This is a genomic window from Shewanella sp. SM23 (genome assembly GCF_025654295.1).
GTDB classification, from domain to species: Bacteria; Pseudomonadota; Gammaproteobacteria; order Enterobacterales; family Shewanellaceae; genus Shewanella; species Shewanella oncorhynchi.
This window is the reverse complement of the sequence record NZ_JAKKRM010000001.1, coordinates 576,715-692,057: the sequence shown is the minus strand read 5'-3', so window position 1 is coordinate 692,057 and position 115,343 is coordinate 576,715. Positions and strand designations below refer to the sequence as shown.

The following is a 115,343-nucleotide window of genomic DNA, read 5'->3' as shown; positions in this document are numbered from 1 at the left end:
TTAGAAGAAGTGGCGCCGATTTTAGCGCTACTGGCATGCAGACTTGAAAAGCACCAATCAAATTATGCCAACTTACTCCATGCACTATTGAGCTTAAGCAAGGTTGATGTCGATCTTAAGGATTTACGTGAACAAATCGTTGACGAACAACCCGACAACACCCCCAAAGAGCTCGATAAAGTGTGGGAAGAAGAAATGGTGAGCTTTATGGACAACGCGCAAACGGGCTGTAATAGCAGCAATAAACCCAGTGAAACGCAGCGTCGGGACCAACACATTCCACTCAATACCGAACTATTGCAGCCTAAAAGCAATAGCCAACGGTTGTAAGGAGAGCATTGATGAGCCATTTCTCAATATTTGCCTTTGGCATCTACCCCTATATCGCTATGGCGGTGATGTTTATCGGCAGCTGGATCCGCTATGACCGTGAACAATACACGTGGAAAGCGAGCTCCAGCCAAATGCTGGAAAAACGCCAACTGCATATTGGTAGCGTATTGTTTCACGTTGGGGTGATCGGGATTTTCTTCGGTCATTTTGTGGGATTACTCACACCATTAGCCGTTTGGCACGCGCTGGGCGTGACTGCCGAGTTTAAACAGTTACTTGCTATGGGTGCGGGTGGATTATTTGGGGTAATTTGCTTTGCGGGATTAACCATTTTGATCCGTCGTCGCCTAACAAACCCTCGCGTTCGTGCCACTAGCAAAAAGATGGATATCATCATCCTCTTAATGCTCTATGGACAACTGATCCTCGGACTTATTTCTATTCCGGTATCAGGTGGACACTTAGATGGCGCTGAAATGCTTAAGTTAATGGCTTGGGCACAAAACATTATGACCTTTAATAGTGTTGCCGCCGTTGAAGCCATTAGCGATGTAAATATCGTCTTCAAATTGCACGTCATTCTAGGTATGACGCTGTTTGTAGTATTCCCATTCAGCCGCTTGGTTCACATGCTCAGTGCACCACTGCAGTATCTGACACGCGCACCACAAATAGTACGTCGTAAAGTCAGCCGTTAGTGCTAAATCCCCTTGATATTGGCCTATCAGGGGATCTTTGCTCGCCCGCATTTATTTTATAGAGAGCCATATTATGATCACAGTCAACCAAGCCAGCATTACCGAAGAGCAAGTTCTCAGTGAAATGCAGTATTTCCCGGCCCCAACCCAACGTAAAGCGATGTTAGAAGCCGCCCAGAGTTTAATCATTGGCGAATTGCTACTTCAACGTGCAAAAGCATTATCGCTATCTCGCCCTAATGATGAGATCTGTAATAAAGAGGATTATTTAGAGCAACTCATTGAATCTGAAGTACCTATTCCTCAAGCGACTCCCGAAGAGTGTTTACAGTATTTTGAACAAAACCCACATCGATTTACAACCTCGCCATTGGTTGAGGCTAACCATATCCTGATTGCCGCTGCGCCCGATGATTTAAAAGCCAGAGCAGAGGGTAAAATCATCGCCGAGCAACTGATTGAACAATTGCATCAAAAAGCCAATTTTGCCGCTTTAGCACAGGAGTTTTCTGCCTGCCCTTCAAAATCCGTAGGGGGAAATTTAGGTCAGCTCAGCCGTGGGCAAACCGTGCCGGAATTTGAACGACAGCTATTAACCGCCGAAATAGGCTTGCAACCCTACCCGATAGAAAGTCGTTATGGATTTCATATTGTCGATATCAAACACAAAATTGCCGGTAACCCTCTCCCATTTGAAGCGGTTAGCGACAGGATTAGCTTATACCTTAATGAAAAAGTGCGTCAAAAATCCATTGCTCAATATATCCAAGTGTTAATAGACGAAGCCCATATAGAAGGTTTTGATTTTGACACCAATAATGAGCCATTACTGCAGTAACCCATTAAAAAGCTAATGTTTTTTAACGTTACATTTTGCTAATTTGTCGGAGTTTTCAAATGAGTAGTCTACCGCTACACATTAAGAGTGGACAATACCGCGCATTGTGGCTTACCACCGCTGCTTTTACGCTCTGTTTCGCCGTTTGGACGATATTTTCAATTTTAGGGATAAAAATAAAAGCGGATTTAGCCTTAACCGATACGCAAATGGCGTTATTAATGGCGCTGCCCATTTTAAGCGGCTCGTTGAGCCGCATTGCCCTAGGTATGTTTACGGAGCGCTGGGGTGGGCGCCTTGTATTTAGTACGTTAATGTACATTGCTGCCATTGCGACCTATCTGCTCAGTCTTGCTGATAGTTACGATATGCTATTAGTTGCAGGTATTGGGCTGGGTTTAGCTGGCGGTGGCTTTATTGTCGGTGCGACCTATGTCGCATCTTGGTTTGAAACACAAAAACAAGGTACTGCACTCGGTATTTTTGGTGCGGGCAACGTGGGTGCTGCGCTAACAACCTTTGGCGCACCCTTTTTATTAAAGTACTTCAGTTGGCAAGAAACCGCTCAAATTTATGCTTTAATCATTGCGATTTCGGCAACCACATATTTGGTCTTTGCCAAAACAGAACCCCGCCGATTAACTAATTTCAAACCGCCCAAATTCAGTGAACAACTAAGCTTACTCAGCGACATTCGTATTTGGCGCTTCGCATTATATTATTTTTTCGTGTTTGGCGCCTTTGTGGCACTCGCCCTATGGCTACCCCACTACCTTATTGATGTTTATGGTGTGTCATTAGTCACCGCCGGTATTCTTACCTCGTTTTATATTATCCCAGGTTCTTTATTTCGTATTTTAGGCGGCTTTTGGTCCGACAAATACGGCGCCCGTCGCATCATGTATTGGACGTTAGGCATCAGTACCATTTGTACCTTTTTACTCAGTTATCCCCCAACCCACTACAGTGTAAAAGGGGTTGAACACGTTTTTGAATTTAACTTCCACCTATCCTTGCCCGTTTTTGTGCTGCTTATTTTTACCTTAGGTTTTTTCATGTCTTTAGGTAAAGCGGCGGTATTTAAGCATATACCGACTTATTTCCCGAATAATGTCGGCGTAGTGGGCGGCCTTGTGAGTATGGTCGGCGGTATTGGCGGCTTCTTATTACCCGTCACATTTGGGATGCTCAATGACGTTATTGGCATCTGGCAAAGCTGTTTTATGCTGTTGTTTGTTATTAGTTCTATCTCATTAATGTGGATGCATTATTCAATTCGCCGAGCCGAGAGAATGGAATGGGCCAGTGGTCAAACGGTAAAAAACTTACCCGAAATGACCACACCCGACGCCTTTGTACTTAACGATTGGCAACCTGAAAATAAACAGTTCTGGGACACTAAAGGTAAAAAAATTGCCACACGCAATTTATGGATCTCTATACCAAACCTCTTCCTTGCGTTTGCTGTATGGTCTATTTGGAGCATTATGGTGGTTAAAATGCCGACATTAGGCTTTAACTACAGCCCAAATGAACTGTTTTGGTTGGCTGCGCTACCCGCATTATCGGGTGCTACACTGCGAATTTTCTATGGTTTTATGATCCCCATATTCGGTGGCCGCCGTTGGACAGCCTTGTCAACCGCATCACTTTTAATCCCTTGTTTATGGATGGGTTTTGCGCTGCAAAATATCGAAACCCCCTACCTCATCATGCTGATTTTAGCCTTACTCTGTGGTTTAGGTGGCGCTAACTTCTCATCGAGTATGGCAAACATCAGCTTTTTCTATCCTAGAGCGGAAAAAGGTACTGCACTAGGGCTTAATGCCGGACTGGGTAACTTAGGCGTATCGGGCATGCAATTGATTGCCCCTTTAGTGATATCTGCCAGTGTGTTTGGCGGTTTAGAAGGAGACCCCCTCACCCTCGTACTGCAAAACAGTGAAACACATTCGGTGTGGTTGCAAAACGCGGCGTTTATCTGGGTGCCATTTATCATTATTGGCGCCATTGCGGCGTGGTTTGGCATGAATGATATTACTGATGCTAAATCTTCCTTTAAGGAACAAGCCGTTGTCTTTAAACGTCATCATACTTGGCTGATGTGCTGGCTTTATTTAGGTACTTTCGGCAGCTTTATTGGTTTTGCCGCAGGTTTCCCATTGTTATCGGGTATGTTATTCCCATATGTCGACCCCGTTAAGTTTGCTTTTATCGGCCCGCTTGCAGGTGCATTAGCCAGACCCATCGGTGGTAAATTAGCCGATAGATTTGGCGGCGCCCAAGTCACGCTATGGAATTTTTTCTTCATGGCGATAGGCGTTGTCGGCGTACTGTATTTCTTACCGCATAACGGTGTTGCGGGTAATTTTGGCGGCTTCTTTGGTATGTTTGTTTTGCTCTTTATCACCACAGGTATTGGCAATGGCTCAACCTTCCGCATGGTACCTGTGATGTTTTTAACCCTGAGGCAAAAAGCATTAGGTAAAGGCATGGAAAAACAAGCAGAAATTGAAGGAAACCGAGAGTCCGCGGCGGTATTAGGCTTTATTTCTGCCATTGCTGCATATGGGGGATTTTTCATCCCTAAATCCTATGGCACCGCAATGAACTTAACTGGAGCAGTAGATTCCGCGCTCTATGGATTTATCCTGTTTTACGCCAGTTGTGTGGTTATCACTTGGTGGTTTTACGCTAGGCGTAACGCCGAGATCCCTTGCTAACCGTTAGCTAAACAGTTGTAGGTACGCCGATTTGGGGTGCCTACAATCTACATTAACTTTTTATAAAAGGCGCTGATATGACAAAGTTATCGACTGGTAAACCCTTGGTTTATGCCTGTTCTGGCTGTTCAAATGTCGCACAATTAGCTAATGATGCCGCACTGACCCTTGATCGCTCCGGCGTGATGCAAATGTCGTGCATCGCAGGCATTGGTGGAAATATCAAATCCATTGTCAGACTGGCCAAATCTGGCCGCCCCATATTGGCACTTGATGGTTGTAAGCTCAATTGCGTTAAAAATAGTTTAGCGCTACAGCAAATTGTACCCACCTGGCACATAGAGCTCACCCAATTGGGCTATAAAAAACAACAGCAAATTGATTGCGATCTGGCTGATAGTTACCGTTTGTTACAACATATCCATCAAAAAATTATTCATATTCCTCAATGTAAACTTAATTAGTCTAACCATTATTTACACTACCGCTGTTCTATTTAAGTTCTGGAACCTATTGTAAATAAGCCAAGTTTAATACAGCTTAAACACATACTTATTTATAGCCATCCACCTGTGTTACCTGCTTCACTTCCCCAAGATTAACCCTCAATAGTTTGATCTTGAACAAACTATTATTTGTCCATCTCGACATCATAAAACACAGCATATAGTGCGCCATGGTAAAACAAACACAAAATATGGTAACCGTGACATTTAATAGCTTTGTGCCACAGATCTGTTTTCAAGAGTTTCCTGATGAAGTGTCGTTAGCATTTATCATCACCGGTTGCCACTGTGTTGCCAAGGGTGCCAAGGGTGCCAAGGGTGCCATAACCAAGATACTTGGGAGCCAGAAACAGGTATTCAGTTAAATAATGATAATTTTCAGCATTATCTAATACGCTATCAGGGACTGGTGAGTTGTGTTTTATTTTGGGTGGTGAATGGAACCGCCATGGACCGATATAAATAGTTGAATAGTCAATGCTAAGTTTACGTGATTACAATGGGCAAGTTGCAGAGGCATTGGCTGGTGTGAAGGCGATGAACGAAGTCATTAGACTGGGTATGCCCGTTCGCCAGCAAGTTGCTTAATCGGCCAGAAGCCTTGGAAAGATTACGTTCTATTAAATGATTTAATCAACGGCCTGTAATGTAGTAGATGTCACCTGCCATACTGACCTAATTTTTGTAATGAGAGAAAGCTGCGGCTAGGGCTGAGCTATCTCCATTACCATGCCGTTTAAAGAGTAGCATTTTTCAGTGTAGATCGTTGATCTGTTTTTTGTTAAAAATTAAAACTTCGCCTCCATAATACCGATGATCCCCTTAACGAAACACTCAAATGAATTAGACTGGATTCTATATGGCAATTCGCACAGAAGAATCAGACCTGAGCAGACTGTCAGCAAGTGCCAAAGCCGACCAATCCTGCCTTACATCCCCAGCGTTAAAGCTAACAAGCAACACATTGCCGCTATTTTCTATTTGACCTTCGCAGAAATTGGCTTTATATTCGTATATCGTCGATTAACGATAATGGTATTTATGAACGCTATCAACTCACCCTCCAATGAACAACTGGCCGCGATCGCCAAAGCGATTGCGCATCCTGCCCGTATTCAAATTATCCGCCTGCTACTGACCAAGCCTTCCTGTATTGGTGGTGAGATCACCAACGAGGTTGGCCTTGCTCAATCAACCGTGTCGGAACACTTACGAATATTAAAAGCTGCGGAAATTGTCACCGGTGAGATTGAGCACCCGCGAGTGTGTTACAGCCTTAATCGTCAACAATTATTACCGCTGCTGGACTTGTTACAGCAAATTGCCAGTAGCCAGGTTAGTAATGATGATGCGTGCTGCTAATGCGGCGAATGACACGATGATGTGTAAATAACGGTGAGACAATGAAGAACATACTCTTTTTATGTGTAGCTAATTCGGCTCGTAGCCAGATGGCTGAGGGATTAGCAAAACAATATTTGCCTGCGGATATTGTAGTGCAAAGTGCTGGATCTCAACCTTCAACACTTAACCCTTATGCGGTTAAGGCGATGGCAGAGCTGGGTATCGATATCAACGAGCATTACTCAAAAGCAGTTGAGGATATCAACAGCAGTGAGGTGGATACTGTTATTACATTGTGCGCAGAGGAAGTGTGTCCGGTATTTCTGGGCAAAGTGCAACGCTTACACTGGCCGATTAATGAGCCTTCTGCTGGTCGTGAAACACCAGAGCAACTATTACAAGGTTTTCGTATCGCCAGAGATGAGATTAAGCAGCATGTTCTAACGTTAGCTGCATCATTGTAGATTTTTGTCTTTGAATAAAGTTCTGCACTAAAGGTAGTGGATTATATATGGGTATATTTGAGCGTTATTTATCTGTTTGGGTTGCATTATGTATAGTTGCCGGTGTTGTACTCGGCAACCTGATGCCTAGTGTATTTCAAGCGATAGCGGCTATTGAGTACGGCCAGATTAACTTAGTGGTGGCGCTGCTGATTTGGTTAATGATTTATCCAATGATGGTGCAGATAGACTTTGGCGCGATTAAAGATGTAGGTAAAAAGCCCAAAGGCATCGTGCTTACGCTTGTCATGAACTGGTTAGTTAAGCCTTTTACGATGGCTGCACTGGGGTGGTTATTTTTTAAAGTGTTCTTTGCTGGTTTGGTTGACCCACAAAGTGCGAATGAATATATCGCCGGTATGATATTGCTCGGCGTTGCGCCGTGTACAGCAATGGTGTTTGTCTGGAGTCAACTGATAAAAGGCGATGCCAATTACACGCTGGTTCAGGTGTCGGTGAATGACATCATTATGATTTTCGCCTTTGCACCCATCGCAGCTTTGTTGTTGGGCGTCAGCGATATTGTTATTCCGTGGCAGACGCTTTTATTGTCAGTGCTGCTGTATGTGCTGTTGCCTTTAATAGCCGGTGTGCTTACGCGTAAACAGCTTAACAAAGGCGGAACAGAGCAGCGTGTCACGGCGTTTTTGGCCAAGGCTAAACCGTGGTCGATGATTGGTTTATTAGCAACAGTTGTGCTGCTGTTTGGTTTTCAGGCGCAAACTATAGTTGCCAAGCCACTGATTATTTTACTGATTGCGATTCCCTTGCTTATTCAAACCTACGGTATTTTTGCTATTACCTATGCTGTGGCGAAAAAAATGCGCTTGCCGCACAACATTGCCGCTCCGGCCTGCATGATCAGCACGTCAAATTTCTTTGAACTGGCCGTAGCCGTAGCCATCGCTTTATTTGGCTTAAATAGTGGCGCAGCCTTAGCAACCGTTGTTGGCGTACTGGTAGAAGTGCCGGTAATGCTGTCCTTGGTGTGGTTTGCTAATCGCACTCGGCACTGGTTTAACTAACACAGGAAATCTTATGAAGCACCCGTTTGATTATTTGGAACTAAGTACTGGTACATTGATATTTACGCCTTGTCCTGGCACCAAAGGTGTAAGTTTGTCTGAGAGCATCAGTCAGCTTAAAACTGCCAGTGCAGCAGCTATCATCACGTTGATGCCAACACATGAGCTACAGCAGAACGACGCAGAGGGCATCGGCGATATCTGTAAAGAATTAGGCTTAGAGTGGTATCAGTTGCCCGTTGAAGATGACTGTGCGCCAGAGCATGAATTTGAGACGGCATTTGCCGAATATAAAGCGGCCATAATGGCTCTGCTGCAAGATGGCAAGAAAGTGGCTATTCACTGTAAAGGTGGCTCTGGCCGCACGGGATTAATGGCGGCGATATTAATGACTCAGCTTGGTTACAGTAAAAGCGAAGCGCAAACCTTAGTGCAGCAGCTTAGGCCCAAAGCGTTGTGCCATACGGTTCATCAAGGTTATTTTGCAACGTTTAACGGCTGATTTTGCAGCTATCAGGCAGGACTGAATTGCACCAATAATGTTCTTGGTGCTTAACTAAAACGGAGTATCGTGATGAATAAGCCAAACTTAGTTTTTGTATGTACCGAGAATTCAGCCCGTTCATTGATGGCTGAAGCTATTGCCCGCCAAAAGTACAGCGACAGATTTAACGTTTTCAGCGTAGGCACGGCACCAACTGTGCCTGATGAGCGTGCGATAAAGGCGCTGCAACAGCATGGTTTTATAACAGAAGGTCTCTGTTCTAAGTCATTTGCCGCGTTAGAGAATATTGATATCGATTACACCATCATTTTGTGCGACAAAGCGAAGCAAGAATGTGCTCAGGGCTTAATCGCTAAGCATATATTAAGTTGGGATTTCCCTGATCCGAAAACCGGCAAGACAATCAAAGCTTTTGATACCACTATTCATGAATTGGCAGACAGATTGAAGATGTTTGTTCTGCTCTACGACAAACAATTTAATTGAATTGCCCAAAATTAGTCAGTTTCCATGAGTGTTTAGTTGCTGTTTTCGTTGTTTATCGGCAAGTCAGCAACTTACGCTTTCGCTCATAGTTGCCTGTCAGATTAAGCCTAAAAATCTCCGTGAAAAAGTTTAAGATCAGATATGTACTGGTCAACCCAAATTGGACACTTTTAGTTGAGAATTCTCAAACTCTACAGGTGACTGATCGTTATTAGCAGAATGAAGTCGCTCCAAGTTGTAATATTTCATTTAAGCCGTCACATCTTGCTTCATAAACTCCCTTGTTGGTTGATTAACGTTAAAAATCCAATCGTGTTTCAAGCTACCAAAGAAACGCTCAACAACGGCATTATCCCAACACGCACCCACATCACCCATGCTGGCTCGGATACCATAGCTCAATAGCAACCAACCGAATTGCTTACTGGTATATTGCGAGCCTCGGTCACTGTGAAATACCAACCCTCGCGCAGGTTGTCGCAGGTTGTAGGCTTTCATTAATGCCTTGAATATCAAATCCGTGGTCATGCGTTTGTCTATGTACCACCCAATCCTGCGTGAATATAAATCCATCACCACAGCCAAATACATCCAGCCTTCACCTTATGCCGTTCACTTAAGAGTGAACGGCATTTTTCTTTGGTCTAACCGGAAACTTGTTTTTGCTCATTTTAAGGACTCTTGGATATGCCCTTTCCCGTTTACCATCCAATTTAAATTGCCGTGCATTTCGTTCTATATCCAATACGTCTCTCGGGACATTCCCCGGCGTTTGTGATGGCAGTTGCGTCAACTTAAAGATGATATAACTCGCCGCATCCCTAAAACTCAGTTGATTAGGATGGACCGATGGCAAGCTTTTAGCCATCAGCAACATCTTATATCTAATGAGATTGTAGGCCAGTAGCACGCCCCACAGCTCTTGAGTCACCAGCTCCGGTAGTTGACTGCGTAGCGTAAAACGACTCTCCAACAGATGTTGTTTCATCTCTCTGTAGCCCAGTTCGATTTCCCATCGATGGGCATATAAGTCGACGATGTCTTCGCTGGGGTAACGCATCGGGTCAGTCAACGAGGTCAAAATGGTAACTGACTTACCTTTCACTGTCTTAGTGAGTAAACGCGCTTCAAGGGTATCTGGGATCTGCGGCCATTTCTTTCTGGCTTGAGGCGTGGTGGTGAGTTTCACCCACTGGTCATGTTTTCCCAGCGTTCGCACCACCTCATATTGAGTGCCTTTCTTCAATGGTAACAACCAGTGGCTGTCAGGTTGCGCTTGCTGCCAAGCATGTAACAGGCCTAGCGAGTAAAATCCTCGGTCAAATAGGGTTAGGCTGTGATTGGGAATGCTAGGAATGAGTTGAGATGCTAAGTTCATTTCATTTTCGGCAACCGAATCAAAGGCGCTGTTGACCAACAAATGGCTGCTTAACTCCATCAAGCAAACCATGCGAATTTGCGGATAAGCCGCTTCGCCTGAAGCGTTTGCGGTACGCGCAAAGGCGGCTTGATTTTGGACACTATCGGGTGTCCGCCACACTACACCGTCAACACCATACAAGTTAAGACCGCACCAATGAGGGTGTTCAGCTCTCGCGTGCCAGGTATTGGCGCTGCGACTAAACACTTCTCGAATAACCTCACTGCCCAATCGTTTACGCGCCTGAGTCACGGCGCTGCGTGCAACATAATCAATCTCTTGCGGCAAAACAATGTCGAGTTTGTTGATGAGTGACCGCACAGACTCCCCTCGGAACAAAGCCATTCCGATAACGGCCCAAATCATCGCGTCCATCGGCAATTTACGCCGTCTTAATGTCTCAAAATGAAGTGTCCGATGGGAGATGTGCAGATGAATTCTTCAGCCTTATTTAGGAAAGTCTGCATCTTTTTTTTAAAATGCAAACTTTCGTTACGAATTTATAAGAAGGAGTATCTTATTCCTTTGTAGTGCCACAGGGCTAAAAGTCTTCGGTAAAGGGGAATAGAAAACGCGCAAGCATGGCAGCGAAAAACGCCGCACGTGGCGCAAGTTGCACTCAGCCATAGATGCAAGCACTCACAAAGTTGTTACAGCTAAAGTCAGTCTTGTGTCAGTTGGCGATAATGAAGTACTGCCGACTTTGCTCAATCCTTTACGGCGAAAGATAATGCAGGTATCGGCAGATGGGGCTTATGATACAAAAGGTTGTTATCAATTACTGCGACGTAAAGGCTGCAAAACTACCATCCTACCTCGCTCGAATGCGGGGTTATGGGGAAAAAGAGCATACACGCAATGAAGCTGTTGATGCACTGAAAGCGGATCAGCTTAAACAATGGAAAATCGATAACGGCTATCACCAACACTCTCTAGCAGAGGCCACCATGGGCCGATATAAACAGTTGAATAGTCCAATGCTAAGTTTAAGTGATTACAATGGGCAAGTTGTAGAGGCATTGGCTGGTGTGAAGGCAATGAACAACGTCATTAGACTGGGTATGCCCGTTCGCCAGCAAGTTACTTAATCGGCCAGAAGCCTTGAAATGATTTAATCAACAACGCCGTTCAATACTGACTTGTAGCATTAAGCCTGATCATTGCTTCGGACATGTTAAAGAGTTGAGCAACATTTTGGCAGTTTATGCTATGGTGTAAAAATGGGCATATGAATGGTAACTGAGGTACTTTTATATTCAAAGCTAATTAACAGTCAGGCTTTGTGTGACCGACGTCAATCATTCACATACCAATGATATTGAAAATGGGCTAGCAGGATGAATATGGAATGTATGGAGTGAAAGTCACCGCCGTACTCGTTTAAAAAACGCAATTTAGGCTTCTGTACGGCTTTGTTTCCTAATAGTGAAATCCAATGTTTGTCGGGTTTAAATCAAAATAATATTCTGATTACAGATAAACGACTGACGATGAAACAAGGGTTTTATGCGCCATACTGGCGATCAGGAAGCACTCTGTAGTTATTTCTGCTTTTAGGAAACAAAGCCCTTCTGTACCCATAAGTAATGCTGAGTGGATAGACATGAATAAACCTTCTATCCGCTGTCTTTTTGTTAAAGTAATTTCCACATTAATTTCAAATAAAATTAACTCGAAAGTTTAAATGCATAAATCACTGCAACATCTATAGTTAACTTAAAGACGTGAGTACTGATACTTATACTTATACTTATGTAGAGTGCAATATTATTTTAAACAATACATGCGTATTCGCAGGAGAAATATTATGGGTGAGTATAGAAAGTTGTGGTGGACCTTATTAAGTGTCTTCGCCGTGACATTTTCGATATTAGGTTATTTTGGCACTGAAATATACCGAAGTGCCCCGCCAATTCCCGCATCATTTGTCTCGGCAAATGGAAATGTTTTAACAACCGAAGAACAAATATTGGATGGACAAACGGCTTGGCAATCTGTTGGGGGCATGCAATTGGGCTCAGTATGGGGGCATGGGGCGTACCAAGCACCGGATTGGACAGCTGATTGGCTACATCGAGAACTTCTTGTTTGGTTGGATTTAGCTGCCAATGATGAATTTCATCGTCCATATGCTGAACTCACTGGTCAGCAGCAAAATATGTTGCGTTACGAGCTCAAGCATGAATACAGAACGAATACATATGACGTTGAAATGAACACAGTAACGTTATCGCCAAGGCGTATTAAAGCAATTGAACAAACCGGCGCTTACTATAGTGCACTTTTTGGTGGGGCACCTGAACTGCAAAAAACACGCGAAAGCTATGCGATGAAAGAAGTTACGCTGCCCAATCCTGAGCGACGAGCACGCTTATCGGAGTTCTTTTTTTGGACCGCTTGGGCGGCTGCCACTGAGCGTACCGACGGAAAGGCAACGTACACGAATAACTGGCCTCATGAGCCATTAATCGACAATGAACCTACCACTGAGAATATCGTTTGGTCCATCATCAGTGTGGTTATTTTAGTCGCTGGCATCGGTGCACTTGTTTGGGCATGGGCTTTTTTACGTAAAGAAGATGGCGAGCCTGTCGCTCCAGAGCATGATCCTATCTTGTCGTTTAGCTTAACGGCATCACAAAAAGCCTTAGCTAAGTATCTATTACTCATTGTGTCTTTATTTACATTTCAAGTGTTTATTGGTGGATTTACCGCACATTACACGATCGAAGGGCAAAGTTTCTACGGTATCAAAACCTCAGAGTGGTTTCCTTATAGTTTAGTCCGTACTTGGCATATTCAATCTGCACTGTTCTGGATTGCATCTGGGTTTCTTGCTGCTGGGCTGTTTCTTGCACCTGTGATTAATGGCGGCAAAGACCCTAAATTCCAGAAAATGGGTGTTGATATATTATTCTGGGCATTAGTTATTGTTGTTGTTGGTTCGTTCATCGGTAATTATTTAGCAATTGCACAAATCATGCCTGCGAACTTGAGTTTCTGGCTAGGACACCAAGGTTATGAATACGTTGATTTAGGTCGTATTTGGCAAATTGGTAAATTTACTGGGATCGTTTTATGGTTAGTGTTAATGATGCGATGTATTACCCCAGCATTACAGCAAAAAGGCGATAAAAACCTTTTAGTATTATTTATGCTGTCGGTGATTGCGATAGGTTTATTTTACGGTGCTGGATTCTTCTATGGTGAACGTACTCACATTTCTGTTATGGAATACTGGCGATGGTGGATTGTTCATTTATGGGTAGAGGGCTTCTTTGAAGTATTTGCAACAACTGCATTGGCATTTATCTTCTTTAACATGGGATTAGTTACCAAACGCATGGCAACAGTTGCTTCGTTAGCATCAGCCTCATTATTTCTGTTAGGAGGCATCCCTGGAACGTTTCATCACTTATATTTTTCGGGTACAACAACCCCAGTAATGGCTGTAGGTGCAACGTTTAGTGCACTTGAAGTTGTACCTCTAATCGTGCTCGGTTACGAAGCGTGGGAACACTATAAATTAAAGAATAGAGCTCCTTGGATGGCAAATGTTAAATGGCCGATCATGTATTTTGTTGCTGTTGCTTTTTGGAACATGTTGGGTGCCGGTGTATTAGGTTTTATGATCAACCCACCTATTTCTCTATATTACATTCAAGGTCTTAACACGACGGCAACGCATGCACATGCTGCACTGTTTGGTGTGTATGGTTTCTTAGCACTTGGCTTTACATTACTGATATTGAGGTATATTCGACCACACTTGATACTTAATGAACGTTTAATGAAAACATCATTTTGGTGGATGAATATCGGCTTAGCCTTAATGTTATTTACCAGCCTTTTACCTGTTGGCATTATCCAATTTATTGCCAGCGCATCTGAAGGTCTTTGGTATGCGCGTAGCGAAGCACTACTACAGAGCGATACACTGGTAACATTACGCTGGATACGTACAATCGGTGATGTCGTATTCATTGTTGGGGCACTAGCAGTCACTTTGCAGGTCTTTAAAGGCGTATTTAGCGCTTCTGGTAAAGAGGTACATTTGAAATAAAGTGAGATATGAACGATCATCTCTCGGTCAAAATACAGGCCTATTAACTATTAAGGCCTGTATTTTTATGAGATAAACTTAGAGGGAGCAAGATGGTCAAAGTGCACCTAATTTTCATTCAGATTTGGAAGCCCATAGAGTATAAATACAGTGCTATTGCTTCATGATAAACCCCTGTGGATTCCATCGTAATGACAATGTCATTACGCTGACATTTAGATAGCTTCGAGTTCCAATCATTGATGGCTAAATAGTCAATCTTTCTGTTTTTGAAACATTTAAATTTGCTGCCGCTCTTGGCTTGATTTAGCAATAAACAGAGATCGAGCGTTTCTTTGCTTACATCAATTCCAACATTTAATCTCATATCAATGACTCCACTTGCACATACAGCATCATTAGTAAATCACTAAGTGCTCGGATACCATCCAGTATTAGAGAAAGTAAAATCAGGGGATAATCTACAGCTCAATGTTAAACATTACGTGGCGCAACATCCTCACTGATTTTATAGTTTGGAGATAGCTAATCATCCAAAACCTCACCTACAGCGTTTGAACATTCTCAACAAATAGTTGTCCAATTTGGGTTGACCAGAAAAAATGACGGGTTTCAACTTGTCAGCCAAGACAAACTGAGCCGGAGAATGCTCTGTAGAATATTGCAAAACGGGTTTTCATTATAACTAATATTTCATTCCTGAGCACGGTCCTATGTCGACCTTTGGTGAAGAGCGCGAGCATAATCCCTTTGTCGCGGACCAACTTTTACTCTAAGTGTCACGTCATTAAGAACTGTTTGATTTGTGAGCGATAATCACTCGCAAATCAAACGATTATTTCCGTTGATTGTTCCACTTTTACCCATGTTTTCTGGTTTTCCTTCTAGACTTAAAGCAGTTCTTCTGTCTATTGGGGTAAGTATGAAAACAAAAACCATGATGAGTGTGGTATTTTCGACCATAGTCGCGAGTGCCGTGATTTCTGCGGCACTGAGCTTCAATGTTAAGTCTAAAATCGATCTCTTTAATGATGCTGCCAGCATCCGATATCAGTCCTATCAAGTCGCCGATGAGTTAAGGCAAAGTTCCGATGACTTAACGCGTCTCGCTCGCACCTACGCTGTCACAGGCGATGAAAAATACGAAAAAATGTATATGGATATTTTAGCTATCCGTAATGGTGAGAAATCCAGACCCGAAAAATATCATCAGATTTATTGGGATTTAGTGCTGAATTATGGCGATAAACCTAAGCCAGACGGTGCGAGAATTGCAATTAAAGCACAAATGCAGTCCCTCGGTTTTTCCGATGAAGAATTTCATTATCTCGAACAAGCCCAACAAAACTCAGATGCGTTAGTTGCCCTCGAAGTGAAAGCCATGAATGCCGTCAAAGGTATCTTTATGGACCCCAACACCCAAACTTACACGATCAAAGGCGAGCCTAACTTAGCCATGGCGCGGGAGTTATTGCATAGCGACCAATACCATAGAGAAAAAGCCAAGATCATGCAGCCGATTGATGAGTTCTTTACGGCGTTGGATAAACGTACCGATGGTGAAGTTAATGGTCGTCTCGACTCCTTACATGCGGCATTAAACTGGTCTCAGTTCGTGTTATTTATCGTGATTTTAGCGGCCGTTGGTGGTTTCATTATCGTTAAGAGCCGGATTGTGACTCCCTTAGTGCAGACCTGTAGTGAGTTGCTCGACATTCAGCGCTCTAAAAATCTTGCGCGGCGGATTTCTGTTACCACCGAGGGAGAGATTGGCGAAATCGTTAATCAAATCAACTTGTTTATCTCTTCCCTTGCCAGTTCCTTATCGACAACGGATGGCATTGCTAAAGAGGTGGCTGATTTAGCGAAGCAAACTAAAGCATCCATTCAAGTTTCGCGTGAAAGTTCCAATCGAGTGGCCAGAGAACTGGATGCCAGTGCCAGTGCGATGGAAGAAATGACCACGACGTTGGTGCATGTAAGTGAGAGTACGTCAAACGCTGAAAGCCGCGCCGCTGAAAATGAAGCGCATGTCACTGTGGGTAAACAGACGGTATCGGAAGCGTTGAAAGCCATGTCGGTATTAGAAACTGAGTTTACCAACACTCAAGATTCTATGTCGCATCTAGTGAACGAAAGCACCCAAGTCAGTAATGTGTTGAGTGTGATTAAGGCGATTGCAGAGCAGACGAATTTGCTGGCACTGAATGCCGCGATTGAAGCCGCAAGGGCCGGTGAGCAAGGGCGAGGCTTCGCTGTGGTGGCCGATGAGGTTCGATCATTAGCCCAGCGCACCCAAGATTCCACTAAGGAAATCGATGATATTGTCGCAAGCCTTCAAAATCGTACGAATCAAGTGGGTACATCTGTGACTCAAGCGGCGACGCTTATGCAAAAGGCGGGGGTAGAGTTGCAACGTATCGTAGCTGTATTTGAGGATATTCGCCACAGTACGGAAGCGATTCATGGGATCAATACTCAGGTTGCCGCTTCGACTGAGGAACAGTCCTTGGTTTCTAAAGAAATCGCTTCGAGTATGATGGTGATCCGCGATAATTCCCGTGAAGTATCACAGATTATCGAACAGATAGAATCGACCTCTATTAGCCTAGATAATCAATCCCAGATACTGCGCACTAAGGCGGGGGAATATCAGTTTTAGATGACCGCTACAAGAATACTCCATTCAAGACTTGGATAATGACATGGAATCATCCACTTTTAATCGGCCTTGCAATGGACAAAGATATAATAGGTAGTAATTAAAATTCATCAGAAAGATAACGGGTCCAACTATGAAAATAAATGAAATATTTAGCTAACTTCATAGCGCTATGTGGATAACATTGCCAACATCACTGATTCGAAAAAATGTGCACTGTTCTGGTCTAATCCCATCGTACATTTAATTTTGAGACAGTATAGTCAATAAATTATGAGGTTAATATGAGTCTGAAAAAATAACATAAGAGTTATCCGCAGGCATTTAAAGATGAAGCCGTCTTGATGATGCGAGAACAAAGTTATAGCGTTGCCGATGCGGCAAAGTCTCTTGGAGTTAGCACTACTCCGCTTTACAATAGGAAGGAAAACACCAAGCCCTGCAACAAAGCATCACCTTAGAAGAGTCTGAGCGTGATGAGTTGAAGCGATTGCGTAGAGAAAACAAAGAATAACGTATGGAGAAAGAAATTCTAAAAATACCCAAGGGGCACGCCGAGGCCAGCGCCTTCTTTACGAGAGAAATGAAGTAAAATTTCGTTTCATCAAACTGCAATCCAACCTGTTTCCCTTAGCACTGTTATGTCGAGTAATGAGTGTCAGTCAATCAGGATATTACGATTGGCATAAGCGGCCTGCAAACCAGGGAAAGAGCGTGAATGTTTTTTAAGCATTTATTATTTTATCCAAATACGCTGAATTCATTGCAGCTAGGCGTCTCATGCGGCGAAGACTTAATTTACTCGGTTCTTTTTTGAGAATGTTGACGGTAACCTGCTGCAGCCTTGCGAGATTTTCTGCACCATCGCCTCGGGATATCTGACATGCATCCTCATTCATGATCACATCCAGTCCCCAATGAAGCTGATTTTCAACAGCCCAATGACCGCGTGCGGCGGAGGCTAATTCTTCAGCCGATAATTGGCGGAACTGATGTAGTAACGTGTCTGCAGCGTTCCTTTGCCTTTGTTTACCCGACAACTAATAACTTTGCCAAAGCTGCGTATGGTCGGCAACTTGGCATCAATTAGCTCCGTGGGTGCATCTATAATTTGGTGTTCCCGATATTCTTTTCGGCCATGCTGCGCCTCGATTTCAGTGGTGTTTTCGACATCCTCTGACTGAACGGCAAAGGCCTCTTTTACGCGCTGATGTAAAGCACTTTGATTACCTTTTACGGCTAACAGGAAGTCGGCACCTTATGGTATGCGCAATATCTGCTTGAGTACCCATAGCATCAATGGTGACCTGTGTGCCTTTAATATTCAATAAAGCTAATAATTCAGGGATCTCATTGGACTTCGCATCAGTTTTAAGTTGTCCCATCACCACACCATTGGTGACAGAGAAAGCATTCACCATATGAATAGCGGATTGACGCTCTTCTCAGTTATAAGAACCGCGTAAGGTTTTGCCATCAATGGCAATGACTTGCCTTGGATCAATTGTTGGGTTGCCTGCATCCATGAAATAAAAGCTTGTCGCAACACTTCTGGATCAACTTTGCTGATAATTCGTGCGATAGTGTCATGAACAGGAATACTTTTGCTGAAATAACCATACCTCTTCAGTATTTCCAAGTGGCAATGGCCAAAGTCTTCAATATCTTCCCAGCCCTCAGAGCCACCGATGACCGCCACCACGGTTAGGAACAACACATCGAACAAGGGATAAGTCACTTTGGCGGCCTGTCGGTGGTCTTCAATAAGTTCAAAGTGTTTGGTAAGAGAAAGAAGGCTCATGATCGTGTCTCGGCAAAAGAGAATATAAGATCACAAAGCCGTCAAATTGAGAAGTATTGCCCGTTTGAATGGCTGAAAATTGTTCGCGACCTCACCCTGCCACCCAGTTCAGATAGGCTTTGGTGCTGTACGAACGCTTTGAGCTTGGCTTGCTGTGCAATGGACAATGTCGCAGGACGGCCTGGATTAGGCGTATCGTCTAGACCACTCAAACCTTGAGCTAAATAGGTGGATATCCATCGATTGACACTGGTTCTACTGACCTTGAGCATGCTTGCGATAGCGGTACGAGAATGACCTTCGCTGAAATAGAGCAAGGCAAGATACCGCATACGTTTACGTGCGCTCTTCTCCGATTTCACTAAATAAATATAAATAGTATTTCGTGGCAAAATGCTAAAAATTGACCCTCGGTTAAAATTGAGTTGAGGTCACAAAATGGTCACGTTTTGGTCACAGTCACGAAGAGAGAAATAGGAATATTGGATGAATTAAAATCAAAAAGCCCAAGCTATTTAATAGCTTGGGCTTCATGAATGTTGGCGGAGCGGACGGGACTCGAACCCGCGACCCCCGGCGTGACAGGCCGGTATTCTAACCAACTGAACTACCGCTCCAAATTCTTCCATATCCAAATATTTGACGGGTATCTGACCCACTAACCCCAGCGTGACAGGCCGCTGATGTTAAAACGATAGTCTAACCAACTGAACTACCGCTCCAAATTTTTCCATATCCAAGTATTTCACAGGTATCTAACCCGCTAACCCCAGCGTGACAGGCCGCTGATGTTAAAACAGAACGATAATTCAACACACTTATCAAGGCTCTGCTTAAGATGCGAAGAATAATACGGTTGAGCCCTGCAGGCGTCAACCGTTTTTTTACTTCGATTTATCATTTGACTAAAAAAAAGCCAAGTCAATTGCAGACCTTGATTTATATCCCAAATATCGCTGCAACGTTCCAGTTCAAAGTCATAAATCAAACACATTAAGCAACGCTTGGCTAACGGTCTTTATCTGCCTCATCTGGCATAGTGAGATCGATTTCATCTAATGAAGGCGCTGCGGGTGGATTTGCAGATGCTTCATTCAATAAACGTAACTCCGCGGCAGCTAAGGCCTGCGCCAAACTTTGGCGCTTACGCCACACAATTAATCCCACCACGCCTAAGACTAATAAGATAGCGTTGACTGTAATGATCCAGAACATCGCATCTTTCTTCGCAAGCTCTTCTTCCTCTGCCGCTTTTTGTGCAGCAACAGCAGCCAACTCTTCGGCACTTGGTGGTGGTTCTGGTGGTTCAATTAAGTTAAAGAAAAGCTCAGGTAAATCCAGCACGATTTCACGACCAGTGACAGTCGTCGTAGCCACAAAACCTTTAATTCGATAACTACCAAACTCTGTCACTGTAGGTAAATCTAATTCAGAGTCAGGCTCAGTGAGACCATTAACAACCAAAGGCAGTTGCAAGCCAGCAGGACCGACTAACTCAAAGGAAAAATGCGTCTCAGCCAGCTGCAACACTGTCTTATCCACGTGTAACATGACTTTCCATTGCCCTGTTAGCGGATCGTCAGGGGTAATAACTTCTAGATTAATTGGCCGAGGTGACAATTTAAACGGGAATGAAACCTGCCGTTCAAACACATTATTACGTGCCTGCACGACAAACTCATAATCACCCCAAGGCTGCTTTATATTGATATTGCTGGTAAATACACCATCGTCGGGTTTTTCATCGTAATCTTCACCATTGTCTTTATAGGAACCAACAATAATGTCACCCGCGGCAAAGTTTTCATCGCCCGCCTTATGTTTACTCACAAAATGTGCCGTCCATTCGACTAAATAATCTAACCCAGGCATACGCACACGCTGCTCGTCACCCATTAACTGCGCGACAATTTTAACTTGCTCACCTTGGAAGATTGGCTGTGGTAAAGGCTGGACTTCGATTTCGAGTTTTGAGAGCTTTTTAAGGGTTGAACCTGAGACAACCTTGCCCACCAACTGCCAAGGTCCGGGCTGTGGTGACTCAATGTAAATAATATCGCCCGTTATACCATCAACCCACTTAACGGTTGCAGGATGACGATTGGCATACCATTTACTGCCATCGGGTAACACTATGACCACGGGCGCAGAGCCATATTCACGCTCCACTAATAAGGTCATATTATCGACCATATGATCAATACGAAAACGGTTTTTAAGCTCGGAAGCCGTCTCCAATCCTACAATCGGCGTAGCCTTGGGCGGCTTGACGACTTTTTGTGCTGGATCTAGGTCAGCGGCCAATACACACGCCACACTTAATAACAGCGTAGTGACAAGCAGGCAAAAAGCTAAAATGGGTTTATGGCGCGACATAGGCATAGTAATTCTTCTATCCTCTCCAGAGGCATTTACCTGATTTTGCGACTAAATCAAGGCGTTGTTCATGCATTGTCAGTTCATCGGCCGATGCGCCAATCACTTTAAGATTAAGTGATTGTGGATCAAAACGTTGAATCCCCCCCGCTTCCTGCCCCGCTTCTTCGTTAGACAAATTAAACTTTGTCTGCCCGCCAGTCATGATCAGATAAACATCAGCGAGGATCTCGGCATCGAGTAATGCGCCGTGGTACTCGCGGCGAGACGTATCGACGCCGTAACGCTTACAGAGCGCGTCGAGATTGTTTTTCTGGCCGGGATGTAAAAACTTAGCAATCTCTAAGGTATCGAGGATCTGACAAATATCAGCAGTTTTCGGACCACGCGGCTGCAGCAGTGAAAACTCATGATCCATGAAGTTCACGTCGAAGCTCGCGTTATGTGCGACGATTTCAGCACCGTCGATAAAGTTGATAAACTCTTGAGCAATTTGATGGAAACGCGGCTCTTTGGAAACGCGCTCATCGGTAATACCGTGAACGGCGATTGCTTCGGGATCAATTGCTTGACCAGGATTGATATATTGATGGTAATAACGCCCCGTCAAACGACGGTTCACCACTTCCACACAACCAATCTCGATGATCCTATGGCCTAAATAGATGGCGCCGCTGCCCTGGTTCATACCTGTGGTTTCGGTATCTAAAATAACCTGACGGCTAGCATTAGAGATAATATTCATGTTTTTATGCGCTTCTTATGACAATTTTTAGTTATACTCGGCCGAAATTCCCGGCTATGGTAACAATTTGATGACTGAACTAAAACTGATCCACATCTTCACCGACGGCTCTTGCTTAGGCAATCCCGGTCCTGGCGGCTATGGCATTGTAATGAATTATAAAGGCCATACAAAGGAGATGTCCGACGGTTTTGCGCTCACGACCAATAATCGCATGGAATTGTTAGCCCCAATCATAGCGTTAGAAAGCTTGAAAGAGCCTTGCCAAGTCGTGCTCACCAGCGACAGCCAATATATGCGCCAAGGCATAATGACATGGATCCATGGCTGGAAGAAAAAAGGTTGGATGACATCAAACCGTACCCCAGTCAAAAACGTTGACCTGTGGAAACGTTTAGATAAAGCCTCACAGATGCACACTATCGACTGGCAATGGGTTAAAGGTCACGCAGGACACGCCGAAAACGAACGTTGCGATGTATTAGCTCGCACTGCGGCTGAATCAAAACCGACCCAACCCGACTTAGGCTACCAGCCTTAACCCTGTGGCCCTTACTTAAACGAGCTAAGTTTGAACAGCAAAAGTTCATACAAGCTAAATTCAAAAAACTAAGTTCATACAAGCTAAATTCGAACAAGTAAGTTCGCTCCCATCACGCCTAAGCTAAACACTTAGGCTTGATGATTTATTTCACTATTCATCTCACCGTAAACCCACAGTTCAAATTAACCACTTAAGCTCACTGCATATGGCCATTGCTATCAAACGGCTTATTTGGTTCCACGCCTGCGATATTGAAAAAATTCTCACAGAACTGCACAAAAGCTTGACCTAGGGATGTCGCCTGACGGCTCTTATGGGTGATGCGATAAAACTGCCGCTCGAGTACGAGTCCCTCAATCGTGACTAACGCCAACTCTTTACGACTGATTTCTTTCTCCAGCGCCAACTCAGATAACACACCAAGCCCAGCACCTTGTTTTACGGCCAATTTAATCGCATCCGGCGTAGTAAAGCAGAATTTAGCCTCTGGCTGCATATCCAACTCATTGGCGGCATTTACAAAATATTCGCGAGTGCCCGATCCTTCCTCACGTAGCACCCAAGACAGGCCTTTAACCGCCGCAGGTTTAACCACTTTCCCCGCCAGAGGATGCGCCGGATGACAAAACACCAGCAGCCTATCCTTATGCCATGCCTCGACACTCAAACGATTGTCAGTGCAATGGCCTTCAATAAAACCCATTTCAGAGCGGAACTGAGCAACCGCTTGGATCACATCTTGAGTATTAGTAATCGCCACATCCACATGGGTTTGAGTATGTTGCTGACAAAATGCCACTGCGGCTTTCGCCATCAGATAATTGCCAATTGTCGAACTGGCACTGATGCTTAAACGCCCAACCAGATCACCACCATGATAAGTAAATGCCTGCTCAATTTGTTCAACACGGTGTAATAGATCCGTTGCCAATGGCAGCAGTAAATTACCCTGCGAGTTAAGCTGTAATCGATTGCCAATACGTTCAAATAGGCGGGCATTGAGCTGCTTTTCTAATTCAGCCAAGGCCATAGATGTCGCCGGTGGTGATAAATTCACTTGTTCAGCCGCCTTCGCGACTTGGCCGCTACGTGCCACGGCCTCAAATACTGCCAGTTGTCTTAAGGTGATCCGCATATAAAAACCTGTACTAAAAATGGAAATGGCTTATCAGTTTTCCGAATGCTCTGATAAATGCCCCGAACGACCCGCAGTCGGTGCCGTGGTCCAATTTGTCTGCCGCACCTTACGTTTATCGCGAATAGGTGTGAGTGGCGACTCGAGTTTACGTGCCACAATCAAATACAAACTGCCCGCGCTAGGAAGCCATGACGCTAAACTCTGTTGAAAAAATCTACCTTGGGTAAACTCGCCCATTAATGGGTGGTAGACCAAACGCTCATCCCCCACCACTTGATAACCTAATAAACCTAACCAATCTCGCACCCTCGAAGGCATAAAAAAACGGCCATTCCAAGGAAGACAATCCTGATATTTAGGCCATAACTTACCCAAAAATACCGGACTCAAGGGATTAAAACCGACGATAAAAAGATAGCCTCCAGCGATGAGTACCCTATCGGTTTCGCGAAGAATACGGTAAGGATCGGGTTCAAATTCGAGCAATAAACTCATCACCACCGCATCTATCGCCGCATTCTGCAGGGGTAGATGGCAAAAATCGCCTTCAATAGAGGTGCCTTTAGATGGCGAGAGTGAAAAATGATGGGCGACTGGCGATTCCATGCTCGACAATTCGGCACTCAAAGGCCCTAACTTTAATAAATGATAACCAAAGACTCTTGGCCACCAATCTTCAAGCTGTTTAGCGACGGCTTGCTGTAGTGCCTCACCATTGGGTAGGTCACTCCATTGTTCGGGCTTGAGCTCAGTACTAAAATGCGACACAGAGTTCCTCCGTTAGCTGGGTAGACAAGTATCCAATGGGGTCAAAGATGACCAACATTCTGCCACAGGGCAAAAGCGGCAAAGGTCGCCAAGGGCCGTTCACTCATGGATAATACCTTTATCTTCAAATTGAAATACAGACATAGGCAGTTCTATGCTCACTATAACAGCGATCAAAGCCTTTAATGACAATTATATCTGGGTGTTACAACAACAGCCCCATACTCAGGTTTATGTTGTCGATCCCGGCGATGCAAGTGTAGTCATTGACTACCTGCAAGCCAATCAACTCACGCTAGCGGGTATTTTACTGACCCACCACCACAATGACCATACGGGTGGCGTAGCTGAACTTCAAGCCTACAGTCAAGACCGACTCACAGTGTATGGCCCAGATAATGAGAAGATTGAAGGCATCACACATCCACTGCACGCAAAAGCCAAGCCCAAATTCACACTGGAGTATCTCAGCGCTGAGCTGCAAGTCTTAGATGTACCGGGGCACACTGCAGGACATATCGCCTACGTTATTGCAGATGCCTTATTTTGCGGTGATACCTTATTTAGCGGTGGCTGCGGACGCTTATTTGAAGGTACGCCAGCGCAAATGCTCAACTCACTACAGCAACTTGCCCAGCTTCCCGCCGACACTCGGGTGTATTGTGCCCATGAGTACACACTTTCAAACCTCAAATTTGCCCTCGCGGTCAATCCCAACAATCGCGCGCTGCAAGACTATAACGAACGCGCCATAGCATTGCGTCGCCAAGACAAAGCGACTATCCCCTCCACCATCGCTTTAGAGCGCGCCATCAATCCCTTTTTACGCCCTAGCGACACTGAGATTGTTGACAGCATAAAACAGCATTTTAGCGATCTAAATCATGCCAATTTAGACGAACTTGGCGGTTTTACCCTGCTCAGACAGTGGAAAGATAATTTTTGATCACAAAAGCAATATTATAGATTGAAATTTAAACAGTTTTTTCCATTTTTGATGATGTAAATCAAAAATGGCCTTACATTATGTACGATAATTAAGGGACAAGATCGAAAAGATCCCATAGAATGGCTCGTTTTGCGTGAAAACTTTGCGCGCTGCGTCGTCTTTATCTTCATATAAAACATATTGTTACTATAAAGAAAAGCTATGCACTAACAGAGGACTACCGTTTTCAATGAGAGTATCACTTTATGTTGTTGTAGGGGGATTTGCCCTACTCACAGGTTGTCAGACATTAGACAACCATGGCGTTAATCAGACAGAAGTTGAAGCCGTCACAACCGAAAATACAGTCCCAGAATATTACCTCGCAACTGAGGCTCCGTCGGCGCAAATTACCGATGTGTGGGAGCGAATTCGTCAAGGCATGCAGTTACCGGTTCCAGATCAAAAATTGGTGAATCAATACCGTGATTGGTACATCAAAAATCCACAGCATCTGGCGATCATCTCGGAACGTGCTGCACCTTATATGTACATGATTGTAGAAGAACTTGAAAAGCGTCATCTTCCTATTGAGATAGCTTTGTTACCCATAATTGAAAGCGCCTTTGATCCTTCCGCATCATCGACTGGCGCGGCATCGGGTCTGTGGCAATTTACCACACCTATGGCCAGTCATTTCGGTTTAGAAATGAACTGGTGGTATGACGGTCGTCGTGATGTCCCCGCATCAACGACTGCGGCGCTCGATATGCTGGAATACCTCTACGATAAAACCAATAACAATTGGCTTTATGCTATTGCTGCCTATAACTCGGGTGAATCACGGGTGCTCAATGCAATCAAACGTAACGAGAAAAAAGGCTTAAAAACGGATTTTTGGTCATTGGATTTGCCCAGAGAGACAGAACGCTATGTGCCGCAACTGCTCGCACTGGCAGAAGTCATTAAACACGCTGATGAATATGGTATTTCTTTAGCGCCAATTGACAACAATCCGACAATTGAAGTGGTTGATATTGATAGCCAAATTGATTTAGCCATGGCGGCAGGTTTTGCCAATATGACCACGCTTGAGTTACAAAAACTCAACCCAGGTTATAACCGCTGGGCTACATCGCCACTTGGTCCGCACACCTTAGTGCTACCAATTGATAAATCGGAAGAATTTAAAAAAGCGCTCGCTGAAACAGAAACCGAAGATAGGATCAGCTGGTTACGTTACACGATCAAATCTGGCGATAGCATTGGCAAGATTGCTACGCAGCACCATACGACCGTTGCCGCTATTCGCGCCGCCAACGGCATGAAAAGCAACACGATCGTCGCAGGCAAGCATTTGATTATTCCTGTCGATGCGCAAGACAAGCAGCTTTATGCCCTGTCAACTAAGCAGCAATTGCCGAAAAAATCACATGCTGCAGTTGAATCAACAAAAATTGCTTATCAGGTTAAGTCAGGAGACACACTCTCAGAAATAGCCCAAGCCCATAAAGTGACGGTGAAACAACTCAGCACTTGGAACAAATTGGCTAAGAATAGCAAGCTACAAAACGGTCAGCAGTTAGTGATCTTAGCACCAAAGGAGCTTGAGCAAACCGCACAAATTCGTACTGTTAGTTACAAGGTAAAATCCGGTGATTCACTTGCCCGTATCGCCAATAAATTTAACGTAACTGTTGCCGAGCTACTCGAGTGGAATAGCCTAGCGCAATCACAGTATTTACAACCAGGCCAAGTGATCAAATTAGTGGTTGATGAAACTAAGTTGAGTGCGTAAGGACTAAACTAGCACATAGTTCGAACGGATTAGTACTATAAATCCTAAGCAAAATTGAGCCATAGATAAGAAAAAGGCAGCAACCCTATCGGATTGCTGCCTTTTTCTATTACGGGCTTTCTCTATTATGAGAGGCGACGTTATTCCATCGTCAGTAATAAGACAACGGGCGCCATAACAACGGCATCATACTCTAACGCTTTAGCAGCAAAATGCGCTTCTAAGCGAGCACCATTTGCAGGTATTCCTGCAAATGCTTTGGGCGGAATACTAAATGAAGTCGTGATCACTTTCCCTGCCGCCAATTGGCTATCACGTAATGCTTGGGTAAACATCATATCATCCGACCAAGCCCACAGACGTTTGCCCTCTTGCGTTACCAACCACAAATCCGCCGTCATCCCAGAGTTATAACGTAGGCCGACAGCATAGGTTTGTGGATTTGTCACAGTCAATGTCGCCTTAACCGACTGCTTAAAATCGATAAAAGGTTCTAGAGTTAATTCGCCGCGAAGCAGGCCTTGTGTCTTTTCTGCTATCACAGGTTCAGCCTTTAATGTCGGAGTGCTTTTAAGCCCAGAAACATCGAGCGCCAGATCGGCAGCGCGAATAATCTCAGGCTGAACGGCCGCAGCTGTTGTAGTCTCCCCCTTGGTTGACTGACTCGTGTCAGCGGCTTCGGGCGCCGAGCACCCAACAAGTTGCCCGCCGACAAAAGCACTCGCACAAACAAGTAATGCGTAACGCGTTGAAGCAACCATTAAAAACCGCCTAGTTTTTTCAATAAGGAGTCTTTTAATTTTTCCTTAGCTTTGTCGGTTTCTTCCTTTAGCTGATTATTCAGTAAGGCTTTAGTATCCAAAGCATATTCAGGTTTTTGGAAAGTGCCTGTAATCGCCAACGGAATGTCAACTCCAGCCAGCGCATCCTTGTCGCTACCACCCTGACCCTTCAATGAATTCACTAGGCTAGCGGTTAGTCTGTAGTCCAAGGCTTCAGTCAATAAATTCGCAGTGCCTTTACCATCCAAACGCAGTAAAGGCGAAGACAAGGCAAGATCTGGATTCGTGGCAACGCCATTATCCAACGAGAAACTGCCCGTCAGACTCGAGAAGTCAGTTTTGCGCTCCGCCTTCGTTTCTGGCGATAAGTCGCCCTTTAACTTAGCTTGTGCGCTGCGGATCATCTGTGGAATATTTACCCCGTACAGAGCACCGTCATTAATATCAAAATGACCATTCGCTAACAGGTTTTTCTTTAACTGCTCAGGGATCAAACTCTGACCTTTCCCCTTCACATCAAAGTTGGCTGTACCGGCCAATAAATCCACATCCGCCGCATCTTTCAGCAAAGGACGAATTTGTACGCCCGTCACTTTTTTATCAAATTGATAACTCGCCACAGCTTGACGAGCATCAACCTGAGCGCTCACCAGCAACTGACCTTGATATAAATCCGCATTCAGTTTCGTCAAATCTAACACGCCATTTTTAATGCCCACATCCATTAACCAATTTTGAGTCGACAGATTCGCGACCTTAATAGACTTAACAGTCAACTTGAGTTTTACATCAAGCTGCTTAAGGGCTGAGAGATCAGGCTCAACTGCCTGAGGGTTTGCTGCTGGCGCTTGTTCAGCGGTGGCGGTGGCCTCTGTTTTAGGTAACAGTGTATCTAAATCAATATCGCCAACTTGAAAATCAGCATTAATTTGTGGAATTTTCGTACCATAATTAACACCCACTTTACCCGCAGCGGTAATGCTCGCCGCGGTAAGCTGCGCAATATCGACGGACAATTGCTGTTTATCAAGGGCGATTTGAGTTGCTAAGCTGACAGATGTTTCGAGTTTCTTGTTCGGAATACTCTCACCTTCCACCACAGTATCAATTTTCAGCCCATTGATAACGAGTTGTTTAAAGTCTCGACTGAGTTTTAGTTCACCTTTAGCTTCGCTACTTATCGTCATATCCGGCATAGTTGCACTGAATTCAAAGGCGATAGGCGCAAATTTATCTAAGGAGAACTCACCTAGGGTGAAGCTACTTAAGGTAAAGACTTGAGTCTGCTTATTAGCTTCGTCAATCATATTAATTTGGGTATTGGTGATAGAAATGCCACCAATATTAATGTCGTTAAGTTTGGCATTCGATGAGGATTCGGCGGCAGCTGGAGACGCAGTTTTTGGGCTATTATCGCCACTCAACCCATCGAAACTGCTAGTGCCATTTTTACGGGTGACTAAATTGATCGTTGCGCCATCGAGACTCAATTCTGCAATTTCAATTTTCTGACTAAACAACGGCATTAGCGCCACTTCAGCAACGGCTTTTTTGACTTCTAACATAGCCTTAGGCGTAAAACCTTCAGGGTTAGATAAAGACACTCCCCCTAAATTAATACCTATAACAGGGAAAAATGTCCAAGATAAATCGTCAGTAATGACTAATTCACGACCCGTTTGTTTTTTTACGGCATCGACTATTTCAGGTTTAAAATCATTAGGGTCGAAAAAGACGGTGAGATAAACGGTGACTAAAAGAATGAGCGTCACCATTAAGGCTAAGAGCCACTTAATGAATTTCATATAAATATCCTTATCAAAAACAACTTGAATTTATAGCAACTAATGCATTTAGAAATGTTAATTTAAAAATGCAAAGTTCAACATTTCATCACTTACTGCAATACCATTTTCATCGGCATAGAGCATCATACCGGGCTTAACCGTCACGCCCCCCATATCGACAGCCACATTAATTTGGCCTTGACCTAACTTTTCGGTTTTTATCGGCATAGCCCCTAAGGCAAAGACACCTAAGCTGAAAGTATTTAATCTCGCCACATCGCGAACACAACCATTAATCACTATCCCTTGCCAACCATTATCTAAGGCGCTCTGCGCTATGAGGTCACCTAACAATGCGCGGCGCAGAGAACCGCCGCCATCGACAACGAGCACTTTTCCATGCCCATCCTGTGCAAGTATCTCTTTTACCTTTGAATTATCCTCGAAGCACTTTACTGTGACTATCTCGCCCCAGAAGAGCCGTTTACCACCAAAGGGTTTAAATGCAAGGGGAAGTAACTGTAATTTAGACGGATAGTGGTCGAATAAATCTGGTAGTAGATCAAGCATTTGAATCTCCATGATAGTCTATAACTTTAGACTACTCATTATTGTAGACCCCGACAAGGTCAAAGCAAAAATCAGCGGAATTTTTTATTTCATTTTAACGTGCAAAGGCTTGGTGTATATTGGCATAAGCATTATAATCTGCGATAGTTAACGTCCTATGACACTCTTTAAAGTTTCATACATTTGTTCCCACACCTCTTTGTTATAAAGCGAAAACCAAATGACAACTGATCTTGATTTACAGAGCGCAATCGCAGCTCTTGATGAGTATGGATATGATAAGAAAGTCTCAACGGATCTTGAGCAAGCACGTAACAAGCAACAAATGGGTAAATATATTAAATCTCTCGACTATAGTTTACGTCGATTATTGATATTACAAGAAACCGTTAATGAGTTAGTTGAAGAAAAGAAACATCAATTAGCTCAGCAAGAGAATATTCAAACCTACAAAACAAAAATCATTAACTTGTCTAGAGAATTTAACATTTCTTACGATGAAGTATTAGCGCTGATGGCATCATCTAAATCTAAGAAGTAAGTTTATCGCCATTGTGCTCTATCACCACGCAGTGAAATTGTTTGATTAACATCTGCATATGCCATATAACGAAATATATACTTTTTCGGTTATATGGCAGAATTTTTGGCTTTTCATTATTCGCACAGTGTTAACGATTTCATTTCATAAGTAACAATGCCAACTTATGTTAAGCTCACACTATACCTGTCTAGCTATTTGGCATAAAAAAGCAGAGCCTAAGCTCTGCTGATTTATATCAATATGCGAACTTATTTGCTCTGCATTAATTGGCGAATATATTTCACTGGTGCACTACCATAACTCAAGAATGTTTCGTGGAAAGTTTTAAGGTCAAAATCTTTACCTTGCGATTTTTTGTATTCTTCACGGAAATCATAGATTTCTCGATAACCTGAATAGTAACTCGTCAGTTGCACTTGACTAAGTGTCGCACGGCGCCACTTGCCTTCAGCTTCAGCTTGCTGTTGGAAGGCTTCATTCATCATCAGGGCAATAGCTTGGTCTTCGGTCATGCCTTTCACATGAATACTGTAATCTAAAATAGTGTTAGAGATAACACGTAAATTCCACTTGTAGTACATCAACCACATTTCAGGCTCAAAATTGCCATAGCCTTCTTCTAACATCATACGCTCTGCATAAACCGCCCAACCTTCGACCATAGCACCATTACCAAATAAACTTTTCACTAAACTCGGAGATTGATTAGAGTAAACGAGTTGAGTGTAGTGCCCTGGGATGGCTTCATGAATATTGAGGATTTGCAGGATCCAGTGATTATATTCACGCAAGTAACTCTCGGCGGACTCATCACTCATGCCATCGAGCGGCGTCACGTTATAATAAGTATTGCCTGACTTCTCATAGGGTCCAGGTGCACTAATTGATGCACCGGCATAACCACGCATATATTCGGGCGTTTCACGGACAACGAGTGGTTTTTTAGGATCTAATGTGACTAGTTTTTTCTTATTTACAAATTCAATCAGCTCTGGAATTTGCTTACGCACTTCATTCACGAATTCATCGCGCTGAACATGCTGAGTCGATAATTTATCGATTAATTGGCGAATGGCGAGCTTACTGTCAGCAGGCTTTGGCGTAGTAAAATATTTAGGCCATAACTTATCGGTAATTTTAGCCATTTCTCCTTGAACACGCTCTTTATCGGCTACGGCTTTTTGATATAGCTGTTTCGCCGTCATCCCCGCTTGGATATCAAAGGCAAATTTTTGCTCATATAACGCCTCGCCAATTCTAAAACTACGTGCTCCATCTTTTTTAAGTTGAACCACTAATTTGTCTAACCAAGCGATATGGCCGTTAATCGCCGCAGTGGCCGCATCGAAACGCGTTTTAAATAACGCTTTTTCCACATCAGTCAAACCAGAGTCGGCGACCTGTTTTAATAAGTCATCGGAAAAAACCGAAAATGCACCTTGATTCTGCAGCACTGCTAACTCAGAGTGCTCCAATGTTGGTTTGCTAATGTTCGCCTGCGCAGCAGCATAATAAGCTGGCACATTTTCTAAACGCGCTAATACCGAACGTAATCTGTCATCTAATGGAGCGAAATTTTCATTGATGATTTGGGCAAAACCGCCCGATACGTTGTAACTTGAAGGATCCCACTGCCAAGATTTAAAACTGTCAATTTCCCATGCCATACTACCGAGTAAATTGTCGATCAGATGGTAATCAATCAGTTCATTCGGCGTTAGCGACTTTTGCTCGAACTGAGTCAATTGCGCTTGCTGAGCTTTCACAAACGCTAAGGTCTTTGCTCGACCTGCTGCATCGGGGATTTCAAGGTAACCATCGTTAACATGCTTGCCACTGTATAAGGCCCAAGTCGGTGACAATTCCCACAATGAATCAATAAAGGATGCTGAAAATTGCTCAAATGAGTGGGCTTTAATTTCAGGTGCGACCACGGGCGCGATTTGACTCGTATGGGACTGACAACCAGCAAGGCTGGCCAGCGATAGCACTATCGCAAGGGAAATAGCGTTTTTTTTCATTATTATGGGTCCTTTGTTAAGATTTATCAGGCATATAAAAATTACCTCAGTTAATCATATTGCCCCAATAATTGCAGCTATGTTAGCCATGAATACATGCGCGGTTACAAAATTGTAAGTTCTCAATATTTTACCGCCTATCATTCGCCTATTCGACGTATAAGCCCCTCTTTACCAAACACACACACAAATAATGATAATCGCCTATTCTGTTTCACCTCCTGCTATAATATCGCCCTGCTCCACTGTTCATGCTTTAGCGTAACAGTTTGCTTATACATTATTGACCTGACCCTTTACCTGAGACATTCAATGCCATTTTCCAAACTTGGATTAAGCGATCCGATTTTAAGAGCCATCACTGAGCTCGGCTATTCACAACCTACTCCGATCCAAGAAAAAGCCATTCCGGTGATCTTGAAAGGCAAAAACCTGCTTGCTGGCGCGCAAACAGGTACAGGTAAAACCGCCAGTTTTGTGTTGCCAATACTGCAAATGTTCGCCGACATGCCGAAAATCCGTGCTAAACGCGTTCGTGCATTAATCTTAACGCCAACCCGTGAATTGGCCGTTCAGGTAGAAGATAATATTGCCAAGTACGCAAAATACCTGCCGCTGACGTCTATGGCCATGTATGGTGGCATGGATGCCGCACCGCAGAAACAACGTCTTATTGAAGGCGTCGATATTCTGGTGGCAACACCCGGTAGATTGCTCGATATGTACACCCAAAGAGCGATTCATTTCGATGAAATCTCGATATTAGTCCTAGATGAAGCCGATAGAATGCTCGATATGGGATTTATCGAAGACATCAATAAGATTATTGAACGTCTGCCAACAGAACGCCAAAATCTGTTGTTTTCGGCAACCTTATCTAAGCAAGTGCGCTTTTTAGCGAAAACAGCGGTTGAAAACCCTGTCGAAATTGAAATTGCCCGCGACAGCGCAAACGCACCACAAATCGACCAATGGTTGATCACTGTCGATAAAGATAAAAAGTCGGCCCTGTTAAGCAAACTCATCACTGAGCAAGCGTGGGAACAGGCACTGATCTTTATCCAGACGAAACAAGGCGCCGCCAAACTGGTTAGCCAACTCGAAAAACGTGGCATTGCCGCCGAAGCCATTCACAGCGGTCGCAGCCAAGCGGTACGCGAGCAATTATTAGTGGATTTCAAATCTGGCAAACTACGCTTTTTAGTCGCGACTGGCGTTGCTTCCCGCGGTATCGATATCGACGCCCTCACCCGTGTGGTCAATTATGATTTGCCCGATGAAGCCGATGATTATATTCACCGCATCGGCCGAACCGGTCGTGCTGGCGCCTGCGGCGAAGCTATCTCCTTTGTTTCTAAAGATGATTTTAGGAATCTATGTGCTATCGAGCGCCGTCTAGGTCACCTCATAGTGCGTAAAGAAATTGAAGGCTTTGTGCCGAACAAAGAAGTGCCAGTGTCTATTCTCGATTTTGTGCCCAAAAATACTACGCCAAAAACCTTTAAAGCTCGGGCACCTGAGGCCAGAGCCTCGCGCCCCGCGAAAGAAGGCTCCTTTGAAACCACCCATGCGAAAAAGCATCGCAGCGCGAAATCAAAGCCAGAGGTTAAAGCCAATGTAACACGGCCGCAATCTATTCAGACTGACAATGGTAACGAGACAACAGGTCACAGCGCGCCCTTTAATCCGTGGAATAGCGGCCCTAAAACTAAGTAATAACTCAGTACAAGTCGTGACTTATTAGATATAAAAACTCATTAAGATAGAAGATATTAGCATGATTACATTTAGCACCAATCTAGGCGACATCACTATAGAACTCGATTTTGAACATGCGCCTGTCAGTTCAAAAAACTTTGTCCGCTATTGTGAAGAAGGCTTCTTTGAACACACGATTTTTCACCGAGTGATCAAAGGCTTTATGATCCAAGGCGGCGGGTTTACCGCAAAAATGAAGGAAAAACCAACCCACGAGCCTATCGTTAACGAAGCCAACAAAGGCCTAAGTAACACCATAGGCACAATCGCTATGGCTCGCACCGATGCGCCTCACTCGGCCACCGCGCAATTCTTCATCAACACAGCCAATAATGACTTTTTAGACCATACTGCCACCACCAATAACGGTTGGGGCTACGCGGTATTTGGTAAGGTTACGGCGGGAATGGACATTATCCAGCAAATTGAGAAAGTCAAAACCTCCACGGTCGCTGGCCACGAAGACGTGCCCCGTGAACCTATCGTCATCGAGAAAGTAACGATTAATATCCAAAGTTAATTTTTAAAACAATAATATTTTTTCGTTAATATGATTAATCGCTCAGTTTTAGTTGAGCGATTAATCATTTCCCCAAAGTTATTTAGTTAACTTTCCCGTACTATTCAACGCAAATTCATTTTATATAAACCTAAAAACACTAAATCCCCAATACAAAATCACTTAGTGTAAAATCAACTGATGGATTATTTAATCGTTCCCATTATTGACTTAAGACTACTAAATATAAAATTAACCTCACAATATAGGCTTCTTTCAAACAATATAGACCTCTTTCAAACAATGTTATTAATCATAAAGGCTGAAAAAAAGCAGCACATCCCTGATGTGCTATATCTTAGACTAGCCGCACAAGTTGATAATATCAAAAACAATATGTTAGCCATATTCCTTATGGTAAAAGAGACTTAATTTTCCATCTGATATAGATAAAAAAACCATTTCTGTATCTATTAACGTTTCTTGCTAATGCTTATTATCCCTATTTATTTTTAAGTAAGAATCATTGTTAACTTAAGCTACAAACCCTATTCAGATAAGCAGAGAAAGCTTGCTATAGTGATCAGAAAATGATGTTTCTATTGGATTCTAATAAGCTATATCGTAACTTCTGTGCCTTTGTTGATGAAACCAGAACTCTCATGACAAAACTTTTTGACTAGAGATAGCGTCTAAGCATTTAGGGAATTTATTTTGAATAATAAAAAAGGTAGTCTGTTTATGGTTGCTGCGATGGCAGCATTTTCTATTGAAGACATGCTGATCAAATCCGCAGCAGAAACCACCTCTATCGGCCTCATTTTAGCGCTATTTGGCCTAGGTGGAATGTTGATTTTTATACTGTTAACCTGGCGAAAGGGTGAAACTGTGCTTCATCCTGCCGTCTTGTCTACCCCCATATTAGTACGTGCACTATGTGAAATCGTCGGCCGATTCTGTTTTGCTTTAGCCATCACGTTAACGCCACTCTCAAGTGCATCCGCTATTTTGCAAGCCACACCTTTAATCGCCATGCTTGGCGCGGCATTGTTGTTCGGTGAACAAGTGGGTCATAAGAGATGGCTTGCAGTATTGATTGGTTTTATGGGCGTACTGATGATCATTCGTCCAGGACTTGATGGTTTTGAGGCCACATCTTTATTCGCCGTTATCGCTACCTTAGGTTTTGCAGGACGCGATTTAGCAACACGCGCAGCCTCTCCCGTGTTATCTAATATGCAACTTGGAGTGTATGGTTTTTTTGTGTTGATTCCTACTGGCTTAGCAATACTGATGTACCAAAATGAAGCTATACAGTTTAGTGCAAACGCAGCGATACAGATAATTGGAGCAATCGTCTTTGGTGTAATGGCCTATAATGCGCTGACAATCGCCATGCGCACTGGAGATGTATCGGTGGTAAGCCCCTTTCGTTATACGCGCTTACTCTTTGCCTTAGCTTTAGGAATATTTATATTTGGAGAATCCCCAGATTTGCTGACTATTCTGGGAAGCCTACTCATAGTATTAAGTGGCGGCTATACCTTAGTTCAAGCGCGTAAAAGAATGACAACGAATAATATAGCTAATGTGGCAAAAACCTAAGGACTCGCAAAAAATAGCTAATCGAGTGGCAGAAATGCTTGGTTTTACCAAGGACACTGAAGGAGAACAAAACGGCAATTTTGCCCAGCTTTTGCCCCAAAGCAACAAAAGGAATCAGTAAGATACTGATTCCTTTTGTTAGAATTTTGGAGAGAGGGGTCGAACCCTTGACTCACAATTAATCCCAATAAGACCTATTAAATCATAGTATTATGCGCCTTTGTTTTTTTGATTGCACTAGCTTTTTGTACTAAATAAAAGCAGATTAAGAACAATCATATTGCATTGAGGAGACCACTTTTCAAGTCGACTCCTGATAAAGCATACCTAAACTGGGGTATTAAAATTATGCTTTCTTAGAGAATGTAAACTCGCTATTACCAATAACTTTGATAAGCTTTTTATCAGATTTATCATCGAAAACCCAAACGGAAAACTGTTTATCAACTTTCTGGCAGATATTCTCAAGATAAACTCTTAAATCATCAGGAAGTTGATTAACAACGAACCATCTTTCTAGTAAATCAAAGGAGTCGACCCCATAGTTAAAGCTATAGTCTAGAAGTTGACCATATGCATATCTTGCTTTTGAGCGAGCACCAGATGTGTCGTTAAGATATAAATATTTAAGTTCTAGTATTACACTTGTATCACCCGACTCTTTAATCAATATGTCAGGCCTTATAAGTTGCTCTTCAAGAGATGTCTCGGAAACTATTTGGCAGTTAGAAAGATTCTGTTGTAAAAATTTAACTAATGGCTTTTGTAGCTGAGACTTTTCATTGAGCCATTTTATATGGTCTTGACTTCCTGTCGCACACACCGCATCAGGAGACTGCTCTTCACCATTATGTGATTTAGAGCTTGATAGAGCAGCACCTGTTAACGCGATATCATTAGCGCCAGTACCAGTCACTATCTTAATAAACTTAGCCTCGTCTCTTTGACCAATGAGGAATTGCTTCCATATATTTATTTCTGAGTCTGTTATGCTTGCAAGGCTTACAAGTTTATCAACTGAAAAAATACCATCTTTTTCCGTGAGTGCCCTCATAGTTTTTGCTTTACGCTTATCAGTTCCATATTTTACAGTCGCATCTTCATCTTTCCGACGAGGATTAATAGAGAGCATAACTCTAGGCCTCCCAGAATCAGTCTTAGATTTTCGCCCAAGTCGAATCCTCAGATCCTCTCTGCTCCATAGATGATTTAATTTAGTAACAACGACATCAACATCAGGAAAAACAGAACGTAAGGTAACTACCAACTTTTCAAAAACGACAGCCTCCTCTTTTGTTAATAGTTCCTCAGCAACCCACCAATCCAAGTTTTTTCCATGCTTATATTTGAACATAGCGTATCGTATCCTTTAAGTCTAATGGTCTCTATTGGCAATAGAGACCATTACGGCTAACCATAAAATTAGATGAATTGTACATTTGTAAACAACAACTATTGTTAATTGATGAGTCGTAGTGCGTATTCAACCATATAAATAATAATTGAATTTACACAAAGACTCTACCACGCACTAAGGGTATTTCCCTGTTAGGACATATACTGCGGATCTATATGATGGATCAGCAGAAATTTATTTATGGACAATATCTCTATCTCTGCTGTCACACACTGCTTTACTAATTAAGTGCTCAGCTAAAACCTCACTGCCACTATGAAGAGAAGCAAATATTCCCTTAATTTGCGGTAAGGTTTTTCCTGCATATTGCAGTTGATTGATTGCTTCGCCCCCAGTAACCACCCTGATATTTCAAAATACCCTCAATGAGATCCCAATCTTCCTGTAACTCAGTAGGTGCTTTACTCTTACATGATGTGGCAACTTGTTCCCACATGTAAACCTGTTGGTAATGCTTCAAGATATCCTCAATTGAGGCAGAGACCTGTGTTGGTAACACTGCCCCTATAAAGGCAAGAAACAAAACTAAACTGCATGTTTTACGCATATATTCTCCAAAAAAAAGCCATCAATAGAATCTGATGGCCTTGTCGATTAGTTACTCAGAGAGCTGCTATCTGATTGTTTGGCTGTTGACTGCTCTTGTTCTTCTGCCATCCATTCCAGCCTCAATCTTAATTGCCAAATGGCAATCCCTGTCAGAATACAGAGTAATAAACCTGTCAACCCAGCTCCAGAAGTGACGATCTTGGAGATATTGCCATTGTGATAACCAACCACTGAAAACATAAGAATAATGCCGTAGGTCAACAGATATAAAGCTCCACCGATCCCCGTTTTAAGTAATAGTTTTTTCTGTCGATAATCAATCACCTGACCAGATGGGTTATTTTCAACATCTTCCTTCAACCAAGCTAATTGCTCAGATATGTACCACATCCCGATGTAACCAATTCCCATAACGATAACAGAGATATTGCCCTGAAATGTGAGTGACATTCTGAGGATGAAATAATCTAGTGAACCGCCAATTGAATCCTCAAGGGCGATCAGTGATAAAGCACTCAATATTGTTAGAGAAATCAATATAACGAAGTACATCTCAAAGCGGTTTTTCTGCCTTTTATTCATAAGTTATCCTTAGATGTTAATTTCTTTGCTATCCGTTGGACGCTTGATAAGCTGATATTTAGCCTCTTTGCGACTTCCGGTTTAGATATACCCTCTGCAAGCATTGGGGCGGCTTCTTTGGCCTTAGTGATTGCCGTGGGTTTACGTCCTTTATATTTCCCTCGCAGTTTTGCGAGAGCTATTCCTTCAGCCTGTCTTTCCAACATCAACTCTCTTTCAAAGGTTGCGATGGCTCCAACCATAGTCAGCATAAGTTTGCCTGTAGGGGTTGCTGTATTAATCCCGAGGTTTTGAATTTGCAGTGAAACCTTTTTGCGTTCCAAAAACTCAGCTATTTCAAGCAAGTGACGAGTGTTTCTTGCGAGTCTATCCAGCTTGGTGACGATAACGATGTCACCTTCCCTCACAAACTCCAGCATGAGTTGCAGATGCGGACGGTCATCCTTTGCACCACTTACCTTTTCTTGAAACACTTTGTCGCAGTTTGCTAATGCCTTCAGTTGGGCATCGAGACTTTGTCCCGTGGTCGATACACGGGCATATCCGATTTCTGCCATGAACGACTCCTGTTCAATAGGGCAAGGTATACTGACCAAGCCCTTCAAAAGGTCCAAAACAACCCATGTGACACGGTTATTGATGTGTTTACGACCGTGTCACATGGCCTTGGTTTATTGGTTATGAAAACAATGTGTTATTCAGATTCTTGATCTTCATCAACATCAATGTTTGCCCAAGGTTCTTCATCTGAAAGATAACGCTCAGCGAAGGCTTGGATGAGGATCGGCACTATGGTCAGCAGTGCAGCTTTAGCGACCTTTTTTAGTAACTCGTTAATGATGTTTCTCCTTCCTGATTGTCGTTCAGGCAGCCGAATGCCCACCACATGAACCCATGTAGTGAAACGCTGGCCGTCTTAATGGTGTTTGCGGGTTAATCCCAGTTGATGGTTATTTGGTAGAAATCATCTACCAGATAGCTTCTGAAGTTGGCTTCCCATAGCCGGTATAGGCCGCTGAAGTGGCTTAACGGATGATGACCAACATAAGCCTGATACCCTGAAGCCTCTGCAAAGTTGAAGTCGATGTCCTTCTCTAATTCTGGGTAGTAACGTCCCTGATAGGCAAAGTCAGTGATATAGCAGAATTGCCACATGCTGGTGGTTGATGAATATTCCAAACGGATTTCGACCGGATGAAAGCCACCAGACTCAGCAGAATAGCTAGGATCACGGAAGTTAATCGTAACAGCTTTACTATTGATTGGTTTGTTAGCATCCACCAGCAATCGCTTGAGGAGCTGAGCCAAACTAAGCGTGATAGGTAGTAGTTTCCTTCCTGACTGAAGGTCAATCTGAATAGGCTGTTCAGTTGCCGCTGGTGTATTCATAACCATCCCCTTTCAGCAAACGAAACGACATCTTGATGACCAACAACAAAATGGTCTAACACTGATACATCAATAGTTGCCAAGGCTGTCTTTAAACGCTCTGTAATGCGTTTATCGGCCTCTGAGGGTTCAGGCATGCCTGAGGGATGGTTGTGGGCGAATATTACGGCAGCGGCGTTTCTATGCAGAACTATTTTTACCACCTCACGAGGATATACTGAGGCGGCATCTATCGTGCCGAAAAAGAGTTCTTCACAACTAATCAAACGGTGCTGACTATCCAGTAGCAATACCGCAAATACCTCCCGCTCGTATCCAGCCATTTTCAGTCGAAGATAGTCTTTTACCAGTTGTGGAGAGGTGAATGCCTGCGGATTAGCTTGCAGGGTGTAGCGACTCTCCAAGATAGCAATGGCTTCCCTGATAACAGAGTCTGAAGAGTCGAGTTGATTACGGTGGGTTAATGTTGAAATAAGCATATATGTTTCCTGTGTAGTTGATTTACATCAGGTTTCTTATGCCTTAGTTCATGGTAAAAAATGACGGTATAAGTCAGTTGAAACGATCTCCCACCGATTAAAATAGAAATATGGGGGGTGACAAATACTGCCCCATTGAAAGTTCAATCGGAGAAAAAATCATGCACGACGAATTAGTCTTAACCTACCCCCTTTTGCTTGTTGAAGGCCGATTTACGCCAGAAATAAGAGATCATCAGATTAACGAAGCCATCAAAAACCACAGCCCCTTCTTTACAGTCGAGATTGTCCCAGATAAACGAGGTACAGATCAGAAGATGATGCACCTTCAAGGAGAGGTGGCAATGGGTGCAGGGAGCTTTAGAGATCAAGGTGCTATTAAAGCATTTCTCATTGAGAAAGGTTTTACCCCTGAGACTATCTCAATCACAAAAGATGGTAATCTATACGCGACTCATCCTAGAGAACATCTACCATATATGCACTGGATAGTCAGGCTGCTAGTCCATTTTCAGGCTTTTGGGGAATGGCTTGCGGTTAACTATTGGTATAGAGATTATCCAGACAAATAGTCATTATGGGTCGTTGCTAGACTCATCTATCAAGTGGCTAAGGTGAGTCTAGGATCAGAATCTATGTTAACGTTCTCCGTGATCCCAACCAATCGTTATCACGAACCTATTTAGTGATCCTGCTGCTGAGCAAGCCAGTTAAGACCTTGCTCTGCAAAGACAAACAATTTATCGCTATAGCCCTGAGCTATCACGCTGCGAATAATCTCAGGATCAATATTAAGGTAATCGTGAACCAGTGCATTACGAAGACCTATCACCTTACGCCAACCGCTAAGTTCCTCAACAGGTTGTGCTCCACGCTGACAGAGGATCTCAAAAGCTTGATAGGCATCCTGCGGGCTATGTCCTGCCAATGCTTTAGCCCAATGTTTAGCAATACCGATACAGGCTTCAATCGAAACCTGCAAGGTTCGTTCAGCAGCACGATATTCAAGATTCGATAGCGAACGCTGGCTGAGTATAAGCTTTAGTTCAACCAGCTCAGCCTGATAACGGTTGAGGCTAAGGCGTAGAGACGTTATATAGGCATTATCAGACATCAGTTAGTTGTTCCTCTGCTCATTGGCGACGTTGCATAATCGAGTTCCATCGACGACATAATACGGGCTTCTTCCTGCATCCTTCGGCCTTCATCACGACTGTATAGAACCTTATTAGCATCAATAATACCGAATGCTAGTGGAATAGGAGCCAGATTAATGTCGACGACTGAGAGCTTTCCTTCCGGCAAACCCAGTGCACGCTGCCAGTCCATCGCTAACAACTCTGCTCTTAGACGATTATCGAGCACGTTATCAGTCTTAACAGGGTCAAATGCGACCGCCAAATCCCAATCACTCTGTTCTGTAGCATTACCTTTGGCCTGAGAACCATAAAGCCATAGTGCGGCGACTTCAGGTTGGCTTGCCGCCAATGATTGTAATTGCTTAGGGTCAATGGACATGTGTGCATCCTTATCGATTAAATCATAAGCTATTGTTATAAAATATCTTCTGCCTCAGTACCTGCGATATTTCTTCATGATACTAGTCAGCAATATTACAGCTTTGCGATCAGAATATTAGTAGCATCAAGTTTCAGCTAGTCAAGGTGAGAGCCGTAATCAACTCTTTAAAAACAATAACTAATAATCCCGAAGTGTACCAACCCTCAATCAGGCTGAACAGTTGTTATTTCAAAGTTTGCTGCTAACGACCAGCTTGGACAACACCTTTTCTCCCTGCCGATTTTGCTGCTGATTTCTGCCAACTCACTCTCCATCAAATGCAAGTAACATTGCCCTATTTGACAGTTTTATTGTTTTTACTTGCTGATTTTTAATTGATTTTCTAAAAATAGCTATAGAAAAAAGTTAATAGAAATACTTTAGTCAGTCTGCTGAATTTTCGGCTGAGGTTGGTGTAAAGCGGTTTAGGCTTATTGGGAGTGGAGTGAAGACGAGTGAACAAGTGATTATCGACCTGATAGATGTGGGAACCTTCATGCTGAACACTCCACCAGCACACTAGAGTTCACGTCATACGAGTTACTATCGTGAACTCTAGCATCACCAGTCTAAGACAGTTGATGCCATCTTTTATCTTCTTTTGTGACTTCCACTAAGTAAACCAGCAATAAAAACCTTATAAATTAGCACTATTCCATTTATTCATAACTAAAGCCGTATTAATGAAAAAATGTCATACCAAAACCTTTTAGGCAACAATTCGCCTCTTGAACCGATTTGGTTGAAATCTCATCAATTTACTGCGTTCAACTCTAACTCCAATCGATTAAAACATTATGTGAGAGGCATGACATGAATGACCCCACCGGAGATTGAGATGATGAACCATGACCTAAACCACAGCCCTATAGCAACAGCAAGCAACGCAGTTAGCTCTAGCGTGTTCAAGCTGCCTTTTGAGCTATTCCAAGATCAATTAGGCCGAACACTCTACGAGATAAGCCGGATGCCTGTGTGTAATGGCGTGCTGTTGGGTGGTAGGGAGAGTCTAGCGAATACCTTGATGAAGCGTTGCGGTTATTCATTAAGAACGGCTAAACGCCATATCGGTCGGCTGGTGGCTTCGGGACTTCTGGAATGCTCTCAAACAACTAATGCCACAGGGATGCAGGCAACAAACCTTTATCGTCGTATGTTCGATTAATAGAGGAAAGAATGCCCCTGTTTAGGTTGAAGGACGACTTAAACAGGGGAAGAGCTAAAACCAGCTCGAAGGCCAAACTACAGATAAACTATTTCCATATATATTTTAGTCTGTTGGCCTCTGTTTTAGAGGATATGTCACATGACAACTCAATTCTTAGTCGCAAATAACAGATTTAACCATGAAACATTGAATGAAATCGGCTTAGAGGGCGTTAAAGCACTTTATGACTTGCCAGAGCTGATCGCTAAGCTCGTCGGTAGTGAGATTAAGCCAACATCAAGCGACTATTGCCAGTTAGAGGATGATGTTTGTCCCTTCTGTGGGCATGCAGGCTGTTTCAAAATTTATCATGCTGATCCAACGGACCAAAACTATCACTGCTACTCATGTGAGGAACACGGTGATATTTATAGTTTTCTGACCTGTTATGACCTTGCAAACAATCCCTATGATGCGGCCAACAAGTTACTTGCTGGCGAGATTGAAGGGATAACCATCAATACTCAACCCAAAGCTAAGAAAGTTAAGCCAGAGAAGCTAGAACTGACCGAAGAGCAATTCCTTCGTCGGCAAGAGCTTATGAATGCAGCATGTGAATACTACTTTGAACCTATGATTGCTGATAAAAGTAAACCTCTTGCTGCTCTTATGGAAAAGCGAGAACTCAGTCAAGAAGTACTGTTTGATAGCGACATAGGGTATTCCCAAGGTCAACTTTGGTGTGCCTTAGAAGCTCAAGGCTTCAGTCGTAATGAGATGTACGCATCAGGATTGGTTAAAGAAGGTCAATCCAATCCTTCGGACTTTTTCCCAAGGGATGTCTATATCTTTCCTCATTATGATGAAGATGGACATCTTTGCCGCTTCACGTTTAAAGATCCCAAGAAAGAGAAACAATATCAAATGCCTAAGCAATTTTGGTTAAATGACATTCAGTTTTATGGACAACATTTAATTAATACCGCAGGGGCAGTCGCTATCGTTGAAGGTGAACACGACTTGTTAGCCTTACTAAATCACAACTGGGAGGGACCTGTTCTGGCAACCAATGGGCAACTGGGTCAAGAACAGCTGGCATGGGTAAAGCAGAACTTGCAAGAACGTGATGTGATCACCTTCTTTGATAGTGATGCGGCGGGTGATAAGTATCGCGAGAAGTTGGCAGAATTAGGGTTATCCTCACTCACTCAAGTGGGTCTGCCTGAAGGTCAAGGCAAGGACATTGACGACTATTTAAGGCGTGAAGATGCCTTATCACTCGAGGAGCTGGTTAATCAATACGGTGTAAGCCAGCAGTCTGTTGAAGTGATCTGTGAACCTGCTGTAAACCACGAAAACACCTCGACAGACCCTGTGCCTGTGCCTGTGCCAGATGAAACTATCCCCGCGATCTGGACTAACTTCAACGAAGACACACTGAATGATGTGGGTAATGCTGACCGATTAAAAGCGATCACCAACGACAGCATGAAGTATGTACCAGAACTTAACAACATAGTTAACTTTAATGGCAAACATTGGGCTCCATCAAGCGGAAAGGAGCTTGAATATACCCGCTGTGTTGGAGAACGTCTTATCAATCAAGGTTGTAGTTTGCTAGAAGAAGCAATACAAACCAAAAATAAGACTAAGTTAGCCGAAGCAGAGCAATTACAAAAATTTGGCCGAATGACGCTTAATCGTAAAAAAATGATGGATATGCTAGAAATCTTCAAGTCAGGCAATCAGATATCTTCGAACCGCTTCGATGCTAATCCTATGCTGCTTGGAGTAAACAATGGCGTATTAGACTTAGCTAACGGAAAACTATTACCTGCACAGAAAGAAATGTACATCAGCCGCTGTGGGGATGTTCATTTCGATAGCTCAGCAGGTTGCCCTCGTTGGTTACAGTTCATTGATGAAATCACCTGTGGCGACAAAGAATACGCTAAGTTTTTACAACGCATAGTCGGTTACATGCTAACCGGGCGAACAGACGAACAGGTACTGTTCTTCCTCCACGGTCATGGCTGTAATGGTAAGAGCACCTTTATGAACGTGATACAGCGATTAATGGGAAGTTATTATCATCAGATCGATAGTAGTGTTTTGCTGCAAACCAATAACGGTAATACAGGCCCTAACCCATCCTTAGTTAAGCTTGCTGGTAGTCGTGTAGTTGTGGCTAATGAATTACCTGAAGGCTCTAGGATGAATGAAAACCTAGTGAAATCTATGACTGGTGATGATGTGATTGTCACTCGTCAACTTTATGCCAAGGTAGAACTAGAATACCGTCCGAAGTTTAAACTCATCATGATAGGTAACCACAAGCCCGTGATTCGTGATACGAGCCTCGGCATGTGGCGAAGAATGATCATGCTTCCATTCAATGCGAGTTTCAGTCAGGAACAGATGGACCCACGATTAATGGATAAGCTATATGCTGAACTCTCAGGTATCCTCAATTGGGCTCTAGAAGGCGTTCAAATGTGGCTAAAGGATGGCATTAAAGCCTCGATTCCCAATTCGATAAAGTCAGAAATCGCAGAGTATCGTCACGAGTCAGACTTACTCGCGATATTCCTTGAGGAATGTACCTGTAAGGGGGATTTTACCTATACAGAAACGCTATATGATGCCTTTAGAAAGTGGGCTGAGCGTGATGGCGACTGGAAGATGACCCGTAATATCATGACCAAACGGCTGGTGGAGAAAGGCTTTGAGAAAGGCCGACACAACAGTAAAGCCATGATTAAAGGGATTAACTTGAAATCAGTATTTGATGATATCTCTGAGCCTGTTCAAGTAGTGAACATGGGGCTAAGGCAAACCTCAGCCATAACAGACCCTTCTATAGGTTATATTGTTTAAGTGCCTGAGCATGGCAAATGAAAAGAGAGGCTTTAAGCCTCTCTTTTACTATCAATGATACCAAGATATTGGCTTAATATTTCCCGTAGGTAAATCGCATTAGAGCCACAATACATAGTGCAATAGATTACATATCAGCCAACTTTTGGAACGTTTTTGGGTGAGTCCTTAGTACTAATTTTGTTTCAGACTTAATGATTTGTCGTCCAAGGTCATTCGATAAATCCAGCTGCTTGGTCGCTTTGATCTTCGGCCTTGTAACCACCCGAACACCGTAAGCTTCTAATTTTACATTCATAATCAAATACTTATTCAATTTAACTATCATACGGAACAATCAAAAAACCGTTGATGCATTCTAGCACTTACTTTTTTCAGAAAGTTATCAATTTTACGCATTGCATTATTTTTGCGTTAATAGTAATCTTACGTAAACACACAACTTTACGTAAGGTGATATTATGGAATTCAGATACCCTACTGCTGTAGCAGAAACAAATGCACGTGCACTAACCTACTTAACAAAACACTTAACCGATCGTCGTCAAGGTGAAGAAACATTTCACAACTTGATTCAACAGCTAGGTAATGCTGTTGATACATACCCTAAATGGCATCCAATTTTAGCGATCCCATTAGGCCAGTCTGCTAATACTGACTTATATTTATCTGAGTTATATAAAGGGATTGACCATACTGTACAATTTGTTAAGGGGTTTGTAACATGCCCATACTCTGAAGCCAAGGCTGATGAGCTTGTAAAGTTCGCAAATAGCTTAACAGGTCTTCATGCATATCGCTTACAAGAACCACTGTACAGTGACAATGCCTATCCTGTAGTTATTACTGCAAGAGATGTTGAACTTGAAGCAGATGGCACAATACGTAGTCGTGATAGTCTAAAATGGAATTTACAATACTTAGCCAAAAATGCTCTCAACTCTGAAGTAGCAGAAACATGGTGGAGCATGAGGAAGTCTCTGCTTGGTGAGCCACATGGTTCTCGTTCATCAGTCTTGGTAAATCAACACACTGGAGGACACATTAGGAAGATTTTAGAAGTACTGAATGATAGTGGGGTTTATGGACCAATTAAAGAGTGGTCATTAGAAATGCTCTCGTCTAAAAAAAGAAAACTATTGAGTGAAACCCTCATAGAAGCAGCTTTGAGTAGTTTCAATGAAACGGATACGTCATTCGAATTTGAACTTAGAGGTGAAACCTGTAAAGCGACTATGAACGATACTTGGGGCAATGGTTCAGAGTTTTCGATTCAAATCGTGATTGGTGATTATGATTTATGTGTAAGTGGCTTCTATTATCCTGAGAAAAATCTCATTCAATGTACAGATCCGAATGGTAAACGTGCATTAGCAGAGAAGTTCATATAAATCCGAAAAACGGTTTGCTGGCTGAGTGTCTGAGCTAGTACAAATTACCAAGTTGTACTGGCTCTTTCCTGCTCAATAATCTTCCGTATCGTGACCACAAGATCATGCTCAACTGTGTTTGAGTCATATTCTGGCATTATCCGGTATAGTGGGATATTGTATTTATTAAAGATGTCATTTTTTAATTGGTCACGAATTCTATCTTCTGCACTCATGTGATACTCACGGCTATCGCATTCAAAAAAGTGCTTTGGACACAGAGTTATCGGGTCATAAATCACGAAATCAATGAGACCTGTCATCCAAATATTACGATGCTTTTTTTGCATGTCTTCAAGAACGGACTCAGGGAAAACGTTCTTAACTGAGACATTAATGAACACATAGTCCATAGGAAATACTTTCTTCAGTGCCCCATAAAACACACCTTCAAGTTCACTTCGCACAGCAGTTAATAGAAGATCCCAGCGTTGAATTTTGCTTTTCTTCTTGCTGATTTTCTGTTCTTGCCCAACATCTGGTGGGATGTCATCAATTTTAACAATATCACCATTCGTCGTATCAAGCTTCTTCTCCATCCTTAATGTTCGGAGTTTATTCATGAAGTTTTTGCCAGTATCAGTTATCATTGCCGCATTAACACTTTTTATTGCTTCTATATCAGACTCTTCACTTACCGATTTTAAAAGTATAGATTCTGCGAACTCACAAGCCTCGCTTGAAATTTTCATATGAGGATGTTTTGCTAATGCCAAGAACTGCAAAGCATAATTTTGGTTGTTTACCTGATTATCACCATAAATAGACTTATATTCGAAATTTAAAGCCTGACATACAAGCGACCAACGATTAGTATCTCTTAACCATATTTCCTTCCGAAACATCACATTGATTAACCTGAATATATCGCCAGTTCGGTTATGGTTCATATTTCGAAGCGTTTGAAGAAACAACTGGATAGTGTCTTGCTCAACAGTCTTAGACATTAAAATGGCCTTATTAAATTCTGATATCAAAATCCTAGTGTCAAGCTAAAGTTTATTCAACACAAAAAATAGAATTACATACACGACCTTAGTGATTCCACTTAGGAATCACTATAACAGGCATCTTATCTATCGCCTGATGGAGTTCTGAGTAGATACCATAGTTTCGCCCCGTATTCCCCGCATTAGAGTGTCCTGTTATCGCGTTTTGAATATCCTCACGCATCACCTTCCTTGCCTCTGTAATGAAGCGATGGCGGAACGCATGTAGCGGTTTGAGTGTGTCAAAATGCTCGATATTGAGCGTCATAAACGCCTCTTTGAGGTGCCTTGCAACCGCTAGATGATACTTAGCCTTATTGTTTGCTTTGAGCACCGGAAACAAGCGGCCATCGATGGGCAAAGAGTAAAGGTAATCGAGCAATCCCAACTCGAGGAGAGATCTACATACTGGCACTTTCCTTGATTCACCCGTCTTAACGGATTGGTCGTCCCTCACCTCTTGGATATGGAAAAACCATAGCTGTGGGTCGTCCTTATCCTGCTTAATGTCTTTCACATAGAGTTGAGCTATCTCTTCAGCCCTTGCTCCTGTATAGGCTAGGATAACAGGTAACCAGTAAGGTGCCTCACCATACCTTGCTTTCTGAGCATCTGTTCGAGCTTGAAAAAGTGGTAAGGAAAAAATCTGTGATAGCTCAGTGTTTGAATAACCCGGATCTCTCACTGTCCTGACAGCTTCTTTACCCGGAGAGACTTGGTGACACGGGTTTTTCGGCAAGATATCCAATTTCACCGCTTGCTGAAAATAGCCTGAGATAAGCTTAAGTTCCTTATCTGCTGTATTGATGCTAACCCGAGTCAATCCTTGCTTATTTGCTATCTCAATTTGCATCTTAAAGGAGAGATCTCTGACATCATGCGTTGGCTTACTGGGACATTGAATGATCCAATTGAAGAAATTACGCATATCAATCTTCTGGATTTGGCCTATTGGCTTACTACCGAAAAACTCGATGAGTCTGTTACATGGTCGATTGCGGTCTGCTTGCCATGACTTAAAAGCCGTCTCACCTAAGATGAGACTTTTTTGAGTATTAACCCATTCAACCAAATGAGAAACGGTAGATGATGTTGAGAGATCCCCTCGGGTAGCCACATCATCAGGAACGACTTCTAGCCCTGATTCAGCTAGTGCAGCACGACTGCTCTCAGCAAAGCCCTGCACATTCATAAAGTCACTTCGTGGCATGAACAGTGGCTCGAAGCCTCTATTTCGCTCCCGTCGTGTATATACTTCTAGGTCAAATGCAGAATTACACAGCCTAATAATAGCTTCAGCTAATTTGACGGAGAGATACAGCTTAGCAGCATGGGAAAAGAGTTGGCACTGAGACAGAGTGAGGGCTTCATCAACGAAATCGTTCATGTGACTCATGAAGCGTTGTTCTGCTGATTGCTGGTGGAGAGTACCTTCAGCGACGTTTAACGCCTCTAACGGCTCGCTAAACCACTCTGCCATCGCTTCAAGGCCATCGGATGTCTCTAGGGTATATCGAGCGAGGATATCCGGCTGGCTTAGTCGTTGACGTTCATTAACGAACCAATGACTCACGATAGCATCTAACTGGGCAGGGTTAACTTGCTGCTCTCGTTCTTGATTATCGTAACGCAACTGGGCATTAGCCGTGATAGCTTCAAACTCTGCAACAATGACTGATGCCCGAGATTTTGCTTCTGCTGCGTCCTTAGTTTCAAGACTTCTTTTAAGCTCTGTTTTACCGTCTAAGAAAGGCCGTAAATGTGCAGGAATACCCTTGCGGATTTTCCACATTCCAGACTTCGGATCTCTGCGAGGTTGGATCATAAATGCCATCGTTTTGTACCACCCTTTTGTACCACCTTAAGGTGCCAAAGGTTGGTTAGCCATTGGATTAAGCAACTATAATTCAATAAGTTTTTGATAGAAATGAAAAAACCCGACCATGTGATCGGGTTCTTAGAATTTGGCGGTGAGAGAGGGAGTCGAACCCTCGATACGTTACCGTATACACACTTTCCAGGCGTGCTCCTTCGGCCACTCGGACACCTCACCATATGTCGATTTATGTTAGCGTGGTTAATCTTTCACGTTTAAGAATCACTAACGATTTTGTATAGCCTTGCCGAGAGGCTTTCATCGTTAACGGAGCGGTACTGTACGCAAAAGCCTAAAGGGGGTCAAGTAAAAAAGATTCAGTTTCAGGCGGTTGCACAATTGCTAAACAAACCGCCATGATTTATTGAATCTTTTCACCGTTTGATACCGTTAATTGACGGTAAATTTGTGTACTTCTTTTGACATTGAATTCGCGTCAAACGTCAGGGCTTTGGTCAGCTCCCTAAGCTCATCGGAGATCCTTTGAGTATTAAGGTAAATCTCACTGATCTTCAGTGCATTACGATTTACGTCTTCGGATACCGCCGATTGCTCATGAGTTGCTGTAGCAATTTGCTCGTTCATGCGGTCAATAATGTCTACTTGCTCCACAATACGTTTCAATTCGATACCTGCCTGTTCAGCTTCATGGACACTGCTATTAGCCTGAGCTAATCCTCTGTCCATGGCTTTTACTGCAATGCTCGCTCCCGCCTTCAATCTATCTGTCATATTTTTAATGTCCGAGGTCGAGGTTTGTGAGCGCTGCGCTAAACTTCGGACTTCGTCTGCAACTACAGCAAAACCGCGGCCCATTTCCCCTGCGCGGGCAGCTTCAATGGCGGCATTAAGCGCGAGTAAATTAGTTTGCTCAGCAATACTGCTGATCACTTCAAGCACTACCACTATGCCGTGAATTTCACGGTCTAAATCGTTAATGGCTTTAGAAGCTCCACTAATATCGTCGGCTAACGCTTTGATCGCTTTGCTGGTTCGGCCGACTTCGAGGTTGCCTTCTTTAGCCTCTATATTGGCGGCGGAAGACGCTTCGGATGCCTGCACTGCATTGCTAGCAATCTCGGCCACTGTTGCACTCATTTCTGTCATAGCGGAGGCCACTTGTTCTGCCTCACTGTGGCCCGCCATCACATCTTGCTCCATGGCATGGGTACAGAGATCCATTTGCGCCACAGCTTGTTGCAATTTAGCGCCACTGGAACGTACATGTAGGATCACTTTTTCAAAATCACTCATCATGTCATTAAAGGCGATGGCGAGTTCACCGAATTCATCCGAGCTAGAGTGAGTCAGACGCACACTTAAGTCGTAATGTTTACGGGCTTGCGTGATGGTCGAATATAAGTGATGCACACTGTCATGCAAATAACGGATAACAGATAGACTCAATATCAAGACTATCGCCAATACTGAGATTAAGGTCGCGAGCACTAAGAACATTTTCTCATTCGCTAATGTTAATCTTTCATGGGTGGTCTTGAGTAAATCTGCCGAGACTTGCTGTTCAAACTCACGTAATAGCTCAATCCGCGCGGTCGATTTACTGAACCACTCTTCGGGACTTTGTTGCAGGATTTTTTGATTATCTTGCTCGAATGCGATTTGACGTAACAGCTCAACGTCATGCATTGCAGCTGAACTCTGTAAACGGTTAAACGAGGATAATAAATAAGAATTTGCTAGCGCTAAAAAACGCTCTTGATAGGTATTTTGCTCCGAAACCAAAGTGATAAATTTGGCATAAACCTTAGGCTTAAATCCAGCTTGGCCAAAGGTTGAGCTGAGTACCGCCCTTTCAATCCCCGCCCTTTCCTTTAATTGCAAAAAAGCACTAAAAGCCGTCGCTTTAATGGCGATTTCTTGATTAGCACCCGTTTTTGCGGTTTCATCGACTATTGTCAGTAATAACTTATTTAACTCAGTGTAATAGGCAACTTCATCGGCGACACTGATACTTAAACTATCCACCTGCGAGCGGATTGCATTTAAACGCCCGAGTTGAGCGTTTAGCTCTCTAAGTTTTGGGGCAAATATCTCCGGCAGATGATTCTCAGTGATAAAACGCTGATAAAGGCCGAGCTGCGTATCCGTTAATTGTCTTTGACCAGGTATTTTACCCGCAAACGCTTTTCCTGCTGAGCCAATAAATCCAGCACTCATGCCGCGCTCTTTTTGTAACTCATGCACTAAATTACTGTTGGTGACGGCCAGCTCGCTTAATTGCACAACTAAGGTTAAATCTTTTCTATATTCATATTTTTCAATGAGGTAAAGCGTGCCACATAAAAAACAGGCTAGCAGTGGAGGCAAGACAACCATTAATAATTTTTGTTTTAGACTGAGATTACCAATCCATTGCCATTTCATAGAAATATCCTTTTAAACTTAGTTTTAGATCCAAATACCGAACACTAGGTATAGCATAATATCAACCGTAGGACGACTAAGGTTTATTGAAATTGCACAAGCTAATATCCTGATAAACGAGGATTTCCCCCATATTCCATCAATTGTTTAGATTTTGCTAATCGCAGAGCAAACTTAAGAAACGTCAAACAAGGATCAGATAGAAATAAAAAACGCATTGAAAATTCCAATGCGTTTTTCTAGAGAAAGGAACACTTAATCTGTGACTGAAGATGACTCTAGCTGAAAAGCTGTGGGAATAATCCCTTCACACCAGCCGCAATGACTTCGATACCAATAGATAACATCAAGAGTCCCATGAGACGGGTAATCACGTTAATACCCGTTTTGCCGAGGATCTTATAAATGATAGATGCCATTCTAAACAGGCCAAAACTGACTAAACCAAACACTATCACAGTAATGAACATCGCAATAATGTTCGACAATGAATTATGCTCAGCGGCAAAGACAATCACCGAACTGATAGCGCCAGGTCCCGCCATCAGTGGCAAAGCCAAAGGCACAACCGCCACAGATTCCATCGCCGAGGATTCGCGGTCTTCCTCTTGGTTACGCTTCACTTCACCTAACTTACCTTGCAACATTGACATCGCAATAATGGCAATCAGGCTGCCACCAGCAATTCTAAAGGCAGATAACGAAATGCTGAATATATTCAGAATGTGCTGCCCCGCCACAATTGTGACTAAGAGGATCACCACAACCGCAAAGTTCGCTACTTTACCCGTGTGATTCCGCTCAGCCTCCGTTTGATGGCTGGTTAAGCTCACAAACACAGGCAACAAGCCAACCGGATTAATGATGGCAACGAGGCCAAGAAAAAATTTAACGTAAAGAGTTAACTCCAAGGGACTATCCTTATGTGCGTGTCACGCCGTCTTCATCAAAATAAGCTTGAGGGCAAGTATAGTATCTCAAGCGCTATTGACTGAAAAATGAGATTTTTGAGGTTAAATCACAACTTCGAATAATATTTAGTTATCGAAGCCGATGCATTTTCAGCGCAATTTTAAACAAACAAGTTACCCTAAGTGTAGTTTTATTACATAAAAGCACGATATTGTCGTTGATATCACACTTTCAACGCGGCTTTAGGTGTAATTTTCTACCATAAAGAGGATTTAGTGAATGCCTTGATTCACTAAATCTTTTTAGGAGTATTAATCATGACAGTGACCAATGCACAAGAACTGGATCTCATGGTCGAGCGTGTGGCGAAAGCACAAGCCGAGTATGCGACATTCAGCCAAGCGCAAGTCGATAAAATTTTCCGTGCAGCGGCCCTTGCCGCTGCCGATGCGCGTATCTCGCTGGCCAAAATGGCCGCCGCAGAAACCCGCATGGGTGTAGTTGAAGACAAAGTAATTAAAAACCACTTTGCCTCCGAATACATTTATAACAAATATAAAGATGAAAAAACCTGCGGAATTTTATCTGAAGATGTCACCTTCGGTACTATTACCATTGCTGAACCCGTAGGCATTATCTGTGGCATAGTCCCCACCACGAACCCCACATCGACCGCGATATTTAAGGCCTTAATCAGCCTTAAAACCCGTAACGCAATTATCTTCTCGCCCCATCCTAGGGCCAAAGTTTCAACCACAACCGCAGCAAAATTAGTGCTGGATGCTGCCATAGCCGCGGGCGCACCCAAAGACATTATTGGTTGGATTGATGAACCCAGCGTTGCACTATCAAATCAATTAATGACTCACCCTAAGGTCAATTTAATCCTCGCAACGGGAGGCCCAGGCATGGTGAAAGCCGCCTACTCTTCCGGTAAACCTGCTATTGGCGTAGGTGCGGGTAACACGCCTATTGTTATCGATGAAACCGCCGACATCAAACGCGCAGTCAGTTCGATTCTCATGTCAAAAACCTTCGATAACGGTGTGGTTTGTGCGTCAGAGCAAGCGGTAATTGTGGTCGACAGTATTTATGAGCAGGTTAAAGAGCGTTTCGCAACCCACGGTGGCTATATGCTGTCGAAGGATGAAGCCGCGGCGATGCAGCAGGTCATTTTAAAAAATGGTGGCTTAAATGCCGATATCGTTGGCCAAAGCGCCGCCAGTATCGCGCAAATGGCGGGCTTTGAAGTGCCGCACTGGACCAAAGTGTTGATCGGTGAAGTCACCGACATTTGCGACAGCGAAGCCTTCGCCCATGAAAAATTATCACCACTGCTTGGTATGTACCGCGCCATCGACTTTAACGATGCCATGGATAAAGCTGAAGCTTTAGTCGCACTCGGCGGCATTGGCCACACATCAGGGCTTTATACCGACCAAGATACCCAAACCGAACGTGTACATGCCTTTGGTTTTAGAATGAAAACGGCGCGTATCTTGATCAACACCCCAGCTTCACAGGGTGGTATTGGCGATCTATACAACTTCAAACTGGCGCCTTCGCTCACTTTAGGTTGTGGTTCTTGGGGCGGCAACTCGATTTCAGAAAACGTTGGCCCGAGTCATCTGATCAACAAAAAAACCGTCGCTAAGAGGGCCGAAAACATGTTGTGGCATAAGCTTCCTGCATCTATCTATTTCCGCCGCGGCAGTTTGCCCATCGCGCTCGAAGAACTGAGCGATAAAAAACGCGCCTTAATCATCACAGACAGATTTTTGTTCAACCACGGTTATTGCGATGAAACCATGCGGATTTTAAAAGCCCAAGGCCTTGAAACCGAAATTTTTTACGATGTTGAAGCCGACCCCACTCTAGCCATAGTCCGTCAAGGCGCTAAGGTCGCTCAAAGCTTTAAACCCGATGTGATAATTGCGCTCGGCGGCGGCTCACCAATGGATGCGGCTAAGATTATTTGGGTAATGTACGAGCATCCAGATGTGGATTTTGCCGATCTCGCACTGCGCTTTATGGACATTCGTAAACGTATCTACAAATTCCCTAAAATGGGCACCAAAGCCATGATGGTAGCAATTCCTACCACCTCAGGCACTGGCTCAGAAGTCACACCTTTTGCGGTAGTGACAGACGAAATTACCGGTAAAAAATACCCGATTGCCGACTATCAACTCACGCCCAATATGGCGATTGTTGATCCAAATCTTGTGATGGACATGCCTAAATCCCTCACCGCCTTTGGTGGCATAGATGCGGTGACCCATGCATTAGAAGCCTATGTTAGCGTGATGGCGAATGAGTACAGCGATGGCCAAGCGCTACAAGCCCTCGACTTACTGTGCAAATATTTACCCGATGCCTACAACTTGGGTTCACAATCACCTGTCGCCCGTGAAAAGGTCCACAATGGCGCCACTATTGCGGGTATCGCCTTTGCTAACGCTTTCCTTGGGATTTGCCACTCAATGGCACACAAACTGGGCGCCGAGTTCCATCTCGCCCATGGCCTAGCCAATGCGCTGCTGATCAACAACGTAATACGCTTTAACGCAACGGATCTGCCCACTAAGCAAGCGGCCTTTAGCCAATACGACAGGCCAAAAGCCCTGTGCCGTTATGCTGCCATCGCAGATCACTTGAAACTAGGCGGAAAGACGGATGAAGAAAAAGTCGAAAAATTGCTTGAGAAAATCACACACCTCAAGAAGACGATTGGCATTCCTGCTTCTATCCAAGAAGCCGGTGTCAACGAAGCCGACTTCCTCGCCAAGTTAGATGAATTAGCCGAAGATGCGTTCGATGATCAATGTACCGGTGCCAACCCACGTTACCCCTTGATTAACGAGCTGAAACAACTGTTCCTCGATAGCTATTATGGCCGTGACTATAGCGACAACAACTAGACTATTATCTGCCAATGCTAGGCACGAGCTTAGTAAAAACCTCGCGACATAAATGAAGAAGCCCTCGAATGAGGGCTTTTTATTGCGTGATGTTCCGTGGCTTACCTAGTTAATGAGTGACTGAATCGATGCGTTAACAACACGAACGTAAAATCACTTCACTAGCCGCTAGCTCAACGGGGCATCACTCAACTTACGATCACTAAGCTAATCACCACTTAGCTGAACATCACAACAAACTGTGACTAACGCTGTGCCAGTACATAATCAATGGCGCTGGTGATGGCTGCAACCTGCGCCAGATTACATTCGGCAGGCGTGGCCGTTGGGCTATCTGGGTACACTTCTGTCGTTGTGTTATAGATACACCCCGTGACACTGCAGCAAAGCCCTAATGACTTAAGCGGATAGTTAATCACCCCGTGCTGCACCACAGTCGAGCCAATGATCTCGCCTTTCTCATCGGCAGGAGCAATGTGCGTCACTTTACTCACACCATCAATAATGGCTTTCTGAAAGGCATCCATTGAGTTTTCGGTATCACCCACAGCATAAAAACCATCTGGGATAGTTCCTTTGACGTACTCTTTTCCATCACGGGCGCAAAGTGCTGGACGAAATTCTAATTCATCGGAATCCGTGGTTTCATGTAAGTCCACATGCACATCAAAACCTTGCTCAACTGAAGCAACTAGAGCCATCAAGGCCGCCGATTCTTCTGCAGGGCTGTTGGCATAAAATGAACGATTAGGATCGATAGCCTTAGGGTTCCAACGGTTGATAGTTTCGTAACCCCAAGGACTCACGCACACGGCGATCACAAGATTGACGCGATCAACATAATGCGCCACCTTATCCGCTAAAAATGCCAAGGCACCATGAACACCGCTGGTCTCGTAACCGTGCACGCCACCCGTGACTAATACTGTCAGTTTTTGAGGATCGAAGGACGCTGACTTAACCGCAAGCAAGGGATAACGCTCCGCATTTATCGATAAGGCGCCATATTGCACAATGCCAAGCCCAAGCGTAGATAGCTTTGCTTCCATCGCCTTGAGTGGCGTCACGACATCGTCCTGATACGAACGCTTGATTTTGGCGCTTGCAAGCCATGCAGCTTTTTCAGCCTCGCCCCATTTTTCGCCTACGGTGCCGATGGGATAAAATGTTAAATTTGCCATAATTCCTCTATTTTTAGTTCTATTCGGTAAAGTTCTTTTTATTCAAGTTCTTTGCACTCTAGTGCTTTAATTCAAGCTCTTTTCGCTCAAGCTTTTTCGTTGAATTACTATTCAGTCGAATGATAGTGCTCGTGTTCGGATGATAAATGAATACAGTCAACCTAAAGCACTAGCTGCATGGGAATATCGCGGATCCCGCCGCGTTCTCGCTCGGGTCCAAGGGGCACAAAGCCAAAGCCTAAGTACACAGCCTGCGCATTCAGCGCCGAGTTCACGGTAAACACCCCCGGATTGCCTTGGGCTAAACATTGAGCTTTGGCATGTTCCCACAGCATTCGCGCCACGCCTTGCCCCTGTGCATGGGAGGCGACAAAAAGATGGTATAAGTGGCTATTCGCCTTCATCCCCACTACACCTGCGAGTTGGCCCGAGTCCGTTATGGCAACATGGTACTGATAACCCATAGCAAAGTAGCTACCAATCGCTTCTATCGACATGGCATTAACTAAGATTGTAGCCCCCTCTGCAGTGCAAGTTGGGGCGATAAATTCTTGGGTTAATTGAGTGAGTAATACGCTTATTTCAGGGATGTCAGTTAAGGTTGCGGCTCGAATTTTCATCTTAACTCCTTGATTAAAAACATTTAATTACACAATAAAAAGCCAGAACAAAGTCTGGCTTTTTAAGATGCTGAATCAAAAGGCACTTAATCAAAATACACTTGGTCAGAAAACGCTTAGTTTAAATACAGACTAAAAATACTTTGATTGTCAGTTGAGCATTAAATGACTCGCCGATGATAATCCTATACGGACGAGCCTTGCTTCTATGGGCTTTCGTCGGTGCAAAGCCCATAAACGCACTGGTCGTTATTGCTTAGTCCAGCGGTCCATCCAACTGAAGACATTAGCATACCATTGCTCTAAGTTTTCAGGTTTTAAGATCCAATGGTTTTCATCAGGGAAAATCAATAACTCTGATGGGATCCCTTTGCGCTGCATAAAACTGAATGCCGCTAAACCTTGACCATAAGGGACGCGGAAGTCCTTCTCACCGTGGATCACCAGCATGGGTGTTTTCCAGTTTTCAACATAATTCACTGGGTTAAACTTCTCATATAACGCTTTGTTATCTGAATAAGTGCCACCAAACTCATGCTCTGCGAACCACACTTCTTCGGTCACGTAATACATAGAACGCATATCGAACAGACCCGCGTGGTTAACTAAGCACTTGAAACCGTCGTTCCAGTTACCTTGGATCCAGTTCATCATGTAGCCGCCGTAAGAACCACCGAGCGCACAGGTGTTTTGCGGATCGAGCCATTTTTGTTGCTGGCTCACCGCTGCTAGGCCTTTTTGCAGATCTTCTAATGGCTTACCACCCCAATCTTGGCTGATTGAATCCGTAAAGGCTTGGCCGTAACCGGTAGAGCCGTGGAAATCCACCATGACGACGCCATAACCCGCACCCGCCCATAATTGGGCATTCCAACGACCACTGAAGGCATTACCAAATGAACCTTGCGGCCCACCGTGAACGAGATAGGCAATTGGGTATTTTTTCCCTTCTTGGAAGTTCGCCGGTTTGATCCAGTAACCGTAAACGTCTTCGTTATTCCAACCTTTAAAGCTGAACTGTTCAAACTTACCAAACTTGATCTCGGCCAATTTGTCTTTATTCACTTCGGTCAGACGTTTAAGCCCTTCACCTTCAGTCGTAATGCTATAGAGATCGCCCGGTTCAACTAAGGTTTTGCTATCGAAAATCAGTTGTTCGTTAGTGACCGCAATTAAACTGTTCGTGCCATCACTGTAGACAGAACGCACATCGCCAAATTGGGTATTCACTTGGAAAATAGAGACTTGACCTAGGTCTTGTGCCGTCACATACAAGGTACGATTGTCAGGAGCAAACATCAGTGAGTTTGGGCTGCGATCCCATAATGGCGCCACTTCTTTGGTTTGGCCTGTGCTAGTATCGCGCAACATAATGCCGTAGCGATCTGCTTCAAAACCCGGTTTTTTCATTGCTAAATAGGCCATGTAACGACCATCGCTCGAAAATGTTGGCTGCGCATCCCATGCAAGATTGTCTTTGGTTAAGTTGGTTGCGGTGCCGCCTGTCACTGGCACTTGCCACAAATCATAGTTAGTGGTCCAAGCTTGATCTTTGCTAGGGGCTTTCGCGCTATAAACCACAAACTTACCGTCTGGGGTGAAGGTCACTTCTTCCATACCCGAGAAAGGTTTTGGCGGCGTTTCAGTGTCTAAACCTTGAGTCACATCCACTACTTTAGTCAGTTTCTCACCGTTTACCGCACCCACAAATAAATGGTTACGGGCGTGGTCTTCCCACGTATCCCAATGGCGAACCATTAACTGCTTGTATTCACGGCCAGTCGATTTACGCTCAGCTTCGACGGTAAATTTATCCTTTGAGCAAGCTAAGTCCTTACACTCGGGGAATACCCGCATGCTGAGTACAACTTGTTTACCGTCGTTTGATAATTTGTAGCCATCAATATCCAAAGGTAAATCAGAAACTTGTACCGCTTCACCGCCCGTTAATGGTAGTTGAAATAACTGGCTTGAACCACTGCGACTGGCAAGGAAATAAATCGACTTGTCGTCATTGGCGAAGCTCACATCGTGCTCAGTGCCCGTGGCAGAGGTCAATTGTAGTGGTTTCGCCTTCGTGTCTATCAAATCTAATAGATACAGATCCGAGCTGGCCTCTCCCTTATCGTTTACCGTTTTAAGACCATAAACTAATTTAGTGCCATCGTGGGACACAGTCGCAGAGTGCATCTTATTGAGTTTAATGAGTTGTTGCACAGTAAAAGGCGTTGGATCGGCCGCTTGGGCTGATAACGCCAGTCCCGCAGCGCCGAGCGCCAATAGGAGAGGAGCTATTTTCATTGTTATGTCCGTCTTTGGTTAAACTGGTTCGATAGTTGCGCCAATCATTGCAAGGGTTCTATTGAAATTGCAATAGTTCTACTGAGTTGCAACCACACGAATGTTAAAAAACGATCTGAGATCGTATCTTTCGAAGATAAGCTTGCCACACTATCGAAACAAAAACGCTCAGGCAAGCCAAATGGCGAACCTGAGCGTATTTTTTTGTGACAAAATGTCAGTGGCGCAGCGTTTTACCTAAAGAACAGATATCAGAACTCAAACTTAAGCTATTTTGCTTAAAAAGCCATCAAGTTCAATCCGCTGCATCCTCACCTTTACGCTTTCGCGTTAGCAATATTCACTTTCCAAATTGCAGGGCCAGTTTCATGGGCGTTCACACCATGTGAATCCACAGCCACAGTCACTGGCATATCTTGCACATCAAACTCGTAAATCGCTTCCATGCCCAAATCAGCAAAGGCCACGACACGAGAATGTTTAATCGCTTTAGACACTAAATACGCAGCGCCGCCAACGGCCATCAGATATACCGCTTTGTGTTTTTTGATCGATTCAACTGTCGCAGGGCCGCGCTCAGCTTTACCTATCATGCCCATAAGACCAGTTTTCTCTAACATTAAGTCAGTGAATTTATCCATACGAGTTGCTGTGGTTGGGCCCGCAGGACCGACAACTTCAGTGCCTACAGGATCAACTGGGCCAACGTAGTAAATAAACTTACCGGTAAAGTCCACGCCTTCTGGCAGACCTTCACCGCTTTCAATCAGGCTTTGAATGCGCTTATGGGCAGCATCACGACCGGTGAGCATTTTACCGCTCAACAGAATGGTTTCACCGCTTTGCCACTGTTCGATATCCGCTTGAGTCACAGTATCTAAGTTCACGCGGCGCACATCATCACCCACTTCACGGGTAATTTCTGGCCAATCGGCCAATGATGGTGGCGTTAATTCCGCTGGACCTGAACCGTCTAAATGGAAATGTACGTGGCGAGTAGCAGCGCAATTTGGGATCATCACCACAGGCTTTGACGCCGCGTGGGTAGGCGCCGATTTGATTTTAACGTCTAACACTGTGGTTAAACCGCCAAGACCTTGCGCACCTATGCCTAAATTGTTCGCGCGCTCAAAAATGTCTAAACGCAGTTTTTCTTCGGTCGTTTGCGCGCCACGGGCCATCAACTCATGGATATCTACGCTTTCCATCAGTGCTTCTTTGGCTAATACGGCCGCTTTTTCCGCCGTGCCGCCGATACCGATACCCAGCATACCCGGTGGACACCAGCCCGCGCCCATGGTCGGTAGCGTTTTTTCTACCCATGCGGCGATATCGTCAGATGGGTTTAACATTACCATCTTAGCTTTGTTTTCACTGCCGCCGCCTTTGGCCGCAATCGCCACTTCGATGTGGTTGCCTGGCACCATGTCGATATGCACCACAGATGGCGTGTTATCTTTGGTATTTTTACGGCTGCCCGCAGGATCTGACACTATTGATGCGCGCAGTGGGTTATCAGGATTGGTATAGGCACGACGAACACCTTCGTCGACCATTTCCTGAATCGTCATATCGGTTTTGTCCCATTGGACACCCATACCCACTTTCACGAAAGTGGTCACAATCCCAGTGTCTTGACACAGAGGACGCTTACCTTCGGCCGACATACGCGAGTTAATTAAGATCTGGGCAATCGCATCCTTCGCCGCCGCACTTTGTTCACGCTCATAAGCTTGGCTCATGGCATCAACAAAATCCTTCGGGTGGTAATAAGAAATGTATTGCAAAGCATCCGCCACACTTTCAATAAAGTCGGCTTGTTTAATCACAGAAGTTTCAGACATTTTATGGTGAGATGACATAGTAGGAGCGCTCCAGCAGCCTTTGCGGCCTAACTTGTTTTTGTTTAATTCTTTCTGGGCCAATATGATACTCTTTCACATCTTTTTGGGCTACATCACATTTTGAATAGGGTTAATCGATGGCAATTAGGGCGTCAAAACAGCTTGCATCACGCCAACTTGACTGGACATTAAGTACCGCAGCACTGTTCGAACACTTTGCAAATGACACTTGGGCAATTCTGTTAGATTCGGCGAACGCGCCGCATCAAGACGCCAGATTCGACATCATTTGCGCCAATCCTATCGCAACGTTAGTGACTCAGGGCGAGCGTAGCGATATAAAGCTCATCGATACGAACTTGAGCTTACCCGAGGCAATAGACCCAAACCGTGATCCCTTCGAGTTACTCAACACTTTATTAACCCATTGGTATTCAAAATCTTTTGATTGCGACTTGCCCTTTAGTGGTGGCGCAATGGGCAGTTTTAGCTACGATTTAGGCCGCAGAATTGAATCCCTGCCGATAACGGCCAAGCAAGATATTCAACTGCCAGAGATGAACATCGGCTTTTACGACTGGGCGTTAGTTTTTGATTACCAAGCCCAGTGTTGGCATTTACTGCATTATTTAGGTGAAGTAGCACTCGACATTGAGTTGAATAGAATTCAAGATAAAATCACCCAAAAGCCAAATTCTGCCACATTTGTGCTTACTAGCCCATGGGCAGCACAGATAGACAAAGCTCAATACACGGCCAAATTTGCAGCAGTTCAAGCCTATTTGCACAGCGGTGATTGCTATCAAATAAATTTAACCCAAAGATTCGAAGCCCATTATCAAGGCGATGAGTGGTCGGCCTATAGCCAACTGCGCAATGCCAATAAAGCGCCCTTCTCGGCCTTTATGCGTCTGCCGCAAAACACGATTTTGTCGATTTCACCCGAGCGCTTTATTCAGCTTCGCGGTGACGATATTCAAACCAAACCCATCAAAGGCACGTTGCCGCGTCATACCGATCCCGCACAGGATGTGAAAGCCGCTAATACACTGGCAAACTCACCAAAGGATCGCGCCGAAAATGTCATGATTGTCGATTTGCTGCGTAACGATATCGGTAAAGTGGCGGCAGCAGGCTCGGTACGTGTACCGCATCTGTTTGAGGTTGAAAGTTTTCCTGCGGTGCATCACCTTGTCAGTACAGTAACGGCCAAGCTCGATGCTAAGTACAGCGCCAGCGATTTACTGCGCGCGGCGTTCCCCGGCGGCTCAATTACCGGCGCACCGAAAATTCGTGCCATGGAAATTATCGAAGAGCTCGAACCTTCACGGCGCAGCCTTTATTGTGGATCTATGGGTTATATCAGCCAAGACGGCCAAATGGATACCAGTATCACCATTCGCACTATTGTGGCTGAGCAGGGGAAACTCTATTGCTGGGCTGGCGGCGGCATAGTGGCGGATTCTGAAGTGGATGCCGAGTACCAAGAAACCTTTGATAAGATCAGCCGTATTTTACCTTTGCTTGGCGCTGCGTCACAAAAGCCGTAAGCTTTAATACTAAAAAGTCACGAGAACGTCGATGGATCAAGCGGAATTTAGACTCAGATTTAATCTGCACCCGTTAGCGCGGCAAGATCCGGCGGCCTTCCCTCACCTTGGATTACGCAAAGCTGCAGTGTTGATCCCACTGCTGGAGATTAACGGTGAGCTGAATCTAATTTTAACCCAAAGACCTATGCATCTGCGCGCCCATCCTGGGCAGATCAGTTTCCCAGGCGGTAAAATTGAGCCCTATGATATTGATGCGATTGCGGCCGCGTTAAGGGAAGCAGAAGAGGAAATTGGACTCTCAAGGCATAACGTCGAGGTAGTGGGCACGTTTCCAGCCCACAATACCTTCACAGGGTTTGAAATCACTCCTGTGATAGGCATTATCAAGCAGGCATTTGATTTAAAACTCGATCCCGGTGAGGTAGCCGATTGCTTTAACGTGCCATTAAGCTTTTTTATTGAACCGAATAATCGCCACCAAAAACGCTTTTTACGCCAAGGGCGCTATTACAGCGTGCATTTTATTCCCTATCAACAACGGTTTATCTGGGGTGCGACTGCCGCGATTATCGACCATCTGTGCCGCCAGTTAAGCATTCCTGCCGATATTCTCTGACTTCATTTGCCATTGCTAAACCGTTAAAAAGCCAAACTGTTAAATTAGCCAAACAATGGCTAGCTTAAACCACCAAATGGATATACAAACCGGCGACAATAGAGGTTAACAGCAACATGGGAATATTAAACCAATAACCCATACGACTGTGGTGGGCGACATAATAGTTAAACGCTAAACTGACCAAACTAATACCGCCACAAACCCAAATCAAATACTGCAATAATTGGGTTTCATGTGGATCCCAATGGACTCGAAATGTCGCGCCACGAGTCAAATAGGCCCCAACTTCACGGTCTGGCCTTGCATCACTAAACACTAATAGCGCATAGACGGCTATTGCCCAGCCTAAAATGGATAAGGTCGCAAGGATAATTTGAAATATTCTAGTCTTGCTCATACCGCCTCCCGCCGTTTAACTCACTATATCGCTCAATATCGATATTATTAACCTCAGGATACCTTTTTCAGCTTGAGAAAAGCCACCAGCAAGGTAAGATAAACCTCCAAAATTTTCATATAAAACGTTTCGTTGGAGAATTAAGCAACAATGAGCATCGCATCTGTCGCATCTGTATTTAAAGGTGAGCACGCCGTCGGTTCTAAAGTCACAGTGCGTGGCTGGGTCAGAACCCGTCGTGACTCTAAAGCCGGCATCTCTTTTTTAGCTGTTTACGACGGCTCTTGCTTTAATCCTATCCAAGGTGTCGTGCCCAATAGCTTAGATAATTACGACAACGAAGTGTTAAAGCTGACTGCGGGTTGCTCTGTTGTGATGACAGGCGACGTGGTGGAATCTCCTGGTGCAGGCCAAGCATTTGAGCTGCAAGTGACTGAACTTGAAGTCGCTGGCTGGGTTGATGATCCAGACACTTACCCAATGGCTGCTAAGCGTCACTCAATTGAACATTTACGCGAATTAGCGCACTTACGCCCACGTACTAACATTATTGGTGCCGTTGCTCGCGTGCGTAACTGTCTATCCCAAGCGATTCACCGCTTCTACCACGAAGAAGGCTTTATTTGGGTATCGACCCCACTTATCACAGCATCAGATTGCGAAGGCGCCGGTGAGATGTTCCGCGTATCGACCTTAGATATGGAAAACCTGCCGCGTACTGAAGCGGGTAAAGTCGATTACGATAAAGATTTCTTCGGTAAAGAAGCTTTCCTGACCGTATCAGGTCAGTTGAATGCTGAAACCTACGCCTGTGCACTGTCAAAAGTGTATACCTTTGGCCCGACTTTCCGTGCTGAAAACTCAAACACCAGCCGCCACTTAGCGGAATTCTGGATGGTTGAGCCTGAAGTCGCCTTCGCTAACTTAAACGACATCGCAGGCCTTGCCGAAGCTATGTTGAAATACGCGTTCAATGCAGTATTGACTGAGCGTATGGACGATTTAACCTTCTTCGCCCAGCACGTTGATAAGACAGTGATCGACCGTCTGCAATCTTTCGTTTCAAGCGATTTTGCTCAAGTGGATTACACGGATGCGGTTGAAATTCTGCAAAACTGTGGCAGAACCTTCGAGTTCCCTGTGTCTTGGGGTATCGATTTATCTTCTGAGCATGAGCGTTACTTAGCCGAAGAACACTTCAAAGCCCCTGTGGTAGTGAAGAACTATCCGAAAGATATCAAGGCCTTCTACATGCGCTTAAACGACGACGGTAAAACCGTTGCTGCGATGGACGTGTTAGCCCCAGGTATCGGTGAGATCATCGGTGGCTCTCAACGTGAAGAGCGTTTAGACGTGCTAGATATGCGTCTAGCCGAAATGGATCTGAACCAAGAAGATTACTGGTGGTACCGTGATATGCGCCGTTATGGCACAGTGCCACATGCAGGTTTTGGTCTAGGGTTTGAGCGTTTAGTGTCTTACGTGACGGGCGTGAACAACATTCGTGATGTTATCCCTTTCCCACGTGCACCGCGCACTGCGAACTTCTAATCTCCCTTAACTTGGGACTGCATCGCTAAGACATCTCTATTATGCCTTAGCAAAACGAAAGGAGCTGAATATTCAGCTCCTTTTTTGTTCGTCCGTTTTAGTCACATCATGCGGCTAAACAACCATTAATCCGCCAGACTCAACGCCTGCGCAATATATTCCGCGACTCGCTTGGCAGCAATATCATCGATTGACACCAACTTAATATGGCGACGAAATTTGCCACTGCCTTCAAGTACCTGATGTGGATCGCTAAGATTCGCGCCTAAGCTAAACTCCAATGAAACATGCTGTTTATAGGCAAACACACCACAAAAACTGGCTTTGGTGCTAAAGAGTATACCGCCGTATTTAACGGCTTCAGTAATGGCCCGCGACGATGTGGTAGCGGCAGTTTTAACCTCCTGTCGCACCCCCTGCACTATTTCAAACAGACTCGGGCTGGTACATAAAATATCTTCTAACAGTTTTTCAAGTTGCGGCTGATCTTCCATCATGATCTCTTTACCTCTCATACAAGCAAGACTATCTCAGTCAGATTGTAGCGCGCTAATCGGACTGAATAACACCCTATTGAAGCATCCCTAAAAAATAGTGACGTGCAAATAAAAAGGCCAAGCGTGGAGTACGCTTGGCCTTTTGCTGGAGTTGTCCAACTTAGCAAGGCTAAGTCACACGGATAAACACTGCGCCCTAGATTAAAACCCCTTCACACCGGCCATGTCAGGGAGATGATGAGCAATCCCCTTGTGGCAGTCGATACAGGTCTTTTCGCCGCTTGCCAGTGACGTTGAGTGCATCTGCGCCGCTCTGGGTGATTGGCGAGTAAAGTCCATGTAAGTGAAGTTATGGCAGTTACGACACTCGAGCGAATCATTGGCCTTTAACCTTGCCCACTCATGTTCTGCCAGTTCACGACGCTTATCTTCAAACTTCTCACGGGTATTAATCGTCCCAAAAACCTTACCCCACACTTCCTTAGATGCCTGCATCTTACGGGCAATTTTATCGGTCCAGTTATGCGGTACGTGGCAATCGGGACACGTCGCCCGCACGCCACTGCGGTTAGTAAAATGAATCGTCGTCTGTAGCTCTTGATAGACGTTATTTTCCATCTCATGGCAACCAATACAGAAAGCTTCTTGGTTGGTCACTTCTAGGGCAGTGTTAAATCCGCCCCAGAAAATCACGCCAGCCACAAAACCACCTAAGGTCAAAAAACCTAAACTGTAATGCACACTCGGACGATTGAGTACCTGCCAGATTTTTTTCAGTTTATCTAACATGCTAACTCCTAGTGTTTTTTCTGCTCAGTGTTGGCTTTGATCAGATGTTCCATATCCACAAAGTCGTTTTCGACCAGTAACTTGGCATCTAACTGCGGCACATGACACTGAGTGCAGAAATAGCGGCGCGGCGATAACTCGGCTAAGAAGTTATTGTCCCTGTCCATAAAATGCGTGACGCTGACCATAGGTGCTTGCGAGTCCCCAATGCGGCTACGAGCATGGCAAGCCATACACTTATTCACTTTAAGATCAAGCTGATAGCCGTCGATCTTGTGTGGGATCACCGGTGGTTGCATGGGATAGCTGCGCACTTCCTTCACATCGGTATTACGCACACTTTGCATCGCAGGTGGCGTAGGCTCGACATTGATAGGCGCTTGGCGCAGGGTATCAATTTTATCTTCGGGAATACTGGCGGCAGACACACTTGTCATGATGAATGAGCCAAATACCAATAAACCGATCGCTGAGACTAATTTTAGGGTTTTCATCGTGTTCTCCTTAAACCTTGACGATCTTCACCGCACACTTTTTAAAGTCAGTTTGTTTTGACAAGGGATCTGTCGCATCTAAAGTGACTTTATTAATGAGCTGGCTAGCATCAAACCAAGGCACGAACACTAAACCCACGGGCGGTTTATTGCGGCCACGGGTTTCAACTCGGGTCTTAATTTCACCGCGACGGGACACAACGCGAATTTCATCGCCACGGCGCAGACCGCGTTTTTTCGCATCTTCAGGGTGCATAAAACATACGGCATCGGGGAAGGCACGATATAGCTCAGGCACACGTTGGGTCATAGAACCCGAATGCCAGTGTTCCAGCACTCGCCCCGTCGACAACCAGATATCATATTCTTCATCGGGCGCTTCTGCGGCAGGTTCATAGGGCAAAGCGAAAATCACCGCACGACCATCGGGATGACCGTAAAACTCAAAGCCCTTACCTGCTTTAACATAAGGATCTGTGCCTTCACGGAAGCGCCACTTGGTTTCTTTACCATCGACCACAGGCCAACGCAGACCATGAGCCTCATGGTAAACATCAAATGGGGCGAGATCGTGGCCATGGCCGCGGCCAAAGGTCGCATATTCCTCGAATAAGCCTTTTTGGACATAGAAGCCAAAATGTTTAGCCTCATCGTTCAAATACTTAGGATCGGCATCCGCAAGCGGGAACTTATCAACATTACCGTTCTGATACAGGACTTCGAATAGGGTTTTCCCTTTGAACTCAGGGTTCGCCGCTAATACATCCTTAGGCCAGACTTCGTCTGTGGTGAAACGCTTCGCAAACTCCATCAATTGCCACAGATCCGAATGGGACTCACCCGGTGCCTGCACCATTTGATGCCAAAACTGAGTACGGCGCTCGGCGTTACCGTAGGCGCCCTCTTTTTCCACCCACATAGCGGTGGGCAAAATCAAATCGGCAGCTTGAGTCGTCACCGTCGGATAGGCATCGGACACCACGATAAAGTTGGCTGGGTTACGGTAACCCGGTAAACCTTCTTCATTGATGTTTGGGCCCGCCTGCATATTGTTGTTCACTTGCACCCAGTAACAATTTAAGTCGCCATCTTTTAGACGACGGTTTTGCTCGACGGCGTGATAACCGGGTTTAGGTGGAATAATGCCGCTTGGGATCTTCCAAATATCTTCGGCATGCTTTCTGTGTTCAGGATTGGTCACGACCATATCAGCAGGTAAACGATGGGAAAACGTCCCCACTTCACGGGCCGTGCCACAGGCTGATGGTTGACCCGTCAAAGAGAATGGACTGTTACCTGGGGTTGAAATTTTACCCATCAAGAGATGAATGTTATAAATCAGGTTGTTACACCACACACCTCGGGTATGTTGGTTAAAACCCATGGTCCAAAATGAGGTCACTTTGATGTCGGGATCGGCATACAGCTTGGCCAGCGCAATCAGTTTATCCTCAGGCACGCCCGACAACTTACTGACTTTTTCGACGCTATAATCCGCCACGAAGGCTTTAAAGGTCTCAAAATCAATTGGGGTTGAATCCCCCGCCGTTTTAACATTTTTCGCTTTTTTCTCAAGGGGATGTGTCGGGCGTAAACCATAACCAATATCTGTTGTGCCCTGACGGAAGTTAACGTGTTTCTTCACGAAGTCCCAGTTCACTTTATCATTCTGAATGATGTAGTTAGCTATGTAGTTCAAAATGGCTAAATCGGTTTGCGGGGTGAACACGATCGGCAAGTCGGCCAAATCGAAGGATCTGTGTTCAAACGTCGACAACACGGCCACTTTTACATGGCTGGCACTGAGACGTCGGTCTGTCACTCGACTCCAGAGGATCGGGTGCATCTCCGCCATATTCGAGCCCCAAAGGACAAAGGCATCGGCGGCTTCCATATCGTCATAGCAACCCATAGGTTCGTCGATACCGAAGGTGCGCATAAACCCGACCACGGCTGACGCCATGCAGTGACGCGCATTCGGATCGATATTATTCGATCCAAAACCCGCTTTCATCAACTTAACGGCAGCATAACCTTCCCACACAGTCCATTGGCCCGAGCCAAACATGCCCACAGCAGTTGGCCCTTTGGCTTTAATGGTTTCTTTCCATTTTTGCGCCATGATGTCGAAAGCACTGTCCCAACTGATGGGCGAAAACTCACCGTGCTTGTCGTATTTGCCATCTGTCATCCGCAGCATAGGCGTGGTTAAGCGATCGCTGCCATACATGATTTTCGATAGGAAATAGCCCTTGATACAGTTAAGCCCACGGTTCACTTCACTGTTGGCATCGCCATGGGTGGCAACCACTTTGCCGTCGCGAGTTGCGACAATCACAGAGCAGCCCGTGCCGCAAAAACGGCATGGGGCTTTATTCCACTCTAATTTGGTTTGTTCTGAGCTGGTAATTAAGTTGCTTGCGCCTGCGGGCAAGGCTAAACCAGCGGCGCCTGCAGCGGCAATCACCGCATTGGCCTTGATAAAGTCACGTCTGTTCATATTCATTCTTCACCCTCTTCGAGCACTTCACTCTGGTGGTAAACCATAGTGGCTGATAACACGCCCGGAATGGCATTGATCGCTTCGATACTGTCCATCAAGGCGCGTTGCGTCTCGCCTTCGATCACGACGACCAATTTCACTTCGTTGTTGACGGAAAGTTCGGCATTTTCAATGGTCATTATTTGTTGTCTAACATCTGCCATTTTCTGCGGTAAGACCTGCACCACTAAACTGGTGATATGGAGTTCTTTGCTCATCCGACATTCCACTCTTATTTTTAACTATTTGATGATGTTACGTTTAACCAGCGCCCGGTGGACCCGTCAAAATTTGGCTGAACCAAATAGCAAAGCCCAGACCACTGACCAGTAGTACGGACAATAACGGTGCGAGAAACACGGTTAAAAAGATAAAGATTTTCAGTTCTAAGGATTTTTCTTCTGCGGTGCTAGCACTCATGCATCCTCCAAGAGGTGTGTTCCTGCCACTTTGAATGCGCTGCAAAAAATCGCCAGCGGCAGGCTTTATGTATATCTATTGCATCTTTGGATCACGAAGCGATCATACCTTTTAGTTGTTAACAAAATGTATACCTCCAAATTGGTAAAGCGGATGATGCTTGATCCAGATCATCAATTTGATGTGAGTATTCGTCAGATCTCAGTTTTTAAACGTTTTTTGCAATTACAAGTTAGATGATTGAATTGATTTTATGATTAATAAGCGACTGAAATGGATAAATCACTGCAAGAAAACAACAGAAAACCCGCCAAAAAAACCTGAGTATTCATAAAGGAGTAGGCAATAGAAAGGTGTTAAAACATGCGAGATAACGACTTGATCCCAAAAGAAAGATATTCGGCATAAAAGCATCGCTGCCACCCAGAAAAAGCGCTCATTTCATGGCGCACCACTGGAGGTATATCGCGTGAGAAGCGTAAGCATAGGGAAAATAAAAAACCGAGAAAATGGTTAGTTTTCTCGGTTTGTTTAGTCATTTCTTGATCGCGTTATTGTTACATCAATCGGACAAAGGCACTCAGCTCAACCTTTAAATCAGTCTATTAAACCTGTTGAATATGATTCAAAATGCGCTTTTCAGATATCGGATACGCCGTGCCTAACACCTGCGCAAAACAGGAAACACGGTACTCTTCAATCATCCAGCGTGCCTCGATTAACGCAGGCGGTGTTGGCATAGAACGCGGTACTTTAGCCAGTTGTGCGATTAAAGCTTCTTGAACCTTGTTGATGCTCTGCATATGCAAACGGTCACGGGTCGGATCAACGGGCAACTTCTCGACACGGATTTCAATCGCTTTTAAGTAACGCGCCACATCGGCTAACCGATTCCAACCACAGGATTCGACAAACCCTTTAAACACTAACTTGTCTAATTGGCTTTGAATATCACTCATAGCAAAGGCAATATCTAAGCTAATTTTGCCCTTAAGACGCTTTTTAATGCTCTGATACAAGGTCAAAATCTGCTCAACCTTCAATGCAATTTGCTCGGCGGTCGGGTTGAGTTCTTGGCGAACCCAGTCCTTTGCCTGCTCAAATTGGGTTTGATTACGCACATCGAGGGCTTTTTCATCCAACAATTGCTGCACAGCGGCGGCAATAATGTCATCAATCAAGATTTGCACTTGACCGAAGGGATTGAAATACATCGCCAATTTCGCCTTATTCGGCAAAGCTTGCTGTAAGTGTTTCACCGGTGATGGAATGTTTAGCAGCAATAACCGTCGCAGACCTTGGCGATGGGCATCTAAGGCCTCAAATTCATCATCAAATAATTTGATCGCAACACTGTCTTTTTTATCGATCAGCGCCGGAAACGCCCGCACTTGGTAATTGCCTTTTTGCTGCTGATATTGCTGCGGCAAATCGCCAAAGGACCACTCAGTTAACGCTTCTTGCTCTATACCTTTATCCGCCACCTGACGAATGGCCTTCGCCACCACGCCCTGCAACTCGGCTTTTAAGGTATCGAGCACCCGACCTTCGGCCACTAAGTTGTGTTTATCGTCTTCGATTTTAAAGTTCATCTGCAAATGCGCGGGCAGTTGCGTTAAATCAAAATCCTCCGGCGATATACGCGTGCCACTCATGCGCAGCAATTGCTTGCACATGGCTTCAAGCAAACTGGCACTAAAAGGTACCATGGCCTGCACACAAGCGCGGGCATAGTCAGGTGCTGGCACAAAGTTACGTCGTAAACTCTTAGGCAAAGATTTAATCAGCGCGATGCACTTTTCTTCCCTTAGCCCTGCCACTAGCCAATCAAAATCGCTATCGTCAATTTGATTAAGCAGCGCCACCGGAATGTGCACCGACACGCCGTCATCCGCCGCCGCAGGTTCAAAGTGATAACTCAGCTGCAAGCGCAAATTACCCTTATGCCACATATCGGGAAAATCTAAGGTCGAAATATGGTCGGCATTGCGCTGCATTAACAGTGCTTTGCTGAAATCGAGTAAATCCGGTTGCTCGCGCTTGGCTTTTTTCCACCAGCCAAAAAACAGCTGGGCGTTGTAAATCCCTTCCGGGATCCGCGGCTCGTAAAAGTCCACCAAGACTTGCTCGTCCACCAAAATATCGCGGCGACGGGATTTATGCTCGAGGGATTCAATGTCTTCGAGCAGCTTTTGGTTAGCGACAAAAAATGCTTCTTGGGTCTGTAACTGCCCTTCTGCCAAAGCGCTGCGGATAAAAATCTCACGCGCTTCAACGGGATCGATGGGGCCGTATTGCACTTTGCGGCGGTGCACAACCGTCAAGCCGTAGAGCACTTGATTCTCAAGGGCGATAACGCTGCCAGGTTTTGCCTCAAAATGGGGCTCAACATAGCTTTTCTTGATCAAATGAGCAGCTAAGGGCTCTAGCCATTCAGGTTCGATTTTGGCGCAGCAGCGAGCGAATAGGCGTGAGGTTTCGGTAAGCTCAGCCGCCATGATCCACTTAGGGCCTTTTTTGGCCAGTGGCGAACCGGGAAACACAAAGAATTTACGATTACGGGCACCTAAGTACTCGTTATTGTTATCTTTAAAACCAACATGACTCAATAAGCCCGATAAGAGCGCGCGGTGCAAGCTGTCATAATTAGCTGGCGTATCGTTTAAGCGCCACTTTAAATCGTGCACGGCTTGTTTAAGCTGGGCATATAAATCCTGCCACTCGCGAACGCGCAAATAGGCCAAATATTCATCGCGGCACTTTTTACGGAACTGACTAGCAGATAACTCTTTTTGTTGATCTTTTAAGTGCTGCCACAGGTTTATCCAACTGACGAAATCGGAACTGGGATCGGCAAAACGGCGATGGGCTTCATCACTGGCTTGCTTCTTCTCCATCGGACGTTCGCGGGGATCTTGAATCGATAAGCCAGCGGCAATCACTAACACTTCGTTCAAACAACCTAACTGCTGACTCTCGACCACCATACGCGCCAAACGCGGATCCACAGGAATTTGCGCCAAGTTGCGCCCAAGTGGTGTCAGCACTAGCTTGCCGTGTTTGCTCTCAACCGCTTGTAATTCTTCGAGCAACAGGAAACCATCGCGGATATGGCGTGGATCGGGTGGCTCGATAAAGGGGAAACCGGCGATATCACCCAAACCGATGGCGAGCATCTGCAAAATGACCGAAGCCAAGTTAGTGCGCAAAATTTCGGGATCGGTAAACGCCGGACGATTATTAAAATCCGCCTCATCGTACAAACGGATACAAATACCCGGCCCTACACGGCCACAACGGCCTTGGCGCTGATTGGCACTCGCCTGCGAGATAGGTTCAATCGGTAAACGTTGCACCTTAGTGCGATAGCTATAACGGCTGATACGCGCCGTACCTGGGTCGATAACGTAGCGAATGCCTGGCACTGTCAACGAGGTTTCCGCCACGTTGGTCGCTAATACAATCCGCCGACCTCTGTGACTACTGAAGACTTTAGACTGCTCACCGTAAGATAAACGCGCGTACAGCGGCAAAATTTCGGTATCGCGGTAATTACGCCGACTTAATTGTTCGGCCGTATCGCGAATTTCCCGCTCGCCGTTCATAAAGATCAGAATGTCACCCAGCCCTTCGGCCACCAGTTCATCGACGGCGGCAAAAATGCCTTCGATTTGATCTAAATCGGCATCGCTATCTTGCACTAAAGGTCGGTAACGGGTTTCGACCGGAAAGGTACGGCCCGACACTTCGATAATAGGTGCATTGTTGAAATGCTTAGAAAAACGCTCAACATCTATGGTCGCCGAAGTGATAATAACTTTGAGATCGGAGCGTCTTTTGAGAATTTGTTTGAGGTAGCCCAGAATAAAATCGATGTTGAGGCTGCGCTCGTGGGCCTCATCTATGATGATGGTATCGTATTGATCGAGATTGCGATCGGAGGTTAATTCCGCCAGTAAAATACCGTCGGTCATCAACTTGATATAAGAGTCACTCTTAAGCGCATCGGCAAAACGCACTTTAAAGCCAACCACTTCACCGAGCGGACTTTGTAATTCTTCGGCGACTCGGCTCGCCACACTGCGGGCTGCTAAACGTCGTGGCTGGGTGTGGCCTATCATGCCACGGCAACCTAGGCCTAATTCCAAACAGATTTTAGGTAACTGGGTCGTTTTACCCGAGCCCGTTTCACCGGCGATGATCACTACTTGATTGCCCGCAATCGCACGTGCAATATCATCGCGCATCAAGGAAACGGGCAGGTTTTCAGGATAGTGGATTTTAGGCCGAGCGTTACGACGCTGCTCAACCTTCTCAAACGCCGCCTGCGCTTGCTCGCTCAGCTGAGCTAAGACTTGGGTCTTTTTATCTGAGTCGGCTTCTTTATTGAGCTTAAATAAACGACGACGGATCCGCGACGCGTCGCTCTGATAACAAAGATTAAGAAAGGCGTTCGATAGCGGATGTTTGTCTGAGTTCAAATCCAAATTCCATTGCTAGCATCAAAAACGGCGATCCTAGCAAGGAAAGTGGCGTAATGGTATTGCTAATTTACTCTGCACTCAGTATATGGCGTGTCAGTTTCGCACTGGCTCGACTTAGATTAAACCGGTGACAGATAACATTGTTGCATATAGATATTCATGGCTTTGAGCACATTGGTGCGATTAATCGTGCCAATTACTTTGCCATGTTCAACCACTGGATACACTTTAGGTTTAGGCCCTAGCATTTGTTCCGCGAGCTGCAAAATACTGTCATCTGGCCCAACGAACAGCACTTCAGTGCGCATGCAATCCTTCACCACTGAGGTCATATCACAGTGATAGCTACTTTTGATCATTACAGCCAAACAATCCTGCTGGGATAAAAAGCCCACCAAATCGCCCGTATCATCAACCACTGCTGCGCCCATTTTATTATTATCTAACAGCTTTTCGACCGCAGTCGCAAGCGACATATTAGCGCGCAGCAACACGGGCTGACGATCCATATGGTCGCGGATTTTAATTAAGTCCATAGTCTTTCCCTCGAATTAACCCTACGTTTGTAGTCTAGTCAAAATATCGGCAAGAATGTGCGATTTATATCGATTGGGCTTATCTAGTGCATAATACCAATCACATTAAATATCTAATCAGTTCAGAGCCTCACAGGCATCTCAATCCAAGGCGCATTGACGCAGAAATGGTTATTCCCTTTTAAGTCTATGCAACACGGGAGTGGGATGCCTGTGTGCCTCCCGAAGGGCGGGTTTCAACGCGCTTTATACTGCGTTTAAGGCTTTCGACAGAGCACCACTATGCCTTCAAGCCTTCGCCTTGTCTAAAGCGCGTTGAACTCCCGCTGAATGAACAGATATTTAATACGATTGGTATAATCCAATGTCAACAAGAGCTAACAGGACAAAAATAGCGTCAACAAAGGCAGCCAGAAATAGCGACTTAGAGTTAACTGAAGCGAATGCTAGAAACTGAAATCAGGCAAGTATCCGATTGAGCTTCAATGATGGCAGGTAATGCCATCCGTCTTCGGTGATCATTTTACTTGTCATTCCAACGCGTTTTAATTCGCTATTGATACAAGCTATAAGTCGATATAAAAGCGATAGCCTACACCGGGCTCAGTCCGCACATACTGAGGTTCACTCGGGGAATCGCCTAATTTTTGCCTTAAGTGACTGACCACAATTCGTAGATAATGTGTGTCTTCTGTATGAGCGGGCCCCCAAATCTCTTTGAGCAACTGAGTCTGAGTGACAACGCAGTTAGGTGACGACGCCAATTTAGACAATACTGCGTATTCCTTGGGTGTGAGTTCGACAATTTGATGATCAACTTTAACCAGCCTGCGACTTAAATCAATCTGCAACTTGCCGTCATCTAATATGGGTAATTTTTCAGGTTTGATATGGTCCCTTAAAATCGCTCGCACCCTTGCCAGTAACTCTTCCACACTAAAGGGTTTGGTCACATAATCCTGCGCGCCTGCATCTAATGCTGCGACTTTTTCTTTATCTTGATTGCGAACCGACAATACAATCACAGCAACATCGGACCATCCCCGTAACTCCTGTAGCACTTGATGGCCTTCCATATCCGGCAAGCCTAAATCCAAAATAACTAATTCAGGTTGCTGGCGTGCGACAGCCGCGAGTCCTTGCTGACCATTTTCAGCTTCGGTAACGTCATAGCCCTCACTGGTGAGTGCAATCCGCAGCATGCGGCGTATTTGGGTCTCATCATCGATAACCACGATTTTTATTGCCACGTCTCTAGTCCATTCTGTGGTTTATTAAGAATATTTTGGCTAAAAATGATTAGCCAGGAACGGGATAGTCTAACGGCAATTCAACTTCAAAACGAGTGCCTTGCCCCTGTAGGCAATCGGTAACGCGAACACTACCGCCGTGTGCAGCTATCATGCCTTTACAAATAGCCAGCCCCATACCTGTATTCTGTTTTTTCTTATCGCCATCGGCAACCACATAAAACATATCGAAAATTTGATCCCTATGACTGGCGGGAATCCCCGGCCCTCTGTCTTCAATGGCAATACAGCAACGGTGATTAGAAATGGTCAATTCAATACAAATAGGCTCTTCTGGTGGTGAAAATCGAACGGCATTCTCTAGAATGTTAAATAATCCTTGTTCAATCAGCGCCGCATGCACAAATAGGAGTGGGGGCTCTTTTTCTCTGTGATATTCAACGATTGCGTTAGGGAAATAACGTTTAAGCCTGCCAAGTACGCTGCCAATAATGTCATCTGCCGAAACCCAATCACGCTCTATGCTCAAAGTGCCATGACCCAGGCGTGTCATATCGAGTAGATTTTGGATATAGCTGTCCAAGCGACGGCTTTCTTGCAAAATAGTATCAAGTAGCTCGTTACGGTCGGCCTCTAGCAATTGTTTGTTCAATAGTTTTAAGCTCTCCGCCGCCCCCATCATGGCTGAGAGTGGTGATTTTAGGTCGTGAGACACTGACGATAATAACGCTGAACGTAACTGCTCAATTTCTGTTTTCACCCGTGCCGATTCAAGATCTGACACTAACTGAATACGACGCCATGTATTAGCGCCTTGCTGTAACATGGCCAGAATAAGCTCTCTATCAAACGGACTGAGTTCGTTGACCGTGGGTTGCCAATCTAAAATCGCCGCGCCAATTGTCGTACCTTCAAGTTCAATGGGGAACACACTCACACCCGATGCGCTCAAGGTATCGCTCAAACGCCCCGCAGCTTGCCCATGGCGCAAGGTCCAATCGATTGCGGCTAAATCAAGGTCGTTAAATGGCGTATTCAGCAGCGGTAAATAGGATCGCTGACCATCTTTACGCTGCAAAACAATATAACAATCGGCATTCACTGAACCAGCAATCTTGCGCCCTATTGTTTGCCAAAGGGCTTTTTCATCATCGGCGACCGATAATTCTTGGGCAACATCTTTTAAGGTTTCAGCATAACGATTTGACTCGCGCAGTAAAATAAACTGATTTCGGATCCGAGATGCCGCCGGTCCACTGATAAGCCCTATACACATCAAAAAGATTAAAGTGGCAATATCATCCTGACTATTTACATTCATAGTAAATTTGGGATCAGTAAGAAAGAAATTAAAGCTGAAAAAAGACCACACCGCAGTTGCCATGGCAGGCCTAGCGCCATAGGTTAAGCCAATGCTGACAATCAAAAAAACATATAACAACACCAGATTGCCATTACTGAGCCAAGTATCTAAAAATGCCACCAGCGGAAAAATAACCACCACACCAATCAGCCCAAGAATATGGCCTCGAAGATCACCAAAACTGGCTTTAGGCGTAATGGGATCTCGTACTTGCATTTGGTTTTCGGGTGCGTGATAGACACTCACTTCAACAGGTAAACCAGACTCAATCAAACGTTGGTACAGCCTTTTACGCCACCAAGGATAGGTGCGTTTCACACCCGCGCCGACTAATACTGTGTTAATTCGATGCAGGGCTATGTAAGGTAAAATGGCCTGATAACTGCTCGTATCGCGTAATACTTCGGTCTGCGCGCCAAGTTCCTTCGCTAAGGCAAAGGCCTCATTTAGCCTTTTCCGCTGATAAAGGCCCAGCGCTTTGCCGGTATCGACCCAAAGCACTAACCAAGGAATTTGCCGCCGCTCGGCAATCTGCCGACCTATGCGTATCAAATACTGATGATCACTGCTGTTACTCACTAAAACCAACAATCTGTCTTTGAGAACAAAATCTGTTCCCTGTGCTTTGGCATCGAGTTCACAAATCAGTTTTGCATCGACTCGCTCTATGACTTTTTTCATTGCCAATTCGCGCAGTGCAGTCAAATTCGAGACCGAAAAAAAAGCATCTAAAGCCGAGCGAGCATACTCTGGCAGATAAACTTTGCCTTGCTGTAAGCGTTCGATGAGTGTTGATGGCGGTAAATCGACAAATATAATTTCATGGGCTTCATCAAGGAAGCGATCGGGGACGGTTTCCCGTACCCGCACTTGAGTAATTTGCAAAACCAGATCATTCAAACTGACCAAATGTTGGATATTGACTGTGGTATAGACATCAATGCCCGCAGCCAATAATTCTGCGACGTCTTGATAGCGCCGTTTATGGCGACTACCGGGGACATTCGTGTGGGCCAACTCATCGACTAAGATAAGCTTAGGCCGACGAAGCAGCGCCGCATCCAAATCGAATTCCGTTAAACAATTATGATGATAATCAATGGGTTTACGTGTCAATACCTCAAAACCCGCTACCATGGCCTCGGTATCGGCACGCCCATGGGTTTCCACCAGTCCAACCAGCAAATCGACACCTTGCTGGGCCATTTCCCTTGCCGCACTGAGCATTGCATAGGTCTTGCCCACGCCAGGTGCCGCCCCAAGAAAAACCGTCAGTTTACCTTTATCATTTTGCTGTATCTGACTTAAGAGCGCATTGGCTTGCTGTGTTTGACTGATTGGTACCACGATTAGAAACTCCTTGAAAGACTCACTATCCAGCGCGCATCACACAGGGACTGGCACTGACTCTGCGATAAATCCGTATCGACATAACCGACACTCAACACATCCTGCTCAGTCATATTGAGGTTCAGCCCAACTCACCAATCTAAATAGTGGCTATTGCTTGCGGCCATAGAACCTAAAAACAGTGCCATATCTTGCTGAGAAGCAAAAAAATTGCTCCCAAGATGCAGTACTAGACTTACATTAGAGAACAGTTGCGGCTCATAACTGGCATAAACATACTGAAAATCGTCCACATTCTCGCCAAAATAATCAGGAGAATAAACCAGCCCTAACTTAGCATCGGCGTAGCTTACCACAGCATAAATTTCGTTATAACTCAGGTCGGTATCGTCCTGAGAGTATTGGTAACGTATCACGCCTAGGTCCGTTGTTAAGCCATTATCCCAATCTTTAGCCCAGCCAGCGGACAAGTCGAGTTCTAAACTTCCATCCCCAAATTCGATGTTACTGCCCCAAAGCGAGCCATACCAGCCAGAATCATGGCTTAGGGTATACCCTGCTTGAACTGCAGGTCCTTCATCAGTTTGAGAAATACCGCGAAACGCATAATCACTGATGAGCATCACACTCCCTTGGCTCTGCCAAGAGGCATTGCCCCCATGAGTCTCAGTGCTGGCAAGCGCACCCATAGAGAGTGAAGATAATGCCATCATCACACCCGCACAGAGGCGTGAACAAGGAGCAGACTTAATCGGTAACATAAAAATTTATCCTTAAATTCAGTAGAATATTGTTTTATTGAGCGTGTTTAGCAATCTGGTCGAGAGCGAGGTTGAGCTTGAGTACATTGACGCGCGCTTGCCCAAAAATGCCCCACTGCGGTGGTTCGATAAATTGCGCCACTAAGGTCAACACTTGTGGTTCGGCTAACTGTCGAGCCTGAGCCACGCGCGCAACTTGCAGTTTGGCCGCTGCGGGTGAAATATGGGGATCCAGTCCCGCGCCCGATGTGGCGAGTAAATCCACAGGGATATCAGCGGCCTGAACGGATTCTCTGGCTTGGATTTCTTGGCTCGTTGCCATCACACGTTCACGTAACGCCGGGTTACTCGGTGCAAGATTACTACCACCTGTCGCCATAGGGTCGTAACCGACAGCGCTCGGCCGACTAAAAAAATAGGCTGGATTAACAAAGGGCTGAGCGATGAACTCAGAACCCATCGCGACATTATCCCTGTGGATCACACTGCCCTTAGCTTGTACGGGAAATAAAGCGCCACCGAGCTGAGTCACAGTGTCGGTATAGACAACACCACACACAAATAACAGGGCGAGACTGGCTCTCAATCCCATAACGGCATGCTGAGTTTTAGTGGTATATACGATTGAATTCATTACTGTCTCCTAGAGCATAAGTGCAATGATTGAGTCGAGTGCTTTAATGCCGACAAAGGGTAAAATCACCCCACCTAAGCCATAAATCAGCATATTATTTCGCAGTAATTTTTCGGCACTTATGGGTCTGAGTTTGATGCCTTTTAATGCCAATGGAATTAAGGCGGGAATGATAAGTGCGTTAAATACGAGCGCTGCGAGTACGGCTGAGGTTGGGCTGTGAAGCTGCATCAGATCCAGTGCACCAATCGCAGGCAAAGCCCCCGCAAATACCGCTGGAATAATGGCAAAATACTTAGCCACATCATTGGAGAGGGAGAATGTAGTCAAGGCGCCGCGGGTGATCAGCAATTGTTTTCCGACTTCAACGATAGCCAGTAATTTAGTGGGATCTGAATCCAAGTCCACCATATTGCCAGCTTCTTTAGCGGCTTGGGTACCTGAGTTCATCGCAAGACCTACATCGGCCTGCGCTAATGCCGGCGCATCGTTAGTACCATCCCCCACCATAGCCACTAATCGACCTTTGGCCTGCTCTGCGCGAATAAGGGCAAGTTTATCCTCAGGTTTAGCTTCAGCGACAAAATCATCGACCCCAGCTTCGGCGGCAATCACGCCAGCCGTTAGCGGATTATCCCCTGTCACCATGATGGTCCGCACACCGAGCGCTCTTAAACGGGCAAACCGCTGCTTAATCACGTCACTTAAGGCTATAACCCCTAAAATGTGCGTGCCACTGGCGACGACTAAAGGAGTCCCCCCCTGCAAAGCCACTTTGCGGATAAGCGCGTTAACAGATTCAGGCCAGTGAATTTGATGCTGCTGCGCCCAAAACTGCATCGCATCGCCCGCGCCTTTAATGCCTTGAATACCATCGGTTAAAATCACCCCAGAAACCCGAGTCTCCGGCGTAAATGGGATGAAAGTTGCATCCGTAGGTTTGACGGGTAACACCGCGCCCAAATCTATGGCCAATTTGAGTACAGATTTCCCTTCAGGGGTGGGGTCATCGAGGGAAGAAAGCACCGCCGCATCACGCAACATCTCAGCTGCAATGCCTTTCACGGGTAAAAATGCGGTCGCTTGACGATCACCGAAAGTGATAGTGCCAGTTTTATCCAGCAGTAACGTATCGATATCCCCCGCAACTTCCACGGCTTTACCCGATTTAGCGACCACATTGGCGGCTAAGGCGCGGTTCATGCCTGCAATACCAATAGCGGGTAACAAGCCACCAATCGTCGTTGGGATCAAACACACTAACAGCGCAATTAACATAGTGTAATCAAGGCTTGCACCGACGAAACCCGCCATGGGTGGCAAAGTCACCACCACGATGAGGAAAACCGCAGTCAATGATGCAAGTAGCACAGTCAACGCCGTTTCGTTCGGTGTTTTCTGACGCTTCGCCCCTTCGACCAGCCCTATCATACGATCTAAAAAGCTATTCCCCGGATCGTTGGCAACCAGCACGGTAATTTCACCCGTAAGTACCTTAGTGCCGCCAATCACACCGGAATGATCTGTGCCTGCTTCACGCAGCACAGCCGCAGATTCACCGGTAATCGCCGATTCATTGATAGTGGCTATCCCTTCGATGATTTCACCATCGGCAGGAATATAATCACCCTGTAAAACCTTCACCTTATCGCCTTTGACAAGCAAAGTTGCGGATACTGATTCCAACTCACCGTGGCGTATGCGCCGAGCCTGCAAGGCCTCTTTCGCCGACTTTAAGCTAGCCGCTTGTCCACGACCCCTTGCCTCTGCCACGGATTCCGCAAAGTTAGAAAACCACACGGTAAGCAAAAGAATAAGGGTCGTGGCTAACTCAAAACCAACAGTCTCGCCATTGAAGAACTTTTGTCCAGTGATCAAAGCGGCGAGTAAAGCGCCGACCATCACTACGAACATCACTGGGTTGCCAGCCATACTCACTAAGGACATTTTCTTTACAGCACCAAAGGCAGCTTGCTTCACGCCGGCGCTATCTAATATTTGAGCAGGTTTATGCATGACTATTTCTCCAGACTCATAGTGGCAAGTTCTAAAGCTTCGCCAATAGGCCCTAATACCGCCGCAGGTAAGAAAGACAAGAAGTTAATGATTAAAATCACAGCAATAAGGGTGAAACAAAAGGTGGGACTCTCGAGCTTCAAGCTCGCGTTACTGTCAGGGCTCACTCTTTTACTCGACATCATCCCCGCAATCGCCAGCGGTAAAAAAAGCGGCAAGTATCGACCAAGCAGTAAGGCGATAACGCAGCTGATATTCCACCAAGGCGTGTTATCACCTAAGCCTTCAAAACCCGAACCGTTATTAGCAAAAGCGGAGGTATATTCGTAAAAGACTTGCGAAATTCCATGAAATCCGGGGTTACTGTTGCCCGTAATACTCGGGATAGCCACAGTGATCGCCGTCAAACCTAAGACGCACAAGGTAGGTAAAACTAATAGACTTCCCAAAAGGGTGATTTCACGGGTTTCGAGCTTACGACCAAATATCTCTGGCGTACGGCCAATCATCAATCCCGATAAGAAAACAGCAATCCACACATAAACGATAAAGTTAACAAAACCGCAGCCAATACCGCCCCATATCGCATTAAGTAGCATGCCTGATCGCGTCATCAATCCCCCGATTGGATTGAAGGAATCGTGCATGGCATTGACCGAACCGTTAGAGGTTTGTGTGGTAAAAGAAGCCCATAGCGCCGAAAGCTCAGGTCCAAAGCGAACTTCTTTACCCTCCATATTAGGCCCTTGGGCGCTTAATCCCGCAAAGGCGGCGTTGGGTTGCAACTCGCTGTACACAGTTGCCCCAAGAAAACTGACGCTCAATAAACCCATAGCAACCAGAGCCATCAAGGTAAATTTTTTGCGTCTTAGCATTCCGCCAGCCATAAAGACGACGGCCATAGGGATCAGCACTAAGGCAATGGTCTCGATTGCATTACTGACTGGCGTTGGGTTTTCAAGCGGGTTACTACTGTTGGGGCCATACCAGCCCCCGCCATTAGTGCCTAACTGCTTGATGGCCACCATAGAAGCAACGGGGCCGATCGGAACGACCTGCTCAGTGATAGGTGATGCAGAATCTAAGGTGTTTACTTTTTGCGCACCGTCAAAACTACTCGGTACGCCTTGCCAAGTCAGTAACAGCGCCACAATAGCCGCTAATGGCAGCATAAGTCTGAGCACACCGCGCACTAAGTCAACATAATAGTTACCCAGATTTCGAGCCTCACCCTCTTTGGCGCTGTCATTATTCAACCCACCTAACATTCCCCGCAAAATCGCCACACAAACCGCCAGCGCCATGGCTGGCGTGACAAATTGCAGCGTGACAATGACAAATCCTTGGGATAGATAACTGAGCTGAGCCTGCCCGGAATAATGCTGTTGATTGGTATTGGTAAGGAATGACACCGCAGTGTGCAAAGCCAGATCCCAAGATAATGGTCCTATGCCATCGGGGTTAAGCGGTAACACATGTTGGAATTTAAGGATAAGAAATGCCAAAATGCCAAGTACCAAGTTGCTGATAAGAAACGCCGCACCATAGGATTTCCATGTCATCCCCGAATGGGCATTTACGCCTATAGCCCGATAAATCCACTTTTCAATGGGATTAAATAAACGATCTGAAAAATGGGACTGACCAGAGAAAACCCCTGTCATATAGGATCCCAACAGCCATGCGAGCCCAAGCGCAGTAGTAAAAATAAGGGTAATTTCAAACATAACGACTCCTAAAACTTATTAGGGGCAAACATTGCCACTGCTAAGTAGATGAAAAGTGCTATGGAAAGTATTAGAAATATCCAGTCCATATAATTTGTCCTTAAGAAAGTGAGTAACAGGACAAATATATGAATTAACCGCGTAAAGTCTCTAGAGTTCAAATGACTAATCCCGTAAAGAATACGTAAAAGTCATCATAATCAGTGGTAAATAAGGCCACAATAAACCATGGCATTAGCTATAAAAGTAAAATAAAAATGCCAGCTAGAAATACTAACTGGCATTAACACATGACCAAGCGATGATATTGTAGATTAATTAAGCTCTATATTTTTCATTTTATTATAGCTATCAGTCTTAATCTCTTTAAGTACACCTTTATTGTCATCAATAAATAATGCTTTTATATCATTCTGATTAGCGACGACTAATCCTTCTTGACTTCCTAAACATAATAGCGCTGTAGACCAAGCATCAGCTCTAGCCGGATCCGTTGCCAATACAGTTACAGATACTGTGTTATGGGTTACGGGTTTACCGGTTCGCGCATCAAGAATATGTGAATAACGCTGCCCTAAATGATCAAAATAATGACGATATGTACCCGATGTCATGATCGCTTGAGGGAAATCAATAAGCAGAACCTTTTGCATTGTTCGCTGTTCGGGCAGCGGTTTTTCAATCGCGATTCTCCAAGCAGAACCATCGAGCTTACTGCCGTGTACGAACATTTCGCCGCCAATCTCTACCAAATAATTATCGATATTGTATCGCTTTAGCACATCTGCAACTTTGCCTACGCTATATCCCTGTCCAATCGAAGATAAATCAAGATGTACCTCTGGCAAATCTTTAGTTAACATTTGATTATCAATACTTAAATGATGCAAGCCTACATAGGTTAATGTCTGTTGAAGTGCACTTTCTGTAGGAATGGTTAATTGGTTATGGGTAAATCCCCACAAATCGAATAATGGTTTAATGGTCAAATCATAACAACCCTCCGTTTTTGAAGTGACCTCCTTGGCTATCCCTATGAGCCCTAAAATATCATCCCCGACCGCCATAGCGGAGTGCATACTGTTAAAACGAGAAATCACTGAATCTGAACGATAAGTAGACATATGAAGATCTATTTCTGCCAATTGCCGCTCAATCTCGCGATTTATCTCTGTACTATTTAACTTGTCTTTACTCCAAAATGTCACATGCCAACTCGTCCCCTGCGCAAGGCCTTCTAACTTGGTATAAACTGGCGATTTCTGACACCCTACTAGCATAATGAGTAATATACATCTCAATAACCATTTCATTTAATGACCCTCCCAGTCAATTCGACAAATTAACCATAAAATACACTTAAAATTAAAATCGCCAGAATGCCCGTGAGAAAATGATGAGTACAGGAAATATTTCTAATCGCCCAAAAAGCATAGCGACACACATCAGCCATTTAGCCGCATCTTTTAACGTGCCAAATCCAGATGCAGTGTCACCATAACCAATCCCCATATTATTAATGCACGCGGCGACGGTTCCAAAGGCGGTGGCAAAATCATGTCCAATGGCGACCAATCCCCATACAAAAACGCAAGTAAAAAATATGTACAGGAAAAATAATCCCCATACTGAACGAATGACTCTGTCTGAAACGACTTGACCACTGATCTTTGTTGTTAAAATGGCATTAGGATGAACCAATTGATGAATTTCTCGGATCCCTTGACGGTACAAAAGTAAAAATCTGACAGCTTTAATACCGCCACAAGTAGAACCAAAGCATCCACCAAAAAAGCTCGCGCCTAATAATAAAAGCACAATATGACTGGGCCAATTAGGATAACCTGCAGAGCCTAATCCATTGTCCGTCATAACTGAAACTGTTTGAAAAAATCCATGTACCAATGAATCTTTAATATCAAAAGTTTGAGTACGATTCAGCTCTAAACAAGCGATCCCAACAACGATAGATAATATGAGAATAAAAAATCGAACCTCCGCATTATACCAAATAGGCTTGAAGCTTCGCCGAACTAACACTATGTAGTATAAGGCGAAATTGATTGCTGCAAGTATTGAAAACACACCACCCACAAGCTCAATTGCAGCACTGTTATAATATCCTAAGCTGTCACTATGTGTGGAAAATCCACCCAATGAAACGGTAGATAGACTATGACATATGGCATTAAACCAATTCATTCCTGCAAGTTTATAAGCAACTGCACAACCTAAGGCAAGTACGCTATAAAGCCCCCATAAATTTCGAGCCGTATCCGCAAGGCGGGGCGTCATCTTTTCCTCTTTCATGGGACCTGGCATCTCAGACTGATATAATTTTGCGCCACCAATACCAAGAAATGGCATAATTGCAACGGCCAAAACAATTATCCCTAACCCACCGAGGAAATTAAGCTGTGCTCGATAAAATAAAATCGATTTGGGTAGTACATCAATATCTGAAAAAATCGAGGCTCCAGTCGTCGTAATGCCAGACACACCTTCAAACATGGCATCGGTTAAACTCAAGTCCAATCGTCTATCAAGAAGAAAAGGTAATGCACTCATTAAGGAAAATATCAGCCAAAATAAACAAGCGACCATGAAGCCATCACGTTTTTGCAGATTTTTATTTTCCTCACTTGTCATCTTCCAACCGACCACACCAATAAAAAGGGAAAGGAGGAATGTGATTAAAAATGGAGTGATATATCCATCTTTATAAAATAATGCAACAGCGATAGGCATCAACATGGTGAAGCTATATATGACAATCAAAAAGCTACATAGATGAATTATGGTATGAAATCGAGAGCTAGATTTCTGTATTCCACTGACTGCAATCATTCCAACTCACCTTTAGATATTTATCGTGAAAGACTTAATGAATAATTTATTAGGCATCATAAAATACAAGCGCTCACGTCCTGTTCTAAAATCATATGCAATCGATAACAGAGTTAGGTTAGGAAATAGATCTTCCCCTAATACTCTTTGTTGTCGTCTAAGGTGGATTGCAAGTTGACTTATCGTCGCGACAATGGCTATGACAATAAAAGCGATTAGATTGATAAAAACAGCCACATCTATCATTGGGAGGGAATAATAAGGAGCGTTAAATAAAAAATGAACACGAATAGCTTCAAAAAATGCAGCCATATACGCATATTGAAAACAACATTGAAGTGTAATCATAACGACAACGAGTTGGAGTACAATAATAATGCTTTAGATGACACCCTCCAAGAGGGTAAATACAAGCAAATAGCGAGTAAGCACTCAGAAATAAAGCTCAACCTAACAGAGAGTTTAAAAACACTTAGTTTGTCCATCAAAATGTAAGTCGTTATGTCATACAGATTTTCACTTTAACAGACGAAAACAATTCTGACGCGTAAAAAAAACGTAAAAAATTACGGAAATTAACTTTATATAGACGAAATTAATAACATTATACTTTTGAAATCCCCAATCAATTTAACTGGGGATGGCTAGTATCAATATGCTTAAATGGCTAAGGCTTGCTCAAGATCGGCAATCAAATCTTGAGGATCTTCGACGCCAATGCTCAATCTAATCAGGTTGTCATTCACCCCTGAAGCTAGCCGACTCGCGGCATCCATAGCAGCATGGGTGGTACTTGCTGGGTGACAGGCAAGACTCTCTAAGTCGCCTAAACTGACCGCTTGGGTAAACAAGTTCAAATGATCTAAAAACTGCGCCGCTCGATTAAAACCCCCTTCGAGCTCAATACTCACCATACCGCCAAAGGCGTTGATGGTTTCACTCAGAACTTGATGGCCTTGATCATCTGCTAGCCCTGGGTAATAAACTTTTGCAACGCTCGGATGGGTTGCAAGAAAAGCGGCGACCTTAGCCGCGCCCGCAAGATGAGCATCCATTCTAAGTGCTAAGGTACGTAAGCCTCGCTGTAATAAATAGGCTTCCTGTGGCCCAATCGCAGCGCCGATATGTTTAAGCGCTATAGTGCGAATAGGTTGCATTAATGCCTTAGGTCCAGCGACAACACCTGCGATTAAATCGCCATGGCCACTTAAATACTTAGTGGCACTGTGCATCACAATATCAATGCCATGTTCCAGTGGTTTGAATAAATACGGGGTTAAAAACGTATTATCACAAATGGTTATAGCGCCCACTTTTTCGGCGGCACGCTTAACCTTACGGTAGTCACTGACTTTTAAGGTCGGATTGGTGATGGGCTCAAATAAAATAATTTTTGTTTCGGCGGTAATCTCTGCCAATAAATGATCATCGTCTTGATAACGGCGCACAGTAATACCCGCGCGGGTTAACGTTTGGATTAAAAATGCCGCAGTGCCACCGTATACGGGGTCGATAAATGCGATTTCATCACCTTGACTGGCTAAGGCATAGAAAATACTGCTGATTGCCGCCATCCCACTCGCAACAACGAGTGCTTCATCAGCCCCTTCCAGTTGTGCTAATTGATATTCAAGCGCCTGCACTGTCGGATTCGCCATACGACTGTAGATAAAGCCCGGTTGCTCACCTGCAAAACGGGCTCGACCATCCTCGGCACTACCGTAGGCGAAGGTGCTACTTTGATAGATAGGAGTTGTAAGAGCGCCCGTCGAGTTATCAGCGGCATAATGGGTGTGAAGTAATTTAGTTTTAAATTGCATAATAGATCCTAATAACCATTAAATGGCATGAGCGAATGAGGCGTAATGTGCTTGAGCAACGTCGGGATGAGAGCGTAAACGCCCTTTTAATACGTTCTGGCCCACTTGGTGGAAAAGTGGATTTAATGGATCGCTTGCCGGTCCTTGAGCTTGGTTCGCCAGATGCTTTGGCAAAGGTAACAAAGGGACTGTCGCATTCAACTGCGCCGCCATAAAAAAGGCGCACGAGTAGCGCTCGACCCCAGCAGGCGGGCTTGTCACCCTATGGTTGGTTGCCTTTAAATACCCATTAGAAGCCAACTCAAGTAATTCACCTATATTCACCACAAAGGCGTCTTCTAATGGCGGTATGCTTAACCAACCGTTGTCAGTCTGAACCTCTAAACCGGATTGCTTATCTTGCAGCACTAAGGTCAAATAGCCAGGATCTTTGTGTGCTCCTACGCCTTGGCCTGAAGTCTGTCCATCCGCGCTGGGATAGCGAATAAGCTTCATATGCTGATAAGGACCCGCTTCGATCGTGGCATCAAAGGCGCTTTCTGGCTGCTCTAGCGCAACAGCTAAAGCCCTCAATAGTGTGACACTGGTATCGCCTAAATCCTGTTGCCATGCCAATAAAGTCGATTTCATCTGTGGTAATTGTGACGGCCATTGATTAGGTCCCTGTAGCTGCCACCATATAGGTACATCAGACTGCTGAGGGTTAGCCACTTCTTCTTGCATGATATCAAACTGTTCCCGCAAGTCCGGTTTCCCTAAGGTCAATTCACCTTGCAAACGGGTATAACCGCGAAAATGCGGTGTATTCGCCATTTTCACCGCAAGTTTATCTACGACGGGCAGCGCAAAGAAATCTGCCGCTAACTGAAGTACTTGCTGCTGTCTAGCAAGCTCAATGCCGTGGCCTGTGAGATAGAAAAAACCTATTCTTCTGGCAGCATCGGCAAGCTTAGTAATAAAAGCGTTACGACGTTGTCCACCGGCATGCCAATCACTTAAATTCAATATCGGTAATTGTTCCATCAATGACTCCCATTTAATGCATTGTCTGAGCCGGATTCTATGCCTTTATGGGTCGATGGATAATGAATTAATAACTATTTGATATATTAAACGGTAATAATAGATCATTTGGATATATAGACATCTAGGCTTCTATACTGCTAGATTTGAATTTCAAAGGTTAAAACAACGCTAATTATTAGGCCAACTCAAACCGCCCACTCAGATAAACATCATAAGCCATACTGCTTAATGATATTTATCTGGTTACTTTTCAATGCATTAGTAAAATTAAGATATAAAAATAAAAGCGAGTCCACTTTTGCGGCACTCGCTTTTTAAGGTTTCGAAGTTTTAACGTTTCTAAGTCATGTCAGTTATAAACCTAGATGCTTCTACAAATGACATTATTGATCATGCCAAATTAGCACTTGGGCTGGCTCACCATTACTACGGGTGGCGCGGTACATACCTTCGGTATTAAATGGCGTAGCAATATTGCCACGCTGATCGACTGCAATCACACCACCCGAACCGCCAGCAGTGATAAGACGTTGATTAATAACTTCATCTGCTGCCTGAATGATAGATTTTTGCTGATATTTCACCTTAGCACAAATATCCCCCGCGACGAGGTAACGGATAAAGAATTCACCATGACCCGTTGCCGATACGGCACAAACACCGTTTTCAGCATAAGTGCCAGCACCGATGACAGGAGAGTCACCAATACGACCAAAGCGTTTTGCCGTCATACCACCGGTCGATGTACCTGCAGCTAAGTTACCCTTTTTATCTAAGGCGACAGCACCAACGGTACCAAATTTGTAATCGAGGTCCTTCATCTCAACATTAGCAACTTGTTCAGATTTAGCCGCAGCTTGCAGTTTTTGCCGTGCATCGAGTAATTGCTGATAACGCTCGTCAGTATCAAAATGACGGTTTGGCACTAAAGTAAAACCTTGAGTCAGTGCAAATTCTTCCGCTCCTGCGCCCGAGAGCATCACGTGCTCAGATTTATTCATCACGGCCAAGGCTAAGTCAATTGGATTGGCAATATGACGCACTCCAGCGACAGCGCCGGCATTCATCGTTTTGCCATCCATAATAGAGGCATCTAATTCATGTCCGCCGTCATAGGTATAAACCGCGCCTATACCAGCATTAAACAGAGCACTATTTTCAAGGATATTAATTGCGGTTTGTACTGCCACTAAGCTGTCACCGCCCTCCTCTAAGACTTTTGAGCCTTTATCGACCGCTTCCTTTAACTTATCTTTGTAGGCTTGGCGTTGTTCAGGGGTGAGATTAGCTTTAGAAATCGTCCCCGCGCCGCCGTGGATCGCAATGGCGAACGGTTTATCATTGGCAAAGGTGTTATGTGACATAAAAAGTAGGCCCGAAATAATTAAACTAAAGGTGGCTAATTTTGTTTTCATTCTTTACATCCCCTTAAAAAGTAGCGTCCTTTGTAACCATTTCATCGTGTAATTTCAATCATCTCCTTGCCTGTTGGTTTTATTCTGGCGACAATGATGCCAAATCACAGGGACTATAAAGTGCAGCCATTTTTGCAAATCACCTCACATTACATTCGTCTTTGCTTGTTTCTGAGTCTGATTTCAGTCACATCAGTCGCGGCAGCAGATGATTTTATCAAATTATCTGTTACAGGCGTAAATGAAGCGCTTCGAAGCAACATAGTTGCTCACTTAGGTGCTTTACCTGAATCTGAGGTGCAGCGCCGTGCCTTTTTGTTTAATGTCGATGACAATATCAGCACCGCCTTAGAATCCATGGGTTACTATCACAGTGAAGTAGAAGAAAAGCTGATTGAGCATGACAAGGGACCGTGGGAATTAAAACTTGAAATCAGCCCCGGCGAGCCAACCATTGTTCAGTGGGTCGATATTAATTTTAGTGGTGAAATGCTTGATGACCGAGCCTTCGATCAATGGCTCGCAAAGGTCAACATTAAACCCGGCGATGTGTTAAATCACGGTGTTTACAGCGACGTAAAATCGCAACTGGTCACCTTAGCCTTGGCACGAGGTTACTTCGATGGCGAATTTACTGAATCACAAATTAAAGTTAACCGCGATATTAATACCGCACAGGTAAGTTTGCATTTTGATTCAGGCAAACGTTACCGATTTGGCCAAGTCAGTTTCGATGGCCATAGCTTAGAACCCGATATATTAGAGGATCTTATCCCCTTTAAAGAAGGTGCTTCATACTCAACTCGCCGTGTAAGCGCCTTGAATCGTCAGTTATTAGATACTGGTTATTTCGCCAATATCAAAGTGATCCCGCAAATCGATAACGTCGAAGATAACCATATTCCAATGCGAGTCGAATTAACGCCTAAGGCAAGTCACGCAATTGAACTCGGTTTTGGTGGTGATATTGGCAAAACAGATCAAGCCTTTGATCCGAGGGTGCGCGTGACTTGGCGTACACCACAAATCAATAAATACGGGCATTCCCAAGAAACCAGTCTCGAATGGTCGCCCGATAGACCAAAGTTATTAACCACTTATACGATTCCGCTCACACATCCCTTAGACGATCAATTAAAGATCCGCCTCGGTTTGCTGCGGGACAAATACGGTGTGACTCAAGTATATGATGCCGAGAATCGTGATTTTAGTAACACAGGCCAGCTCGAGTCGACTAAGTACCTTCTGGGACTATTACGTCAGCAAAGACTAGAAAATCAATGGCTAATGAGTTATTCGTTGGAGGCCATACGCGAAGAATATACTCAGTCTGACGTCGATTATATGCCGTCGTTTTATCTGGCAGGAATTAACTTTTCTCGGACTAGCCGGGGTGATAACTCACTGGATCCTAAATCCGGGTTTAGACAAATTTACAGCCTAGACTATGCCGATCCCTATTTAGGATCAGAAACCCGCCTAGCCCGCTTGCAAGCTAAATTTAAATGGATTGATACCTTCTTCGATAACCACAGAATCGTCGCTCGTATTGATTTAGCTGCCAACTTAGCTAACGAGAATGATCTTGCCTCTATCCCACCATCACTACGCTATTTTGCCGGTGGCGATCAGAGTGTGCGCGGTTATGGTTATCAAGAACTCGGCCCCTATTTAGACTATGTTGCTGACGATGGAAAAACCAATCGCGAAGTTATCGGTGGCCGCTATTTAATGGTTGGTAGTTTGGAATATCAATATTATGTGACCCCCACTTGGCGGGTCGGCACATTTATCGATGCGGGTAACGCCTTCGATAATAATCAATTTGAACCTGTCGTCTCTGTCGGTGGCGGTATCCATTGGATCTCCCCGATTGGTCCAATCAAATTAGATTTAGGGGTCGGATTGAAAGAAACTGAGACCATTGAAAGATCATGGCGAATTCACCTAACCATGGGGACAGATCTATGAGTCAGCCCCCAGAGCATAATAAGCCAAGCGAACAAGATATCGTTGATAATCCCATCACTGAAGTCAATGAAGCCGAGGCCACTGAAACCATAGTGACCTCTGTCACCCCATCGGTGTCATTCATTCAAAGACTGTGGCGGCAGTTCAAACTCTGGACTCGGATTATTATCTATGTGCCATTAGGGCTTTTAGTGTTAATCGCCCTATTACTCGGCACTGAATTTGGCTCGCGCATTAGCGTGGGTTTAGCCGATCAATTTGTACCCGATCTTGAACTGACTTATACCTCTGGTTCCATTAACAAAGACTTAGCCCTATCTCACGCGGCTTGGTCTATGGCCGGAATGAACGTGCAACTTGAGGATCTGCATTTACTCTGGCAACCCGCCTGTTTGCTACAAAAACGCTTATGCGTGAATAGCTTATCTGCGGCTAAAGTCGATGTCACTATTGATACCCTAGCACTTTCTGCAGACTCAAACGAAGCGCCAGTCGCGCCACTTGATGAAGAACCCAGCGAGCTTCTATTACCCTTTGATATTGTTTTAGATTCTGCTGAACTCAATGGCGTTAATATCCAAGTGGATGATATGCAATTTACCGCTAATCGTCTTAACGCAGAAGCACAATGGTTTACCGAAGGTTTGTCGGTTAAACAGCTATCCAGCGAAGGATTATTCATACTGATCCCTGCATCAACCGATGTAGCAACACAAACTAGCACGGCAGCGGTAACGAATGCAGCAAATCCCAGCACTGCTAAGAATACTACACAGACACCATCGGCCAGTCCGTCGCTAACAAAAGAGGCTGAATGGGCTTTAGCACAATTGCCACAAGTATTTATGCCTTTCCCTGTGACAGTCAATGCCCTAACGTTAGACAACACCACACTGCAAATCGGCGATCGTAAAGATGTTTTTAGCCATGCAGAACTACAAGGCAGTTTCCGTGAATACCAATTGACCTTAGACCATCTCGCCATCAGCCACACCGATGGCAGCGTCGATATCACAGGCAGCCTAACACTTGATAAAGATTATCCACTCGATTTAGAGGCAAATCTCACCCTTAACCAACTAGTCGAATTGCCAGATCTCACTCATCAAGTATTAACGTTAAAGCTGAGCCAAAGTTTAGGGCAACTTCAGGTGAATGCCGTCGCCAAGGGCGATGCCGACTTTACGCTAGATGGCCAAATAACACTGCAAGACCCTAACCTGCCCTACAAGGTGAAACTTGAACAAACAAAGCTTCAGTGGCCACTGAAGACCCCTCAATACTCGGTAAGCGATGCCACACTCGATAGCCAAGGCGACCTCAATCGGCAAGAGGCGAGTCTTACTGGCCAACTGATCACACCATTTCACAAAGTGCTCGACATAGACACTGACATCCAACATCAAGATGCTAAGTTAACCATCAATAATCTTGATGTAATGGGCGCGATTGGTAAGGTCAAACTCACGGGCGAACTCGATTATCAAAAAACCATTAGCTGGAACGCTAATCTCTGGATCAATGACGTCAAATTACAAGAAATACAGCTGCCACAAACGGATACAGCGCAAAGTACAACGGGTTTACCGGACAGTTTGATTTCAGGAAAATTACGCACTAAAGGCTCATTTGCAAACCCCCGTTGGCAAGTATCCCTGAGCGATACTGAGCTCACTGGCACTTTACAAGGTTATCCCTTCGATATTACAGGGGATATCAGTGTGAATGATTCCCTGTATGTCAGTGCTAAAGGGCTGAACGCCAAAGTACTAGGTTCAACTCTGGCACTCAAAGGCGAAGCCAATGCCAACTGGGATCTCCAAGGTGAATTACAAGTGCCCGACTTTGGCCTATGGTTACCTAAGGCCAGCGGCCAACTACAGGCGCAGATCAATGTCACTGGTGACGAGAAACACCCCCAGGTCGAGCTTACAGCGCAGCTGGCAGAACTTTACTATCAAAACATTAAACTGCAGGAATCTAATTTAAAGGCCTATTACAAGCCGCTAGATCAACATGAGTTTGCTATCTCGCTAAAATCAAAAACCTTGCAGATTGCAGAACAAAATTTAGATACAGTGACACTCGGGGCGAAAGGTACCATTAACGCTCAAAAACTCACTCTCAACGCCACGGGCGATCTTGGGCTCGATGCAACGATGAGCAGCCAATACGATGTGAAGAAGTCACGACTACAGCTCGATGTTGATCGTTTAAATCTCAACACGCCCGTAGGCCTATGGCAGCTCGATAACACCATTAATCTGGCTTGGGACCAAATCAAGAATCAAGGCAGCATTACGCCCTTTTGCCTCATGAATCCCAATAGCCGTATCTGCCTAAACAGTAATACACCAATAGGTAAAAAAGGCAGCGCACAGGTGAGCTACTCAGGTAATCCAGGGCAATTACTTGTCCCAATATTACCAACGAATATGCGTTGGAACGGCCCTGCATCGCTGTTAGCCAATGTTGCATGGGCTGCTGGCCGTAAGCCTACTGCCGATGTGAACTTTGATTTCGCTCCCGGCAGCATTATGCTCAAACGGGATAAAAATCGTGAAGTCACCATTAATTACCAAAACCTGTCATTAAAAGCGACCTTAGATGCAAAACGGCTGGCGACGGTTTTAGATTTTGAATCAGAAGGCGTGGCCAGTTGGCAGAGTGAGATTAACGTCAATGTCACACCTGATCGCACCCTGTCAGGTTATGCCAACATCAAGCAAATCAACTTGCAGCCACTTGGAGAGTTTTTCCCTCAATTAAATACAGTGCAAGGTTTACTGACGAGTCAACTTAACTTTGCGGGTAGTCTAGATGCGCCCGAAGTATCGGGGAGCATGGCCTTAACTGAGGGCGCCTTAGCCCTAACAGCAAACCCAACATTAATCGACAAAATTGACATGTCGATGTCATTTGCGGGTCAACAAGCGCAGCTTAAGGGACGCTGGATGATGGGCAATGGTTTAGGCAGAGTGAATGGTCAACTGCAATGGCCCCAAGGTCAATTTAGTGGCGAGTTAGCCCTCGAAGGCGATAAGCTCGCCGTGATCCAACCACCACTGGCTATTCTCGATGTCTCCCCCGAGATCAACTTAACCTTCAACAGTAAGCAACTAGCAGTAAAAGGAAAAATAGCGGTGCCTTCTGGCAACATTAAAATTGTGCCATTAGCGGAAGGCGGTGTCGCAGCCTCCGAAGACGTGGTATTTGACGATTCCATTGCCGCCACTCAGCCTAAAACTAGCCCCTACGCCATCGTTGCAGATCTGAATATCAGTGTGGGGAACGAACTCAGAATTGATGGTATGGGCCTCAAAGGTAAACTCCAAGGGACCTTAAAGCTACAGCAGCAAGCTTTCCGTCCTCCTTTGCTCTTCGGTAATATCAAAGTCAATCAAGGTAGCTACAAGTTTATGGGCCAAACCCTAAAAATCCGCACTGGTGAAGTGCAATTTGTGGGGCCAACGTCATTACCAAACCTGAATATTGAAGCAATACGGGAAATTAAGACTGAAGACTTAGTGGCAGGTGTACGCGTCACAGGCACGCCATCACGCCCAGTAGTGACCTTGTTCTCCAATCCCGCCAAAGAGCAGGCCGAAATCTTGTCTTACATTATCAAAGGCAGTGGCTTTAACAGCGCCAACAATGAGCAAAATAACTCGCTGATGATGGGCGCGGCACTCGGTTTAGGTTCACAAGTGGGCGGCGGCGCAATTAACAACCTAGGGAATACCGCGACAGGACTCATTGAAGAGTTTGGTTTCTCTAACGTGCAACTCGACACTAATGATGAAGGGCGTGTGGCGATCAGTGGCTTTATCGGCGATAACTTAATGGTGAAATACGGAGTAGGTGTATTTAACCCTGGTTACGAAATGACCGTCAGGTATTACTTGCTCTCACAACTCTATCTAGAAACCGTGTCAGGCACTTTAGGCCAATCACTTGATATCTATTACAACTTCAATATCAAGTAACCATATGAATACCAAGATATTGACACTACAAAATTAGCATCCAATCACTCTAACCAAACAACCTCAAAATACGGGTTACAGTATGTTGAGGTTGTTTGGGTAAAGCCTAAGTGTCTACCCATAAATACAAACAACTAAAAATTAGTCACAAAAAAAGCGCCCTTAGGCGCTTTTTGCTTCAGTTACGACAATTAAGCGTAAACGAAGTCAACATGTTCAATGATTGGCTTGAACACGTGGCGTTGCATAGCTTGTGCACGAACACCCACTTCTTTACCATCAACAACGATAGTCAGAGTAGAAGTGTAGAAGTCAGCATTAGCTTGAATGTTAATGATATCTTTGTGATCAAAAACAATAGAAACTGGCTCTTTGCCTTGGCCATAAATAACAGCAGGTACTTTACCAGCATGGCGTAGGCGGCGGCTCGAACCTTTCCCTATTTCAGTGCGGGTTTGTGCTTGGATAGTGTAAGACATGTGTTTCTCACTTAAATTTAGAGTAAAAAGTTGCCGGCATTTTCGACCAATGACGGCTCATATAAAGCGCGCGAATACTAACATAGATACCCAAGGCGCACAAGAATACCGCAAGCCCTCTATTTATCGGCGTCAGCGTTAGCAAAACAGACCGCTATTTATCAAATTGAGGAACTTGTATCTTGGCTGTTACGGCAGAGAAAAGGCTTTGATCTCAAACAAAAAACACGAGATCTAGATCACACTGGGAAATTGAGAAGCCTGTTAAGCTCGGGCAAATTTCGATAACTGCTGTGTCAAAAAATGCGTCATGCGCTATACCAGTTACAACAAGAAAATAGACTTTCATGCCAACTGGCCCGTGAACTCGTCTCTCTTATCGAAACCGTTCCTTATCAGCAAAATACCCTCGAATTAAAATTCTTAGAATTGCTTGCCTGCACCCAACAAAAAAACCGCAGCTTGATCTTACTTATGCAAATTATTGAGTCTGTCGATATTGAGTCGCAGAGGCAAAGACAATATCAATTTTCACAACGTCTCAGCCTATTGATCTGTGATTGGCAACAACATAGAGAAATGAACAAACTCAATCAACAATTTATCCCGCTGCTCAGACATTACTTGATCGAATCGCAAGCCTTGGAACAAGATTTTTATCAGCAGATCCAACAACAGATCATTGCTACCAGTGCCTTACCGGACCACAATCGACGTGCACAAAGCCAGAATTAGGATAATAACCCACACCACCGAGTTTCAGGGATAAAGCCGCTTCTCTGAGGGTTTTTAGTTTAACGCTAGGGATCGCTATGTCCATCGCCATGCCGCGCATGTGATAACTCTTCTTAGCAACTCCGCCACTGTGGCTCACGAGCATGGCATTGGTTTTTGGTGAACGGTAACCGGAAATCACATGGATTTCATCGTTGGTATTCAAGGTTGTTTTGAGCGAGTGGAGTAAATCAAATAAGCGCTTATCCATAGGTGCTGCCACATTCTGACGATGATCCCGCAGCAAATGATTAAAATTGTCTAACACCTTGCTCTGATAATGACCATCTACCCAGTAACTACCATCATCGCGCTCGCCAGTATGACGATTAAACAAACTTAACTCGCGGATCCCTTTGGTTGAACGGCTGGCAACCGCTTTTGAGGGAATAAAGGAACATAATGCCACACCACTAAGGCCTAACAATAACTGCCTACGGGCAGGACATATTAAAGTCACATGATCACCTTTTGTATGCTTTTTGGTCACTAGTAAGGCAAATTATACTGAATAAGCCCTAAGATCAAGTTTTGCCAACCCCATTCTGAGTAGGATTTCAAAATGCCAAGCGAGTTCAGATGCTTATCTTGCTCAACTTTACAGCACAAAAACGTTAATGTTGTTCCAAAACCGTGGCAGGCACAGCATTCGTCAGCTCAGGTTCCAAATGATAAATATCGCGACGGTATTGCTCCTGCCCACTATCGTCTAACCATGCAGTCCAGTAAACCAGATGCACGGGCAACTTTTCGGAAAGTGAAAACCACTGGGGTTCAGTAATACCAGGGGCTAACTTGTCCCATAAACGTTTGTCTTTTACTAAATGCTCTTTAAACCACTGGGCTAATTCAGTGGCTTTTTCAATACGAATACAGCCAGATGATAGTGCCCTATCGTCCTTTTTAAAGAGACTTGGCTCAGAAGTTCCATGTAAATAGACACTGAAACTGTTATCAAAGTGAAACTTATATTTACCTAATGCATTCTTCGCCCCAGGGCGTTGTACAAGCTGATAGGGAAACGAAGCGCTGGCTAAGGCCTGCCATTCCTCTGGCATGCGTTGCACCCGTTGACCGTTATAATCGTACACATCAAATTGACGTTCATTAAGATAATGACCATTTCGCTGAATTTGCGGCAGAATGTCCCGCCGTAAAATGCTGCTAGGCACTCGCCAACTAGGGTTAAGCACCACGCTAGAAATCTGACTGTCCAAAATCGGTGTTTGCCGAGAAGATTTACCCACAATAACCTTGGAACTTAACACTGGCGTACCATTATCGACCAACGTCATCTCAAAAGCGGGCACATTAATCAGCAAATAACTCGGCTCTAATTTACGTTCAAACACTCTTTGTCGAATAGTGTTTTTAGCTAATAGTACCGCCCTCGCCCTTGGCGATTGGTTCACCCAAAATAAGGTCTGCTTACCTATCACCCCGTCCTGTTTTAGCCCATGCTTTTGCTGAAAGCGCTTAATGCCAATCATAAGTTCTTCGGTATAAACTTGATTCACTCTAAGCTCAGTGGCTAAGTCTCCCAATATCCACACACGCTTTGCTATGGTATCAACGATCTGATGACTCATTCCTAAGGTTAGCTTTTCATCTAGCACTAAAGTTTCCCATGGTTCAATTGTGTCCAATTGCACTAAATGGGCGATTTGCTTAAGCACCCTTTGATATTGGGGATCCACTGGAATAACGGATGAAACCGTCTCTGGGGATCCAGCGTTGTTACATTCTGCGGATGTCATCACATAATGCCAGTAACCGGTAACATCAGCTTGGATTCGTACTAAATCAGCAGTAGATAAGGTATTAGGAGAAAGTGTTAAGTCACGATAATGCTGGCCAAATACTGGATTAACGCCTGCGAGATCCAATAGCAACACCTGTGGCACTAAGGCCGCAAGCGGCAGCACAGCAGTAAGATCTTCAGCTTTACCCTCAAGATTTGGCTGCGCAGCAATACTCGAATTTGATGTTACGGATTGAGCGCCATCAGCTGCACCTACCTTTGGCACTAAAATTATTGGAATACAGAAAAAAAGGCTGAGTAATAGTTGTTCTAGATTGCGCCTCGTCGGCATAGGGTTAATCTGCAATGCTTTCAAGTTCGCGATGTTGAACTCCTGCTCTATCAATTTGAGTTCTCTCACGTTTAGCGTTACACGCATGGATGGGGGCAAATAGCGAATGATCTTTTTCAATATCATAAATACTCCCTTAGCTATTTTTAAGGTCACCTGAGAGCCAGCGGTTATATCAATCAACAACACTATGATATGACTATTCCATGGAGATCAATTAATTACTAGGGGTTAACTCCAGATAATGAAAAGAAAAATGCCACTGAGGTCGTCAGTGGCATTGATATTAAACAAACTCACATAAATATGCTGATCAAGTGTTCGTTAGCAAAAAGACACCAGATCTTCTTCGACAAATTGCTCTGGTAATTTCTGTAGGCTACGTAACATCAACGGATTTGCCAACACCATTGCCATTTCTTGACGATTGAGTAAAGCTAATGCGCTCTGTTGACAACGAGCTTCATGCACCTTCACATGCACTATGGCTTCCATCGCTTCAATTGGTGTACCCGCAGCACGCAAAGGCTGTTTATCCACCATTGCTAAATGCAATTCCATCAACGCAGGGTCTTTAAGTACCTGTGCTAACGTCCAAGGCTCAGCAATGTGTCTTTGGTAAGCGGCGCGCGCTTCTTGCGCTTGCAGACAAATTTGCGCAGGGTTACGTTCTTCTGGTGTTGCAAGAATACCAGCACGCTTGAACACTTCGCCAATTTTAACTGAACCTGTCCATGCCGAAATAGGCACAGCAATCCACAGACCGATCAACGCCGGACTCATCCAAGCTAACAAAGTCAAAGAATCCAAAATAGCCGCATAACCTAACATCACACCTGCCAGCATATGCCAGCGGTGACGATAGATTAACGTCATCCAAGGCATACTGCCGTCATCACGACGTTGCGGCGACCAACCACTGTCACGCCCCATCAGAATTGACATCACAGCACCACAATGGATAAACATCATGATAGGTGCAATCAGCGCTGAAAGTATAACCTCAAAGATCACACTGAATATCGCTTTAATTCGACCACCAACACTGCGAGCAAACTCACCGTCTTTAAGCAGCAACAAGACACCGAATACTTTAGGGCCAAACAAAACCCCCATAGTAATGTAGAACAATCTTAATGCCCTATCCGAGTCCATGATGGGCCAAGTCGGGAACAGTGAAAATTGATCGGTGAAATATTCAGGTCGAATAAAGTGTGCCTGCAGGGCTAACATCAAACCAGTCAAAATCAACATCAACCAGAAAGGAGATGACAAATAAGCCATGATACCCGTCAGTAAATGTAAACGGCTTACCCAGTGCAAACCTTTAGTTGGCAAAATACGCGAATGCTGCAAGTTACCTTGGCACCAGCGACGATCACGCACGGCTAAGTCGATAATCGACGGTGGACATTCTTCGTATGAACCCGGTAAGTCATAGGCAATGACCACACTCCAGCCCGCACGGCGGATCAGCGCAGCTTCAACAAAGTCATGGCTCATGATATGACCACCAAAAGGTGGCTTACCCTTAAGGTTGGGTAATCCCGCCGCGGTCATAAAGGCTTCGGTGCGGATAATGGCGTTGTGGCCCCAGAAGTTACCTTCTTTTTGTACCCACCAGCCTAAACCGGTACCAATTACGGGACCATAAATACGCGCCGCAAATTGCTGTAAACGGGCCATTAAAGTGGTGCCATTGATCAACGACGGAATCGTTTGGATCAAACCCGCATCAGGATCGGCCTGCATGCGCTGAGCTAAGCCAGTGATGGTTGAAGACTCCATCAAACTGTCGGCATCAAGCACTAACAAGTGATCATAACGCGACCCCCAACGACGGCAAAAATCGGCTACGTTACCCGCTTTACGGGCGACGTTTTTACGACGGCGACGGTAATACACCCGCGAATGCTTATGGGTTTCTTGACGTAACACCAGAAACGCCTGCTCTTCGAGCAAAGCAATATCGGGATCGGTAGTATCACTTAAGATAAACCAATCAAAAGCATGACCATGACCCGTTTGCGACAAGGTTTCAGCCATTACTGAAACCGCCGAGAATACCCTATCAGGAGATTCGTTATAGGTCGGCATCAAAATCGCGGTTCGCGTATGCAGTTCAGTCACTTGCAAATCTTTTGCCCGCGGTTTTCGCAGTAAAATTAAAAAACCTGCAATACCGCTACAAAACGCCAAAGCAATCCAGCAGAAGTTAACCGCAAACAGCACTAGCACTAAATATTCCAGAGGAGTAATTCCGCCAATGCTAAATACCGCCCCCATTTCATAGATAGCAAACAAAGATAATAATAAAGCCCCACCCACCACAAACACACGACGGTAGGTACGCGAACGTACCCCATCAGCCACAGTGCTACGGCGAGGGAATCCCTCTGGCATCTTACTTAAATTTTGGGGTTCCATAGCGCCAGGCCGTTCATTTGGCATAGCACTACCACCCACGAGGACTTCCGTCTCGAGTACCGAGTTATCGGATACAGTCATATCATGTTGCTCCGTCATGAACCTTACAGCGTCCAGCGATAGAGCCAGGTTTCAACCTGACGAGGAGTTGGGAACTTAAGTTCAGCGCGCAGTTCGATAAGATCTTTATCTTCTGGCTCTAATTCAAAAGCTAAGCGATAGCCATTTTTAGCGGCATTACGAGCAATCACCACGTTCGTGACCACACCACCAGAAGCTTCAACTTTAGCGACTGGCATTTCATCTGTCATCGGACCTTCAACTTGATAGTCGACCACAAATAAACGTCTTGGAGTTGCCTTAGCAATATCGGCACGACCACTGGCAGAGCGAGAAATATGTACAGCACCGACTTTCGCAGCAGGTTCTTCACCCCAACTCATGCGATAGGCAAAATGAAATTCACCGCCAGCAGGAATAGGCTGACGTGGTTTCCAATAACTAACAATGTTGTCATGAATTTCAGACTCTGTCGGAATTTCAGTCAACACCACTGAACCTTGCCCCCAATTACCCACAGGCTCAATCCATAGGCTTGGGCGACGTTCGTAATGGGCTTCTAAATCTTGATATGACGCATAGTCACGCTCACGTTGGATCAGACCAAATCCCTGAGGCGAGTTGTCAGAAAACGCACTGACTTGTAACTGACGTGGATTAGCTAATGGGCGCCATAAATGCTCACCACGACCATTTAACATCAATAAACCATCAGAATCATGTACTTCAGGTCTAAAATCATCGGTGTCGTGACGACCATTGAGTGAATGTAAGAACATGCTAGTGCTGGGTGCTAAACCGACTTTGCTCAGCTCAACACGAGGAAACAGTGTCGCTTCAACGTCAATCAAGGTGTTATCACCGGGACGGACAGAGAAAGTATAGGCACCTGCTACGCTTGGGCTATCTAACAAGGCATGCACGACAATCAAGTTGCTGTCATTGTGTGGACGCTCAACCCAGAAGGCGCGAAATATCGGGAATTCTTCCCCTTCAGCATCAGCCGTTTTTAACGCCAGACCACGGGAAGATAAGCCATAGGCGTTACCTTTACCTAAAGCGCGGAAATAACTCGCACCTTGGAATACCATAAGCTCGTCAAATACACCGTTCGTATTCAGTTGGTTATGAATACGGAATCCTGAGTAGCCAATGTCATCATTTGGTAACGCTTGAGTAATCACTTCACCCGCAGTGAAATATTTAGGCTCATAGGCTAAGTGCGTTGCATTCTGACCTTCTACAATCGCAATCTCGATCAGATCTTGAAAATAGAAACCACGGTGGAACATTTGCATTTGAAATGGCACGCCCTGATCATGCCAAATAGACGCAGTCGGGTTAAAACGAATATCTCTGTACTCATCGTATGACAGTTTAGCAAGGCCAGCTGGCAAAGGATCTTTGAGGGTCACATAAGGTTTCGCTGCCAAACGTTTTGCAATCTTCACGACAGTTTCGCTATCAAAAGCGCCTGTCTTAGTGAATCTGATTTGATTTTTTGTACTGGGCTGAGAAATCACTTTCGGTGGAGTAACCACAGGAACTGCCTCGGCGGGTTTTGTCTCTTCAGCGTACGCGACACCAGACAGGGCGACTACAGCGCCTAGCGTCAGTGAACATATGAGTGACGAATAAGGTTTGGACGATGGGCAACGCAACAAGCTAACCATAGATAGGTAACCTAAAAAATAAACTAAGAAATCAATGTTTTTTATGTATACAGTGAATTTTTTTCACTCTGATTTAGGGATGAAAAAAAACAGTTGCTTACATATCGCGAAAGATATCAGAAGGAGAAAAAAACTCATAAATAAAGATGCAGTTAACCCCTTCTACACAATACTATTTGAGAATAAGCTTATACCAAAAATGAATATTAAAATAACATTATCATGCTTATTTCTGTTTTCAAAGTTACAAAAACAAATTAAGTGATCCAAATGCTACATTATTGAAAGTAAAATGAGTCTTTTTACGCCTCAACTAAGTGTTGATGATCTTAGATGAAATATCACAATAAGCGAATCAATCTGTTGGTAAGCCTAAGGATTAACACTAAGACAGCAGGAAAATTCAAAATTTTACCCGCTTAAATGTATCAAAACAACTGAGCTGATGTCACTGAAACTGCGGATCTATTTTAACATTTCATTGCCTGAACTATTTTGGCAGAAAAAGTGTCACAGATAATCCACCTTGATCCCTAGGCGCAATCACTAAACGACCTTGGTGCAATTCTATGATGTGATAACAGATAGACAAACCTAATCCCGCTCCTATGCCTTCATTTTCATTCACACGATAAAAACGTTCTGTCGCATTGGCAATCTGCGGCTCTGTCATGCCTTGGCCTCGATCCGCGACACAAATACAGATTTCATCATCCAAAGCATGGGCCAACACTGAAATCTCCGATTCCTGTGGACTGTATTTACAGGCATTTTCGATAATATTCTTCAGTACAAGTAGCAAATAAAAACGATCACAGGTCACCGTTAGATTGGATGCGATATCGATATTCCATTCATAATCTGTGATTTGTGGCATTAATTGATTAAGCGCATCTTCGACCATAGGCAAAATGGCGTGGGATGACACATTAAGCTCATTAATCGAGTCCACCCTTGCTAATACGAGTAATTGTTCAACGGTATGACTCATGTGCACTACGCCAGCATCTATCGCAGCTAAATGGAATTTCTGCTGCGGATCATCATCAATCAGACTCTCTAAGCCATGTTGATGTAATTTAATCACAGATAATGGCGTTTTAAGCTCATGGGCCGCATCGGCGCTAAAACGACGCTCACGGGCGATAAATCGCGCGATACTATTGATATATAAGTTCAATGCGCGCCGAACAGGGACTAATTCTTTAGGCAATGACATAGTCAACGGGGTCAAATCGTTGGGCGCACGTCCAATTAATTCTCTTTCAAAGGTTTTTAATGGCCGAAACAAGAGATAAAACAAGAAGCTAACAATAATTAATGTTAAAGGCACTACCATTAAAGGCACGATCACGGCGTTATGCATGATTTGCGATACGAGCTCTTGGCGTACTTCATCCTGTTGAGCAGTGACAATCCAAACATGATTTTTAACCGAAAAAAAACTGAACACATGCCAGAGTTCTCCTTCGAACACTTTCTTATGATAACCCTGTACGAATCGACTGATAGGTTGATGACCAATATTATCCGATAAAACTAAGGCTTCACCCGCCTCACTCCAGATTTGAAACGCCAATTTATGCTCATAGGCCAGTTTCAGCGCATCGGCCTTTTCGGCAAAGGAACTGATTTGGCTATCGGGAACGTGGAGCACTTGGGGTATGACGAGATCCTGAGCTGTTGCATTGGGCTCAGTATGATAGAACAACTCCAACATTTTGGCGGTTTGGAGCATTTGCGCATCGAAGAGTTCTTCGATTTGATGCTTAGAATCCCGAGTACTCAACCAGCTAGACACAGCGACGGATACTGAAATACCTGACAAAATTAATAATGTCAGTACCAAACGCAGTGAATACACATCTAGCCCCTTTAATCGAATCACTTCTTTTTCCTAACGACTATGCTTCAAGTCATCACTGCGTTATCAGTACCCACAAAAGTGGAGCTTGTCACTTAACTCTTCAAATTAATTTATTTCAATCAAGGTATAGCCTATTCCACGCACGGTTTTGATTAATTCATTGGCAAGTTTTTTGCGCAGATGGTGGATATGCACTTCTATTGAATTACTGCCGACTTCATCCCAGCCATAGGTTAACTGTTCTAACTGGCTGCGGGTCAATACACGCCCTGCCGACTGAGCGAGTTCGAGCAGTAATTGAAATTCACGCCGTGAAAGCAGCACATTTTGATCGCGAAAGGTCACTTCACGGGTATTTAAATCGATACACAAAGCACCAATAATCAAACTGTTGTGATCGAGCCCATACTGACGCCTGACGATAGCACGAATGCGCGCGGCTAATTCACGCACATCAAAAGGTTTACCGAGATAATCATCGGCGCCCATGTCTAAACATTCGAGCTTAGTGTCAAAATCCGTATTCGCGGTCAGGACTATTGTGGGAATTGACACGCCCTGCTGACGCCAAGCTTTAAGCAACTCTTTACCATTACCGTCAGGCAATCCCAGATCGAGCACTATGGCACTGAAGCTTTCATTTTTAACCCCCAGCAAGGCTTGCTGATAACTATTAAGGTGATCAACTTGCATGCCCAGCTTTGCCAAACTCAAGCAAATCCCTTGGGCTAATAACTCATTGTCTTCAACCAACATAATACGCATTCAATGTCCTTAACTGAGCCCTAACGGAAAATACTGAACTTAACATCTTGTTGCTGTAAAAAATCTTCCGCGTCTCGCCCCTGCAGCATAGCCATAGTGGCGAGCATACCTGCAGTCACGCAGTTTGGCCCTAACACAGTCACAGAGCGCGGCGCATGGATAACGGGATAGCCAGTGCGTGGGTCGACAATATGGCCGTAACGCTTTCCATCGACTTCAAAAAAGCGCCGCGTATCGCCACTGGTCGCTAATGCACCCTGACTAATCGCCAGTACACTCGCAGCGTGGTCAAGGTGTCGTGGATCTTCAATTCCCACTTGCCATGGCGTCACTTTGGACACGGGACAAGCGATATCACCGCCAAAATTCACTAACACTGGAATGTCTGGATAACATTCGGCTAACTCATAGGCGACTCTGTCGACCGCATATTCTTTTGCGATACCACCAAAATCCAATTTCATTCCTGTTGGCATCTCAATATGGCGCGAATCAAACTCGATGCGCTCAAATCCCACTAAGGCTTTCGCGGCAAGTATGCGGCCATGTTCGGGCAATTGGGCTTTGGGATCAAAGCGCCACAGTTCCATTAACGGCCCAGCAGAAATATCAAAGAGTCCATCACTGAGCTGAAAACATTGTTTAGCAAAAGCCAATAACTGCCAGGTTTCTTCATCGATAAGCTGCTTATGACCATTGGCATGGTTTAATTGCCACAGACAATTCTGCGCGATAAAGCGACTGTACTTATGTTCGATACGCAGCGCCTCAGTGACAGCCATATCCAACATATCGTCTGCAATATCAAATTGATCGCACCCAATGAGTATTTCACAGGGACTCGCCATGGCCCTAAATTCACCCACATAACCCCAATCACTGCGCTGCAACGAATAAGGTGCGGTCTTTAGGGACGATGTCGACATCATAAATCACCTCTTCACATGGCATCCCACTGGGATTGCGATTGAATAAGTTCAGGGGTAAATTGAGTATGGGTAGCTAAGCTACCCATACAGTTTAACGCCTTGCTATCTGAGCCAGTAGCATTATTTCGTATTAAAAAGAATAACTAAACTGTGCTGTAATTGCCTTCTGAGTCGGAAATAGATCGAAATTTTGCAGATCTCCAGGAATCGTAGCGCCGTTATTTTTCGGATCCTGTTGGTAATACTCTAAGCGATACGACATTTCATGACCGCCCGATAATCTATGGCCAAATTTAACCCCAATCGTATAAGCCGACATATCACCGATACGATAATCGGCACTGGCAAACTCTGGCAGTGGCGTATCAGCCATCAAGAAAGGTTGATAGAAGTTAGCCGCAGTTTGTTGGTAATAGCGCAGATGTAATTGTCCATAGAAGTTGCCGGTAAAGTAATACCGATAATGGGTTTCTAAGGTATGTGATGTGAGGTCCCAGTCATCGGTATTATAACGATAGGAAAAATCCACCACACCCGCATCTAATGCGCCTTTGGTCATCACGTAAAAACTGTGCTTCAAGCGCGAATCGGGGCGGCTCTCATACAATAAATCCTGAGTAATGCCGTTGTTATCCACCACACTGAGCACCTTGTAGGGATCAGTTAAATAGCCATTCACACTCGACAAGCCGTAATTGGCCTGCAACAACCAGCGCTGACTAAGCACTTGGGTGATACCTAACATCACATCCGCGGTCTGCTTATTATCACTGCCACCTTGACGAGTCGCATCGAATGCGCTTCGATAAGCTTCCTCACTGGTGAAGTTATCGCGAATGACCATCGAAGATAAATCCACCGGACGACCGCCAACGGGGTCAACCACATCGAAACTATAAGCCGTACCTAAAAATAAAGTGGTGTTGTCTTTATTAAACCCTCGCTCAATTCCGGCATTGATGCCCATTGACATATAATCAAACTCTTTCGAGCCATATGCGCCAACATTGAGTTTCCAATCAGGTGTCAGCACTTCACTCCAACCGACATTGGCTTGTACACGAGTATCGTGAAAGGTGTCATCTAACGGCGTTTCCCCCGCTGAAACATGATATTGACCATTACCAGATGGTCGAGTAAACGTTTGGCTGGTACTTTGGGCCACAGCGCCCGATGCTGAAGGACCCGTTAGGCTGTCAACCACGAGTTTGAGATCCAGCACACTGTCATCGCCAAAGGCTTTTTGCGCTGTGCCTATAGCTTCGATGGCTTGTACTCTATCCTGCTCACCGTAATACATTAACGCAGCATCGATCTTCCAGTCGTCAGCTTTTTTAGATAATTCAGTCGCATGGCCACTTGTAGCAAACAGTCCACAACTGGCTAATGCGAGAGCACCCGCTATCTGCTTCGATTGTCTTGTATTTATTTGGTTCTTTTTTTGGGTCATAGCTGACAACACCTGTAGGTCATTTCCATCTATTCAATACCGCGGGATTTCGCCCCAGATTTTAGAACATCTGCTCGTCACATTTGTTTTAGTACGTCTGTTCATTACATCTGTGCGTTACATTTATTCGTTACATCTAAGGGCAAATAACACCAACGGAGAGTTTAGTTACAGCCACATCCACCACCGGCAAATGCACGACCGCCGCTACTGCCTTCTTTACTAAAATAAATATGATCATCGAGTGCAAGGTCGAGCTTCTCACTGTCGAGCGCCATATCGCTGCGGGCCAACTGGCCTTTCTCCCACGGCTGCACTCCTAAACTTGAACATCCACTCAAACCTATGATGAGCGTTACTGCGACTAATGCGGGTTTAAGCATAAATTACTCCTTCAGTAAATTGACGAGCTCTTGCTCGTATTCAGCGGTTTTATCGGCATAAAAGCCAACATGATGCTGTACTAACTGACCTTGACGATTGAACATAAAACTGCTCGGCATGCCCAGCAAATCGAAACTGCGAGCGACATCACCTTCGGGGTTAAAACGCACTGAAAAATTGGCAGGGACTTGTTTTAAGAATTCCTGGGCTAACTCGTTATCTGTATCTAGGTTGATTGCCACGACAGCTAATCCCTGATCTTGATACTTTTTTTGTATTTCATTCATCCAAGGAAACGATTTACGGCAAGGGCCACACCAGGATGCCCAAAAATCGACATAGACGACTTTGCCTTTAAACTCACTCAGGGAAACGGCTTGGTTTTGCGCGTTAAACACTTGATAGTCCAGCGATGGCGCGGCTTGTACGCCTGCGGCCAATAAACTGAGTAACAATAATATTTTCTTCATAGCATATTCCGCATTAACGATTACGTTCGAATCTATTAACTGAATCTTAAGGTTTTCTTAAACAAGCTTATATAAGTTTAATTAACCTACTCGCCCAGACTCACCACGCGAATGAACCATAGTTACCAGCATCACCTTAATCACATGAGTGCTGATTAAGTGACCGATTTCATCCAAAATGGCAAATGTGAGACATTTTGTCCCATTAGGAAAAGTGAAATTAGATCTGTGTCATGTTAATTAAATGTCAAAATCAGTTCGGTCACATCTCTTAAAAATTCTTGATATACATCAATAATCTTTACACTCCAACGGCCTAAACTGACACTGTCAATTATGTAAACCCTTACCAATTTACATTTAAATAACAAAAAAGGTTGACCCATGGACACACATGCAGCCCTATATGAACAGGGAAAGGCGCGCTTAGATGCGTTACGCCAATTCGCTCCCCGTCAACAACAATCGCTGATTGAGAAAATGCAACAGCACGGCATTAGTCGCCGTGATTTTATGAAGTGGAGTGCCATGGTGACGAGCATGCTCGCATTACCACTCCCCTTTAGTAACTTAGTGGCCGAAGCTGCCGAATTAGCCGATCGTGTACCCTTAATCTGGTTACATATGGCCGAATGTACTGGCTGCTCCGAATCTTTAATTCGTACCGATACCCCCAATCTAGACTCACTGATTTTCGATCATATTTCCTTGGAATATCACGAAACCTTAATGGCTGCAGCGGGTTGGCAAGCTGAAGAGAACCTCGAACATGCACTCGAAACTTACAAGGGCCGCTATTTACTGGCCGTTGAAGGGGCGATTCCGACTGCAAATAACGGCAGTTTCTTAACTGTGGGTTGTAAAGGCCACACAGGGTTAGAAATCATCAAGCATGCTGCTGAAGGCGCCGCCGCGATTATCTCTGTCGGCACTTGTGCGGCGTTTGGTGGGGTGCAAGCCGCTTATCCAAACCCAACGGGGGCTAAAGGCGTGCATGAAGTGGTCAGTAAACCCGTGATTAACTTAGGCGGTTGCCCACCGAGTGAAAAGAACATAGTCGGCACTTTGATGTACTTCATCATGTTCGGAAAATTACCTGCGCTGGATATGTTTAATAGACCTAAATGGGCTTACGGCGCACGGGTACACGATAACTGTGAACGCCGCGGCCGCTTCGATGCTGGTGAATTCGTTGAAGAATTTGGCGATCACGGTGCGAAAGAAGGCTACTGCCTTTATAAAGTCGGTTGTAAAGGTCCTTACACCTACAACAACTGCCCAACCGAGCGCTTTAACCATCACACTAGCTGGCCAGTACTCGCTGGACACGGTTGTATGGGTTGCTCAGAACCTAACTTCTGGGACGATATGGCTGACTTTGAAAAACCCCTTGGCCGTCAACTCCTCCATGGATTGGATGCGACCGCAGATACTATTGGTGCGGTGATTTTAGGCGCGACTGTGGTGGGCATTGGAGCCCATGCCGTTGCCAGTATTTTTGCCAAACCGCTGGAGGAATAACCCATGAGCAAGCGCGTTGTTATCGACCCTATCACACGTATCGAGGGTCACTTACGTATCGAAGTCGAAGTTGATGAAAATAACGTCATCAACAAGGCTTGGTCATCCTCCACACTTTGGCGCGGTATTGAAGTCATTCTCAAAGGCCGCACGCCTATGGATGTTGGCCTTATTGTGCAACGTATCTGTGGCGTATGTACCTATTCCCACTACCGCTGCGGTACTGAAGCGGTTGAAAATGCGTTAGGAATTCAAATTCCATTGAACGCAAGATACTTACGTTCATTAATGCAAACCTCTTTATACATGCACGACCATATTGTCCATTTTTACCATCTACACGGCTTAGATTGGGTTGATGTGGTTTCTGCACTGAGCGCCGATCCTGCTAAAGCGGCACAAGTTGCCCTGAAATACACAGACCATCCCATAGCGGCGGGTGAAGGTGATTTAAAAGCGGTACAAGAAAGAGTTAAAGGCTTTGTCGAAACGGGAAAATTAGGTCCATTTGCCAACGCTTATTGGGGCAACGGCACCTATAAATTTACCCCAGAGCAAAACCTTATCGCGCTATCTCACTACCTTAAAGCGCTTGAAGTACAACGTGTTGCGGCAGAAATGCTAGCCATATTTGGTGGTAAATCACCACATCCACAATCCGTTGTTGTCGGTGGTGTAACTTCGGTGCGCGACATGCTCAGCCCTGCTCGCCTACAGGAATGGAAGCAAAAACATGCGACAGTAACTGACTTTATTCTGCGTGCCTATCAAGCAGATATCGTGATGGCAGCCGAAGCCTTTGGTACTGAGCCTAGCGTGTTGGGCGGCGTAAACGTGAAAAACTTCATGGCGACCGATGACTTTGTGTTAGCCAATGGCGAATACATGTTTAATCAAGGCGTGATCATGAATGGCGACCTTGCTGGCGTCAGTGATGTGAATCCAGATCTGATTGCCGAAGACGTCAGCCACGCTTGGTATAGCGCCGATGCACCGCAACATCCCTATGACGGTACAACGATTCCTAATTACACGGGTTTTGTTGAACGCGACACTGTCTACGGCAAATTGCCAACACTGGATGGTGATGGCAAATACTCATGGGTGAAATCTCCCCGCTATCAAGGTGAGCCTGTCGAAGTGGGTCCACTCGCCTGCCTATTGGTGAGTTATG

The 115,343-nt window shown here is 44.7% G+C and carries 93 protein-coding genes, 2 tRNA genes and 7 pseudogenes (2 of these 102 only partly in view); 37 read left to right on the top strand and 65 right to left on the bottom strand.

The window, feature by feature from the left end; all coding sequences use genetic code 11:
* The 11 genes and pseudogenes from narJ to L5L98_RS02985 form a co-directional block, all read left to right on the top strand.
* A protein-coding gene (narJ, locus tag L5L98_RS03035) for a nitrate reductase molybdenum cofactor assembly chaperone (RefSeq protein WP_076500138.1) crosses the window boundary here: on the top strand, positions 1-330 show its end. The gene continues 393 nt to the left of window position 1, outside the view; 330 of the gene's 723 nt are visible here — the last part of the coding sequence; the start codon falls outside the window, past its left edge; it ends in the stop codon at positions 328-330.
* Between the two features lie 11 nt (positions 331-341).
* Positions 342-1,031, top strand: coding sequence for a respiratory nitrate reductase subunit gamma (gene narI, locus L5L98_RS03030; protein WP_076500140.1), 690 nt, complete (start codon positions 342-344; stop codon positions 1,029-1,031).
* Positions 1,032-1,104: 73 nt separating this feature from the next.
* Complete coding sequence (locus L5L98_RS03025) at positions 1,105-1,869, top strand: peptidylprolyl isomerase (RefSeq protein WP_076500142.1); 765 nt, start codon at positions 1,105-1,107, stop codon at positions 1,867-1,869.
* A 59-nt stretch (positions 1,870-1,928) separates the two neighbouring features.
* A complete protein-coding gene (locus L5L98_RS03020) occupies positions 1,929-4,592 on the top strand; it encodes a nitrate/nitrite transporter (RefSeq protein ID WP_263138409.1) in 2,664 nt (887 codons plus the stop codon).
* 77 nt (positions 4,593-4,669) lie between these two features.
* A complete protein-coding gene (locus tag L5L98_RS03015) occupies positions 4,670-5,056 on the top strand; it encodes a putative zinc-binding protein (protein ID WP_263138407.1) in 387 nt (128 codons plus the stop codon).
* A gap of 519 nt (positions 5,057-5,575) precedes the next feature.
* Positions 5,576-5,686: pseudogene (locus L5L98_RS03010) on the top strand (IS5/IS1182 family transposase); the annotation flags it as partial.
* A 453-nt stretch (positions 5,687-6,139) separates the two neighbouring features.
* Positions 6,140-6,460, top strand: coding sequence for an ArsR/SmtB family transcription factor (locus tag L5L98_RS03005; protein ID WP_220593100.1), 321 nt, complete (start codon positions 6,140-6,142; stop codon positions 6,458-6,460).
* A gap of 41 nt (positions 6,461-6,501) precedes the next feature.
* Positions 6,502-6,906 (top strand): arsenate reductase ArsC, encoded by a 405-nt coding sequence (locus L5L98_RS03000; protein WP_263138405.1) that lies wholly within the window; start codon positions 6,502-6,504, stop codon positions 6,904-6,906.
* Positions 6,907-6,953: 47 nt separating this feature from the next.
* The gene (gene arsB / locus L5L98_RS02995; RefSeq protein WP_220593102.1) at positions 6,954-7,970 is read left to right on the top strand and encodes an ACR3 family arsenite efflux transporter; all 1,017 of its coding nucleotides are present in this window, start codon (positions 6,954-6,956) and stop codon (positions 7,968-7,970) included.
* A gap of 13 nt (positions 7,971-7,983) precedes the next feature.
* The gene (locus tag L5L98_RS02990; protein WP_263138403.1) at positions 7,984-8,472 is read left to right on the top strand and encodes a dual specificity protein phosphatase family protein; all 489 of its coding nucleotides are present in this window, start codon (positions 7,984-7,986) and stop codon (positions 8,470-8,472) included.
* 72 nt (positions 8,473-8,544) lie between these two features.
* Entirely contained in the window at positions 8,545-8,961 is a 417-nt protein-coding gene (locus L5L98_RS02985) for an arsenate reductase ArsC (protein WP_220593104.1), read from the top strand.
* A 150-nt stretch (positions 8,962-9,111) separates the two neighbouring features.
* On the opposite strand, the pseudogene L5L98_RS02980 reads toward L5L98_RS02985, so the two are convergent.
* Positions 9,112-9,564, bottom strand: a pseudogene (locus L5L98_RS02980) (IS3 family transposase); the annotation flags it as partial.
* A 13-nt stretch (positions 9,565-9,577) separates the two neighbouring features.
* Positions 9,578-10,819, bottom strand: a complete 1,242-nt coding sequence (locus L5L98_RS02975; RefSeq protein WP_263138447.1) for an IS4 family transposase — start codon at positions 10,817-10,819, stop codon at positions 9,578-9,580.
* Positions 10,820-10,913: 94 nt separating this feature from the next.
* Between L5L98_RS02975 and L5L98_RS02970 the strand changes: the two are divergent.
* Together L5L98_RS02970 and L5L98_RS02965 are read left to right on the top strand one after the other, a co-directional pair.
* Positions 10,914-11,469, top strand: a pseudogene (locus L5L98_RS02970) (IS5 family transposase); the annotation flags it as partial.
* Positions 11,470-12,188: 719 nt separating this feature from the next.
* Positions 12,189-14,444, top strand: coding sequence for a nitric-oxide reductase large subunit (locus L5L98_RS02965; protein WP_263138401.1), 2,256 nt, complete (start codon positions 12,189-12,191; stop codon positions 14,442-14,444).
* A 118-nt stretch (positions 14,445-14,562) separates the two neighbouring features.
* Here L5L98_RS02965 and L5L98_RS22430 read toward each other — a convergent pair whose 3' ends face one another.
* Positions 14,563-14,811 carry an IS110 family transposase gene (locus L5L98_RS22430; RefSeq protein ID WP_411569159.1) on the bottom strand — a complete coding sequence of 83 codons (249 nt, stop codon included), beginning with the start codon at positions 14,809-14,811 and terminating at the stop codon, positions 14,563-14,565.
* A 325-nt stretch (positions 14,812-15,136) separates the two neighbouring features.
* On the opposite strand from L5L98_RS22430, the pseudogene L5L98_RS02960 reads away from it, so the two are divergent.
* The 3 genes and pseudogenes from L5L98_RS02960 to L5L98_RS02950 form a co-directional block, all read left to right on the top strand.
* A pseudogene (locus tag L5L98_RS02960) lies at positions 15,137-15,220 on the top strand (MBL fold metallo-hydrolase); the annotation flags it as partial.
* A gap of 146 nt (positions 15,221-15,366) precedes the next feature.
* The gene (locus tag L5L98_RS02955; protein WP_263138399.1) at positions 15,367-17,106 is read left to right on the top strand and encodes a methyl-accepting chemotaxis protein; all 1,740 of its coding nucleotides are present in this window, start codon (positions 15,367-15,369) and stop codon (positions 17,104-17,106) included.
* A 344-nt stretch (positions 17,107-17,450) separates the two neighbouring features.
* Positions 17,451-17,808 (top strand): annotated as a pseudogene (locus L5L98_RS02950) (IS3 family transposase); the annotation flags it as partial.
* A gap of 23 nt (positions 17,809-17,831) precedes the next feature.
* Here L5L98_RS02950 and L5L98_RS02945 read toward each other — a convergent pair.
* From L5L98_RS02945 to dnaQ, 5 genes and pseudogenes are all read right to left on the bottom strand, one after another.
* Positions 17,832-18,907, bottom strand: a pseudogene (locus L5L98_RS02945) (ISAs1 family transposase).
* A 77-nt stretch (positions 18,908-18,984) separates the two neighbouring features.
* A pseudogene (locus L5L98_RS02940) lies at positions 18,985-19,284 on the bottom strand (helix-turn-helix domain-containing protein); the annotation flags it as partial.
* A 163-nt stretch (positions 19,285-19,447) separates the two neighbouring features.
* Positions 19,448-19,524: transfer RNA gene (locus tag L5L98_RS02935), tRNA-Asp, on the bottom strand.
* 391 nt (positions 19,525-19,915) lie between these two features.
* A complete protein-coding gene (locus L5L98_RS02930; RefSeq protein WP_263138398.1) occupies positions 19,916-21,289 on the bottom strand; it encodes a TIGR03503 family protein in 1,374 nt (457 codons plus the stop codon).
* A gap of 10 nt (positions 21,290-21,299) precedes the next feature.
* On the bottom strand, positions 21,300-22,028 hold the full coding sequence (gene dnaQ, locus L5L98_RS02925; RefSeq protein WP_263138397.1) for a DNA polymerase III subunit epsilon: 729 nt from the start codon (positions 22,026-22,028) through the stop codon (positions 21,300-21,302).
* Between the two features lie 70 nt (positions 22,029-22,098).
* On the opposite strand from dnaQ, the gene rnhA reads away from it, so the two are divergent.
* Positions 22,099-22,569 carry a ribonuclease HI gene (rnhA, locus tag L5L98_RS02920; RefSeq protein ID WP_006081489.1) on the top strand — a complete coding sequence of 157 codons (471 nt, stop codon included), beginning with the start codon at positions 22,099-22,101 and terminating at the stop codon, positions 22,567-22,569.
* Between the two features lie 199 nt (positions 22,570-22,768).
* Here rnhA and L5L98_RS02915 read toward each other — a convergent pair whose 3' ends face one another.
* Together L5L98_RS02915 and L5L98_RS02910 are read right to left on the bottom strand one after the other, a co-directional pair.
* On the bottom strand, positions 22,769-23,707 hold the full coding sequence (locus L5L98_RS02915; protein WP_263138394.1) for a LysR substrate-binding domain-containing protein: 939 nt from the start codon (positions 23,705-23,707) through the stop codon (positions 22,769-22,771).
* Positions 23,708-23,740: 33 nt separating this feature from the next.
* On the bottom strand, positions 23,741-24,478 hold the full coding sequence (locus tag L5L98_RS02910; RefSeq protein WP_263138392.1) for a class I SAM-dependent methyltransferase: 738 nt from the start codon (positions 24,476-24,478) through the stop codon (positions 23,741-23,743).
* 154 nt (positions 24,479-24,632) lie between these two features.
* On the opposite strand from L5L98_RS02910, the gene gloB reads away from it, so the two are divergent.
* Both gloB and L5L98_RS02900 read left to right on the top strand, forming a co-directional pair.
* Positions 24,633-25,424 carry a hydroxyacylglutathione hydrolase gene (gloB, locus tag L5L98_RS02905; protein ID WP_263138391.1) on the top strand — a complete coding sequence of 264 codons (792 nt, stop codon included), beginning with the start codon at positions 24,633-24,635 and terminating at the stop codon, positions 25,422-25,424.
* 232 nt (positions 25,425-25,656) lie between these two features.
* The gene (locus L5L98_RS02900) at positions 25,657-27,204 is read left to right on the top strand and encodes a LysM peptidoglycan-binding domain-containing protein (RefSeq protein WP_168827800.1); all 1,548 of its coding nucleotides are present in this window, start codon (positions 25,657-25,659) and stop codon (positions 27,202-27,204) included.
* 140 nt (positions 27,205-27,344) lie between these two features.
* Here the strand turns inward: L5L98_RS02900 and L5L98_RS02895 are convergent, their stop codons facing one another.
* Genes L5L98_RS02895 through L5L98_RS02885 form a run of 3 tightly spaced genes read right to left on the bottom strand, consistent with a single transcriptional unit; the run spans position 27,345 to position 30,343 of the window.
* Positions 27,345-27,965 carry a BsuPI-related putative proteinase inhibitor gene (locus tag L5L98_RS02895; RefSeq protein ID WP_263138388.1) on the bottom strand — a complete coding sequence of 207 codons (621 nt, stop codon included), beginning with the start codon at positions 27,963-27,965 and terminating at the stop codon, positions 27,345-27,347.
* Positions 27,965-29,791: an AsmA family protein gene (locus L5L98_RS02890; RefSeq protein WP_263138387.1), complete on the bottom strand. Its 1,827-nt coding sequence runs from the start codon at positions 29,789-29,791 to the stop codon at positions 27,965-27,967. The genes L5L98_RS02895 and L5L98_RS02890 overlap by 1 nt, the downstream gene beginning before the upstream one ends.
* A 57-nt stretch (positions 29,792-29,848) precedes the next feature.
* The gene (locus L5L98_RS02885) at positions 29,849-30,343 is read right to left on the bottom strand and encodes a putative 4-hydroxy-4-methyl-2-oxoglutarate aldolase (RefSeq protein WP_028760092.1); all 495 of its coding nucleotides are present in this window, start codon (positions 30,341-30,343) and stop codon (positions 29,849-29,851) included.
* Between the two features lie 220 nt (positions 30,344-30,563).
* Between L5L98_RS02885 and L5L98_RS02880 the strand changes: the two genes are divergently transcribed.
* Entirely contained in the window at positions 30,564-30,884 is a 321-nt protein-coding gene (locus tag L5L98_RS02880) for a hypothetical protein (protein WP_028760093.1), read from the top strand.
* Positions 30,885-31,135: 251 nt separating this feature from the next.
* Here the strand turns inward: L5L98_RS02880 and L5L98_RS02875 are convergent, their stop codons facing one another.
* A complete protein-coding gene (locus tag L5L98_RS02875) occupies positions 31,136-32,908 on the bottom strand; it encodes a DUF885 domain-containing protein (RefSeq protein ID WP_131525616.1) in 1,773 nt (590 codons plus the stop codon).
* 312 nt (positions 32,909-33,220) lie between these two features.
* Here L5L98_RS02875 and L5L98_RS02870 point away from each other — a divergent pair, with 312 nt between their 5' ends.
* The 3 genes from L5L98_RS02870 (at position 33,221) to L5L98_RS02860 (ending at position 36,770) form a co-directional block, all read left to right on the top strand.
* The gene (locus L5L98_RS02870; protein ID WP_263138383.1) at positions 33,221-34,624 is read left to right on the top strand and encodes a DEAD/DEAH box helicase; all 1,404 of its coding nucleotides are present in this window, start codon (positions 33,221-33,223) and stop codon (positions 34,622-34,624) included.
* Positions 34,625-34,685: 61 nt separating this feature from the next.
* Entirely contained in the window at positions 34,686-35,186 is a 501-nt protein-coding gene (locus L5L98_RS02865; RefSeq protein ID WP_263138382.1) for a peptidylprolyl isomerase, read from the top strand.
* 693 nt (positions 35,187-35,879) lie between these two features.
* The gene (locus L5L98_RS02860; RefSeq protein ID WP_263138381.1) at positions 35,880-36,770 is read left to right on the top strand and encodes a DMT family transporter; all 891 of its coding nucleotides are present in this window, start codon (positions 35,880-35,882) and stop codon (positions 36,768-36,770) included.
* Between the two features lie 346 nt (positions 36,771-37,116).
* Here L5L98_RS02860 and L5L98_RS02855 read toward each other — a convergent pair whose 3' ends face one another.
* The 7 genes from L5L98_RS02855 to radC all read right to left on the bottom strand — a co-directional run bounded on the left by L5L98_RS02855 (position 37,117) and on the right by radC (position 41,186).
* Complete coding sequence (locus tag L5L98_RS02855; RefSeq protein ID WP_263138380.1) at positions 37,117-38,124, bottom strand: hypothetical protein; 1,008 nt, start codon at positions 38,122-38,124, stop codon at positions 37,117-37,119.
* 340 nt (positions 38,125-38,464) lie between these two features.
* Positions 38,465-38,734 carry a hypothetical protein gene (locus tag L5L98_RS02850; protein ID WP_263138379.1) on the bottom strand — a complete coding sequence of 90 codons (270 nt, stop codon included), beginning with the start codon at positions 38,732-38,734 and terminating at the stop codon, positions 38,465-38,467.
* A 47-nt stretch (positions 38,735-38,781) separates the two neighbouring features.
* Positions 38,782-39,318: a hypothetical protein gene (locus tag L5L98_RS02845; RefSeq protein WP_263138377.1), complete on the bottom strand. Its 537-nt coding sequence runs from the start codon at positions 39,316-39,318 to the stop codon at positions 38,782-38,784.
* Complete coding sequence (locus L5L98_RS02840; protein WP_012587780.1) at positions 39,315-39,875, bottom strand: recombinase family protein; 561 nt, start codon at positions 39,873-39,875, stop codon at positions 39,315-39,317. Before L5L98_RS02840 ends, L5L98_RS02845 begins: the two co-directional genes overlap by 4 nt.
* Before the next feature lie 137 nt (positions 39,876-40,012).
* Positions 40,013-40,201 (bottom strand): hypothetical protein, encoded by a 189-nt coding sequence (locus tag L5L98_RS02835; protein ID WP_105252320.1) that lies wholly within the window; start codon positions 40,199-40,201, stop codon positions 40,013-40,015.
* Positions 40,202-40,251: 50 nt separating this feature from the next.
* Complete coding sequence (locus L5L98_RS02830) at positions 40,252-40,707, bottom strand: DUF2787 domain-containing protein (RefSeq protein ID WP_263138374.1); 456 nt, start codon at positions 40,705-40,707, stop codon at positions 40,252-40,254.
* On the bottom strand, positions 40,704-41,186 hold the full coding sequence (radC, locus tag L5L98_RS02825; protein WP_263138372.1) for a RadC family protein: 483 nt from the start codon (positions 41,184-41,186) through the stop codon (positions 40,704-40,706). The genes L5L98_RS02830 and radC overlap by 4 nt, the downstream gene beginning before the upstream one ends.
* A 161-nt stretch (positions 41,187-41,347) precedes the next feature.
* On the opposite strand from radC, the gene L5L98_RS02820 reads away from it, so the two are divergent.
* The gene (locus L5L98_RS02820; protein ID WP_263138370.1) at positions 41,348-41,758 is read left to right on the top strand and encodes a hypothetical protein; all 411 of its coding nucleotides are present in this window, start codon (positions 41,348-41,350) and stop codon (positions 41,756-41,758) included.
* Positions 41,759-41,868: 110 nt separating this feature from the next.
* Here L5L98_RS02820 and hepT read toward each other — a convergent pair whose 3' ends face one another.
* Both hepT and mntA read right to left on the bottom strand, forming a co-directional pair.
* On the bottom strand, positions 41,869-42,300 hold the full coding sequence (hepT, locus tag L5L98_RS02815) for a type VII toxin-antitoxin system HepT family RNase toxin (protein WP_041408499.1): 432 nt from the start codon (positions 42,298-42,300) through the stop codon (positions 41,869-41,871).
* Positions 42,300-42,704, bottom strand: coding sequence for a type VII toxin-antitoxin system MntA family adenylyltransferase antitoxin (gene mntA, locus L5L98_RS02810; protein ID WP_041408500.1), 405 nt, complete (start codon positions 42,702-42,704; stop codon positions 42,300-42,302). Before mntA ends, hepT begins: the two co-directional genes overlap by 1 nt.
* An 880-nt stretch (positions 42,705-43,584) precedes the next feature.
* On the opposite strand from mntA, the gene L5L98_RS02805 reads away from it, so the two are divergent.
* The 3 genes from L5L98_RS02805 (at position 43,585) to L5L98_RS02790 (ending at position 48,161) form a co-directional block, all read left to right on the top strand.
* The gene (locus tag L5L98_RS02805) at positions 43,585-43,911 is read left to right on the top strand and encodes a helix-turn-helix domain-containing protein (protein ID WP_263138368.1); all 327 of its coding nucleotides are present in this window, start codon (positions 43,585-43,587) and stop codon (positions 43,909-43,911) included.
* 141 nt (positions 43,912-44,052) lie between these two features.
* A complete protein-coding gene (locus L5L98_RS02800; protein ID WP_263138367.1) occupies positions 44,053-46,770 on the top strand; it encodes a phage/plasmid primase, P4 family in 2,718 nt (905 codons plus the stop codon).
* A 461-nt stretch (positions 46,771-47,231) separates the two neighbouring features.
* On the top strand, positions 47,232-48,161 hold the full coding sequence (locus L5L98_RS02790) for a hypothetical protein (protein ID WP_263138365.1): 930 nt from the start codon (positions 47,232-47,234) through the stop codon (positions 48,159-48,161).
* A gap of 44 nt (positions 48,162-48,205) precedes the next feature.
* Here L5L98_RS02790 and L5L98_RS02785 read toward each other — a convergent pair whose 3' ends face one another.
* The 5 genes from L5L98_RS02785 to L5L98_RS02765 all read right to left on the bottom strand — a co-directional run bounded on the left by L5L98_RS02785 (position 48,206) and on the right by L5L98_RS02765 (position 54,361).
* The gene (locus tag L5L98_RS02785) at positions 48,206-49,147 is read right to left on the bottom strand and encodes a DUF2726 domain-containing protein (protein ID WP_263138364.1); all 942 of its coding nucleotides are present in this window, start codon (positions 49,145-49,147) and stop codon (positions 48,206-48,208) included.
* 88 nt (positions 49,148-49,235) lie between these two features.
* Positions 49,236-51,014, bottom strand: a complete 1,779-nt coding sequence (locus L5L98_RS02780; RefSeq protein WP_263138363.1) for a DUF6538 domain-containing protein — start codon at positions 51,012-51,014, stop codon at positions 49,236-49,238.
* A gap of 140 nt (positions 51,015-51,154) precedes the next feature.
* Positions 51,155-51,242 (bottom strand) — tRNA-Ser (locus L5L98_RS02775).
* Between the two features lie 213 nt (positions 51,243-51,455).
* The gene (locus L5L98_RS02770) at positions 51,456-53,450 is read right to left on the bottom strand and encodes a methyl-accepting chemotaxis protein (protein WP_263138361.1); all 1,995 of its coding nucleotides are present in this window, start codon (positions 53,448-53,450) and stop codon (positions 51,456-51,458) included.
* Between the two features lie 278 nt (positions 53,451-53,728).
* A complete protein-coding gene (locus L5L98_RS02765; RefSeq protein ID WP_263138360.1) occupies positions 53,729-54,361 on the bottom strand; it encodes a YchE family NAAT transporter in 633 nt (210 codons plus the stop codon).
* Positions 54,362-54,679: 318 nt separating this feature from the next.
* Here L5L98_RS02765 and adhE point away from each other — a divergent pair, with 318 nt between their 5' ends.
* Entirely contained in the window at positions 54,680-57,283 is a 2,604-nt protein-coding gene (gene adhE, locus L5L98_RS02760) for a bifunctional acetaldehyde-CoA/alcohol dehydrogenase (RefSeq protein ID WP_263138359.1), read from the top strand.
* 245 nt (positions 57,284-57,528) lie between these two features.
* Here the strand turns inward: adhE and L5L98_RS02755 are convergent, their stop codons facing one another.
* The 4 genes from L5L98_RS02755 to L5L98_RS02740 form a co-directional block, all read right to left on the bottom strand.
* Positions 57,529-58,464, bottom strand: coding sequence for a M14 family metallocarboxypeptidase (locus L5L98_RS02755; RefSeq protein ID WP_263138357.1), 936 nt, complete (start codon positions 58,462-58,464; stop codon positions 57,529-57,531).
* Between the two features lie 161 nt (positions 58,465-58,625).
* A complete protein-coding gene (locus L5L98_RS02750; RefSeq protein WP_263138355.1) occupies positions 58,626-59,084 on the bottom strand; it encodes a GNAT family N-acetyltransferase in 459 nt (152 codons plus the stop codon).
* Positions 59,085-59,333: 249 nt separating this feature from the next.
* Positions 59,334-61,385, bottom strand: coding sequence for an alpha/beta hydrolase family protein (locus L5L98_RS02745; protein WP_263138354.1), 2,052 nt, complete (start codon positions 61,383-61,385; stop codon positions 59,334-59,336).
* 317 nt (positions 61,386-61,702) lie between these two features.
* On the bottom strand, positions 61,703-63,247 hold the full coding sequence (locus tag L5L98_RS02740) for a fumarate hydratase (RefSeq protein WP_113939706.1): 1,545 nt from the start codon (positions 63,245-63,247) through the stop codon (positions 61,703-61,705).
* Positions 63,248-63,366: 119 nt separating this feature from the next.
* Between L5L98_RS02740 and pabB the strand changes: the two genes are divergently transcribed.
* Together pabB and L5L98_RS02730 are read left to right on the top strand one after the other, a co-directional pair.
* The gene (pabB, locus tag L5L98_RS02735; protein WP_263138352.1) at positions 63,367-64,779 is read left to right on the top strand and encodes an aminodeoxychorismate synthase component I; all 1,413 of its coding nucleotides are present in this window, start codon (positions 63,367-63,369) and stop codon (positions 64,777-64,779) included.
* Between the two features lie 31 nt (positions 64,780-64,810).
* Complete coding sequence (locus tag L5L98_RS02730) at positions 64,811-65,398, top strand: CoA pyrophosphatase (protein WP_263138350.1); 588 nt, start codon at positions 64,811-64,813, stop codon at positions 65,396-65,398.
* A gap of 64 nt (positions 65,399-65,462) precedes the next feature.
* On the opposite strand, the gene L5L98_RS02725 is transcribed toward L5L98_RS02730, so the two are convergent.
* Positions 65,463-65,798, bottom strand: a complete 336-nt coding sequence (locus L5L98_RS02725; RefSeq protein ID WP_113939548.1) for a hypothetical protein — start codon at positions 65,796-65,798, stop codon at positions 65,463-65,465.
* A 150-nt stretch (positions 65,799-65,948) separates the two neighbouring features.
* Here L5L98_RS02725 and asnS point away from each other — a divergent pair, with 150 nt between their 5' ends.
* Positions 65,949-67,349 carry an asparagine--tRNA ligase gene (asnS, locus tag L5L98_RS02720; RefSeq protein WP_105252305.1) on the top strand — a complete coding sequence of 467 codons (1,401 nt, stop codon included), beginning with the start codon at positions 65,949-65,951 and terminating at the stop codon, positions 67,347-67,349.
* Positions 67,350-67,474: 125 nt separating this feature from the next.
* On the opposite strand, the gene L5L98_RS02715 is transcribed toward asnS, so the two are convergent.
* The 8 genes from L5L98_RS02715 to L5L98_RS02680 form a co-directional block, all read right to left on the bottom strand.
* Positions 67,475-67,846 carry a DUF1801 domain-containing protein gene (locus tag L5L98_RS02715; protein ID WP_251073338.1) on the bottom strand — a complete coding sequence of 124 codons (372 nt, stop codon included), beginning with the start codon at positions 67,844-67,846 and terminating at the stop codon, positions 67,475-67,477.
* Between the two features lie 201 nt (positions 67,847-68,047).
* A complete protein-coding gene (locus tag L5L98_RS02710; protein ID WP_028760143.1) occupies positions 68,048-68,635 on the bottom strand; it encodes a cytochrome c3 family protein in 588 nt (195 codons plus the stop codon).
* Positions 68,636-68,643: 8 nt separating this feature from the next.
* On the bottom strand, positions 68,644-69,129 hold the full coding sequence (locus tag L5L98_RS02705) for a nitrate reductase cytochrome c-type subunit (protein WP_028760144.1): 486 nt from the start codon (positions 69,127-69,129) through the stop codon (positions 68,644-68,646).
* Between the two features lie 10 nt (positions 69,130-69,139).
* Complete coding sequence (gene napA, locus L5L98_RS02700; protein ID WP_028760145.1) at positions 69,140-71,629, bottom strand: nitrate reductase catalytic subunit NapA; 2,490 nt, start codon at positions 71,627-71,629, stop codon at positions 69,140-69,142.
* A 2-nt stretch (positions 71,630-71,631) separates the two neighbouring features.
* Complete coding sequence (locus tag L5L98_RS02695; protein WP_028760146.1) at positions 71,632-71,889, bottom strand: chaperone NapD; 258 nt, start codon at positions 71,887-71,889, stop codon at positions 71,632-71,634.
* A 43-nt stretch (positions 71,890-71,932) separates the two neighbouring features.
* Positions 71,933-72,091 (bottom strand): nitrate reductase, encoded by a 159-nt coding sequence (locus L5L98_RS02690; protein ID WP_028760147.1) that lies wholly within the window; start codon positions 72,089-72,091, stop codon positions 71,933-71,935.
* A 605-nt stretch (positions 72,092-72,696) separates the two neighbouring features.
* Complete coding sequence (gene hrpA / locus L5L98_RS02685; protein ID WP_411569197.1) at positions 72,697-76,572, bottom strand: ATP-dependent RNA helicase HrpA; 3,876 nt, start codon at positions 76,570-76,572, stop codon at positions 72,697-72,699.
* A 122-nt stretch (positions 76,573-76,694) separates the two neighbouring features.
* Positions 76,695-77,111, bottom strand: a complete 417-nt coding sequence (locus tag L5L98_RS02680; protein WP_028760149.1) for a CBS domain-containing protein — start codon at positions 77,109-77,111, stop codon at positions 76,695-76,697.
* Positions 77,112-77,326: 215 nt separating this feature from the next.
* On the opposite strand from L5L98_RS02680, the gene L5L98_RS02675 reads away from it, so the two are divergent.
* Positions 77,327-77,506, top strand: coding sequence for a hypothetical protein (locus L5L98_RS02675; protein ID WP_081729037.1), 180 nt, complete (start codon positions 77,327-77,329; stop codon positions 77,504-77,506).
* A 171-nt stretch (positions 77,507-77,677) separates the two neighbouring features.
* Here the strand turns inward: L5L98_RS02675 and L5L98_RS02670 are convergent, their stop codons facing one another.
* The 13 genes from L5L98_RS02670 to L5L98_RS02620 form a co-directional block, all read right to left on the bottom strand.
* Complete coding sequence (locus L5L98_RS02670) at positions 77,678-78,361, bottom strand: response regulator (protein WP_028760150.1); 684 nt, start codon at positions 78,359-78,361, stop codon at positions 77,678-77,680.
* A 49-nt stretch (positions 78,362-78,410) separates the two neighbouring features.
* Positions 78,411-81,071 carry a sensor histidine kinase gene (locus L5L98_RS02665; protein ID WP_263138323.1) on the bottom strand — a complete coding sequence of 887 codons (2,661 nt, stop codon included), beginning with the start codon at positions 81,069-81,071 and terminating at the stop codon, positions 78,411-78,413.
* A gap of 134 nt (positions 81,072-81,205) precedes the next feature.
* Entirely contained in the window at positions 81,206-81,835 is a 630-nt protein-coding gene (locus L5L98_RS02660; RefSeq protein ID WP_263138321.1) for a TorF family putative porin, read from the bottom strand.
* Between the two features lie 34 nt (positions 81,836-81,869).
* Positions 81,870-82,469 (bottom strand): potassium-transporting ATPase subunit KdpC, encoded by a 600-nt coding sequence (gene kdpC / locus L5L98_RS02655; protein ID WP_263138319.1) that lies wholly within the window; start codon positions 82,467-82,469, stop codon positions 81,870-81,872.
* Between the two features lie 9 nt (positions 82,470-82,478).
* Positions 82,479-84,485, bottom strand: a complete 2,007-nt coding sequence (kdpB, locus tag L5L98_RS02650; RefSeq protein WP_263138318.1) for a potassium-transporting ATPase subunit KdpB — start codon at positions 84,483-84,485, stop codon at positions 82,479-82,481.
* A 2-nt stretch (positions 84,486-84,487) separates the two neighbouring features.
* Positions 84,488-86,212, bottom strand: a complete 1,725-nt coding sequence (kdpA, locus tag L5L98_RS02645) for a potassium-transporting ATPase subunit KdpA (protein WP_131525162.1) — start codon at positions 86,210-86,212, stop codon at positions 84,488-84,490.
* An 8-nt stretch (positions 86,213-86,220) separates the two neighbouring features.
* Positions 86,221-86,301: a potassium-transporting ATPase subunit F gene (locus tag L5L98_RS22425; protein WP_105252297.1), complete on the bottom strand. Its 81-nt coding sequence runs from the start codon at positions 86,299-86,301 to the stop codon at positions 86,221-86,223.
* A 225-nt stretch (positions 86,302-86,526) separates the two neighbouring features.
* A complete protein-coding gene (locus tag L5L98_RS02640; protein ID WP_263138315.1) occupies positions 86,527-87,525 on the bottom strand; it encodes an FAD:protein FMN transferase in 999 nt (332 codons plus the stop codon).
* Between the two features lie 52 nt (positions 87,526-87,577).
* The gene (locus L5L98_RS02635) at positions 87,578-89,059 is read right to left on the bottom strand and encodes a TrkH family potassium uptake protein (protein ID WP_263138314.1); all 1,482 of its coding nucleotides are present in this window, start codon (positions 89,057-89,059) and stop codon (positions 87,578-87,580) included.
* A 12-nt stretch (positions 89,060-89,071) separates the two neighbouring features.
* Entirely contained in the window at positions 89,072-89,431 is a 360-nt protein-coding gene (locus L5L98_RS22420) for a DUF4118 domain-containing protein (protein WP_411568929.1), read from the bottom strand.
* Between the two features lie 287 nt (positions 89,432-89,718).
* A complete protein-coding gene (locus L5L98_RS02630) occupies positions 89,719-90,879 on the bottom strand; it encodes a trans-sulfuration enzyme family protein (RefSeq protein ID WP_263138312.1) in 1,161 nt (386 codons plus the stop codon).
* Positions 90,880-90,897: 18 nt separating this feature from the next.
* Positions 90,898-91,902 (bottom strand): isopenicillin N synthase family dioxygenase, encoded by a 1,005-nt coding sequence (locus tag L5L98_RS02625; RefSeq protein WP_263138310.1) that lies wholly within the window; start codon positions 91,900-91,902, stop codon positions 90,898-90,900.
* A 386-nt stretch (positions 91,903-92,288) separates the two neighbouring features.
* The gene (locus L5L98_RS02620) at positions 92,289-93,320 is read right to left on the bottom strand and encodes an isoaspartyl peptidase/L-asparaginase family protein (protein ID WP_028760160.1); all 1,032 of its coding nucleotides are present in this window, start codon (positions 93,318-93,320) and stop codon (positions 92,289-92,291) included.
* A gap of 120 nt (positions 93,321-93,440) precedes the next feature.
* Between L5L98_RS02620 and L5L98_RS02615 the strand changes: the two genes are divergently transcribed.
* Both L5L98_RS02615 and L5L98_RS02610 read left to right on the top strand, forming a co-directional pair.
* Positions 93,441-95,291, top strand: a complete 1,851-nt coding sequence (locus L5L98_RS02615) for an autotransporter assembly complex protein TamA (RefSeq protein ID WP_219252679.1) — start codon at positions 93,441-93,443, stop codon at positions 95,289-95,291.
* Positions 95,288-99,277, top strand: a complete 3,990-nt coding sequence (locus tag L5L98_RS02610) for a translocation/assembly module TamB domain-containing protein (protein WP_263138306.1) — start codon at positions 95,288-95,290, stop codon at positions 99,275-99,277. Before L5L98_RS02615 ends, L5L98_RS02610 begins: the two co-directional genes overlap by 4 nt.
* A 191-nt stretch (positions 99,278-99,468) precedes the next feature.
* Here L5L98_RS02610 and rplY read toward each other — a convergent pair whose 3' ends face one another.
* Positions 99,469-99,756, bottom strand: a complete 288-nt coding sequence (gene rplY / locus L5L98_RS02605) for a 50S ribosomal protein L25 (protein WP_028760163.1) — start codon at positions 99,754-99,756, stop codon at positions 99,469-99,471.
* Between the two features lie 303 nt (positions 99,757-100,059).
* Between rplY and L5L98_RS02600 the strand changes: the two genes are divergently transcribed.
* Positions 100,060-100,491: a hypothetical protein gene (locus L5L98_RS02600; protein WP_106650352.1), complete on the top strand. Its 432-nt coding sequence runs from the start codon at positions 100,060-100,062 to the stop codon at positions 100,489-100,491.
* Here L5L98_RS02600 and L5L98_RS02595 read toward each other — a convergent pair.
* From L5L98_RS02595 to L5L98_RS02550, 10 genes are all read right to left on the bottom strand, one after another.
* Complete coding sequence (locus tag L5L98_RS02595) at positions 100,442-100,990, bottom strand: DUF882 domain-containing protein (protein WP_028760165.1); 549 nt, start codon at positions 100,988-100,990, stop codon at positions 100,442-100,444. The genes L5L98_RS02600 and L5L98_RS02595 overlap by 50 nt on opposite strands.
* Positions 100,991-101,144: 154 nt before the next feature.
* Entirely contained in the window at positions 101,145-102,623 is a 1,479-nt protein-coding gene (locus tag L5L98_RS02590; protein WP_372832795.1) for a murein L,D-transpeptidase, read from the bottom strand.
* A gap of 324 nt (positions 102,624-102,947) precedes the next feature.
* Entirely contained in the window at positions 102,948-105,131 is a 2,184-nt protein-coding gene (gene mdoH, locus L5L98_RS02585; RefSeq protein WP_105252289.1) for a glucans biosynthesis glucosyltransferase MdoH, read from the bottom strand.
* A 23-nt stretch (positions 105,132-105,154) separates the two neighbouring features.
* Positions 105,155-106,783 carry a glucan biosynthesis protein G gene (locus tag L5L98_RS02580; RefSeq protein WP_263138301.1) on the bottom strand — a complete coding sequence of 543 codons (1,629 nt, stop codon included), beginning with the start codon at positions 106,781-106,783 and terminating at the stop codon, positions 105,155-105,157.
* Between the two features lie 490 nt (positions 106,784-107,273).
* Complete coding sequence (locus L5L98_RS02575; RefSeq protein WP_131525481.1) at positions 107,274-108,671, bottom strand: ATP-binding protein; 1,398 nt, start codon at positions 108,669-108,671, stop codon at positions 107,274-107,276.
* An 84-nt stretch (positions 108,672-108,755) separates the two neighbouring features.
* Positions 108,756-109,415, bottom strand: coding sequence for a response regulator transcription factor (locus tag L5L98_RS02570; RefSeq protein WP_028760171.1), 660 nt, complete (start codon positions 109,413-109,415; stop codon positions 108,756-108,758).
* Between the two features lie 20 nt (positions 109,416-109,435).
* Positions 109,436-110,344, bottom strand: coding sequence for an FAD:protein FMN transferase (locus L5L98_RS02565; protein WP_263138298.1), 909 nt, complete (start codon positions 110,342-110,344; stop codon positions 109,436-109,438).
* 130 nt (positions 110,345-110,474) lie between these two features.
* A complete protein-coding gene (locus tag L5L98_RS02560) occupies positions 110,475-111,794 on the bottom strand; it encodes a DUF3570 domain-containing protein (RefSeq protein ID WP_263138296.1) in 1,320 nt (439 codons plus the stop codon).
* A 164-nt stretch (positions 111,795-111,958) separates the two neighbouring features.
* A complete protein-coding gene (locus L5L98_RS02555) occupies positions 111,959-112,177 on the bottom strand; it encodes a DUF4266 domain-containing protein (protein WP_028760174.1) in 219 nt (72 codons plus the stop codon).
* Positions 112,178-112,180: 3 nt separating this feature from the next.
* Entirely contained in the window at positions 112,181-112,648 is a 468-nt protein-coding gene (locus L5L98_RS02550; RefSeq protein WP_028760175.1) for a TlpA disulfide reductase family protein, read from the bottom strand.
* Between the two features lie 384 nt (positions 112,649-113,032).
* On the opposite strand from L5L98_RS02550, the gene hyaA reads away from it, so the two are divergent.
* Together hyaA and hyaB are read left to right on the top strand one after the other, a co-directional pair.
* A complete protein-coding gene (gene hyaA, locus L5L98_RS02545; RefSeq protein WP_028760176.1) occupies positions 113,033-114,169 on the top strand; it encodes a nickel-dependent hydrogenase small subunit in 1,137 nt (378 codons plus the stop codon).
* A gap of 3 nt (positions 114,170-114,172) precedes the next feature.
* On the top strand, positions 114,173-115,343 hold the 5' portion of the coding sequence (gene hyaB / locus L5L98_RS02540) for a nickel-dependent hydrogenase large subunit (RefSeq protein ID WP_028760177.1). It continues 533 nt past the right edge of the window; the window shows 1,171 of its 1,704 coding nt (coding positions 1-1,171); it begins with the start codon at positions 114,173-114,175; the stop codon falls past the right edge of the window.

Bases quoted from the DNA above. Each gene is read 5' to 3' on its own strand.
- narI (WP_076500140.1), top strand. From the start codon at position 342: ATGAGCCATTTCTCAATATTTGCCTTTGGCATCTACCCCTATATCGCT.
- L5L98_RS03025 (WP_076500142.1), top strand. From the start codon at position 1,105: ATGATCACAGTCAACCAAGCCAGCATTACCGAAGAGCAAGTTCTCAGT.
- L5L98_RS03020 (WP_263138409.1), top strand. From the start codon at position 1,929: ATGAGTAGTCTACCGCTACACATTAAGAGTGGACAATACCGCGCATTG.
- L5L98_RS03015 (WP_263138407.1), top strand. From the start codon at position 4,670: ATGACAAAGTTATCGACTGGTAAACCCTTGGTTTATGCCTGTTCTGGC.
- L5L98_RS03005 (WP_220593100.1), top strand. From the start codon at position 6,140: ATGAACGCTATCAACTCACCCTCCAATGAACAACTGGCCGCGATCGCC.
- L5L98_RS03000 (WP_263138405.1), top strand. From the start codon at position 6,502: ATGAAGAACATACTCTTTTTATGTGTAGCTAATTCGGCTCGTAGCCAG.
- arsB (WP_220593102.1), top strand. From the start codon at position 6,954: ATGGGTATATTTGAGCGTTATTTATCTGTTTGGGTTGCATTATGTATA.
- L5L98_RS02990 (WP_263138403.1), top strand. From the start codon at position 7,984: ATGAAGCACCCGTTTGATTATTTGGAACTAAGTACTGGTACATTGATA.
- L5L98_RS02985 (WP_220593104.1), top strand. From the start codon at position 8,545: ATGAATAAGCCAAACTTAGTTTTTGTATGTACCGAGAATTCAGCCCGT.
- L5L98_RS02965 (WP_263138401.1), top strand. From the start codon at position 12,189: ATGGGTGAGTATAGAAAGTTGTGGTGGACCTTATTAAGTGTCTTCGCC.
- L5L98_RS22430 (WP_411569159.1), bottom strand. From the start codon at position 14,811: ATGAGATTAAATGTTGGAATTGATGTAAGCAAAGAAACGCTCGATCTC.
- L5L98_RS02955 (WP_263138399.1), top strand. From the start codon at position 15,367: ATGAAAACAAAAACCATGATGAGTGTGGTATTTTCGACCATAGTCGCG.
- L5L98_RS02930 (WP_263138398.1), bottom strand. From the start codon at position 21,289: ATGCCTATGTCGCGCCATAAACCCATTTTAGCTTTTTGCCTGCTTGTC.
- dnaQ (WP_263138397.1), bottom strand. From the start codon at position 22,028: ATGAATATTATCTCTAATGCTAGCCGTCAGGTTATTTTAGATACCGAA.
- rnhA (WP_006081489.1), top strand. From the start codon at position 22,099: ATGACTGAACTAAAACTGATCCACATCTTCACCGACGGCTCTTGCTTA.
- L5L98_RS02915 (WP_263138394.1), bottom strand. From the start codon at position 23,707: ATGCGGATCACCTTAAGACAACTGGCAGTATTTGAGGCCGTGGCACGT.
- gloB (WP_263138391.1), top strand. From the start codon at position 24,633: ATGCTCACTATAACAGCGATCAAAGCCTTTAATGACAATTATATCTGG.
- L5L98_RS02900 (WP_168827800.1), top strand. From the start codon at position 25,657: ATGAGAGTATCACTTTATGTTGTTGTAGGGGGATTTGCCCTACTCACA.
- L5L98_RS02895 (WP_263138388.1), bottom strand. From the start codon at position 27,965: ATGGTTGCTTCAACGCGTTACGCATTACTTGTTTGTGCGAGTGCTTTT.
- L5L98_RS02890 (WP_263138387.1), bottom strand. From the start codon at position 29,791: ATGAAATTCATTAAGTGGCTCTTAGCCTTAATGGTGACGCTCATTCTT.
- L5L98_RS02885 (WP_028760092.1), bottom strand. From the start codon at position 30,343: ATGCTTGATCTACTACCAGATTTATTCGACCACTATCCGTCTAAATTA.
- L5L98_RS02880 (WP_028760093.1), top strand. From the start codon at position 30,564: ATGACAACTGATCTTGATTTACAGAGCGCAATCGCAGCTCTTGATGAG.
- L5L98_RS02875 (WP_131525616.1), bottom strand. From the start codon at position 32,908: ATGAAAAAAAACGCTATTTCCCTTGCGATAGTGCTATCGCTGGCCAGC.
- L5L98_RS02870 (WP_263138383.1), top strand. From the start codon at position 33,221: ATGCCATTTTCCAAACTTGGATTAAGCGATCCGATTTTAAGAGCCATC.
- L5L98_RS02865 (WP_263138382.1), top strand. From the start codon at position 34,686: ATGATTACATTTAGCACCAATCTAGGCGACATCACTATAGAACTCGAT.
- L5L98_RS02855 (WP_263138380.1), bottom strand. From the start codon at position 38,124: ATGTTCAAATATAAGCATGGAAAAAACTTGGATTGGTGGGTTGCTGAG.
- L5L98_RS02850 (WP_263138379.1), bottom strand. From the start codon at position 38,734: ATGCGTAAAACATGCAGTTTAGTTTTGTTTCTTGCCTTTATAGGGGCA.
- L5L98_RS02845 (WP_263138377.1), bottom strand. From the start codon at position 39,318: ATGAATAAAAGGCAGAAAAACCGCTTTGAGATGTACTTCGTTATATTG.
- L5L98_RS02840 (WP_012587780.1), bottom strand. From the start codon at position 39,875: ATGGCAGAAATCGGATATGCCCGTGTATCGACCACGGGACAAAGTCTC.
- L5L98_RS02830 (WP_263138374.1), bottom strand. From the start codon at position 40,707: ATGAATACACCAGCGGCAACTGAACAGCCTATTCAGATTGACCTTCAG.
- radC (WP_263138372.1), bottom strand. From the start codon at position 41,186: ATGCTTATTTCAACATTAACCCACCGTAATCAACTCGACTCTTCAGAC.
- L5L98_RS02820 (WP_263138370.1), top strand. From the start codon at position 41,348: ATGCACGACGAATTAGTCTTAACCTACCCCCTTTTGCTTGTTGAAGGC.
- hepT (WP_041408499.1), bottom strand. From the start codon at position 42,300: ATGTCTGATAATGCCTATATAACGTCTCTACGCCTTAGCCTCAACCGT.
- mntA (WP_041408500.1), bottom strand. From the start codon at position 42,704: ATGTCCATTGACCCTAAGCAATTACAATCATTGGCGGCAAGCCAACCT.
- L5L98_RS02805 (WP_263138368.1), top strand. From the start codon at position 43,585: ATGATGAACCATGACCTAAACCACAGCCCTATAGCAACAGCAAGCAAC.
- L5L98_RS02800 (WP_263138367.1), top strand. From the start codon at position 44,053: ATGACAACTCAATTCTTAGTCGCAAATAACAGATTTAACCATGAAACA.
- L5L98_RS02790 (WP_263138365.1), top strand. From the start codon at position 47,232: ATGGAATTCAGATACCCTACTGCTGTAGCAGAAACAAATGCACGTGCA.
- L5L98_RS02785 (WP_263138364.1), bottom strand. From the start codon at position 49,147: ATGTCTAAGACTGTTGAGCAAGACACTATCCAGTTGTTTCTTCAAACG.
- L5L98_RS02780 (WP_263138363.1), bottom strand. From the start codon at position 51,014: ATGATCCAACCTCGCAGAGATCCGAAGTCTGGAATGTGGAAAATCCGC.
- L5L98_RS02770 (WP_263138361.1), bottom strand. From the start codon at position 53,450: ATGAAATGGCAATGGATTGGTAATCTCAGTCTAAAACAAAAATTATTA.
- adhE (WP_263138359.1), top strand. From the start codon at position 54,680: ATGACAGTGACCAATGCACAAGAACTGGATCTCATGGTCGAGCGTGTG.
- L5L98_RS02755 (WP_263138357.1), bottom strand. From the start codon at position 58,464: ATGGCAAATTTAACATTTTATCCCATCGGCACCGTAGGCGAAAAATGG.
- L5L98_RS02750 (WP_263138355.1), bottom strand. From the start codon at position 59,084: ATGAAAATTCGAGCCGCAACCTTAACTGACATCCCTGAAATAAGCGTA.
- L5L98_RS02745 (WP_263138354.1), bottom strand. From the start codon at position 61,385: ATGAAAATAGCTCCTCTCCTATTGGCGCTCGGCGCTGCGGGACTGGCG.
- L5L98_RS02740 (WP_113939706.1), bottom strand. From the start codon at position 63,247: ATGTCATCTCACCATAAAATGTCTGAAACTTCTGTGATTAAACAAGCC.
- pabB (WP_263138352.1), top strand. From the start codon at position 63,367: ATGGCAATTAGGGCGTCAAAACAGCTTGCATCACGCCAACTTGACTGG.
- L5L98_RS02730 (WP_263138350.1), top strand. From the start codon at position 64,811: ATGGATCAAGCGGAATTTAGACTCAGATTTAATCTGCACCCGTTAGCG.
- L5L98_RS02725 (WP_113939548.1), bottom strand. From the start codon at position 65,798: ATGAGCAAGACTAGAATATTTCAAATTATCCTTGCGACCTTATCCATT.
- asnS (WP_105252305.1), top strand. From the start codon at position 65,949: ATGAGCATCGCATCTGTCGCATCTGTATTTAAAGGTGAGCACGCCGTC.
- L5L98_RS02715 (WP_251073338.1), bottom strand. From the start codon at position 67,846: ATGATGGAAGATCAGCCGCAACTTGAAAAACTGTTAGAAGATATTTTA.
- L5L98_RS02710 (WP_028760143.1), bottom strand. From the start codon at position 68,635: ATGTTAGATAAACTGAAAAAAATCTGGCAGGTACTCAATCGTCCGAGT.
- L5L98_RS02705 (WP_028760144.1), bottom strand. From the start codon at position 69,129: ATGAAAACCCTAAAATTAGTCTCAGCGATCGGTTTATTGGTATTTGGC.
- napA (WP_028760145.1), bottom strand. From the start codon at position 71,629: ATGAACAGACGTGACTTTATCAAGGCCAATGCGGTGATTGCCGCTGCA.
- L5L98_RS02695 (WP_028760146.1), bottom strand. From the start codon at position 71,889: ATGAGCAAAGAACTCCATATCACCAGTTTAGTGGTGCAGGTCTTACCG.
- L5L98_RS02690 (WP_028760147.1), bottom strand. From the start codon at position 72,091: ATGAGTGCTAGCACCGCAGAAGAAAAATCCTTAGAACTGAAAATCTTT.
- L5L98_RS02680 (WP_028760149.1), bottom strand. From the start codon at position 77,111: ATGGACTTAATTAAAATCCGCGACCATATGGATCGTCAGCCCGTGTTG.
- L5L98_RS02660 (WP_263138321.1), bottom strand. From the start codon at position 81,835: ATGTTACCGATTAAGTCTGCTCCTTGTTCACGCCTCTGTGCGGGTGTG.
- kdpC (WP_263138319.1), bottom strand. From the start codon at position 82,469: ATGAATTCAATCGTATATACCACTAAAACTCAGCATGCCGTTATGGGA.
- kdpB (WP_263138318.1), bottom strand. From the start codon at position 84,485: ATGCATAAACCTGCTCAAATATTAGATAGCGCCGGCGTGAAGCAAGCT.
- kdpA (WP_131525162.1), bottom strand. From the start codon at position 86,212: ATGTTTGAAATTACCCTTATTTTTACTACTGCGCTTGGGCTCGCATGG.
- L5L98_RS22425 (WP_105252297.1), bottom strand. From the start codon at position 86,301: ATGGACTGGATATTTCTAATACTTTCCATAGCACTTTTCATCTACTTA.
- L5L98_RS02640 (WP_263138315.1), bottom strand. From the start codon at position 87,525: ATGAAATGGTTATTGAGATGTATATTACTCATTATGCTAGTAGGGTGT.
- L5L98_RS02635 (WP_263138314.1), bottom strand. From the start codon at position 89,059: ATGATTGCAGTCAGTGGAATACAGAAATCTAGCTCTCGATTTCATACC.
- L5L98_RS02630 (WP_263138312.1), bottom strand. From the start codon at position 90,879: ATGCAATTTAAAACTAAATTACTTCACACCCATTATGCCGCTGATAAC.
- L5L98_RS02625 (WP_263138310.1), bottom strand. From the start codon at position 91,902: ATGGAACAATTACCGATATTGAATTTAAGTGATTGGCATGCCGGTGGA.
- L5L98_RS02620 (WP_028760160.1), bottom strand. From the start codon at position 93,320: ATGAAAACAAAATTAGCCACCTTTAGTTTAATTATTTCGGGCCTACTT.
- L5L98_RS02610 (WP_263138306.1), top strand. From the start codon at position 95,288: ATGAGTCAGCCCCCAGAGCATAATAAGCCAAGCGAACAAGATATCGTT.
- rplY (WP_028760163.1), bottom strand. From the start codon at position 99,756: ATGTCTTACACTATCCAAGCACAAACCCGCACTGAAATAGGGAAAGGT.
- L5L98_RS02600 (WP_106650352.1), top strand. From the start codon at position 100,060: ATGCGTCATGCGCTATACCAGTTACAACAAGAAAATAGACTTTCATGC.
- L5L98_RS02590 (WP_372832795.1), bottom strand. From the start codon at position 102,623: ATGCCGACGAGGCGCAATCTAGAACAACTATTACTCAGCCTTTTTTTC.
- mdoH (WP_105252289.1), bottom strand. From the start codon at position 105,131: ATGACTGTATCCGATAACTCGGTACTCGAGACGGAAGTCCTCGTGGGT.
- L5L98_RS02580 (WP_263138301.1), bottom strand. From the start codon at position 106,783: ATGGTTAGCTTGTTGCGTTGCCCATCGTCCAAACCTTATTCGTCACTC.
- L5L98_RS02570 (WP_028760171.1), bottom strand. From the start codon at position 109,415: ATGCGTATTATGTTGGTTGAAGACAATGAGTTATTAGCCCAAGGGATT.
- L5L98_RS02565 (WP_263138298.1), bottom strand. From the start codon at position 110,344: ATGATGTCGACATCGTCCCTAAAGACCGCACCTTATTCGTTGCAGCGC.
- L5L98_RS02560 (WP_263138296.1), bottom strand. From the start codon at position 111,794: ATGACCCAAAAAAAGAACCAAATAAATACAAGACAATCGAAGCAGATA.
- L5L98_RS02555 (WP_028760174.1), bottom strand. From the start codon at position 112,177: ATGCTTAAACCCGCATTAGTCGCAGTAACGCTCATCATAGGTTTGAGT.
- L5L98_RS02550 (WP_028760175.1), bottom strand. From the start codon at position 112,648: ATGAAGAAAATATTATTGTTACTCAGTTTATTGGCCGCAGGCGTACAA.
- hyaA (WP_028760176.1), top strand. From the start codon at position 113,033: ATGGACACACATGCAGCCCTATATGAACAGGGAAAGGCGCGCTTAGAT.